This window comes from Pelagibaculum spongiae (assembly GCF_003097315.1).
GTDB lineage: Bacteria > Pseudomonadota > Gammaproteobacteria > Enterobacterales > Pelagibaculaceae > Pelagibaculum > Pelagibaculum spongiae.
The window spans coordinates 692,060-807,402 of sequence record NZ_QDDL01000001.1 but is presented as its reverse complement, the minus strand read 5'-3'; the positions used below and the strand labels follow the sequence as shown (position 1 = coordinate 807,402).

The window sequence follows — 115,343 nt, the reverse complement described above, 5'->3', positions numbered from 1 at the left end:
AGTGGTCAGATAAAATGCCTGCTCGCCTGCTAGAGTTAAGGCAGAAAGATAAAAAAGAATACTGGACCACATTACATAACTTTTATGTAATCACTCGATATAACCATAGCGCCTTATATGCCATGGCAGTTTGGCAGTTAAGTCGGGAAATTGAAAAAGGACTGAATTAACTCGTGAATTTTTTTACAGTAGGGATGCTGTCATCTCGGCTGGTGCTATTAGCACCGGCCGTTTTGTTATTGGTTAGTTGTGGTGGTGTGCTGCCAAAAAAGATTGGATCGAATACCGATGGCCCACCTAGCCAAAGCCAATTGATTAAAGAAGATGTTTCTTTAATTAAAGCAGAGCCCCAGGTAATCGATGAGCCGAAAAGTCGTTATGGCAATCCGTCGAGTTACCAGGTGTTTGGCAAAACCTATCGAGTAATGGAATCGGTTCAAGCCGGATATACCGAGCAAGGGCTAGCCTCTTGGTATGGCAAAAAATTCCATGGCCGGCTGACTTCCAATCGAGAAGTCTATGACATGTTTGCGCTTTCAGCGGCGCATAAAAGCTTACCTTTGCCTAGTTATGTGCGAGTAACGCGGCTAGATAATCAGCAGTCATTAGTATTACGAGTCAATGATCGCGGCCCGTTTCATGAAGGGCGAGTGATTGATTTATCTTGGGCCGCTGCCAAGCGTTTAGGTATTACCGAAAGTGGTACTGCCAAGGTAAAAGTAGAGGTTTTGACTGCTGAAACCGATGCACGACAAACCATGCAAACGGCACGGCGTGCACCAGTAAAAACGCTTCAACCGATTAAAAATAATAAAGACGCTAGCGGTAATCGATTAATTACGGGTACATCTGAAAAAATAATTTCTAATGCTATCACAGCAACAAGTGCTTTAGCAGCCGGTCAAACAGTTGCCGCAGCAGCTCCTGTTGTTAGGCCTCCGGAGTTTCAATCAGCTGCAATGGCGGTGGAAAATTCTCCTTCAAGTCACGCTATAAACCAACCAGCAAACATCACCGATAAACTGGAACCAGCAATTAATGCACGCTTGCCTAAAAAGGATTTACCATTGATGTCTGCCAATACACCAACAGTAATTAGTAACAGCCTTGATGGTAAGTCAGAGGAGAAGTATTGGCTGCAGCTAGGGGCATTTTCAGAAAAAGCCCGCGCCATGGCGCTAATAAAAACGCTGGCTAAGCAGAATACTGAATGGCCGCTATTTGTTGAGCAAAGTAAAAAAGACCAGTTGTGGCGGGTTAAGCTCGGTCCAGTTAAACAAAGCGCCCAAGCTGAAGCTTATAAACAGCAATTACAAGCGCAGGGTGTGTCGGTGCATTCAGTTCGTTGAGCTTTATTTTTTGAAAAAATTATCTGCTATTTGCGCCAAGCGAGTTCCAATGTCTAGGTTAGGTGAAGGATTTACAGATGATTCTCTAGGGATCAAAGATCGCTGAAATGCAATGATTTGTTCTGCCCCAGGTTGAGTGGCTAAATACTTGTGAAAATTCAGTAGTTCGATTATCCAAGGTCTTTTAGATAAATTAATTTCCCTATAATAAGTAAGTGTACAGCCTGGGTGTGAAGGATCCTTGAGAAGTTGCCCTGTTTTTCTGTACTGAGGACTGAGGCGCCCCAGCTTTTCAAGAATAATATGGCCTTCGCTATGTGTTGATGGGTTAAGTACCCGAGCAAAATGAATGAACCTGTCATCGGAAGATTTTTGCACAACTAAATCGCCCATCTGAATTTTGTCTACATTTCCAAGCTCGATAAATTCATCGTCTAATACAGGTTGTGACTTTTGGATTTCGACGTTATAGCCAAATCGCCTAAACGTATCTAGCGCGAAACCAATGCAGTCAACAGTCATATTTAAATTATAGGTTGGAATTAAAAACCAAACTTCGACGGGCGAGCACTTATCGGTATATGCTATGCGCCGCTGAACATTATGGGGGCTTTCCATGTAAAAATCATTTATGGGGGGTAATATTTGAGCGTTTTCATTGAGAGGTTTCATATTGATGGTAATGCTGAGTTGTTTAATTTGGTGTAATAGAACGATAGACTATTTCGCAACAAAATTATTAGAGCATTTTGTTAGCTCAATCGCCCGGGCAATATTCTACAAAATATCGCCCGGAGTTAACTTAAGGCTTTTTAGGCGATTTGTTCATCTGCTGTAGCGGAGCTCGCAGTGTATTCTTCTAGTTGATAATTGCTTATATCATTAGCTAACAATGCCTTTTTAAATTCAAAAGTAAAGCCGGGCCATAAGGTAGTGTTTTTTCCATCTTTAGTTAGATACCAGCTTTGACAGCCGCCAGATTGCCAAACTGTTTTTTCTGATCTCTTGCGGATAATTTTATTCCATTCTTGCTGGGCAGACTCAGATACTTCGATCGATTTAAGGTTTCTGATGCGACGTTCTTTAATTAACCGAAGAATATGTTCTACCTGCGGTTCAATCATTAGGATAATTGAACTGTGCCCCAGTAGAGTATTCGGTCCAACAATAAATGACCAGTTTGGAAAGCCATTGACCGAGATGCCCTTGTATGCTTCAGCACCATTAATTGATTTCCAATAATCAGATAGGGTTTGCTGATTTTTACCGGTGACCGGAAATGGAATGCAGTTTTCTGCAGCGCTAAAGCCGGTGCCGTAGATAATTGCATCACAAGAGTGCTCTGCATTGGCCGTTGATACACCTTGCTCTGTTATTTCAGTTACAGCATCGGTAATTAATTCTAAATTCGGATGTTGCATTGCCTGAAGGTAGTTGTTTGATAACAAAATGCGTTTGCAGCCGATGGTGTAATTTGGTGTAAGTTTTTCACATAGCACCGGATCTTTAACGATTTTCTTTAAATGACGCTTTGCTAATTTCTGTCCAATTTTTAATATCCATGGAAAGTTGACCATGCCGGTTGCTCGAGCTTCTAACTTCCAGAATATTGATTGGCGAAAAATGTTTTGTAAAATAGGTAGTTTTTTATAAATGTTTTGTTCAAACTTTCCAATCTTTCGGTCAGGTTTAGGCAAAATCCATGGTGGTGTTCTTTGAAATAGCTTAACTTTTGCTCCTTGCTTTAATAATTCAGGCACAAATTGAATCGCGCTGGCACCGGTACCAATAACAGAAATTGTTTTATTTTCGACTGAGAAATTATGGTTCCAACGAGAAGAATGAAATGATTCTTTTTGATATTTTTCAATGCCAAGAATATTAGGAAGCGTTGGTTGGCTTAGCCCGCCAGAAGCTGAAATAATTTCATTGGCAGAAAACAGCTGACCATCCTTAGTTTGAATATTCCACAGTCCATTGGCTTGATCATATTCGGCGCCGCTTATCTCACAGCCAAATCTAAGGTGTGGTGCTAGTTGGTACTTTTCTACGCAGTGCTCAATGTAACTTAATATTTCTGATTGCTTGCCAAACATGTGTGACCAGTCTGGCTTTGCTTCAAAAGAAAATGAATAGAGGTGTGATTGAACATCACAAGCTGCGCCAGGGTAATGATTGTCGCGCCAAGTGCCGCCAACAGAGGATGCTTTTTCTAGAAGAATGAACTGATTAATGCCAGATTGCTTGAGGCGGATTGCCATGCCGATGCCTGCAAAGCCACTACCAATAATAATTATTTTAGGATTGGATGTGCCTTTCAAATGGGCAATGCTCATGATAAAACCTCTTATTGTTATTAATTATGAAAAATAATTCTGCGTAGCATAAATCTTATTGAAATGTTTTGTCGAGTTTTATTTTTGTAGGATTAAAAAAACGAGCAAGCTCGTTTTCTGTTAAATAGACTGCTTTACAATGGCTTTGTTGCAGATAGTTAGGTTGATGTTGGCATTATAATAATCTTGGAGGCCGGTTTAATTTCAAGGCAAAAAAAATCCCGCCTCTATGGGCGGGATAACAAGTCCGAGGTCAGTCGGGAGTAGTTTTTTCTTTACTTCAAAGCGATTTAGCCATTGGTTAGCTGCTTTCGACCTTCAATTAATTGTTCAACAACTGAAGGGTCTGCCAATGTCGAGATATCGCCAAGTGTATCGATTTCATCGGTAGCAATTTTGCGCAGAATACGTCGCATAATTTTACCCGATCGAGTTTTTGGTAATCCTGGTGCATGTTGAATCACATCAGGTGTAGCAATTGGGCCAATTTCGTGGCGCACCCAGTTGCGCATTTCTGTCGGTGTATCTGCGGTTGACCACTCCTTACCGTTGGTAAGGGTGATGTAAACGTAAATACCCTGACCTTTAATATCGTGTGGTACGCCGACAACAGCGGCTTCTGCTACATCTGGGTGGGCGACCAATGCAGATTCAATTTCTGCGGTACCCATACGGTGGCCAGATACGTTGAGAACGTCATCTACTCGACCGGTAATCCAGAAGTAACCATCTTCATCACGTTTTGCACCGTCTCCGGTGAAATACATGCCCCGGAAATGAGTGAAGTAGGTTTGGACAAATCGGTCATGATCACCGTAAAGCGTTCTTGATTGACCCGGCCAGCTATCGAGCAGTACTAAATTACCTTCTGCTGGGCCATCGATTAGGTTGCCCAAATTATCGACCAAGGCCGGAATAACACCAAAGAAAGGGCGAGTTGCTGAACCAGGTTTTAGCTGAGTTACGCCAGGCATCGGCGTGATCATTATGCCGCCAGTTTCGGTTTGCCACCAAGTGTCAACAATGTCGCATTTACCAAGACCAATTTTATCATGGTACCAATTCCAAGCTTCTGGATTGATGGGTTCACCCACCGAACCCAGCAAACGCAGACTTTCACGGCTAGTGCTGGAAATTGATTCATCACCCGCGGCCATTAGGCTTCTGATGACCGTTGGCGCGGTATAAAGAATATTAACTTTGTATTTATCGACAATCTTGCACAGTCGAGAAACGTCAGGATAGTTAGGTACCCCTTCATACATCACCTGGGTTGCGCCATTAGCTAGCGGTCCATACACGATGTAAGAGTGACCGGTAATCCAGCCAACATCGGCATTACACCAATAGACTTCGCCTTCCCGATAATCGAAGACATAGTCGTGGGTCATCGATGCATAAACCATGTAGCCACCGGTGGTATGAACCACGCCCTTAGGCTTACCGGTTGAGCCAGAGGTATAAAGAATAAACAGCGGATCTTCTGCATTCATCTCGCGTGGTTGGCAATGGGGAGAGGAAATGCGCTCCAGCTCATGCCACCAAACATCGCGATGATGATGCCAATTTATTTGGTTGCCGGTACGGCGATAAACAATAACTTTTTCAACGGTTTTTAGTTGAGGGTGCGTTAGCGCTTCATCAACATTTTCTTTTAAAGGAACCGCTTTGCCGCCACGCATGCCTTCATCGGCAGTAATAACAACTTTGGATTCACAATCGATAATTCGACCGGCTAAAGCGTCGGGAGAAAAACCGCCAAATACTACCGAGTGAACTGCACCAATTCGGGCGCAAGCCAGCATGGCGATGGTCGCTTCTACAATCATTGGCATGTAGATGGTGACGACTTCACCTTGTCTAACACCTTGGCCTTTTAGAGCGTTGGCTAGGCGGCTGACTCTTTCATGGAGTTCACGGTAGGTAACAGCTTTTGACTCACGCTCGTCATCGCCTTCCCAATAAATCGCAACTTGGTCGGCACGCGTTTCAAGGTGACGGTCAAGGCAGTTGTAAGACGCGTTCAAAGTGCCGTCTTGATACCATTTAATGTCTACAAAGTGTTCATCGAATGAAACACTTTTCACCTGAGAATAAGGGGCGTACCAGTCTAGTCGCTGGCCATGCTCGCGCCAGAATCCGTCGGGATTGATAACCGACTGCTGATACATTTCACGATACTTGGCTTCATCCAGTCGACTGTGAGTGGATCCCGTATTGGTCGGGTTTAAGGTGGCTGGTGCAGCAATCTGACTATCAATCATGGCGATACCTCGCTCTTGTGATCTGTATGGACTCATTTTTAAAAGGAATGGCGCTAACAAACCATTCGACTTTGGTATAAGCGAGTAAGTAGTGGCCGATTTGTTTCGTGTTATTTTTTTTGAGCCAAGTGACAATATTAAAGCCAGATTGCAGTGAAAGGTGCAAATAGAATCTGGGTTATCGGATGGTTGGAGTAGAGGAACGGGCTGGTTGGAATTCACTCTTCTCGATGCTGCTAGATAAGGGTTGACAGCAATTTCATGGCTTTTTTATAGAGTAGACATTTTTGGTTTTTACAAGATACTTTTTCTTATCTTTAGCATCATAATCTTCAGTGAAAGGAATCAGCCATAGGCCGAGACATCTGTTCCCTGGTATTACTGGAGGAGTGGTTCCCGTTATCAAAGAATCGATTCCAGCATAGGTGTCGCTGTTTAGAACTTTTTTCCCATTTGCAGGAAAGTGCCGTGAGTATGGTACCAAGCGTCAGAGCAAAGTCGAATAAAGTGAGAATCAAGTTTTCCGAGATAGACTGCAATTAAAAAATATCCAGCATCAGAGATTTCAGAGATTTGAGTTTGTATCCCATTCCATGGAACAGCTCCAACCGAAGGCGCTTCAATATAGCTTTTGATGTATGAATCAGAAGTACCTACTGGAGCAGCTATTGTTTTATATTTAACTCGACGAGCAAATGATAAGCAGCTCGTTCCTATTGTTTTCCATGCTTCTTTTTCAAGGAGGATGTAAAAAGTTTTATCATCAGAAATCTGGATTTCAATTTTTCTGTATTTCATCGCAGGGTGATTACTCCCATAAATAACGCCAGCCAGTTAGAGCAGTTTGTTGCTCTGAGCAAGCCACAATCAACATATCGTGCTGTTGCCGCCAATAATAAGCCAACAGTTTTGATTGTTGATATTGCTGCTGATTTGGCGATTGAGACGTCCAGTTAACTTCGCCTAGCGATTGAATAGCCACTTGTGTGTCAGCTGTCCCGAGCAATGATTCAATGCTTGAGCAGTTAAAAAATTGCAGGTCTAGTTGTTGGGCTATTTGCTGCATCAGTTGATGTTTTTTACCTTGCCATAGCAAATCATCGCTGCGTGTTTGAGACGGTTTACGCGTTTTCTGAAATTGGTTGCCTAGCTGGAGTAGGCTTTCATCAGTAATTGGAGTCGTAGCTTGGGCGCAGCTAAAGCAAAAAACAAACAGCAAAATGCATAGGTACTGAAAAAAATTAGTGCAGCGCTGAAGTTGTAAAATAATGAGCATTTGTTATTGTCCGTTTAATTCTCAAAAGCGCAATTTTGTCTGCAGTAAACAAAAAATTGCCTGCCAATATCATAGAATACTTTGGCTTGGCAGTGCACAATCAGCAAGCGCTTAAAATAATAAAAAAGGCTCGCCAAACTGTGACTTCAGCATTTAACGATCATCCATATAATTTCTATCGCAAGCAACAACCCGAACAGCCGTTGCGACCGGCACCTGCCGTGAGCGCTAGTTATAGCTCGCTTTATGAAGGTTATCGGCAAATGCTATTTTCCGATACCGGCTATTGGATGAAAACGTCTTCAGCGGCATTTCGACCCTGGAAAAAGCGCATAGATCAGTGGGTGGATGCTGAATGGGAAGGCGATTGGGTGGGCGATCAGCTAGCTTTGTGGGTGAAAAAACAAAAGGATGGTTCTGGCCGACGTCTATTTGAGCAGGCGCTGGAAAATGGTATCGACAGTGTCGATCAGCCGCCGGAAATTATGAAAGAATTTTTCGAGCAGGTTGATGCAACGCCGAAATTATTTGATCTAGAAAAAGCTCAAAAAGGTGCTGATTTACTCGCTGATATGTCGCCAGCCATTCATTACATGGCGAATACCAGCTTGATATGGGTATCTTCTTCAATCGGGCCTGTGTCGCGAATGGTCGGTGCAACCGGACGATTTTTTGATGTTGAAAATTCCCTAAGTCGATTTGTTGAAACCAGTTCTTATGTTGTTGGTGATGTTTCATCGGCTGATGTATTTCAGAGGTTTAGTAAAAGCCTTAAGACCGGTGTCAGAGTGCGTTTAATGCATTCACAAATTCGTAATCAGGTGATCAAGGTTGAGAATCAGCCAGACATTATGGATTTTGATCAGCGCGGACATCCCATGTCGATGCGTATCTCTACTACTGGCGGCATGATGTTCAGCCTATTTTGCCTTTGGTTTAGCGCTTCGCTGGGTGCCCGCTATAGCCGAGAAGACTATGAAAGCTGTTGTGAGCTAGCGAGGGTGATTTCTTATATTAATGGCATTGATTACCACTTATTGCCGAAAGACTTAGATGAATGTTGCTTGTACATTGATCATTCTTTGTCGATGTGTGAAGGGGTTACGCCATTTACTGAGCAACTGAACCAGGCTTTCTATTTCGGCATTCCGCAGTTGCTAGCGAAAAGGCAGCGATCAAAATTAATGCAAAAATTAGCACCTTTGCCCCAAGGTTTTTTGAATGGCATTAACCAGTGGGCTTATGGAGACGAGATTTTTGAGTTAATGCCGGGTATGCCAAAGCAGGCTTGGTGGTCAATGCCGTTATTTAGCATCATCAAACAAGTGAGAGGTTTGTATTTGTTGATTGATCGAAATATTCCCGGTCACTCACTTCGCCAACAGCGCCGTAGAATAAAACATAGAGCGTTTTCTAATAAAAAGTTTGTCTGGTTGGTTGCAAAACTGATGAAACGTGATGGCAGCGATGAAGTAAAAATGACCTACGATAGTCATGATCATTCGACAGCTAAAGATTTAAAATCAGCTAACAGTTAATCGCTATCGAAAAAGTGTTACCCAGCAGTGTAACCATATGCGCAGTTGTTTTTAGTCTGGCAGGCTGTTTTTGAACACAGCCTGCCAAGTTAAATCGAGAGTTATATCGGTTATTGCTGGCTTTCAATAAATCGCCGAGCAGATTGGGCGGATAACTCTGGCACTTCCAGTTGTGGCACATGACCGACACCTTGAAACACTACTAGATCCAGATCAGGCAAATCTTTTTTCCACATATCAATTTCTATGCTGGCTAAAAACCATGGGTCTTTGTCGCCCCATTGTAATTGCACCGGTATTTTAATTTCAGGAATTTTCTTAAGCATTTCTTTTTGATGTTTCATCATTTTAGTTAAATAACGAAACGCATCAACATATGAAGATCGATTGCCTTGGCGAGCACTTAAATCGATGTAGCGTTGAACATGCCAAGGCTTGATTTTATTTTTATCACCAAAAAGCTGACCAATGCCAAAACGAAATAATATCGGGGGCGTAGAAAGCCGCATAATGGAACCGGCAATTGGCAGTGATGCCATTGTGATTGGCCAAGGCGTCCCTGTTTCTGAATAACCTACCGGATCTAGCATAATGATAGATTTTACTTTTTCCGGTTTATTGACTGCCATTTGCCAAGCAAAACCACCGCCCAGAGAATTCCCAGCAATATGAATTGGTTCAGTTACTCCGATTTTCTCTAGAAACTGTCCAAAGAAATCTAACCAGCGCTCTTTAGAATACTCACCATCAGCCCAGCCACCCGTCAGCCCAAAGCCTGGGTAGTCGAGCCTTACCAGTCGATAGCCTTTACCAAAAGCTTCTACCCAATAATCCCAAGTATGTAATGAGTCGAGAATACCGTGCAGCAGCAGTATGACGGTTCCTTCACCCTGATCACGATAGTGGACATTGACGCCTGCTACCTCGACAAATAACGAACCAGTTTCTGTTGTGGCATATTTTTCAATAATTTGTTGCACTGGGATATTTTGCACACCTAATGCAGCAATACCTCTATCTAAAAAACCTGAAGCGGGAGTTTCTGCTACTGACTGGGGTTGCGACATGGTGGGTGCACCTTTAGTTTCATTGTTGTTCTTATTTAAAAAGCATTTTACGATATTTAAAGTGAAAATTTAAATTAAAAAATACCAGCAAGATACTTTTTTTAGATGTTTGTTACAGAAAGGATGGCCTATTTAAAATGTGGTGACAGCGTAGTTATTTTGGTGAAGGATTTCTACTAAGAATTTTTATAGATGAATGCTGACGGTTGTAAATTGCTGTGGGCGAAAGCCAAAAAAAGTGACGGTTTTGCGGTTTTCATCTTGTTTGTTGCGTAGTGGTTAAGGTAATGATTAGTGTGGTTTGACTTTGCTAGTTGAGTGTAATTAACTGCTTGAGCTTTCAGCTAAATCACAGTTGTCGCTAGCGATGGTTTTACAGTGACGCTGGTGGTTTGGGTATATATGGCTAGTGTGTCGAGAAGGGATGAAGTTCGACAAAATAGCAGCAGATAAAAACAACAACAAACAAGGAACGTTTTATGCTAAAAAAGCACAGTTTGTGCCGAATCAAACCCATTGCATCGAGTATTCTGGCAATATTAGGCATCAGTAGCAGTTTGTTATTTTCGCCGTTGGCCCAGGCAGAAAATATACAAGAGTTGATCGAACAGGAAGTTGCCCAGTCAGATTCTATTGTTAAAGCGGTATTTCCTTCTCAGGATATCGCCCGTAAAGCCTCAATCACCTTTCACTCACAGTTATTAGAAAGCCATCTAGAACAAGGTTATCTGGTAATGGATCTATCGCCAGAAGATCAGCAAAAGCTGGTGCAATTTGGTTTCAGTTTTACGCCTGCAGTTGCCTATATCGAGCAACGCAACCAGCGTTTGGGCGCATTAGCGCTGCAACAATTTAATCCACTGGGCTCGGGCAATGCTCCTTTTGCTGCAATCAATGCTGTGGCACAGAGCATCCCGGGTTACAGCTGTTATGAAACGGTCGAAGAGTCCTTTGCCGCAGCGGCTCAAATGGAGTCAGATTATCCGAATCTGGCATCATGGATCGATGTGGGCGATTCATGGAAAAAACAGCAAGGTTTAGGCGGCCATGATATTCGGGTGTTAAAGCTGACCAATACACAAACCTCCGGTGATAAACCAGTGTTGTTTATTAATAGTGCGATTCATGCCCGTGAATATACCACCGCAGCATTAACCCTCGATTTTGCGCGTCAGCTGGTCGAAGGCTATGGTGAAAATGCCGATATCACCTGGGTTTTAGATAACCACCAAGTGCATATTATGTTGCAGACCAATCCAGATGGTCGCAAAAAAGCAGAAACAGGTATTTCATGGCGTAAAAATACCAATCAGAATTTCTGTAGCCCAACCAGTAATAAACGCGGTGTCGATTTAAACCGTAACTTTACCCATGGTTGGAATAGCGCCAATGGTTCTAGCGGTTCCCAGTGTAATGATACCTACCGTGGGCCAACTCCAGCATCTGAGCCAGAAACTCAGGCAATAGAAAGTTATGTGCGTAGCTTGTGGCCAGATCGTCGTGGCCCGAATGATAATGACGCGGCACCGGCAGATACCCAAGGTATTCACCTCGATGTTCATAGTTATAGTGAGTTAATACTTTGGCCGTGGGGACATAGCAATACACCGGCACCTAATGGTGATGCATTACAAGCACTGGGGCGCCGCTTTGCCTGGTTTAATAATTACACGCCACAGCAGTCTATTGGCTTATATCCAACCGATGGCACTAGCGATGGTGTCAGTTATGGCGAGCTGGGTGTACCGGCATATACCTTTGAATTAGGTACCGCTTTTTTCCAGAGCTGCTCAGTTTATCAAAACACTATCAAGCCGAAGAATTTACCAGCACTGTTATACGCCGCCAAAGTAGTTCGTGCGCCTTACATTACGCCGTCTGGGCCAGATGTTTCGAACATTGCCTTAACTAATAACGCGGCGACTGGTGGTGTACCTGCTGGATCGGCGGTTACGGTAACAGCGCAAATTACCGATACCCGTTTTAATCAAAACAATGGAACTGAAACCACTCACAATATTTCTGCAGCTGAATATTATCTAGATATTCCGCCTTGGAAATCAGGTGCTACTGCCAATGCATTAACGGCAACTGACGGCGGCTTTAATCAAAAGACCGAAGTGGCTTCGGCAACAATTAATACCAGCGGTTTGTCTGATGGCAAGCATATGGTGTATTTGCGAGCGAAAGATGCTTCAGGTATTTGGGGGCCGATTTCTGCCAGTTTCCTTGTGATTGGAGAAGATACCAATCCACCGGCGGTTGAATACTGTGCGGCGCAAGGCAATAACAGTAATGAAGAATGGATTTCGCAAGTAGCGATTGGCAGTTTTAATCAATCATCTAATGCTTCGGGATATAGCGATTTTACTGAGCAAAATGGTGGTTCAGTGGTCAGCCTTGCCAAGGGTGATCATAGTGTTTCGCTAACACCGTCATTTTCGGGCTCTAGTTATAACGAAGGCTGGAAAGTCTGGATTGATTTCAACCAAGATGGTGATTTTGATGATGCAGGAGAAACTGTTTTTGCTGCAGCACCTTCTAAAAGTGCGGCATCTGGTCAAATCACTATTCCGGCAACCGCCAATGAAGGAAAAACCGCAATGCGGGTGGCCATGCGTTACAACCAGCAGCCTTCCAGTTGTGGCAGTTTTAACTATGGCGAAGTAGAAGATTACACGGTTGAAATTACCGCAGGAGATAGCGGTGGCAATAATCAGCTAATTTATGAAAACCAACAAAGCCAGTCAATTCCAGACCAGGGATCGATCACCAGTAGTATTAATGTTGCGGCAAATGCGCCTTTGGCTAGCAGCGCTGAAATTTCGGTAACTTTAAACCATAGCTACCACGGTGATCTGAAGATTAATCTGAGCAAAGGCGGCCAAACGTTACTGGTTAAAAACAACGATAGTAATGATGGTTTAAGTGGTAATAAAACCTACAGCGCTACGCTGTCTACTAGCCAGTTCTCAAGTTTTAGCGGTGATTGGAGCTTGCAGGTGCAAGACGTTTACAACCAAGACACTGGCTCGTTGCAACAGTGGCAGATTCGTTTGATTCCATAATCTGATCAAGCCAAAAGAACAGCTGTTGCGCTAAGTGAATAGGCCACCATGCTGTCAATTTAACTAGGTGTTAATTGATGGTTATGGTGGTTTTTTTTGCTTTGAATTTGCTCAAATTTGAATTTCACTGACAGCGTAGACACCACTGAAAACCCACGGTGAATTTGCGTTTGCTCACAAAATCATCATGTAAAATTTGCCTGAAGCTACTTTTATCAATTGAGTTCAAATTCTCAGCATCGACACTTCCTGTTATCCAATGATCGCTGCCTATACTCAAAATGTTAAATTCTTGAGGCAGAGTTCATGGAAGAGCCAAGACAGTCAAAAATTCTGATTGTTGAAGACGAACAAACCAATGCATTGATTACTCGTCGTCTGGTGAAAAATCTTGGTCATATTGATCAAGTGGCAACTAACGGCTATGAAGCAATCGGTATGGCAACCGCAGAATTACCGGATTTAATTCTGATGGATATTATGATGCCAGATATTGACGGTATTGAAGTGACCCGACAATTAAAGCGCCGTCCAGAATTTTTTAATGTTCCGGTTATCATGGTAACCGGAGCAAGTGATGCAAAATTATTAAAAGAAGCATTTGATGCTGGAGCTACCGATTATGTCACCAAAGGTAGTAATCCGATAGAATTGACCACGCGATTAAACTCAGCGCTGCAATTAAAGTATGAAGTTGAACAAAGAATGCTGCGTGAAAGCCAGTTGGAAGAAGCAATTAATCGGTTGGAGCAATTGTCATTACTCGATCAGTTAACTGGCATTGGTAATCGGCGTTACTTCGATGATTTGTATGATCGCCAGTGGCGTGCTGCGAAACGTAAGCATTGTTCGATTGCCGTAGTGATGCTCGATGTTGATGATTTTAAACGCTATAACGATACGCTTGGTCATCCAGCTGGTGATGAATGTTTAAAGAAGGTAGCAAATGCTTTAAATAAGGAAATGCGCCGTCCTTCTGATTCAGTCAGCCGTTATGGCGGTGAAGAGTTTGTTGCCATTTTATTTGATACCGATGCGCGAGGCGCTTTAGAAGTAGCCGAGCGGATGCGTAAAGCAATACATAAAATGAAGCTGCATCACCCAGGTTCTCGGGTTTGTGACTTCGTAACGCTCAGTGGTGGCATCGCCTGTGTTATTCCCGATGGCGATTTAACTCAAAAGCAATTGTTAGAATCTGCTGATAAAGCTTTGTATCAAGCCAAAGAGAATGGAAGAGATCGATTTAGTGTTTCAGCGCAAATTACTGCCTGATTAATCACTAGAAAATAGTTCTGTTTAATAAAAAACCGAAGCAATTAAGTTGCTTCGGTTTTTTTTATGCTTACAGTTAAATATCTGCTTGATCCAGGTATTCGGGAACCTTGACATTCCAACCTAGCTGATCAGTGATTTCACGTCTTAAAGTGTCAGCAGCAGTAGATTCTCCGTGACAAATAAAGGTTTGAGCGGGAGGTCGTTTAAAATGCTTCATCCACTGCAATAACTCAGCTTGGTCAGCATGGGCGGATAGGCTATCTAGACAATGGACCTCGGCTCTGACAGGAAAATAATTACCATGAATCTTTATTTGGGGTGCGCCAGCTTGCAATGATGCCCCCCTAGTGCCCGGCGCCTGGAACCCCAGTAACAAAATGGTATTTTTATGATCAGGTAATAAAGATTTCAAATGGTGTAATACCCTGCCACCACTAGCCATTCCGCTGGCAGAGATAATCACCGATGGAAATGTCTGCTGGTTAAGGTGCTTGGATTCTTCTGGAGATCGAATGTAGCGGGTGACATGGTCAATCGCTTCATAATCACTACGGTCAAGCCGGTGGCTCTTATGATACTTATGAAAAATTTCAGTCGCTGAAATCGCCATCGGGCTATTCAGATAAATAGGTATCTTAGGGATTCTTTGCTGTTTGATCAGCTGGGATAAGATAAACAGTACCGCTTGTGCTCGACCTACCGCAAAAGCCGGCATTAATAAAATACCGCCGCGGTGCACGGTTTTTTTAACTAGCTCGGCAATCGTCTCAAAGGGATCGTTTTTTTGATGCAAGCGGTCGCCATAGGTTGATTCAATAATGAGTACATCGGTATCTTCAACGATTTCTGGCGGGCGCATTAATAAATCATCTGGCCGACCCAAATCACCACTAAAGGTGAGGCTCCGGTGGCCATCATTCAGCTCAATCATGCAAGCGCCTAGTATGTGCCCTGATGGACGGAATCTGGCTTTAAGGCCGTCGCCCAGATCAAACCATTTGTGGGTGGGCAAAGGTTTAAATTGCTTGAGTGATTTGTGTGCGTCGGCTTCGGTGTACAAGGGCAGAGCTGGCTTATGGCGACTGAAATTTCGTTGGTTGGCATAGCGAGCGTCTTCTTCTTGTAGATAGCCAGAGTCAGGCAGCAGAATTTTACATAGCTCAGAGGTGCCTCTAGAACAAAGAATGTTGCCGGTGAACCCTTGTTTGACCAAGGCTGGAATATAACCGGAATGATCAATATGAGCATGGCTAAGTAGCACAGCATTAATCGATGAAGCTGGAACGGGCAGAGGTGCCCAGTTTTTTTGCCGGTAATTCTTCAGGCCTTGATAAAGCCCGCAATCGAGAAGTACCCGAGTGTTTTCATGGGAAATCAGATATTTTGAACCAGTCACGGTTCCTACAGCACCAAGAAACTGCACTTTCATAACATGCTCCTTTGTTTCCCTTACTTATAGTTTTACTCCTGTCTGGTGCATTTCGGCAAGTATCAAAGTGGAATGATCAATTGAAAAGCTGAAGTTAGCATTGTGGAACCAAATATTTGAGAGATATCGCAGGAGAATAGCTAGGTCTTGGTATTGAATCCGTGCCTTGAAGTGACTTGGGCTTGGCTAAATGTCCGTATTGAATGGGGCTTTACTTTTTGAGGTTTCTTTGCAGACTGGAGAAGCGTTTGTCGAGGTTGAAAACAAAAAAATCCGGCAACTGTTGCCAGTTGCCGGACGCCATGAGTATTTCAACATCTATACCTTTGCACTTTGCAGATGTATCGCATTCATAAGTTAAATCACAACATCATCTACATTTTCAACACCGGCCAATTTCCAATTCTGCCTATGGAGCTTGCTACAGGTTTTTCTCTACTCGCCATCTCGTAACTAATATTACGTGTCTTCATGTTTTAGTCGTTACAGACAAGCTTTCTTTATGAAAATCCAATTAAAATTAAACATTGCAACTTCGATACTGCCAAAACAATAATATCTGCAACGGCAAGAATGCTGTTTCGAAACCCCTTTTGCCAGTGAGGTTGGCATGGGTATTCAAGCCATTAAAAGATACCTGTTAAGTGCAACGCTTATTCGAACTTTCAGGTTAAAGAAACCTTGAAGGTTGTTAGTGCTGACTACTTGCGACAGGCAGCAAACCTTATGATCTCGTGCTCATTGCAAACACTCGTACCAGCTGAAACTCCTGTTGTTGCCTAGCCGTACTATTTGTTCGTACTAACCTGTGGTACTTGATAGAAAAAAGCCGGATAACGCTCTGACATTTAACCTCCCATCTAAGCCAAGGGGTAACTCTAAATCTAGTACAGTGATTGGCAGAGTTAAAAGTTACGAAATTGCTCAAAAGACCAGTGGTCAGGTGCCATTAGTACAGGCTAGAATCAATTGCCCCGCTGGTAGGGTTTAGCGCGGTGCGGCCAAGAAATGGTCGTTGTCAGATATCAGGTTTTTATTGGCTATTTGTTTGGATATATCAGCCGATATATCCAAGAGAGATATATTTTTGATGAGATTGTTTATTGCAGAGAAGCCTGATTTAGCTAGGGCAATAGTTCAGGGTTTGGGTGGAAAATCAGTCAAAAAAGAAGGCTGGTTTCAGGTAGGGAACGATGCAGTGACTTGGTGTTTTGGCCACCTGTTGCAGTTGGCTGATCCTGAAGATTACGACCCATCGCTAGCCAAGTGGAATATGGCGCAGTTGCCGATGGTGTTTCGTCCTTGGAAGCATAAGCCGATTTCTGATAAGAAAAAACAATTACAAATCATTGTTAAATTAATTAAACAAGCGGATCTTATCGTCCACGCAGGTGACCCGGATGATGAAGGCCAGTTATTGGTCGATGAAATCCTTACTTATGCCAAAAATAAAAAACCAGTCAAAAGATTGTTAATTAATGACAATAATACGTCTGTGGTTAAAAAAGCATTGGCAAAAATGCGTGATAACCAAGAGTTTCTTGGCCTTTACCAAAGCGCATTGGCGCGTAGCGTCGCCGATCAGATGTATGGCTATAACATGACCCGCGGTTATACGCTGGCAGCGCAGCAAAAAGGTTTCCGCGGTGTGTTATCGGTTGGTCGTGTGCAAACACCTATTTTAGGGCTGGTGGTGGCGCGAGATCGAGCCCATGAATCCCATCAGCAGCAGTTTTATTATCAATTGGATGGCGATTTTAATTTTACCCAAATGAACCAACAACCATTGGTTTTTCGTGCCAGATTCCAAGCACCAGAAGATGCACCGATTGATGAAAAAAAGCGAGTAATCGACCGCGCTTATCTAGATCAAATTGCTCAACAATGTTATTCGCAGCCAGCCAATATTGTTAAAGCCAATAATGAAATTAAATACGCCAGCGCACCGCTACCCTATAATTTGCTAAACCTGCAGGCCGATGCCAGCCGTAAATTTAATATCAGTCCTGACCAGACATTAAAGATCACCCAAAACCTTCGAGAACGGCACAAGCTGATTACTTACAACCGTTCTGATTGCGAATACTTGTCTAATGAGCAACATGGCGATGCGAGTTCGGTATTAAGCGCGATTGCCGCAACGGCAAATGTGTTGAATAAGGCAGCAAAGGCCGCCGATCCATCAATCAAGAGCCGTGCCTTTAATAGCGCCAATGTTTCAGCGCACCATGCGATTATTCCTACCGCAACCCATGGTGATTTTTCCAAGCTGACTGAACAAGAGAAGAAAGTCTATCAGCTGATTGCCCGTGCCTATTTAGCTCAGTTTTTCCCAAAGCACCAATACCGGCAAACGACTATTGAGCTTGACTGCCAAGGGCATCAATTTAAAACCGTCGAAAAAATCACACTCAAGCCAGGTTGGTTGGTGTTGTATAAAAACGATAAAGACAACGATGAAGTGCATCGCGATAAGCAGAGTTCTAAAAGTAAAAACCCAGATTTATCATCACTGCAGCAAAACCAGCAAGGTTTCTGTCAGTCATTAGATCTACAGCAGAAAGAAACCAAGCCACTTGCTAGATACACCATGGCAACCTTGTTAAAAGATTTAGCAAGAGTAGCCAAATATATTCGCGACCCTCGGCTTAAAAAATTATTGATTGAAAAAGATAAAGATAAAAAAGGTGAGCATGGCGGTATAGGCACACCAGCGACACGTTCAACCATTATTAAAAACTTGATTGATCGAGACTTTATCTGTGAAAAGGGCAAGCAAGTTATTAGCACCGAAACCGGTCGTGATTTCTTTGATGTCTTGCCACAAGCCGCCACAGCTCCTGATATGACTGCATTATGGCACGAGCAGCAAAAAGCGATCCAGCAAGGGCAAGATAATATCGACCATTTCTTAGATGGTTTAGTGGAATATATCACGACTGAAATCGCGCGGATTCGCAGCGATGGTTTAGATTTAAAGCCGTCGCAAATTCAGGCGACTGGCAAAGCCGATCCAAAAAATGGCCCAGCATGCCCTGATTGTGAAACCGGTGTATTAGCTCGACGTAAAGGTAAAAAAGGTTTTTTCTGGGGCTGCAGTCGCTACCCTGAATGCAAAGCGATTTACCCAGATAGTCGTGGTAAGGCCAAGCTGACAAAGTTTGAAAAGCCGGTGTTATCAAACCATTTATGCAAGGCGTGCCAAAAACCATTGATACGACGTAAAGGGAAAAAGAAAGCCAGCTGGTTTTGGGGGTGTAGCGGATATCCTGAATGTAAGCAGACTTATTTTGATAAGGCGGGCGATCCGGATTTTTCATAGGTATTAATCGTTGCATTAGTTCTTGTATTGGTTCTTGCATTATTTGACAGATATGGCGTGTATAACCCCGGTTGCGCCCACAGGTTTACCCAGGTTACGAAAACCAATTGTTTTTAATTAATAAGACTCTAGTGTTTAAATTAATACCGAACTAAAAAGTAGGTTAGGTAAGCCTTAATACGCACCCAGTAATCGCTTGAAGTAAGGTATCGTATTCTGCGAATACTTACGCAACGATTAATAGAAATAACCCGATGGAGTTGAGGGTGAGTAAAATTAAAGCTATCCAAAAGCTATGATTTAATACGGACTCTCATTAATCTAAAACATTAACGACCTGGAAAATAATATGAAAAAATGGTTGGTGATAGGGTTAGTGCTATTTGGGTTTTACCAATGGTGGAATTCACGAGAAGTGCTGCATGCTCCGGGTGTATTGGTTGCAGAGTCCCCTTACCAGCAATCGACCAGTGTGCAGCCCTTTCAATTTAAGAGCTACCAGATAGCGCCATTGGCTGAATTCTCTCTGTCGGCAAGAGTTCTGTCACGAGAAAATTATTCACTAGATGCCGGGGCAGATTTAGCACCGATTGATTTGGCGCTTGGCTGGGGCGCAATGTCAGATAATCAAGTAATCGATCAGCTGAGCATCTCACAAAGCGGTCGTTTCTATTTTTGGTCATGGCAAAACCAGCCGCCAATAAGCAATCGACAAATTATCCAAAGCAGCAGCAATATGCATATGGTGCCGGTGGATGACTATATTGCTAATCAGTTAAAAGACGTCCGTAAGGGCGATATTATTCAACTGCGAGGATTGTTGATTGAAGCGAATAAATCTAATGGCTGGAAGTGGCGCAGTAGTTTGAGTCGAGACGATACCGGCAATGGTGCCTGTGAGCTGTTTTTTGTAAAGGAGGTATCAGTTTTATAATTAGGGGATCAGGAATTTAAAATGCTCTAGGATATTGTAGATACAAGGTTTGATGAGATCGAAAATGTTCCATACATTTTTCGGTATTTCCCATTTTCGTGTGGATCACGTAGCGAAATTAGACGTCTAGCGAGAAGCACTAAAAATGTTTGATTGCGCCGAAGGCTTATAAACTTACCTACAGCTTAAGGTTAGGTACTTCGGGAAACGGGATGTTATTAGGGTCGAAGAAATTTTAAATTGCTTAAACGGTTTCAATTTTTGAAATGATTTTTCTGGAGCGGAGCTACCATCCCTGGCACATAGATTCCGGCTTCTCGGCTTTGGCATCCTGCGTCGCCCTAATCCGTGCATCTATACACTTCCTTTCCGGAATGACGGCTCGGAGTATGTTGTAGACTACAGCGCTTCATTAGCTACTCCGTCATGCTCGCCATGGAAGGCGGGTATCCATAAGCAGGGAGAACAAAACTCTAAAATTTTCCCACATCTTCACAGGTAAAGCTGAATAATTAGCAGCCGGTGTATTATTTAATTCCGCAGCCCTTATATTTCACGACCTTCAATTAAAGAATGTTGTAAATGTTTTTAGCCTCACCAAATCTTGGTGTTAAAATAAAAGGTTTGTTTTGATATCAGCCGATTTCCATAGTCTGAGTAAGCCTGTGGGCGGCAAGGTAGATCTATTTGTCGTGGTTTACTGGTCTATTAATTTACGGGTAAATGATTATATTTAAACCAGTATCTGTCATAAAACTAAAGCAGTTGGTCAGTATTGTATTCTTTATGTGAGCAAGTGCCAGTTAATTTGTAGTAACTTTAATAACATATTATTTAGTTAATGTTAGGTCTGAGAAGTATGAGATTATTCAAAGGATTATTAGCAATCGCAGCTATTGCTTTCTTTGTACATCAAATAATAAATCCGTCAGCTATTATTGAGCATGCTGACGGTATATTAGTGCCAGGAAAGCCATTACAGACTGCGACTTCTGCCAAGCCATTTTCGTATGGCTCGCATAAAATAAATCCGTTGGCTGATCTAAGCGTGACGGCACTCGTGGTTGCTAAGAAAGATGATTACCAAGACCAAATGGCGTCATTACTGCCGGTAGATTTAGGGCTGACTTGGGGCGAGCTGTCAGATAGTAAGTTATTAAACAATTTTAGTTTTGTTCAGAAAGATCGAAAGATGTTTATTCGTTACCCAAAAAAGCTCAGCAAACTAAGAATTAATTTTACCGAGCTGTATGCCAACATGCATGTTGTGCCGGCTAACGAGCAAGTTGCTAAAATTCTGAAGAAAATCACGGTCGGTGATATTATTGAAATGGAGGGTCAACTGATCGAAGTTGATACGTTGTTCTGGTCTGCTGCCAGTAGTTTAAGTCGAACAGATAAAGGCGATATGGCCTGTGAAATATTATGGATTAAGCGGTTGGAAATAATTACAGAAAAAAATAATTTTTTATAACTATCTGCTGCTGAAAACAGCAGCAGATATCGAAAGTCTACTGGGATTGGTAAATTAACCAGCGGCTATTAGCCATATCGTTTACCAATAATTTATCATTAGAAAAATAACAACCTTTCGGTTCGTTCAATGTTTGAGCTGAAGGTGTTGTATCATCGGTTGAATCACCATTAGCATCGTTAAGCGTCGATAGAGTCAGGTCTTGCTGCCCAAGCACTCTATCTGCAGCCTGAAAATTACTGGTTGGGAATTCATTCCAGATAAGCACTCGATTATTGTCTTTGTCAGCAATACATAGCTGCAAACCGTTAGAGTCCAACCCATTGTAAGGATCACTTAATACTTTGCCATTAATCACGGCACCAGAAATTCCTGTGTTGGCATCGTTATCGGTAAAATTTTCTTGGCCTAATACTAGGTCGGCAGCCTGATTGTTCTGGGTAGGAAATTTATTCCAGATTAAAGCTCGATTGTTATAAGTATCCAGTACAACAATTCTATTTCCATCGCTCCAGACCGCTGTTGGGTTGGACATACCACGGCGATTAACATTATCTTCGCCAGTATTTAAATCACAGTGGGTAAAGTCTACCTGACCTAATACTAGGTTGGCGGGCTGGCCATTTTGAGTGATGGGTAAATTCCAAATTAAAACCCGGTGGTTGTCTGCATCTGCAACAAATAAAAGATTTTCAGTGGCGAAGACAGACTCTGGATCATCAAGGGTGCTGGCGGCACAGCTACTATTGTTTGGACCAAAACTACTTTGTCCTAATACAAGATCAGCTGATGCATCGGTTGTAAGTGGTTGTTGGTTATATACTACTACTCGATGATTTTCGTAATCAACAATAAAAAACTGTGTGCCAGAGCTAGCGATTTGTTGTGGCCCATCAAAATCGGCAGCGCCCGAACCGTGATAGCTTTCATCAAAGTCAGATTGACCGAGCACTGCGCTGGCCAAAGCAGAGTTGCTGGTTGGGATGCCATCAAAGATTAAAACACGATCACCTTCATAATCAGGTAAATAAAGGTAGTTGTTAAAAAATAGCGGGTTGCCATAAGATGTATCCACCGAACGGGCGTCATGTGTTCCATTTAATGTGGATGATAAATAGTTAGCGCTGACAAAGTCATCTTGGCCAATAACTACGCTTGCCGCTTGTTGATTATTTACAACTAAAAGAATATTTATCGATAAGGTTATTTTTGAAGCGTTGCCTGAAACATCCTTGGCACTGATTACCAGTTTTCTATCTCCTCCAACAGACCAACTGGTTGCAGGTGAAATAATAATCGTATCGTCAGACATTTCTCTGGATGCCATGCTAAAGGCTGCTGCTTCAGCTTGTAGCTCACCGGAAATTTCAACACTGCCAGTTAATATGGAATTACCAAATTGCAGCTCGATATTGTCTGCCCTGGCGATTACCTGGCCTTGAGAGGGCATAGAGACAATGGGAATGTCATTGCCGTTGTTAAGGCAGCCCGATAGCAGCAAGCTAAAAACTATAACCAAAGGAAGATTGGTGATGTTGGAAATCCGTTTCATTATCTGTGTCCCAAAAAGTGATCAAGTTAAGCTTAGAAACTGCTCTGCTCAAAGTTGCGATACTTGTCACGGCCTGATGATCTTCTGTTATCTATGGCGAGGTAAATAGCGCATTCGTGAGGCAATTATTTGTAATTATCAAATTATGGTCTGATGTGAACCATTGAGTCTGTTCTAGCCTAATAGCAATACACCTAGGTGGGCTTGCCAACACCTTTGCCAGATTTTGACGCACTGCTGGCATAAATCACTGGATCTGCTCTAGCCAATTGCAATGCCCTTAAACTGACTTGCCAATAATCTCTGCCAGATCTGCGCTTGCTGCTGATATAATCGCCGCCATTGATGATTCTTCAGCTAGCAAACCTCTTGGGCACAACACAGAGCGACTCACTGCAACTTCGCATTATTTACACCGCTGACTGGCATCTTGGCTTTCAGGTTAAATAGAATGGTATGATCTTGAAAAGACAATGTTTCAAGCGCCGATATTATAAACTTTAGCGGCTGTAAGAAGTCTGCTACTTACAACCGAAAAAGAAATCGAAATATTTTATTAGAATATAAACAATATGGGTGGCGATATAAACCAATTGAATTCTTATATTAAAGTTTGCTTAATGAATTAAGCAGCCATCAAAGAACGAGGCTTATAAGTACTCCACATCTCTACCGGATCATAATCAACACCCGTGGCATTTTTAAATCCTGCCTCCCATGGTGGAGGGCAGGGGCTACCATTAATCCAGAACTGAATGGATCTGTAAACCTCTTCTCGAAAGCGATTTCGATAAACCCAGCGTAATTCAATTCCTGTATAAAATGGGGATCTTGAATTTTTAAATGGTTCATTAGTGCTAGGGTTGATTTTTGATACAACAGGGGCAAAGTCAATTCCATCCAAAACAAAATGAATCGATTTACCTAAATCGTTCATGCTTGAAGTAACCCAATACAGGCCTCCTTTGCATTTTCTCCCTGTATCAACGGGTTGGTGAATGACGTTAGCGCCCCCCACTGCAAAGCCAGGCGCATTAAAAGTATTACTATATTTATCATGGTTTTTGATGCAGTCATGAAAATATTCCGAATCTGGAATAGTCAGCCGTCGCCCATCATCAACAAGCTGTCGCTCCACTGTTGTCAAGGAGTATTGATCAATTGTGCACGGCGTTGCTCTTGGTTTTGCTAATATAAATGCGGGGTTTTTAGTTCTGTAATCTTGTCTTGGTTCAGACAACCCATAAATCAAATCTCCTGCGGCGTATGATTTTTTATATGGCATGTTAAACGGCATAAATGCTCCGACTTCTTTTCAGAGCTTCTTTTTCTACCTTAATCTAATAATTTTTCATTGGATTTTCATGTCTTCTAGTTAAAGCTGCTAAACAGTTAGCACTTAATAGCGAAAGCCAGAGACAGTCTGGGTTGTGAGTGATATGGTTAAGATTTAAATAAAATAACGGTATTGCATTAAATTATTGATACCTAATATCGAAAGATCTAAAAGAGTGAGTTCTAAATTATTGACACCTAATATCGAAAGATCTAAAAGAGTGAGCCCTAAATTATTAGATTCTAATTATCATGAAAACTATAAAGCTAAATAAGAAAATTCAGACTGTGAGGTTATAAGTTTTTGATGCCTTCAGTTTCCCTGCGATCTTCTAGTTTCAAAGGCCTTGCAGATAGGGCCATACTCCATATCTGATTTTACTTGCGGGACTTACCGTGATCTGTCTCGCAGGCGATTTTGTTAAATCCAACCAAAGTAATTACTAACCTGAATTAAAGCAACTAAAGTATCAATCCTTGTCAGGATTTAGTTTTCAGCTCTGACTCGTGCAATTATGCCAATCCGTTTTGCCAACAATCTCTGCCAAATATTGATTCGCTACTGATATAATCGCCGCCATTGATGATTCTTCAGCTGGCAAACCTCTTGGGCACAACACAGAGCGACTCACCGCAACTGCGCATTCTGCATACTTCTGATTGGCACCTTGGCCAGCATTTCTTTGGCAAGAGCCGAGACGCTGAACACGCTGCGTTTATTGACTGGCTACTTAGTCACGTCGAGCAATATCAGGTAGATGCCTTGATTATTGCCGGTGATATTTTTGATACCGGCACTCCGCCAAGCTATGCCAGAACCCGTTATAACCAGTTTGTGGTTGCGCTGAGCCAAATTGGCTGTCAACTGGTGGTGCTCGGTGGCAATCATGATTCGGTCGCCACCTTGCATGAATCGCGTGAGCTCTTGGCTTGTTTGAATGCCACGGTGATTGGCACTGCCCAGGATGATCTATCAAAACAATTGGTGACCTTGAAAAACCGCGCCGGTGAACCCGCCGGTATTTTGTGTGGGGTGCCTTTTCTGCGTCAGCGAGATTTATTACACAGCCGCGCCGGTGACAGTGCCGAAGAGAAGCAGCAGCAATTAATGTTTGCCATGACCGAACATTATGCAGATTTGTTTGAACTGGCCCAGCAACGCCAGCAGCTGTTAAAAGAATCTGCCGACTTGCCGATTCTTGCCACCGGCCATATGACCTGTGTTGGCGGGCAATTATCTGAATCGGTGCGCGAGATTTATATCGGTACTTTAGAAGCATTTCCTGCCAAGCGTTTTCCCAAGGCCGATTATATTGCACTGGGCCATTTGCACCGGCCACAAAAGGTCGCCAGCAGTGAGCATATTCGTTATAGCGGCTCGCCATTACCGCTGAGTTTTGATGAAACAGGTTCAGATAAATCTAGTGGCGATAAACAAATACTGATGGTGGATTTTGCCGAGGGCAAATTACAGCATATCGAACCGGTTATTATTCCGCGTTTTCGCCGTTTGCAGTCGATTGAAGCGCCGTTAGATGAACTACCCGAGCTATTGCAGTCGATCGCCGATCAATCAGAAGCTGACCCGCTACAGCCGTGGGTTGAAGTGGTGATTGATGCCGAACAATATATTTCTGACCTGCAAAAACAAATCCAGCAAATTAGCGAACAATTACCGCTGGAAATATTAAGAGTGCGCCGCAAGCGGGCTAAAACTGAAACATCGCTTCAGCAACAGCAAAAAGAAACCCTGGCTGAATTAAAAGTTGAAGATGTATTTAACAGTCGACTGGCCGACGAAGCACTGGAAACACAGCAAATCCAGCCGCTGACTGAGCTGTTCCAGCAAATTGTTCAGCAGTTGGAACAGCCCGAACCTGATCAGCAGCAGTCTGATCAAAGTGAGTCTGATCAGAATCAAGGGCGAGATAGCAAGGAGGCTCAGGCATGAAAATTTGTTCCCTGCGTTTAAAAAATATTAACTCGCTAAAAGGTGAGTGGAAGATTGATTTTACCGCCCCGGATTTTATTGATAACGGCTTGTTTGCGATTACCGGCGCTACCGGTGCCGGCAAAAGCTCGCTATTAGATGCCATCTGTCTGGCGCTGTATCACGAAACGCCACGCATGAAAGTTTCTGCCACTGAAAATGAGCTAATGACGCGCCATACCGCGGAGTCTTTGGCAGAAGTTGAATTTGAAGTACCGGGCGATAAAGGTCGGGTCGAGCGTTATCGGGCGTTCTGGTCCCAGCGGCGAGCACGCGGTGCCAGCGAGGGTAAATTACAGCCACCGAAAGTTGAACTGGTTAAAGTCACCGCAGAAACTGAAGATGAGCAGAATAAAATTATTACCGATAAAATCAGTGATAAATTAAAAGCGGTTAGCGATTTAACCGGGCTGGATTTTAAACGTTTCACCAAATCAATGTTATTGGCCCAGGGTGGTTTTGCTGCGTTTTTACAAGCCAGCGATAACGAGCGTGCTGAACTGTTAGAAGAGCTAACTGGTACCGAAATTTACAGCGAAATTTCCCAACAGGTGTTTGAAGGCACCAGACAACAGGAAAATGCGCTGTCGCACCTGCAAGCCAAATCCGAAGGCATGCAGCTGTTATCGGTTGAGCAAACCCAACAATTAAAACACCAGCAACAACAGCTGGCACAAAGTATTCAACAGCAGCAGCGCCAGCAAAAAACATTGCAAAAACAGCAGCAATGGCGCAGTCAGCTGCAGGAAAAACAACAATTATTGCAACAAACGACTGAAAAACACAGTCAGGCTTTGGCCAGTCAGCAACAGCAGCAAAATGAATTAAATAAACTGCAGCAAGATTTACCAGCACAGAAAATTCAGCCGGTTTATTTACAGCTGCAGCAATACCAGCAACAGGCCGATAGCCAGAAAACTCAGCTGGCAGACAAGCAACAGCAGTTATCCAGCCAGCAACAAAATATTGAAAGTAACCAGCAACAGCTCAGCCAGCAAGAAACACAATTACAACAGCATTTGCAGCACCAGCAGCAAACCGAGCAGTTAATTCATAATCAGGTATTGCCGCTGGATTTGAATATTCAACAGCAGCGGTCGGTTCAGCAACAACAGCAAACCAGTCAGCAGCAATTGCAGCAAAAACAGCAGCAGTTACAGCAACAACATAGTGATCTGCAACAGCAGCAACAAACCGCCCAGCAACAGCAAACGACTATTCAACAATGGCTGGAAGAACACCCGTGGCAGGAACTTTCCAGCCAGTTGCCACTCTGGCAGCAACAGTTAACTCAGCGCCGTCAGCTGACAGGCCAGCAGGCTGATTTACAACAGCAGCAGCAAACCAAAGCGGATGAGTTAAAACAGCAACAAAAAGCGATTCAAAGCCTGTCGCAGCAATTACAACAGTCGCAGCAAACGCGTAATAGCAGCGAGAAGCAGTGTAAAGAATTGGCCGAAAAACAGGCGCAATTATTACAAGATTACAGCGAAGCAGAGTTACGCCAACAGCTGCAGTTATGGCAACAACAGCGCCCGGCGGTGGAACAGCTAAAACATATTCAGCCGCAATTTATGACTGCCAGTAAAAAACAGCAGCAGTTACGCGGTAATATTCAACAAATTCAAACTCAGCTAACGCAAACTAATCAACAATTGCTGGCTTGTCGTGAGCAATATTCACAGCAGAATAAAAATAACCATCAATTAAAATTGATTGTTGACCAGCAGCGACAAATTGCCGATTTAAGCCAGCATCGCGCTCAATTGCAGCCCGGTAGCGAATGCCCGCTGTGTGGCGCTTTAGAACACCCTAAAGTCAGCGAATATGCCCAGGCAAAGCCCGATGCCTACCAGCAGCAGTTGGCCGAGAGTCAGCAGTTGCTGGAGCAGTTAAAAGAGCAGGGTTTTAAATTAAATAGCGATGTCGAAGCACAGCAGCGGGAAATACAGCAAAACCAACAACAATTAACCGAACTGGAACAGCAACTGGCAAGCTGGCAAACCAGTTGGCAACAATCCAGTCAGCTATTAGCATTAACCATTGCCATTTTTGAACCGCAATTATTTGCCGACTGGTTAGAGCAAGATGCCGATAAAGGCAGCCAGATACAAAATCTGCTCAATCGGTTAGACGGTTTAACTGCCGAATTACAACAGCAACAAACTGATTTGCACCAGGCGATTAGCCTGCAGGAAAAATCGCAACACCAGCAGGCGCAAGCTGAACAACAGAAAATCCATTTGCAGCAGCGATTAACCGAGCTGGAGCAAAAGCTTGCCGATCAACAATTACAGCTGGAACAGCTACAGCAGCAATTATCTAGTGCCTTGGCAGGCTTTGGTTTTGAGTTGCCACTGGCAGAAGCGCAGCAACAATGGCTGGATCAATTGCAACAGCAGGCAGTGCAATATGCCGACCAGAACGAACAATTACAGCAGCTGCAAAAAAATAGCGACCAGCTACAGCAACAATGCCAGTTCGCCGAACAGCAAGTCACCGAACATCAGCAGCAGCTGACCACTGCGAATGCGCAATTAGCCGCAACAGTGGCAGAAATCACTGAGTTGCAACAGCAGCGCCAGCAATTATTTGCCGATAAAAACCCGGCGACAGAAAAACAGCAACTGGCAGAAAAATCCGAGCAATTACAGCAGCAATTTACCGCTGCCCAACAGGCATTGCAGGCACTTAGCCAGCAGCAATCGGGCTTGCAGGGTGAGCTGCAGCAATTACAGAAATCTGCCGAGCAAACTCAGCAACAATTGGCCGAGCAAAATACAATCTGGCAGCAGCAATTGGCAGATAGCGGCTTTGCCGATGTCGCGGCCTTTACTCAGGCATTATTAAGTGATGATGACCGCCAACGCTTGAGCCAATTAAAACAGCAGTTGCAGCAAACCATTGACCAATCTGTCGCGGTTAAAGCTCAGGCACAAACGGCATTAGATGAATTATCGTCAGAGCCACAAACCGAGCTGTCATTAGATCAACTAACTGAGCAATTAAATGAACTGGAGCAACAGTTGGCAGCGGCGCAGCAGCAACAAGGCCAACTTGAAGCCGATTTAAAACGCGATGCCGAGCAACGCTCCAGTCAGCAAGCCTTGTTTGAACAGATCGACCAACAGCGGAAAACCCTGGCGATCTGGCAGCAATTAAATCATTTAATTGGCTCTGCCAAAGGCGATAAATTCCGTAAATATGCCCAAGGTTTAACGCTGGATCATCTGATTTATTTAGCCAACCAACAGCTGGACCGATTACACGCCCGCTACCAATTAAAACGCAGAGCCGACAGTGCATTATCGCTAGAAGTACTCGATACCTGGCAGGGCGATAGCGCCCGCGATACCAAAACCCTGTCTGGCGGCGAAAGCTTTTTAGTCAGCCTAGCATTAGCATTAGCGCTGTCTGATCTGGTCAGTCATAAAACCCGCATCGACTCACTATTCCTTGATGAAGGTTTCGGCACACTCGATCCGGAAACCTTGGAAGTCGCACTCAACGCATTGGATAACCTCAACGCCAGCGGCAAAATGATCGGCGTAATCTCCCACGTCGAAGCATTAAAAGAACGTATTCCACTGCAAATTGAAGTGCGTAAGGAAAATGGGTTAGGATATAGCCAACTAGCGGCGGAATATAAGGTCACTGCGTGATTTCCTGAAACGCGGGCGGTAATTGCTAGCCCCCGCGTCATCCTGTACATGGACGACCACATGGATGTGGAAGGTAGAGCGACGCCGGGAGCCAAAGCCGAAGGCGGGATCCATGGCCACGGATGGTAAAAGCGATACACGCCGATCCCGTCATCCTCGCCATGGATGGTAAAAGAAATCACTCTAACCCCCACTCCAAGCACGTTACAGTCCCACAGATCCCACTTCGCTTCCTATTCCACACCACCCATTCAAAACCTATCTCTCTGCTGCAGCTGCAACAAATCAACATCTTATATTGACCATTAAGTCGTTAAGGATACAATTGAGCCATTCGCCGCTTATGGCGTAGAAAGCTATTGGTGAGCGCTAAAACCCTCACCTGCTTGGTTGGTTTCCATTTGTTAGAGCGGCAGGTTGCTCTAATACTCGAGTGACAAGATAACAGCAAAAGCTTTTTATGCGGTTTATTGACTAATAACTGAAGTATTGTATCAGTGGGGTCTATTGAGCTGGCAGTTTTGCGGCCAGTGATACCGGAAATATTGGGATAGTAGGAGTCGGGAAAACCGAGTTTTCCGCCTAATACAATGCTATGTGCTAAGGATAGCTGTTCATGAAGATCAAATTGAAGGATTACGAGCGTATTTATAAAACAATAAACACAATTATTGTTAACGAAAATGAAGACCCTACAATCGCTTGTACTTTTTTTAGCTTCTATGGTGCGCACCTTCTATCTCAGCATTACAAAATTAATGCTCGGCCTGTTGCAGGTTCATGCCTTTATCATTTAGGTGGTGATAACAATATTCTTACATTTGGAAAACTCCAAGATGATTTTTTGGTAAGTACTGTAGACGCATTTCATTGCTGGATCATCGCTGATAACTGGCTAATTGATTTTATGGCCCCAGCCTTTCCCAAACTATTAAATGGCTCTGCTCATTGCCAACCCAAAATGATGCAGAAGCCTTTGTCTTCAATGGCTTCTTCCGTAGAAGAAATGACTGCTGAAGGTGACTTTTACTTCAAGGTAAACCCTGAGTTAACAAATGAACGAATTAGGTATTTGTCATCAAGCCTTGCATACTCTGACTTGGCAGAAATTTGCAGTCAATGGTACCGGAAGCCTCCTAAGAAAATGCAGAAGAAAATACAAATTGGAGGTAATCACGGAAACCTAAATACTGTATCCTTGGTAGGGCAAAGAGTTGTTGGTGCTTGGTAAGGTTTTTATGCGCCAAATAAATATTAGCATCGGATCGCACGCTGACACTCAAAAGCTCATAGGTTAAGTAAGCCGTTACACGTCTCAAATAAACGTGAGGTGGATTTTGAAATTTAAAATAATGATCGCAATATTTATTATTGTTTTGATTGTTTCTCCTATTGTTGCATTCTTCATTCAATTCGATAATGGATCTGGCATATCAACTAAACAAAGCGATTGGGCTTCATTTGCTACGTTTTATTCAGGTGTTTTGAATCCAATAATTAGTTCAATAGCATTTATTGGTGCAATATCTGCAATTCTCCTTCAGAAAAAGAGCATTGATCAAATCTCAAAACAATTAGATGCTCAAGATAATGAATCAAAGAAAAACGATATCATTCGTGAAATAAATTCTTGCTCAAAAACAATTGAAAGATTTATAAGCTTAACGCTTGAGCCTAGGGAGTTTGTTATCCTCTGCGACTCAATCGGTCTTTACGATCTACCAAGTAATAAACAATACATTATTGATAGGGCTGGTTCGTTTAACGATATCAACAAAGAATTAACTAGTTTTCCTGTATGGGTGGGTAGCCTAATAGCAACGATATCTCACTCATCACTGAGCATGCCAAACCCTGGTGAGCAGCATATTAAGTCAAAATCTAAGCATATACATGGAATTATTTTTAGTATTTCAGCAAATCTTGACTATTTTTCTGTGATGCTTGAAAAAATGGATTCTGTTAATATTGATCCGTTTTTTATAAAATATAATGCGTCAAAATATTATATTTTATGCAGTCAGCTTCATAGTATTCAGTTTCTAAAAGAAAGCACACTAAATGTAATATCAAAGTTTGCGGAATCCGACGTGTGATCGGATGGAAGCAAGGGAAAACTATGCCATATATGGACGCTCCTCTTGCTGCAACCCATAATCTACCCGGTACGAAGGTTTTTTCGAGAAATCCATGCGGGAGAAATCCATGCCACCCACGATTTAGTTAATCGGTGCCAAAGTCATTTTTATCTCAAGTAGACCAGTAGTTTTTTCTACTGGTCTTCTCTGGCTGGTTTCCAGCTTCAGATCGCTAGTTCTGGCTTGGTGATGGCACGAGAATTCATGCCACCCACGATTTGGCTGCCCAACAGGCACTGCAGGCACTTAGCCAGCAGCAATCGGGCTTGCAGGGTGAGCTGCAGCAATTGCAAAAATCTGCCGAGCAGACGCAGCAGCAATTGGCCGAGCAAAATAAAAACTGGCAGCAACAACTGGCAGATAGCGGCTTTGCCGATGTCGCGGCCTTTACTCAGGCATTATTAAGTGATGACGACCGCCAACGCTTGAGCCAATTAAAACAGCAGCTGCAGCAGACCATTGACCAATCTGTCGCGGTTAAAGCACAGGCACAAACGGCATTTGATGCACTATCAGCAGAACTATCGACACAACCACAAACTGAGCTATCACTAGATGAACTTACTGAGCAATTAAATGAACTGGAGCAAACACTGGCAGCAGCGCAGCAGCAACAAGGCCAACTTGAAGCCGATTTAAAACGCGATGCCGAGCAACGCTCCAGTCAGCAAGCCTTGTTTGAACAGATCGACCAACAGCGGAAAACCCTAACGACCTGGCAGCAATTAAATCATTTAATTGGCTCTGCCAAGGGCGATAAATTCCGTAAATATGCCCAAGGTTTAACGCTGGATCATCTGATTTATTTAGCCAACCAACAGCTAGACCGATTACACGCCCGCTACCAATTAAAGCGCCGGGCCGACAGTGCATTATCGCTAGAAGTACTCGATACCTGGCAGGGCGATAGCGCTCGCGATACCAAAACCCTATCCGGTGGCGAAAGCTTTTTAGTCAGCCTAGCACTCGCCTTGGCGCTGTCTGACCTGGTCAGTCACAAAACCCGTATCGATTCATTATTCCTTGATGAAGGCTTCGGTACCCTCGACCCGGAAACACTAGAAGTCGCACTCAACGCACTGGATACACTCAACGCCAGCGGCAAAATGATCGGCGTTATCTCCCACGTCGAAGCATTAAAAGAACGTATTCCACTACAAATTGAAGTGCGCAAGGAAAATGGATTGGGATATAGCCAACTAGCGGCGGAATATAAAGTCACTGCGTAACGTCATTTATAAGCACCGTCATTCCCGCCAGGGAATGGCGGGAACCCAGAACCAAGGACGGTAAAAGCGACGAGAAAACCATACCACCCACGATTTCATTAATCGCTGGCTAAATGTTTTCTATCCATAGTAGACCAGTAAGTTTTGATGCTGGTCTTCTGCTTCCATTCTCGAGCCGATATCAGAAAAGCTCACGGTAAACTTATAGCTGTTGATGTGTTGTGTGGGGCATGTATTTAAATGAAGAGAGCGAGAAAATTCAAAAATATGGCGAACCGTCTGATATTGACCTATTTGATGGAAAATAGACCGATAATCCGGCAATATGCTCGACCAATGCAACAACAATACCGAGCCAGAACGACCCAATCCTGAGTCTGAAAATCACCCTTGGGCGGCTTCATTGGATCGAGGTTCAAGCTGAAGCTGAGTTAATTTACCAAATTGTTAGCATTAAAAGGAGTTTGTTACAAATGAAAAAATTTACGCAGGTTAGTAAAGATAATTTAATGGAGACAATCGAATGTATTGTAGCTTCACCGAAAGTGCATAGTTACAATGTTGGACTCACAATTGATGTTGATGCAAGGCATAAAACATATAAGTACTTTACGCCATCATGGCCTCACTTTGTAGTTATCAAGTCGGGTCTCGATATGGAGATGGCTTTAAAAGTTGAAAGTAACCATTCAGCACAATTTAATATAAAAATCGCTTGACAGGTTTTTTTGATATTTTCCCGAATTTAAGCACCTCTTTCAGAATACCACTTAAACGCCGCATTAAACTGCTATTAACACACCTGATTATCAATGTTTTTTGCTCAGAATAGCGCATCAGCATTCCGCTTCTAAAAAGTCGCCACAGTAAGCCTCAGAGACAAAAAAACCACCCTGAAAACCTGTGCGATAATAACCGCATGGACTCAATCGAAATTAATAAAACCATCGCTGAAACCGAGCGATTGTTAGCCAAAAGCAAACGCTTACCGCCCGAACTGGTGGCGATGGTTCGTATGCTGATGCTCGTCGTTAAGATATTGCTTGATAGCAAAGGGCTAAACAGCAAAAACTCCAGCATTCCGCCATCGGCAGATCCTAATCGAGAAAAGAAATCGCGCGCCAAAAGCAATAAAAACCCAGGCGGGCAGCCTGGCCATAAAGGCAGTAATTTATCACCGGTGAAAGACCCAGATGAAGTGCTGGATATTACGATTGATCGTAGCCAATTGCCGAAAGGAAAATACCGTGTTGTTGGCAGTGAAAGCCGCCAAGTAGTTGATGTTCGTATTACCCGATATGTCACCGAATATCGGGCGCAGATTCTACAAGACGAGCAGGGTAACCAGTTTGTTGCTGAGTTTCCGCAAGGGGTCACTCGGCCAATACAATATGGCAATGAGTTTAAAGCCAACGCGGTTTATATGTCGAGCTACCAGCTGATTCCTTATGAACGGACTCAAAAGCACTTCGCTGAGATATTGGATGCGCCAATCAGCACCGGTAGCCTTGCCAATTTTAATCAGGAAGCTTTTCATCGACTGAAGCCATTTGCTCAGTTAGTACCGGCTATTTTGCGTGCTGGAGATTTGATTCATGCCGATGAAACCGGCGTCAATATCAATGGTAAACGAAAGTGGCTACATGTCGCGAGCAATGACCGCTGGACGTGGATTGAAGCGCATGAATCAAGAGGTATCGAGGCAATGGAAGCGATCGACATCTTGCCTAAATTTACCGGTTTATTGGTACACGATCACTGGAAAAGCTACTACCGATTTGTGCTGTGCTTACATGTATTGTGTAACGCCCATCATGTACGTGAATTGGCGCGAGCCCATGAGCAAGATGGCCAGCAGTGGGCCAAGGCAATGGAAGATCTGCTTTATGAAATGAATACAGCAGTCAATGAGGCGGGGGGTGAGTTGGATGAAAAGCAGTGTCAAAAATGGGTGAAGCGATATCGAAAAATATTAAAAGCAGGTGATCGGGAATGCCCGGCACCTGAGCCAAAAAAAGCGGATAAAAAAGGTCAATTAAAACGAGGGAAATTAGCACGAAGTAAATCGAGAAATTTATTAGAGCGGCTGCGGGATTTTGAAGCAGACGTGCTGCGGTTTATGAGTAATACCCGAGCACCGTTTACCAATAATCAGGGTGAACGGGACTTCCGTATGAGCAAGGTTCAGCAGAAGATATCAGGCTGCTTCCGCTCATGGGATGGCGTGAAAGCGTATTGCAGAATCCGGAGCTATATATCGACCTGCCAAAAACATGGGGTCGGTGTTGGGGAGGCTTTGTCGTTATTATTTGCGGGTAAATGGCCGGACTTTATTCAGAAGAAATTGGATCGGTTGGTGTGACATGCTGAATGGTTACAGTTGAAAAATATTTGTTTGATAAATTGACTTCCAATAAGACATTGGCATTGTACAAAAAATATCGTAGTGATTCTCGAGACTCAGAGCATGTTCCCTCTACCGGAGGGTTGTTAACTTCAGATCGAGATTATTATATCTACATAGCGTGGGGTACAAAGAAATCTTATGGTATTGAAAGATAATAAAAACCATACCTCCGAGAAAAAACTATGCCACCCACGATTTCATTAATCGCTGGCTAAATGTTTTCTATCCATAGTAGACCAGTAAGTTTTGATGCTGGTCTTCTGCTTCCATTCTCGAGCCGATATCAGAAAAGCTCACGGTAAACTCATAGCTGTTGATGTGCTGTGTGGGGCATGTATTTAAATGAAGAGAGCGAGAAAATTCAAAGATATGGCGAGGCGTCTGATATTGACCTATTTGATGGAAAATAGACCGATAATCCGGCAATATGCTCGACCAATGCAACAACAAGACCGAGCCAGAACGACCCAATCCTGAGTCTGAAAATCACCTTTGGGCGGCTTCATTGGATCGAGGTTCAAGCTGAAGCAGGGCTAATCTACAGGCTCGTTAAGCGCAAAGTCATTATCACAGCAATTGTCGAGAATATGATGTCCGATAGAAGTGCCGTATTTAGATATTTATTTCACGAAAGATACAACTCTGACAAAGCCAAATTGGCCGACATTACTGGTTTTACAATCAGGCAAATTGACGACTGGTTAAAAGGAAATAAAATACCGCAAAAGAAAAGCTTGGATTTCATTGCGGTATGTTCTTATACACCAGAATTCAAGGTTGTTGCAGAGTTCTACAAGATAGATCCCAACAAACAAATAAGACCTCAATTGAAAGAAATGTACAATGGACATGAAAACCGTTCCGGAATTTATGCTTTCTATGATTCGATGGCTAATTTACTATATATTGGCAAAGCAAAGAATCTCTTGGAAGAAACATATAGTGCAATAAGAAGAGATGATGAGATAAGATTCCCTTCTGGAATAAAGAACAGCAAAACAAAAAGATTTGAGCTCATAAAATACATCTCAGCTTACGATGTAAAGAGCTTTAATTTCTGGGATTATCCTAAACATGTTGAATCGTTACTTCTCAGAATTTCAAAGCCTCCACTTAACAAACAAATAGGCACGCTTGAAAGTGCTATACCAGCTGAGTCAGAGTAATTTGCGCGTAGCTAATGAAAACCATGCCAGCCACGATTTCATTAATCGATGCCTAAATCTTTTTTATCTCATGTAGACCAGTAGTTTTTTCTACTGGTCCAGGCTAGTTTCGAGTTCTAGTGATCAGTTTCGTAAAGGCGAGCTCCCATATCCAGTTTACCGATCGGGCGTTGCTCTTTAATTGGAAAAGCCCAAACAATGAAACATGTAAGTGAGGCATTGATCGAAGCTATGATAATTAGCTTTTAAAAATTATCTTTTTCACTAAGTTACAAATAAAAAAATAACGAGTCAGTTGTTAGTAATGGCTGTTTTGTAATTGTTTGTATCTAACGTCTTTGTTTTATTTAAGATTCCGCTAGAGTGTATGCTAAGAACAACATGTGGTAGTGACTTAGCGAGTTGCTGGTGTGTTGTCCTTGGATGATTCAGGCTACAGCAGCTTTTGTAACGAATCAGTTAATATTATTTATATGAGTAGTAGCACCATGAAAAAAGCACTTTTAATCTTGTCTAGCCTAATGTTGTTTGCCTGTGCCAGCCAAGGCCCTATCGTTGATCGAGCTGCAGGCTTTGATTCTGTTAAATATCAGCAAGATTTGGCTGAATGTGAGCAAGTTTCCCAGCAAGTTAAGGCCAAGGGTGTTGGGGGCGCGGTGGGAGGTGCTGTGGTTGGTGGCTTGTTAGGTGCGATAAGTGGGGATGCTGCGGAAGGTGCTGGTGTAGGCGCAATTCTGGGCGGCGCTAGTGGTCTGGCTGATACTAAAGATGAAAAGACCTTGGTAGTGCGAAACTGTTTAAAAGGTCGTGGCTATAATGTCTTAAATTGATTTTATGAAAAGCTGCTGTTGCAGCAGCTTTTTTATATGGCCGCCTCAATTTATTCTTTCTAGTGCAAAAAACTATACCATTCACAACTTTATAAACATCATCTCCAAATAGCATTTATTCCAAGTAGACCAGTAGAAATAAATACGAGTCTATCTGAAGTAATTCCCAGAAAAAAAATAGATAAAATCTGCCAGCCATAATTTGATTAATTCACTCGATCAAGAATTGTTATTGACAGAAGTCATTTTTGATAAAAAACAATGGCAAGCTGACCTTGAGAACAGATCAAAAACAGCACGTCTTCAGGTGACCGGTTACGCTATGTTATTGGTAAACTAAATTGCCTTTAGTAATAAACAAAAAGCATAATAGTCGTAGTTTTTTATCAAAGCGTAGCAAAAGGTACCGCCTGATCTTGAGCGGGGCCAGTAGGGAGGAGGTATGATTAAAATAACTCCAAAGCAGTTTCCTAGTGAAATATCTAAAGATAAGGCATCGAAATTTTGAACCGTTGAATTTCCTTATGTCCAATAGGAGATTGTTTAGTAAGTATAAAATTGCCCGATTTTAATTTGCGTGCTATATCATCACAGAATGAATTATCTTGTATTTATGTAATTTAAAAACGTTAAATGTTCATGATGATTTTATCAATTACTTAGTGCTGTTTAGTATTGCTTAGCTTGAAATCTGGATGGATGTTAATGACAGGTACCGCTTCAGAAAGAAAATATCAAACTTCTCAACTTCGAATTCTACATACCTCTGACTGGCATTTAGGCCAACATTTCTTCGGCAAGAGCCGAGAGGAAGAGCACCAGCTATTCATTGGCTGGTTGTTGCAGAAAATTGAGCAGCAACAGGTTGATGTTCTACTGATTACTGGAGATATTTTTGACACAGGTACTCCGCCTAGTTATGCCAGAACTCACTATAACCAGCTGATTGTCCGGTTGCGAAAAATTGGCTGTCAGGTGGTTGTTCTGGGCGGGAACCATGATTCAGTTACCACCTTGAATGAATCACGAGAGCTGCTGGCTTGTTTGAATGCCACAGTAGTCGCAACAGTTGATCAGGATATGTCGCAGCAGTTGGTTGAGTTGAAAAATCGTAGCGGCGAGGTGGCAGGGCTATTATGTGCTGTTCCTTTTTTGCACCAAAGCGATATTGCAAAAAGTAGGGCTGGTGAGTCCGCCCAAGAAAAAAAACAACAATTGCTTAGCGCCATAAGCGAACATTATGCAGATCTTTTCTCGCTTGCCCAAGCACAGCAGCAACCTGATTTACCTCCAATCCCAGTGATTGCGACGGGTTACCTGGCTTGTGCCGGCGGCCAGTTATCTGAATCAGTGCGTGAGATTTACATCGGTGCTTTAGATATTTTTCCTACAGAGTGCTTCCCCAAGGCCGATTATATAGCATTGGGTCACTTGCATATTGCTCAAAAGGTTGAAGGCCATGAGCATATTCGCTATAGCGGCTCGCCCATTCCATTAAGTTTTGACGAATCATCTTTGGCGAAACAAGTATGTTTGATCGATTTTTCAAATGGTGAATTGTTTGGGGTCAAATCACTCGAAATTCCGTGTTTCAGACGGTTGCAATCGATTGATTGCCGAATTAACGAATTAGAAAATGTGCTCAGTGCAATAGCAGACCAGTCAACAGCAGACCCATTAACGCCTTGGTTAGAAATTACTGTCGGTGCTAGTGATTATTTGGATAATGTTCAAAAAGTAATACAGCAGGTTAGTGAGGATCTGAGGTTAGATGTTTTGCAAGTAAAACGGCATAAAGAAGCGGTTGGTCATGCATTGAATAAGAATGAAGGATTGCCCCAATTAAATGTTAAAGATGTTTTTGCAGCCTGTTTACGGCTTGAAGATGTTGATGAAGATAATAAAAAAAAGTTAAACTCATTGCTTAATCAAGTTATTGAGAAGATTGATTCCGATGATAATAATGATTTATCCAAGACAAGTAATAATTATAAGTCGGGTGAATCGCTATGAAAATAATTTCCTTGAGATTGAAAAATATAAACTCTTTAAAAGGAGAGTGGAAAATTGATTTCTCTACCCCGGAATTTGTTAACAACGGATTGTTTGCTATTACTGGGGTCACCGGTGCAGGGAAAAGTACTTTATTAGATGCAATTTGCTTAGCGCTATACCATGAAACACCGAGGTTAAAAGTTTCCGAAACTGAAAATGAACTGATGACACGCCATACGTTTGAATCGTTGGCTGAAGTCGAATTTGAAGTTAAAGGTGAGCTTTATCGTTCTTTTTGGTCGCAATCTAGAGCAATGGGGATTGGCGGTGGTAAGTTGCAGCCAGCAAAAGTTGCGTTGGTTAAAGTAACTGCAACTGAACAAGAGTTTGTAAATAAGACATTGGCAGATAATTCGCAAGAAAAATTAAAGTTGATCAGTCAAATTAGTGGACTTAATTTTTCGCGTTTTACTAAGTCTATGTTATTGGCTCAAGGTGGTTTTTCAGCATTTCTTGAAGCGTCTGCAAATCAGAGGGCTGAATTGTTAGAGGAATTAACCGGTACTGAAATTTACGGTGAAATTTCCCGGCAGGTTTTTGAAGAAACGCGCAATCAGACTGTGCAGTTAAATCTACTGCATGCAAGGGCAGAAGGTGTTCAGTTACTTGATTCTGAGAAGGTTGATCAGTTAAAAATTCAAAAAGAGACATTGCAAAAGCAATCAAATTCCTTACAGCAACAAAAGGCAAGTTTTAAGCGTCAGAAGGAGTGGGTTGAGAAATGTTTGGAAAAAAAGCGCGGGTTAGAATCAGCTCAGAATGCGCTAGCGAAAGCCCAGCAAGAAAAGCTAGATTGCCATGCTGAGCTTGATGCCTTGATTTTAGACATTCCTGCTCAAAAAATTCAACCGTTTTTTGAGCAACGGCAGAAATGCTTGCAGAAAAAGAAAGAAAAATTAAAATGTGTTGATGAAAAAATCAAGCAAGTGAAGTTACTTGATAACGAAGAATTATTGTTGCAAGAAAGTCAGGCCGATCTATCTTCTGCATATGGCGAGCATCAAAAATTACAGAAAGAAACTGACGATTTAATTTTTAATAAAATACTTCCGTTGGATTCCAGTATTGAACAAGTTGATCAGCAATGGAAGGAGCAAGCCCAACAGATTAAGCCATTGCAACAGACATTAAAAGAAGAGCAAAAGCAAGAAAAGCTTCTTTCTATTCGGTTGGATAAATATAAACTTGAGCTTGAAAAAATACATCAATGGCTAACGAATCACGCTTGGCAAGGTTTTGAAGAAAAATTACCTATATGGAAACAGATTTTTGTTCAAAGAAATAATTTAGTGCAATCGACCAGAGAAATTAATGATAAGAAAAAAAACGTAACGCAACTATTGGATGAACAGAAAATATTACTTGATAAATTGTCGGGTGAGTTACAAGAAACACAAGATATTAAAACAGAATCAGAATTGCTATCTCAATTGTTGGAAGATAAACGAAGTTCATTATTGCAAAATCAGACGGAATCAGATTTACGTGCTCAATATGATTCTTGGAAGAAAAAATATAGCTTAGTTGAAGCTTTGAGAGCTATCTGGCCGCAATTCCTGAAGGCCACTAATGAAAAAGAAAACATTAGAGAAAATGAAGTTAAATATAAAAGTATATTGGTTGAAAAAGATAGGCAGTTAGAGGCTTGTGAAAAACAATATATAAAGCAGAGTGACAAGGCCAAAAAATTGAAAGTTGCTCTTGATCAGCAGCGTTTCATAACGGACCTTAGCAGTTACCGAAAAAAATTATTGCCAGGTGATGAATGCCCTTTGTGTGGTGCTCATGAGCATCCAAAAATTGATCAATACCAGAAAATTAATGTTGCTAGTCATCGGCAGGAGCTTCTCGATATAGAAGCATTACTCAAACAGCTGAAAGAACAAGAGACTTCTTTGAAGTTAAATTGTGAAGCTTTGCGATTCAAAATTCAGCAATCAAGTCAGCAGCAGCAAGATATATCGCTTTTAATTTCTGGTTTTAAGCAGCGCTGGGATGACGGGATTAGCACATTAAAACTGAATATTCAGTTGCATCAGATCGATGAATTTAATGAATGGATTGAGCAAGATAAACAAAAAGAGATAGAGCTCACCGGTTTATTGGAACAGTTAGACCAATTAACACAAGAAATGGCTAATAACCGGCAGCGATCTGATCAGGCCGCTTCTAATTTTGATCAGGTACAACAGACTAAGTTGCAAGCGGATCAGCAGTATGAGTATTTCCAGCAGCAGATTGATGATTTACAACAGCAAAATGATCACCAATCAAATCAACTGACACAGCTTGAAAGTGACCTCAGTGAAAATTTGAGAGTTTATCAATTATCTTTACCTGAGCTTTCAAATCAGAGTGAATGGTTAGCTAAACAAGAAGTATGTGCTCACCAGTTTGTGGAGTACCAGAAGCAGAAAAGTACTTTGCAAGACAAGTACGACAAATTTTTCCAGCGTAAGCAACTGTTGCAAGTATCGTTGTCTGAAAAAGATAAAATATTTAATCAGCAGTTACAGCAGCTCAAAAAATCGCAAAGTCAGCTGCAGCAGCTTAAGAAAAATAGATTTAGCTTGTTTGGAGATAAGAATCCAAAACAGGAAAAATTACAGTTAGAAGAGGCAGGGTCCCATTTGTTGTTTGATTTGCAACAAATGAGTTTAAAACTGCAGGCGCATCAGAAAAAACTAGGCATGGTTAATGGGGAATGTTCGCAATTACAGCAAAGCGTTGATACAGCAAGTGAGCGATTGAATGTAGCTGCTACGAATTTACAATACCAGCTTAACCAAAGCCAGCTGTCTGATGTCGATCAGTTTCAACAAGCACTGTTAAGTGATGTTGATCGACAACAGTTTCAGCAATTGAAGGTTTCTCTAGAATTAACTATTGAAAAGGCTAATATAGGTATAGAGCAAGCACAGAAAGCTTATCGAGATGTGCTGAAGCTTCAATTGTCGGATTTAAATTTGACCGGTGTATTGCAAAAATTATTAGATATCCAGGAACAATTTCATCAAATTCAAGATCAATCTAGCGAAATTAAATACGCTTTGGATTACGATAGTGAAAATAGAGAAAAACAAAAAGATTTATTTGAAAGTATTGATGTACAGAAAAAACAATTAAAAAATTGGAGCCAGTTGAATGATTTGATTGGCTCGGCCAAGGGAGATAAATTCAGGAAGTTTGCTCAAGGTTTTGCTTTAGATCATCTGATTTGGTTGGCTAATCAACAGCTGGATAAGTTGCATGCTAGATATCAACTGCAGCGTAAGCCAAACGAAGCATTGAGTCTTGAAGTGCAAGATACATGGCTGGGCGATGTAGCCAGAGATATCAAAACCCTTTCTGGCGGAGAAAGCTTTTTAGTCAGCTTGGCACTGGCACTGGCGTTGTCAGATTTAGTCAGCCATAAAACCCGCATTGATTCATTATTCCTTGATGAAGGCTTTGGCACCCTTGATGCCGAAACGCTGGAAATTGCGCTCAATGCACTAGATAACCTCAATGCCAGCGGCAAAATGATTGGAGTAATTTCCCACGTCGAAGCATTAAAAGAACGTATTCCATTGCAAATTGAAGTGCGTAAAGAAAACGGACTAGGATATAGCCAGCTGGCGGAAGAATATCGTGTTAATTCATAAGTCTCTGACAATTGTTAGTCTGCGTAGCATCTGCATAATTGTTAATCCCTTGTGACTCCTCGCTAGGGTCTTATAACCAAGTGAGGTAAAATCAACTCACTCCGCGTCGGTCAGATCGAGCCAAAACCTTATCCCAATCACCTTAAAACTGTGTAGGTTGTATTTCGCTTTAATGATTGTTGCAATGAGACAATTGAAAATAGTAGCTTTATAAAAAACCTTTATTGTAGTCATTTTATTCGATTTATTATGTGTGATATAGGAGACGCTACTGTGGCAATTTCATTCTAGCTCTGGTTGAGTTGGCGATTGGCTGTAACTTGTGAACTGGTTTTGAGGAAAAGCAGAGCAGGCGGGGCATGGTTTAGTTAATGCTTTGATTTATTGTTACAAAATGAAATTTATTTATAGTAAGCCAGTAGATAGAACTACTGGTTTACTATAAATAGTTCTCATATCTCGGATAATCATGGGTAAATCTTAAGGTTTAGTTTTAGTGCGGTAAATTCAAAATAAAATAGTGAGGTCAGGTGTCTATGATTTTCGGCTTTCTGGTAATTTAATTATTCGGACTAGCTCTACTCTGTCTGTATGCTCTGATTGTAGTGAATTAAAATTATCAATCCCTTCAGGAAATTTTTTCTTGCCAAGAAACACATTTCGGGTGGTTACTTCTTCGCTAATTACGACATTTTTTCCGGCTGAGATAAGATCTTTTGCGGTATCAAAAACACAGCAGTCGGTACTGAAACCAGTGATAATTGCAGTTTGAGATTCTAATTGCTGCATAAAATCTAGAATTCAGGTATCTGGAATAGAACTGGTTTGTTTTTTTTCAACCCATTTATAACCCGGATAGCTTTTTAAATCACTAAGATCACCTTCGGTTAATTCTCTAATAGTTAATGTTCCCCGCTCGGTTAGCTCTGAGGTGACACGTTTACTATGGTGAGGAATAAAATTGACATCAATAATTGGAAGATGGTTGCTTTTAGCGAAGGTCAGTGTTGATTTCAGCGCTTGCTACATTCTTGGGTTACCAGGTATTTTTCGACCTAATAATGTTTGTTGCATATCTACTACGATGACAGTTGGGCGCTTACCTTGTTCAATTAATCGAGATAAATGTTTTGTGGTGGTAAATTCACTTTCAATTTTTGACATACTGATTGAAGATCTTGAAATTTTTCTGAGTAGAACGGGCATATCTAATAACCTGAAAAATACAACAAATAACAGGCTGTTATGTTTTGGCTGTTTGGTATCAGCACGAAACAGCTCTGATTGAAGCTTCAGGAGAGCTTTTTTGGCTGGAGAGGGCGAGATAAAATTGACAAAAAAGTTAATAGTTAGTGTCAGTGGTTTATTAATTTAACGCTAAAGTATGGTTTTCTTATGGAAGTTGAAAGTTTTCTTGCATTAAAATTACGTTTAAATCTTACTCAATATTATTCGAAATAAATTTTATCATAAGTAGGTTGTTGGAAATATCTGCTGGCCTACTATAAGTGCCTCCCAGTAAACTACTGATCAGGTACGGAAATTAGCAGGTGAGATCAATTGTCTGAGAATTGTCTGTCTGCTAACAATCTGCATGGGGATATAAGGACATGACATGGGAAGGCTCATGCTGTTTAGTGTTGCCGGTGGCTTGTTGCTTCTGGTGCTGCTTTCACTAATGCTGAGTTATTTCACCAGTATCAGTTTTGCAAGCTGGATGGTTGGGTTGCCTTTGCTACTGATTGTATTGACGGCCTGTACAATGTCGTTGTAGTGGTTTAAAGAACGCTCCCAAGAGCGAGGGATCGAGTTGATTAAAGTTTATGATCAGCTAATTAACCCGCGCTGGTTATTGTCCCGTTTTGAAGATGACGATGATACAGACAAGCAATTGCACCAGCAGGCGGAAAAAGTATTACTTGCCAAGCGTTGGTCACATTCACGTTTCGCCGACACTGAGTCAATTAAAGTCAGTAAGGCATCGTCAGCACGGATAATTGAAGAAAGTCCTTTTGATTCTGGAGAGAGTGCTCAGAACGCAGGCCATTGCAGTAATCTGCACAGCCGCTAACATTGGCAGCAGATGATTTCACTGGGTTGGCATTGTGGCACAAAAATTTTATGTGGTTTGGCAAGGGCGAGAAACCGGCATTTTTACTGACTGGGCGACGTGTAAGCAGCAAATCGATAAGTTTGCTGGGGCGCGGTATAAGTCGTTCAAGACTCGCTCAGAAGCAGAAGCTGCATTTGGCGGAAGCTCCGTTGCTTCATCGCTTACTGCGTCAGGTACTGCGGCAAAGCCTAGGGTTCGAAAGCCTGCTTCAAAAGCCAATAGTGTTAAAACCTGGCCGGCTAAAGAAGTCGATGCTCTGAGTGTCGACTGTAAGATTTTCACTGATGGTGGCTGCGAGCCAAACCCAGGAAAAGCCGGGTCAGGATTGGCGTTTTATCGTTTGGCCAATCGAGATATTAGCCAATGCCAGTTAGAAAGCTTGTGGTTTGGTTTGTATAACCCAATGGGCACTAATAACACTGCCGAGCTAAATGCGCTGCACCAAGCATTGATATTGGCAAAAGTCGAGCTGGATAATAACCGTTCAGTCGCGATTTTTTGTGATTCGAAATACTCCATTCAATGTATCACCCAGTGGGCTATCGGCTGGCAAAAGAAAGGCTGGAAAAAAACCGGTGGTGAAATTAAAAACCTTGAGTTAATTCAGCAGATGTTCGCGCTGCACCAGCAATTAATTGAGCAATATGCCGAGCAGTTACAAATTTTACATGTTAATGGCCATGTGGGTGTTGAAGGTAATGAGTTGGCTGACCGTATGTCGATATTGGCTATCGCTCAGAAACCAGCAGAATTTATTCGTTATACCGAGGCTTTGGATATTAAGAGTATTCTGGCTTTGAGAGCGGGATAATATTTATCCCAGCTTGCTGGCAGCACTTCTAGCCGGTTCTATTTGAGTAGCGCTAGGGAATCTATCTCGATTAAATGAGTCCAATAGCCAATCTGCGGTCAGGTTGGCTATTTTTTTTGTTTAAACATATTTCAAAATATTTAATTGTCTTATCAGCTAGCCTTGTTTTGGCAGTTCTGCTGTTGGGTTTTAGCTGGTTCAATGAATCGGGTATCAATAAAACTGAAATTATTTCTCCACAATATTATGATAATCAATTTCACAATCTTAATGATGTAAGAACCTGGAGTTGGCAAGGCAGTTGGAGTGCTTTACGCCGCTGGGCTACTGAGGATTTCTCCGATACTCGCCCAGATCAACCGCTGCCAGTTCGACAACTCAACCAGCAACTATTGGAACAAGACCGGTTAAATAGTGATGGCCCTTTGTTGTACTGGCTGGGACATTCGTCTGTTTTGCTTTATCTGGATCAGCGCTATTGGCTAATAGATCCGGTTTTTTCTGATCGAGCATCGCCCTTCAGTTTTTATGGCCCACAAAGGTTTCAGCCGGCGCCGATTTCTGTTGCTCAGCTACCGCCACTGGCGGGCGTGATTATTTCCCATAATCATTATGATCATCTCGATCAGCAAACTATTCGCCAGTTAGCAGACAAAACCGAACATTTTTATTTGCCGCTGGTAGTTGGCCAATACCTGCAAGACTGGGGTATTTCTAAGGATAAAATAACCGAGCTGGACTGGTGGCAGTCGGCTGTCAATCAAGAAGTTACTTTTGTGGCGACGCCAGCACAGCATTTTTCTGGGCGAGGGCTATTTGACCGAGGCGAGTCACTTTGGGCTTCTTGGGTGATTCAAACTGAAAATACAAAAATATTTTTTAGCGGCGACAGCGGTTATTTTTCAGGATTTAAACAAATTGGCGATCGATATGGCCCGTTTGACATTACTTTGTTAGAAGCTGGTGCTTATGATCGTGATTGGCAGCAGGTGCACATGTTGCCTGAGCAAACGATTCAAGCGCACCATGATTTACAAGGTAGGCAATTGTTGCCGATTCATAATGGCGTGTTTGATTTAGCGTTTCATCGCTGGTTTGAGCCATACCAGAAGCTATCTGAATTAGCCAAAGCGCAGGATATTGAACTGAGAACGCCACTTCAGGGACAAAAGATAGATTTATCTAACAGCAATGATTCAGTTTTTAATTTGAATCGCTTCAAGCGATGGTGGCTAGATGTCTTGCACTAATTAACCAAATAATTTGAGTTGTTTTATTATAAGTGACTTTTATTGCCACCTTTTAATGCTTCAAATGATGATTCCAAGATTTTTTTGTATTAACAAGCTAGTTTCCATTGTATTAAAAACCTGACCATTGAAGTCGAATTTATCTCCATTGTTTGATTTGAATGGCAGGTATAGGCTATGTGACAAATGAATTGAAGCAATCCAGTGCAGGTTAGCGAAAAGTAGCTGATTTACTGGTGTTTGCAGCGCAATATGGCCTTGTGGTTTGTTAGTTCAAAAATAACCGCATCCAAGTTGCTGACTAATTAAATGCAGAATAAAGGAATCATAGTGATGAGTAATACCATGCAAAACACCACTCAAAGCGGCGATCAAAATCGCCAATGGGTATTGGCTTCGCGTCCACAGGGTGCGCCAACGGCCGATAATTTCCGCCTTGAGGTGAGCGCAATGCCAGCGGTTAATGATGGCCAAGTATTGTTGCGTAGTGTGTATTTGTCATTGGATCCTTATATGCGTGGTCGCATGAATGATGCTAAATCCTACGCCGAGCCTGTTGCTTTGGGTGAAGTGATGGTCGGTGCTAGTGTTTGTCGCGTGGTTGAGTCGAAAAATTCGGCTTATAGCGTGGGTGACTTAGTATTATCATTCGGCGGTTGGCAAGATTATCACGTCAGCGATGGTATTGGTTTAATGGCGTTGCCTGCAGATATGGCGCGGCCTTCTTATGCCTTGGGCGTATTAGGTATGCCGGGTTTAACTGCTTATATGGGCCTGCTGGATATTGGTGATCCACAGCCGGGTGAAACCGTGGTGGTTGCAGCAGCTAGCGGCGCCGTCGGTAGCTTGGTAGGACAAATTGCTAAATTGAAAGGCTGTAAAGTAATCGGTATTGCCGGTGGTGATGAGAAATGCCGATACGTTCGCGATACGCTAGGTTTTGATGCCTGTATTGATCATAAAGCCGCTGATCTTGCTAGCCAATTAGCTAGTGCTTGCGGTGAAGGTATTGATGTTTATTTTGAAAATGTTGGTGGCAAAGTATTTGATGCAGTTTTACCTTTGCTCAATCCAAAAGCGCGTATTCCTTTATGTGGTTTGATTTCTCAATATAACGCCAGTGAATTGCCAGCCGGGCCAGACCGTTTAGGTCTGTTGATGGGTAATTTATTAGTGAAGAAAATAAAAATGCAGGGATTTATCGTATTTGACGATTATGGTCATCGCTATAATGAATTTATGCAGGCAATGGTCGCGTGGCTGCAGCAAGGTAAAATTCAATTCCGTGAAGATATTGTCGATGGTTTAGAAAAATCACCTGAAGCTTTTATTGGATTGTTGGAAGGTAAGAACTTCGGCAAGTTAGTGGTTCAGGTTGGTGCTGAGTAAGCTTTAGTTGGCTAGTTTTTAGTATTGAAAAAAAGCCATAATCATTCGCGTGATTATGGCTTCTTCGTCTTGAGATAGCATGTTTGACAATGATAATTTTAGATGGATTGTGATCGAGTGCGTTTTGTCATGGTGGCAATCGCTTCCGCTTCTTGTGATTGGTCGTTAGAAGTAATTTTGTTAGAAAGACTAATCAATTGCAAAGGATAATCTGGTTTTGTAGGATCGATGATATTGCATGTTTTAAGCAATAAGCCCTGATTTTTCTTATCGTCATCAATAAAGTAAATGTTCGAGTTCTTTTGATGCTTTTTGAATATTTCTTTCTCGTGTTTGTCATTGATTTTTTGCATTATTTTTAACAAGCAGAGCTCTTTGCAATAGGCTATTTTAAAATGTTTTATTTCTTTTTTTAAAGTGGCTGTTTGAGGGGCGGCAAGACTCTCTATAGGTACTTCAATTGTTTCAGCTAAGTATAGTTTACTTGCTGGGTTTATCTTGTAAGATGAATTTAGATCGTAGTGGTTGAAGAAATAAGCTGAATTGATAAGGTCTTGTTCTTCTTTTTTGTGCAGCAAGAAAAGTTTTATTATAGATTTGTGAATATATTCTGCATGGAAATAGCCATTTGATATAAATGCCAACTGAACATGGCTTATGTTTTTTGCAAGTTGAGAAAATAAAAATCTATGTGCGCCAGAATAGAGAGTTTTGTACTCAGATCTAAATGATGAGCAACCTCCTTCTTTTAAAATCACGTCAAACTGATATGATCCTAAAAAATGTTTTTGTGAATCAGTTAAGTGATCGTGATGATCTACATTACTGATTAAAGTTTCGTCGAGGTCGAAGATTATAAGCCACAAATTATATGCGCTCGATTGACAATTCCTTGTTAAGGTTAGAATATTTTTATTGGTTTGACACCAATACAAGTAAAGTTTTTTTAGCGTATGGGATAGAGAAAGGGCGTTGTGTCTGTTGTAGGTGTTCAGTGAAACCGAAAATCCCGGTATTTTTAGATAGATTGTGATCGGGTGCGCTTCACAATAGAAGTAATGACTTCAGTCTGATCATCAGAAGCAACTTTGTTTGCAAGGCTGATCAATTTTAGTGGGTAGTCTGGTTCTGTCGGGTTTATGATATTACATGTTGTAGATAGCATGCTTCGATTTTCTTCTAAGTCGTCAATGAAGTAAGCATTTGAATTTTTCTGGTTGATTTTGAATAATTTTTCTTTGTGATAATCATTAAGGAATTGCATAATACGTGTTACACATTCGCTTTTGCTATATGCGGTTTTATAATTTTGTAGTTTTTTGTGGAGAGTAGGGGGGTGTGGAGAGTTTAAGCTTGCTATAGGTACAGCCATTCTTTCCGCCAACTCATTATTGTTCAATGGATTTGCAGAATAATAGGCTTCTAAGTCGAAGCGATTATAGGTATAGGATGAACTAATCAAATTCTCTTCTTCTTGTTTTTCTAGCGAGAAGTTTTCTATGATAGTTTCAGGAAGTGAGTCTGCGTAAAAAAAACCATTTGATATGAATACGAGTTGAACGTTAGATGCATGCTTGGCAAGCTGAATAAATAAAAATCTATGTGCTCCAAAATATAATGGTCGATAAAGTTGCGTAGATAGTACGTTTTCACGGTCTATTAGTTGAGCATTAAAAAATTTTCTTTTTAGAAAATTCTGCTGTGATATAGAGAGTAATGGTGACCAAGAGAAATGAGCGCTCATTAGAGTTTCGTCGAGGTCGAATATTATAAGCCACAAACTATAGATACCAAATTAACAATTCTTGCTTAAGGCTAGAGTATTTGTATTGATTCGGCACGGTTAATGGCTGTTTTTTTAACCGATGCCAATATGCGGTTATCGGAGTGCTCAGTACTGCTTATGTGTTTCGCTCTAGTAGAGAAGTCCTAGGCAACTTAATTGAGATAAGAGCTGCTATCGCAATGAAAACACTAGAAACCCACAGGCAAGCGGCTAATCCATAGGCTTGGAACAGCCAGCCAGATAGCAGAGTGCCTATCAAGCGGCCCATGGCATTGGCCATGTAGTAAAAACCGACATCGAGCGATACACCATCTTCCCCGGCATAACTAACGATCAGGTAGCTATGTAGAGAAGAGTTAATTGCGAATAAAACACCAAATAATAAAAGCCCACCCAGCAAGCTAATTTTCACCGCAACATCTGCCATCAGTGCCAGTGCAATTAAGGCTGGAATTGCCAGTAAAGCTAATGCCCAGAAAAATGCACTTTGTCCATCGGGGACTTTGCCTGATGCTTTACCGGTAATTTTGGGTGCAAAGCTTTGTACCACACCGTAACCCATGACCCACAATGCTAGAAAACCGCCGACTTGCCAATGGTCCCAGTTAAACTGGCTGGCAAGAAATACTGGCAATGCGACCACAAACCAGACATCTCTGGCACCGAATAAAAACATTCGAGCACCCGATAGAAGGTTGATGGCCGGGCTTTTTGAAAAAATTTCAGAAAATTTTGGCTTGTTTTTAGCCTTTCCGAGATCTTCTTTTAAAAGCAACATGCTGGATATCCAGACCACTGTCAGCATAATCGCCATAACAGCGATTGCACCCTTAAAGCCCAGACCAACCAGCAGTGCACCACCAAGGAAAAAACCAACGCCTTTGAGTGCATTTTTTGAGCCAGTTAAAATTGCCACCCATTTGTACAAAGTGCCTTCAGCGTTTTTGGGTACCAGTAGCTTAATTGAGCTCTTGGCGCTCATTTTGTTTAAATCTTTAGCGATACCCGATAATGCCTGGGCAGCCATCACCCAAGGCACAGTCAACCAGGCTGCTGGCACCAATAGCATTGCCAAAGCAACGACTTGTGTTGCTAAACCAATATTCATTATTCGATTCAAACCAAGCCGTGCACCGAGCCAGCCACCGGTTAAATTGGTGACAACACCAAAGAATTCATAAAAAAGAAATAACAGGGCAATTTCTAATGGTGCATAACCCAGCTGATGGAAGTGTAATACCACCAGCATTCGTAATGCACCATCGGTTAAGGTAAATGCCCAATAATTACCGGTAACAATTAAGTATTGTTTCAACTGCTGCGGCAAATTTTTCAGCTGATTCATCAGCGATGTCACCCGTCAGGTCTGTAATAAGCAAATGAACAGAGGCTTTACAGCCCCTGTTTGGCAACCATTTCAGCCAGTTCAACTGTTCGGTTTGCATAGCCCCATTCGTTGTCGTACCAGACATAAAGCTTTAGATGGGTGCCATTTACTACCATGGTTGATGGAGCGTCGATAATGCTTGAGCGAGGGTCGGTTTTATAATCAACCGATACCAGAGGGCGCTCTTCATAACCCAGAATATCTTTTAATTCGCCGTCAGCTGCATCAGATAAAAGCTGATTTACTTCTGCTTCGGTTGTTGCTCGTTCCAGTTCGAAAACACAATCGGTGAGCGAAGCATTAGCCAGAGGAATGCGCACTGCATGGCCATTCAAGCGGCCTTTCAGTTCAGGGAAAATATGGGTGATTGCCGTTGCTGAACCGGTGGTGGTTGGGATCATACTAATACCGCAGGCACGTGCGCGACGCAGGTCTTTGTGTGGCGCATCGAGAATAGTCTGGGTGTTAGTGATGTCGTGAATGGTGGTCATCGAACCATGGCGAATGCCCAGCTTTTCATGGATCACTTTAATCACTGGTGCCAGGCAATTAGTGGTGCATGATGCCGCAGTGATAATCGGGTGTTTTTCCCGGTCGTAATCCTGGTGGTTAACGCCCATTACCACATTTAAAACACCGTCTTCTTTTACCGGTGCGGTTACTACAACCCGCTTTACGCCTTGATCAAGATAAGCCTGAAGCTTGGCTTTGGTTTTCATAACGCCAGAAGCTTCAATCACCAGATCGCAGTTAGACCAGTCGGTTTCGCTGATGCTTGTGCTCTGAGTGCATTTAATAACCTGATCACTAATAATAATCTGGTTGCCTTCAGCCTTGGCCTGTTCGGACCAAGTGCCGTGTACCGAATCAAAATTAAGCAAATGTGCCAGAGTTTCGGCATTTCCTGCAGGGTCGTTGATTTGAATGAATTGAAAATCCATTTTTCCAAATGCGGCACGAAGTGCCAAGCGGCCCATGCGGCCAAAACCATTGATACCTACTTTAATTGTCATCGTATTACTTCCTGAAATTAAACTTTTAAACCTGAATCTGGTTGGAATATAGCTGATTAGTCAAGCCAATATTCTGTACGCTGAGAGAGGCCTAATCTGAGCAATAGTTACCGCGTACGTTGCATTAAAGTGTTATTAATCGCTTGGTGGTGCGTCAAATAATATGCTCGTAATAACCGGTTTAGCAGAATATTTTTATTGTGCATGATACGTAGCAATTTATCTGCACATGCGGATATCCATATATATAAAGTTAAATCGACACTTAACTAGTACTTAATCTGTTATTAATTACATCTTGGAGCGTCAGGCCGACCGGCCATTTTTTTCAGAGCAGCCAGGTTGGGCTGAATAAATGCCTGATTTTGGCTGCAAGTTTTATCCAGCGTCTGTTTGGCCCAGTCAGGGAGTTCTGGGTTTAAACGATAAAACACCCACTGCCCCTGTCGACGGTCCAATAATAATTTGGCTTGCTTTAGCTGAGATAAATGTCGAGATATTTTGGGTTGAATATCATCCAAGGCTGAAGTGAGTTCGCATACACATAACTCTCCTTCATGACTTAGCAAGAGCATGCAACGTAAACGGGTTTCGTCAGATAAGCCTTTGAAAAATATTACTGGATTAAGATTCACTCGCTAAATACCTACAGCAGTAACGGAATTATTCCGTGATCTATCAAAATGGGAAGCTAGCCTACCACAAAATCAATATTGCTGATCATATATGGAAAAATGCATATGTCAATTTCCATATGTATGTTTGTTGAGCAAAGTCGTTGGAGGTAGGTGGCTTTTTCTAATTGAGAAGGGAGTTAATTATCAGCATACTGTTGCAAAAATAATAATAAGACACTGGATAATAAGATGAAGAACAAAACCGGGTTAATCCTTATCGCCGCCACATTGTTGGGTAGTTCATATAATGCTTCTGCATCTACTGAACCATTTCTTGGTGAAATTATGTGGGTGGGTTACAGCTTTTGCCCCAGAGGCTGGGCTAATGCTGATGGTCAGCTGCTGGCTATAAGCCAGAATTCTGCGCTGTTTTCACTCTATGGTACGACTTATGGCGGCGATGGAAGAACAACCTTTGCTTTACCTGATCTAAGAGGCCGTGTTGCGATTCATGTAGGTCGTGGTCCTGGTATGACAGATAGACGTTTGGGAGCGAGAGCCGGTTCAGAGCAGGTGACACAAACCGCCGCTCAAATGCCGAGCCATTCTCATGCTGCGAATGGTTTAACTGCTGAGCTTAAAGCCAGTCAAAACAAGGGTGATCTGGCTCATCCAGAAAGTGCTATGTTGGCGGATGGTCAGCGAGCTGCGGTTTATGGTGAAGTGCCAGCCGACCCGGATGGAATTACGACCATGGCTGAGCAATCAATATCAGTAAATGGCCGAGTAGAAAACACCGGAGGTAACCGGTCAATGCCAAATATGCAGCCCTATTTGGTTTTAAGGGCATGCATTGCAATGGTTGGCACTTATCCATCTCGTAATTAATCAGGATCTACTATGAAACGCTTATTTGCGCTCTGGTGGTTGCTGGTTTTTGCATGGCCACTACCTGCATTGAGCCTGCAGGAAACTTTTGATAACGCACTTTGGAATCATCATGAAGACCTTGGCGAACAAGCCACAACTGATGATTTTATATTTAGTGTGCCAACTGGCGGCAGCTTAAAAGGTGTTACAGAGCCTTTTGCATTGCAACCGGGTTTTGACCCGGATCGAGCGACCTCTCATATAATCATTCAGCCTCGAAATAGTCGTTTTTTTTCTATGCAATCAATAGAAGCTACCGACTTGTTTCAAATGCCTGATGCTTTAGTGGTAATAACTGGGTATCGGGATGGCGTTCAAGTGGTGCAGCAAATTGCCGGACCATTTTGGGATGACAGTTTAAAGAAAGGCGTTGTGGCTAGCTTGAAAGGGTTTGATCGTTTGAGCAAGGTCATCATTCAAGGAGATGTTGACCCCTTGGCAAGCAGCGATCTTTTCTTTTTTATTGAATCGTTACAATATTCATTAATAGGAAATAACCAACCGGTGATTGTTGCGGTCAATCTTCCTGCAATTAAACAAAATAGCGATTTGCATATTTCATTGTCCGATTTACAAGTGGTTGACTCAGACAATAATTATCCTTCAGATTTTTCTTTGTTGGTTGATGTGGGAAGTAACTATTCTGTAGATGATTTTACGATTATTCCAACCGAAGGATTTTACGGAGTTTTGACTATTCCGTTAACAGTATCTGATGGGCTTGATGAAAGTGATGTTTTTAATGCGCTGCTAACGGTAAACAAAAATATCCAACCTTCAATTTTATCGGTAGCGCCTTTGTTTACTCCGCGAGATCAATCGATCGATGTGGCGCTATCTGATTTTTCGGTTGAAGATACAGACAACAAATTCCCTGATGATTTCACGCTAACTCTTTTAAGTGGTGATAATTATCAATTGTCGGGCAATCAGATTACTCCAGACGTATTCTATGTTGGTGAGCTGGAAGTGTTGGCAGTGGTTAGTGATGGTATTGATTCCAGTAAACCGTTTCAATTTGCCTTGCAGGTGAATGGCAATCATCGGCCGGTAATTACTAGCGCTCAGTCGCAGCAAGGCAAGCAAGCGCAGCCGATTGTGATTGAATGGGGTCAGCTGGTAGTGGTTGATCCAGACAACCAATATCCGGATGATTTTGAACTGCGAATTACTACAGGTGATAATTACCAAGTTGATGGTACAACACTGACCCCAGATCCGGATTTTAGTGGTTTGTTGCAGGTAGAACTATCTGTGTTTGATGGTGCAGATTGGAGTAATTCAATTCAACTTGCTTGGAATGTAGTGAAAAACATTCCACCGAAAATTGTGTCGGTTGGTCCAATCAAAATACAAAAAGATCAAGTGTTACAAGTTGGTTTACAGCAAATTGAAGTAGATGATCCGGATAACTTAAAATCATCAGATTTTAGCTTGCAGATTTTACCGGGTGATAATTATCAATTGGATAATAACAAATTGATACCTAAGGCAGGTTTTGTTGGTCAATTAAATGTTCAATTGGTTATTTTCGATGGGATTGATAATAGCGAACCTTATTCATTGACGATTACAGTAGAAGATGTTGCTTCAGGTGGTGGTTCTTTACCGTTATTGTGGTTGCTGCTTGGGGTGTTGTGGTTGGTGCTATATCGCATTCTTTCTCAAATTAAAAAGTGCGTGATGGTAAACCGATAATTTTCTGTTTAGATAAAGTCTAGCCACCTCAAAATGCAAGCGAATCTTGTATGTTGAGGTGGCTTGGTTATCCAATCTTATCTTCAATTTATAGTGTAAAGAAAAACTTATCTTTAGTAAATGCTGGCTGAAGCTGATCTAGCCAGTGGGCATTATCGTCATATTGCGCATAGAACAATCGTTGATTCCATTGAGTGTTTGTAGAGTGCAGCATTTTTAAAATGAATATTTGCTCATCTCGAATTTGTCCTATGCCTTCTACTTCAATCATGCCGTATCGGGTATCCATTATCGGCCCATGGGTTAACCAATGGCTTTCTTGTTGCTCAGTTGCTTGCTGGTATATTTTCCAAGCAGTACTTAATGGTAATTGGTAATAATTTTGTGGGCCGCAGTCTTCGCTAATTTCAAATGTAGATAATGAAAGTCCCAACATGCTTTGGTCATGCCACAAACGGTTCCAGCAATCTGCATTGTCGTTAACGCCTGCTTTTAATTCACAGCTAGAAGGCAATTGCACATTAACTGCTAATAGCTGCTCAATTGCTAGTTTTACCTGCTCAGTGCCTAGCTGCTGCGGGTGATGCCAGCGAGTGAAAATTTGCAATTGCTTGCCGTAATTTACGATTTCTCCAAATAATTCCAGTAGAGAGTCTTTTTCAGGATGCTGCAGCAACAAGTTAGGATTGCTGGCGAGTAGCTGGTTTTCAATTGTGATGGTTTCGACGTGTGCAAATTGATCATCTAATAGCGGCGTTAAATAAGCCGAAATAATAGAAAATGGTTGTTTAAATAGATCTGCACAACACAGTTTTAAATGAGAAACTTCGCTGTGTTTTAGTAAATAGCAGCTTAATTGATGGGTTTCTGCTTCGGCGATGGCTTGCTGTCGATGTTCTTGATGATTAAACCATTGGCTAGAAAAACCAAAGTAACTATTGCAGTCTTCCAAGTTACTTGGAAAGAACGTCAAGCTGTCGCGGAATTTATGTTGAATTCCATACACTCTTCGTCCTTCAAATAATGGAGTGTGGTCCACGATATATTTTGGACTGATGGGTGTGATGTGTGAGCGAAGTTTAAGCAGAGAATGGTTAAGTTCAGAAGAATTTTTAACCTTGCTGACCAAAGTGCTTGCTAGATCGTAAAGCTTGCAATGTAGCATTGCTGGTTGAGGAAATAGCAGTTGGAACATCGGGTCGTTGGGCACATTTTGCCAATCAATTAATTGAAGTTGATATTCACTGCAATAAAAAGGCAGTAACCCACTAATAACTTGTAAATTCTTTTTGGCCATTGGTTCGATTAATTCTAGTTGGTAGATAGAATCAATAGTTTTATGGTCATAAAATTGAGTGTTAGATGAACTATTCATGGCATTATAAAACAACAAAGAGTCTTTAGTGAAGGCTTTTAAACCGGAGTTGATTAAATTAATTGATATCTGCTTGGGTGCTTTAGGTTTAATATCAATGTTCTGGTTAGGCGATTTTTCAAACAGTGCTAAAGATTGGTTTTTTTCGAATATCTTATTGATTAAATTAATATTTACCTGGTGTGGTTTATCGAGTCGTGATTTACGGTTTGCCCTGGAAAGCTTTTGATACCTAAGTAAGTTAATCATAATATCGCTCTGATTGAATGCCGCTGTTTAGTCTGTATAAATAACGCAGCAACAGATTAAGTGATTGAATAATTAACCGAACAAACAATGATAATATCTATGCCTTGTAGTAGTTTGCTCGCCCAGATTGAATAAGAATTGGGTTTGAATAGATCAGTTTAGGAAAAGATATGAAAATAGAAAGTCAAGTTGAATTGGTAAACTAGTAGAGTGACAGATATTATTTCACAATAACGATTAGGTAGGCTGTTTAAATTAATGATGGAAGCGAAATTTGGTAGGTTTTTATTAAACTAATTGACTAGTATGTTGTTGTAGGAATGTCTGGAGTGTGGCGACGGTAGTGTTTTCTGTTGATATTAACTGCTGCGTTTTGCTTGCATTAATTAGCTGAAATAAAGCATTTGATATCAAGTAGGCACTTGATATCCATCCTATATAAACTCTTAACTCTTACGCCCACAGGCTTGCCAAGGCTGCGAAGCTTGATTGGCTTATGGATAAAATATGGATGTTTTGTTTAAGGCTAAACCAAATGTCGGGTAAGCCTAAGGGCGAACCCAACAATGTAGAGAATTTTCAGCACGCCAACACTTAGCGATTGCTTTTTTTGGTGACTTATCTTGTTATATTCTTTAGTTAAACTTTAAAGTTGTGGTGCAATAAAATTCGGGCTAATACCAGATTCTGCAATTAATTGCTCAATGTTCAAACCTTGGTAGATGCCGCATTCTAATAGCAGCGTTTTAAAGCCCATTGCATTACCACCCAGTATATCGGTATATAAAGTGTCACCTACCATTAACACCCGTGATGGATCAGTCACTTTAAATTGCTTTGCTGCCGCTTCAAAAATAGCCTGCCCTGGCTTACCGTGTAGCAATGGGATCGCTTGCTGGTGAGTGGCAGCAACCAGTTGATGCATAAAATAACCCGGAGTCGCACCGACTTTAATCCCTTGGTCGGTTGCGTAGGGTGCGCCCATATCGGGGTTTCCTGCGACTAATGTGAACTGTCGGCCTTGTGCTGACTGGTTTAGGTTGTGCTGCATCTGCTCGGTCCAGCCAAGGCTTACCAGAAATAGCAGGTGATCAACCTCGGCAGGAATAACACCGTCACAGGCAGTTAAATTAACCATACCTTTAAGTAAAACATCAGAAGGGTGAGGCTGAGGGCCAATATAACCCCAGCGCTCCGGCTGATCGATTTCTGCCAACCACTTTTCAGTCATATCCAAACTGGTGATGACTTCTTCACCGGCAAAATCAAAGCCGCGTTGCTGATACTTTTCTGCAGCAACCCGTCGATTGGTCATGGTGTCATTTGATACCACGCATAAAGGAGTGTTGCTGGTACGAATCTGGGCGATGGCATCAACCGCACCTTCAATAGCAACCGCACCACGACAAAGTACGCCGTAGGAATCGAGCAAGACCAGGTCGATTTGATCCAGAATATCGGCAATGCCGCTGATTCTTTGCGCTGGCTGTTGCGGGTTAGCGATGGGTGGATACCAGTTGAGTCGCTGGGCGTAGCTTTGGTTGAGCAAGGTTAAGTCAAGTTCGATCATAATGGCTTGTCGGTAGTGGCTAAAATTGTCTGCATTCTATCATGTAATTTAATATCGATTGCTGAGTAATTTTTTCTAGCTTTGTTGCCTGCGATGACGATTATAAATTATGGAAAGAGATAGATTTGAATGATGAAGTGCAACCAATAGTATTTTATTAATCGTCGCGTAAGTATTTGCAGAAAGCGACTCCTTGTTTCAAATGATTGTTGGGTGCGCTTTGAGGCTTACACAACCTATTTTTATTTCGGTATTCATTTAAATATCAGAAGCTTATTAATTAAAAAGCAATTGGTTTTGGTAGGCTTTTAGGGTAAGTAAGTAATCGCTGCGGTAGTTATATGCGCTATATCCGTCAAATAATGCAAAAGCCAATGTAACAATTAATACTTACAAAAATAAACAACAATAACAGTTTAAGTGGGGGCTGAAAATGAAGGGTTGTGTCCGCAACATAGGATTCATCATGATCAGCTGCTTTGATTTAGCAGAAGTGGCAGCAGAGAATGTAAAGATGTGCAGTAAGTATTTCTGTGTAAATTAATCAGAATGAATATCTTTATTTTCTGCATAAAAAAAGCGATTGATTTAAATATCAACCGCCTTTTTCTTTTCTGAGTGACGCTACATTATTTTGTAGTTCAATTCTGTCGCTCAGATTATTTTTTTACGTTAGTTCTAGGCCGAGCTGTTCTTGCTGGAGCAGATTTTTTAGCTGCCGGCTTGGCAGAGCGATTCTGGTTAACAGGTCTGCTACCCGGTTTAGCTGAAGTTTTTTTGGCTGAACCGGCGGCATGTTGGCCGTCACGATGCTCAGTTTTAGGCTTCTTCGGTTTCTTGGGGGACTGTGGCTTGGTTTTTAAGCGGGAGATAGGCAAGTCATGTACCGGCTCAAAACCATCAACCAAAGTTCTTGGGAGCAATTTGCCAATTAAGCGCTCAATATCAACCAGCTGCGGGTATTCGTCAGCAGCAACTAATGAAACCGCTTGGCCATCAGCACCGGCACGACCTGTTCTACCGATACGGTGAACATAGTCTTCGGCTACGTTAGGTAAATCGAAGTTAACCACTTGAGGGAGCTGTTCAATATCGAGGCCGCGAGCTGCAATATCAGTTGCAATCAAAAACTTTACTTCGCCGGATTTAAACTGAGACAGAGCTTTAGTACGCGCGCCTTGGCTTTTATTGCCATGAATTGCCGTTGCAGAGATTTTGGCAGCTTCCAAATGGCGAACCAATTTATTGGCACCATGCTTGGTACGGGTAAATACTAATGCTTGCTGCCAATTATTCTTACGGATTAATTCAACCAGCAAATTGGCTTTCTGCTTTTTATCTACCGGGCATAACCATTGTGTAACGGTACTTGCTGCCGCGTTTCTTGGTGTGACCGAAATTTCTTTAGGTTCATTAAGAAAGCCGCGTGCCAGTCGACGAATATCATCAGAAAAAGTCGCTGAAAAAAGCAGGCTCTGACGTTTTTCAGGTAGCAGCGCCAGAATCTTTTTAATGTCGTGAATAAAACCCATGTCCAACATGCGATCGGCTTCATCCAATACCAGCATTTCCAGCTGATCAAATTTGATCGCTCTTTGCTGGTACAAATCCATCAAACGACCAGGGGTTGCCACCAAAATATCGGCACCACGGCGTAAGCGCATCATTTGCGGGTTGATCTTCACACCACCAAATACCACAGTGGAGTAGAGTTTGACCTCAGAACCATAATCAGTAAATGACTGGCTAACCTGAGCGGCCAACTCGCGAGTAGGCGTTAGTACGAGTGCACGAATATGATTTGGCTTAGCACGTTGCCCCTTATCAAGCAGTTGCAATATAGGTAGGGCAAATCCTGCAGTTTTACCTGTTCCGGTTTGTGCTGCCGCCATCAAGTCATGTCCAGCCAATACCAATGGAATCGCTTTGCTCTGGATAGGAGATGGTGTTTGATAGCCCTCACGGGTGATCGCAGTAATGATTGGGGCTGACAGGCCCAATTCAGCAAATGGCATAGCACTCTCGGTAAAATAATAGGTAAGAAGTCGATCAGGATGGCTCAAACTCAATAAAGAAGGGGAGCGTGATCAAGCGGCGCGAAGCTTATACTAATTGAGGTAAAACTGCGAATTTAGCAGACTGTTTGTATCAACAAAATGATGAAATGCTTAGCTGATTTGAATCTGATCTAAGTCATGATCTAGCGCTGGTTATCGAAAAGAGACAGCTTCAGCTGCAAATTATTCAAAACCAATGGCTTGTATATTTTCAATCTATTGTTGGTTTGGCTGATCTCGTAGTAGAAAATTTGAAGTAGATAAAAAAGGGAAGGCACTTGCGCTTCCCCTGCATAGTTAGCAGTTTTGTTATATCTGCAGCGCCAACTTGGTGCCTTGGGCAATTGCCCGCTTGGCATCTAGTTCGCTGGCGATATCGGCCCCGCCGATTAAATGAACCGGCTTTTGCTGAATTTGATCAGCCAAACTGCGATTAGGTAATTGCCCTGCGCAGATAATTACGTTATCGACATCTAAAATCATTTTCTCGCCATCTACTTGTAAATGCAGCCCTTGGTCATCGATATTTAAATATTCACAACCAGCGATCATTTTTACTTTTTTATTTTTTAATGCCAAGCGGTGCGACCAACCGGTGGTTTTTCCTAGGTTGTTGCCGACACGGGTTTTCTTTCGTTGCAGCAAATAAACTTCTCTAGCTGCAATAGCAGGTAAGGGCTTAACTTGCTCAACGCCACCTCGTGCTTGCAAGGTCATGTCGATGCCCCATTCTTGCATGAATGCAGCAATGTTCAGACTCGATGAAACACCTTGGTGGGTTAAGTATTCGCTGATATCAAAACCAATGCCACCGGCACCAATTATGGCGACCTTTTTACCCACCAACTTTCCTGCCATTACATCGAGGTAATTTAAAACCTTGCTATGGTTGATGCCAGGAATGTTTGGAGTATTGGGGATAATGCCGGTTGCTAGAATAATCTGTTCGAAATCACTGGAATTTAATTGTTCTGCAGAAACAAACTGATTCAATTCAAGTGTCACACCGGTTAATTCAATCTGCTTTTTAAAATAACGTAAGGTTTCGTAAAATTCTTCTTTTCCGGGAATTCTTTTAGCGATATTAAACTGGCCGCCAATTTCTTTTGCCGCATCAAATAAAGTGACTTTATGACCGCGTTTAGCCGCTTCAGTGGCAAAGGCTAGTCCTGCTGGCCCTGCACCAATTACAGCCAGTTTCTGTGGCTTGCTGGTTGGCAGGCTGATAATTTCAGTTTCATGGCAAGCGCGTGGGTTAACCAAGCATGAGGTCATTTTACCGGCAAAAGCATGGTCGAGGCAGGCTTGGTTACAACCAATGCAGGTGTTAATTTCATCGCTGCGACCTTGCTGTGATTTTTCGACAAACTCCGCATCTGCTAAAAAAGGCCGTGCCATGGACACCAAATCAGCATCGCCTTGGGCAAGAACTTTTTCGGCCACTTCAGGCATATTAATTCGGTTAGAAGTAATCACCGGCAATGAAAGTGATTGTTTAATCTTGGCGGATGTCCAAGTAAAAGCAGCACGTGGTACTCGGGTGGTAATGGTTGGAATGCGTGCTTCATGCCAGCCAATACCGGTATTAATAATCGAAGCGCCAGCTTTTTCGATGGCTTGCCCTAGCTGAATAATTTCTTCAAGGTTGCTGCCGCCTTCGACTAAATCCAGCATAGAAAGCCGATAAATAATAATAAATTTTTCGCCGACTGCCTGACGAATTTTTGAAACAATTTGCTGGGGTAATTTAATTCGGTTTTGGTATTCACCGCCCCAGCTGTCTTCTCGCTGGTTGGTACGTTGGGCAATAAATTGATTAATGAAATAACCTTCAGAACCCATCACTTCGACACCATCATAGCCGGCTTGCTTGGCTAAGCTAGCACAGCGAACAAAATCATTAATTTGCTGTTCAATTTCATCTTCAGATAATGCTTTAGGCGGAAAAGGATTAATCGGTGCCTTAATTGCTGAAGGTGCAACCAATGACGGGCTGTAAGCGTAACGGCCAGTGTGCAGTATTTGCATACAAATTTTGCCGTCATGGGCATGTACTGCATCGGTCACCAGTTTATGTTGCGGCAGTTGTTTTTCGCTAGTGAGTGTTGCTGAATGATTACTAATTGCACCGACCTTATTCGGTGCAATGCCGCCGGTCACAATCAATGCCACACCATGCTTGGCCCGCTCGCCATAAAAGGCGGCCATTCGCTCAAAACCACCCGGAATATCTTCAAGCCCAAGGTGCATAGAACCCATAATAATGCGGTTTTTCAGTTGGGTGAAGCCGAGATCTAGCGGTTGAAATAGATGCGGGAAATGTGGATCTGCAGCAGTGGACTTGACTGAATCAGAAGTAGTCATGGCAGTGACACCTGTTGTTATTAGTATTGTTACGAGTGTTGTTATGGGTGTTGTTATGGGGCTATAAAATTGTTGTTTTTCTTATCTTGACGCCGTCAACATACGAGTTGATTTTGACACTGTCAAGATCGGTTGTTAGATTGCCTGAAACAGATCGCGTAAAAATACCGACCCATCGGCAATCTTTCAGGCATTTATTTGGGCGCTTAGTCAATGAGTAAAAAACCCGCAGCAAAATATAGCTCGGTTGATAGCAGTAAATACCACCATGGTGATTTGCGACAAAGCTTGTTACAGGCAGCTACTGCAATGATCGGAACTTCAGGCATTGCTGCACTATCGATGCGTAAGCTGGCTGATCAGGTCGGGGTGTCGAGAATGGCGCCTTATCATCATTTCAAAGATAAAAATGCATTGCTTTGCGCCATTGCCGAGCAGGGCTTCGAGAGAAAAAACCAATCGTTAGATTCAATCGCCGAACAATCGAATGATTTATTGCCAAGGCAGCAGTTCGAGCAGTACGTCGATTACTATATTCGCTTCGCCGCGCAAAACAGTGAACATTACGATTTAATGTTCAGCCGAGATATCTGGAAAAACAACCAGGCCAGTGAATCACTTAAAGTGATTGCCCATGATAACTTTCAACGTTGGGTCGGTTGGATAGACAAGCTGCAGCAACAAGGCTTATTTGACCAAAAACATTCAGCACTAAGAACCGCGCAAGTAACCTGGGGCACCTTGCACGGCTTGTGTCGTTTATTAAATGATGGTGTTTATACCAACCTAGAAAACCTCGAGCAAATCAGCCAAACCGCGGTTGATATGCTGTTGAAGGATGGTTAGGTAGAGGAATATAATAAATTCTTTACCTACTTCTGCAGCGTTTAATTCTAAGCTGTGTAGGTTGTCATAGAGCCGAAGCGAAATGCAACTTGACCATTGTGCAATTAAATCCAATGGTAAGTATTGCTTCTAATATCTATCTGGTATCCCCCAATGAACCGACATATTATTTATTTGGTATTTCAGGAGACCTTCGACGCTGGCATAAATTCTGCATTCCCGACATCCTTGTCGGTCATTTCTCTGCGGCTCTATACAGCCTGAGTGGCAAGTCATCGCCAAATGAAGCTTTTATATAACAACCGATCAGGATGCTTTCTCTAACAAATTCTGCTTGAAGAAATCGACAAATACACTGCTATCTTGCCCACCCGAAATTAAAAATTTCTTATCAAACACATAAGCAGGCACTGAACTAATGCCTTGGCTGCGCCATTGGCTGGCAATGGTATTAATTTCTTCGGCATATTGATCTGATTGTAAAACATCCATAGCTTGCTTTTTATCTAAACCAACTGAGCCAGCAATTTCTGCAATCAAGGTAAAATCATTCATAGGTTTGGCGTCGGTGAAGTAGCCGTCGAATAATGCCAGTTTTAATGCGGTTTGTTGTTGGTTGGAAATAGTACTTACCCAGTGCAACAGCCGATGGATATCAAAGGTGTTCCAGGTGCGAATATCGTCATGGAAGTTAAATTCAAAGCCCAGCTGTTGGCCCAGTTGAATAATCCGGTCACGATTATCATCACTCTGTTCAGCACTAAGGCCGTATTTTCCCATTAGATGCTGACGAAGATTGGTACCTTCAGCAGGCGTTTCTGGGTTGAGCAGGAAAGGGTGCCAGTAAATTTCAGGTGTAAACTGCTGTCCACTATCCAGGCATTGTTGTTGAAATAGGCTGATGGCTTTCTCTAGCTGCTTATATCCAATGATGCACCAAGGGCAAACTACGTCGGAAATAATATCAATTCTTAATTCAAGTTTTTTCATACCATGTTCCATTGTCTATATCTCAAAACTGAAGGCATAGTAAACCATCTTAAGGGAACATCAAGCAAAGCGAGCTATAGGAGAAAGATAACCAGTTGTCTTAATGGTTTATCAAAACCGAACATTATGTTGTCGGATGATTAATAGATTTTTAGCCTTCACAGCAGAAATGTTTTGGGTGAATGCTATGCTTGTTTTTAACTAAGTAATCACTCGATAGCACTATGCCTAGATTTGTCAGTTTTAAGGAACGTCTTGCGGAAATTATGATTCAGACTTGTGAATCTTTGCTTAGATTAGATCCAGAACAAAAATTTATTCTTACTAGGCTGGCTCAACCTCCGTATTCAATTGATAGGGTTTTGGCCTTTGTTTTTTTTAGTAGATATTTTGGTAATCTTAAATATCAGGGGCAGCATCCTTGTACCTTCACTCCCATAGTTTGTCGGGATATCAATCCGGCCGCTATTAATCGGCTTTTAACAGAACTTCCCGATGAAAAACAAAAATCAATCTCTCTCCTGTTGTTTCGAGTGATGGCGCAAATAGCTGATGTTTTCGGATGCTATCAAGCAGGGGTTCGCTCTGGCCATTCGGGAGAATCTCATATCCATAGGATATGGTTAGGCGCCGACCCTGGCGAGGATAATATCACGCAAATGTTAGCGGCAAACTGTAAAGTGTGGCAACGCTGGAAGAATAAAAAACCAGGTGGGCGACAGTATATATGGACTGACAATAAGAGATTGCTTCAAGGTGGGTACAAGCTATTTTCATGTCAGGCAAGAGATTATTCTGAGTTACTATTTCTCAGTAGTGATGACCCGAGATATTTGAAAAATATGTCTATATTTTGCTTGAACTTGATTTCAGCAAAAAGATATGCGCATGCTACAAATATTTTGAGATTGTTATGCTTGCTAAGATACGGTGGCTTGTATCTTGATTTTACTGTTTTTGACGCTGAGTCGTTGCCCAACCCGGTATTAGGTAAGTCGCTTACCCAATTAAAGCACGCAGTTGTATTCCAGCCAGATAGAGATTCTTTTTTAGTTTCAACCGTGGCATCTGCAAAAAATGAAGAGAAACAATATAGAATAGATAATTTTCTCGCTTATTCGTCAGTTATGGATTTAATATCAAGTAAAGCAGTTGATTTGAAAGTATGGAATCTGTATGCTGAAAATTTTTGCTTGTATGCAGGAAGTACTTGCCATCCTGAGGTTGAATTCGCTTTAAAGCATGCAGAGCAGGCTGTTAATCCGGTATTTGGAAGGCAACTAAAATTCTCACTAACGAATCAACAATTTTTCTATGAAAAAACTATGCTTGATAACGGTTTTAATCTCCATGATATACTTGATACTAGTCCGTTGGTATTCAGCTTGCTAAAGCAAAATAAAATTAAAATGGAAGCTTTCTTAATGACACTCTCTGAAGATTTTGGGTGTGATCTTAGCAATGAAAGCAGATTGTTGGCTGACATAGGTGTCTCATCTTTATATATTAATTTGGAGTTAAGTAGTCTAGGAGAAAGTTTCAAATTTTTGTTTAATTCGGATATTAAATCGCTGGCGTACTCTCGAGTTCTTGGTCTAAATAAACAATCTAATATGTCTTGGGAAATAGAAAAAACTAAAAAAATACGTCCTCACGAAATATAAAGCTTGCAACGATATTAAAAATAACTCAGCCACTATTTGATGAAGCGAAAATTCTTTTAGAGAATGGTGTTGGTGTAGCTGACATTTCAGAGTAACTCTCTTTTGATAAAGTTTATGAACGTAGTGGTGGTACAATTGATGGTTTGTTTTTGTTATATTAAATTTTATTTAAACTCAGGGAAATCTTTCTTTAAATAATATATGAAGTCATGATTGTTAGAAAAATTCTGTTTTATATAGTCTAAGGTTTCTTTTACTAATATTTTTTCAGTTGAATGACTAAGCTGCTTGACCAGCGCTTTTAATGTGGCTATGGCTTGCTGGTAGGAGTGGGCTGTATTGAGTTTGATATAATATTCAGCGGTTTCTCGGTACAGTTGCACCGCACGCTCGGGAAAACTGAAGAGCTCCCGTGCTAACTCCTGCAACAATTCGGCTGGAAATTGATATTGCTGAGACAATTGCCAAGCGCTTTCAATATCTTCATTATAAAGATAAATGCAGAGTAAAGTGTTTAGTTTATGCTGGCGAATAAACTGTCGCTTTTCAGGAGTGATTTTTTCAACTAGCCAGTTAATAGATTTGTTGAGCCAATAATCTTGTTGATCTGCAGCTAAAGGTGATGCTTCTGCTAGTTCCATTAACCGTAGAAATTCCTGCTCATTACACAGCTCGGTAAATTGCTGCCACTGATCTTCGATGGCGACGTTAAACCTGTCTGTTTCAATCCATATTTGCTGTTGGATATGATGCAAATGACTTTTATCTGCATGGCGAGATTTGCTAAATGCCCGGTCTAATACGGTCTGTGCTGTCACAAAGTCACCAAGTTCCAGCTGCCACTCGGCGAGCTGAGCAAATTGAAATTCGGTAGCCGCGGTTTTCATCGAAATTTCAATGCACTGCTTAGTATTGTTTTCTGCTTGGGCTTTATCGAGTAGTAATTTTTCCAAGGTAAAATAAGGTTTGCGTGCTTGCCAGCTATCATCGGTGATTGGAGGAAGTTGTCGCCACTTTTTTTCTGCTTGTAGATAAAAAATATCGAGCGCTTTTTGAGATATAGAATAGCTGTATTGTTCAGGTACGTCGCCATAAAAATCTGAAAATCGCTCAGTTTCAGTCGCCATTTTTAGCAGTTGACGCGCTTGTTCTAAATCAGACCAGCTTGCATGGTGAAAAGCTAGTTGATACTGCCGCTGTAGCAATTCAATTAATGGAAGGCGGCAACCAGCTGAATCATCGATGGTTTGTAGCGCTTTTTCTAAACGGAGCAAGCTGTAATCTAATAATTCAAATCTTTGTTGACCGGGGAGTTGTTCCATCGCAAAGAGAATAATTGAAAATGTCGCTGATAATTGTTCAAAAAATTCCTGTGTTTTTTCATAGTAGTAATGGCGGTTGTAAGGAATCGCTGCGGTGATTTGTTTGCGAATAGTTTTACTATCTAACAACCCACTACCGAGCTCTGCTTTTAGTTGGTAGCTTTTTCGTAGTGATTTATTTTGTCCAATAAACGACCAAGCTATTTCAACCAGCTGGCTTTTGTCTTGCTGTTGTAGCCAGTCAATTAATAGCTGGTCTTTGGCAGAACCTGTGCCAAGTGCCGCACTAAGTGAGTGGGTTTGCCCGGAAGTTTGCTGTAATAAATGTTGCTGTAATTTAAGTGCGCTGGCGACGCAATGCTTACAAAAATCAATGCCTTCAGAATCTGGGCAGCTACAGTTTCCGGCTAAACCACGCTGGCTATGTTGTATTTCGACCTGATGCTTTAAGCATTCATTTGAAGCGCTTTCAACTTGAGTAAAAATTCGATCAGAAGTAAAGCGCAGCTCGCCAACCCTTCCTTGCTCGAAATACTGTTGACCAACTGAAAAAACGGCAGTGCCTGCCAGTTTTTCTATCGTGGTTTGGTTGATGTCAGGTTTGTTGTTCATTGAGAGTTTGGTTTTGGCAATATAAAGAATCAGTTGTCGTCAGTTTATCACCGCAAACCATTGAGTGATTTCGCTTTAAGCTAAAGCCTGAATAAAAGGTTGATTGGGAGGTTCGACGATCGTCTATCGGCATCTGGTTGCTAGAAAACTCGCAGGGTATTAGAACAACTCTTGTAAATAGTTAACTAGTACATAAATTTACTAGTTGACCAATTCACTAACTCATAGAACGCTGCAACCTATTATTTGATTCGTTTGCTAGTTATCGACATGAAAATAAGCTTGCTAATATCGGTATTTATTCTGAAACCAATTGGGTTCCGTAACTTGGGTAAGCTTAGATTGCCTCGGGGATTCGGAACATATAAAACACTCTAGAAAACCCGAGTGCGCTTGAAGCTTACCCAGGCTACCAGGTAGCTTAAAATCGGTTAATCCCGCCTATAGCGTTCTCTCGACATTGTATTAATCGTTGCATAAGTATTCGAATAATATGATGCTCTAAGACGCTAATATTGTTGGGTGCGCCTTAAGGCTTACCCAACCTACTTTAATTCGGCATTAATTTAAACATCATGATTCTATTTATTAAAATAAATTGGTTCTCGTAGCCTGGGTAAGCCTGTGGCGCACCCGGGTTTATATGTGCCATATCTAATTAATAGTGCAAGAATAAATGCAACGATTAATAGGGGGTTCTTGGTATCGATGATTCTTAATTGCAAGTGATAAACCAACGACTTTGGTATGGAGTATTTAGCTGGCGTTAGAAATATCTCTAGGCAGAGGCTGATAGTTCCAGGCTGGTCTGAGTAGCGATTTTTTTTAGAAATCCAGAGCTGTTTTGTAGCAATAAATTTGAGTAGAAATTGCACTCATTCTTATCAAGTGAGCATTTTTAACTTGCTACTATATCATTAAAAATTCATATGATTTATGGCTGTTGTCTTTGAATAATCAGCTGTTACTATCGATTGACGTTTCAAAGTTTGTTAATTACATTGTGTTTTACAGAGGACGTAATCAATGGCCAACGGTTTTACAGTCAATGAACTGTTGCAGGCGTTGCAGTTTGCAATTATGGAAGCGCAAGAAGTCGCTGAAGATCAACACTCGCGGCAAATCGCCGAATACTTTGGTGAAGATGGCAAGCCCATCACAATACCATTACAGTTACCAAACCCTCATCCTAGGGCGGGTGAAAAAAATGATCAAGGCGAAGAGATTCCGTCCTATGTTCAGGTAAATGTGCCTAAAATAACTCTGGTGCCGCAAAATTCTCTGATTATTAAAGAACTAGAAATGGAGATGGAAGTCCCTATAGGTAATTTGCTGATCGATGAAGAAGATTGGGAAAAGGATGAAGTACGCACTTCATTGATGACTGATGAAGAGTGGGATAAGCAACAGCTCAAAAACAAATTGTCACGCAGGGTTTCTAAAAGATCGATGGTGAGTGACAAATTGAGACGGCTGCAAATTACCGGTAAGGGTTCTTTTTTTGGTACAGATCATAAACAAACCGCAAAGATGAGAATTAAGTTTGAAGGGACTGAACCTCCTGAAGTGATCGCTAGGTTGGAGCAAAGTCTCGTTAAGAATGTAGAGACCTGATGCAGTTAATGGCTCTGCATAACTTCTAGCTGTAAGACGAAAAACCAAGGAATGTGATTATGTCTATTGCCAGTCAATTTAACGGACTACCTATGGAGTCGCTGATCGGTGGTCCACTGCAAGCAGCGTGTAATGCGCAAGTGCAGTTGGCTAAAGCGGAAGCTGATTTTATCAATGAAATTGGCTTGATTGATGACGGTAACGGTAATTTTTCTACTCGTACTATCGACTTTATCGCAACCCGCCCGGCGACTATGCCAACGGGTGAAATCATTGAAGAGACTATTTCAATCTCTGCACCTGTATTGGCCATTGTGCCGATTCCAGCGTTGTTAGTAGATGAAGTTGATATTCGATTCAATATGGAAGTTAAAAATAGTACTGAAGATAAATCATCTCAAGATGCTAAGGGTTCGTTTTCAGCCAAAGCTGGTTGGGGACCGTTCTCGGTAAAAATTAGTGGTTCGGTCAGCTCGCATAAAGAATCCACTCGAAAAACTGATAACAGTGCCAAATATGATGTGCGAGTTCATGCCAAGCAAATGGATGCGCCTGAAGGTTTGATGAGAATTCTCGATCATTTGATCACTGCCTGTGAGCCAAGAAAAATTGAAAGTAATCAAACTTATAATGAGCAGACCGGTGAAACTTCTGCATTGAATGGTTCATCGGGAAACGGTAAGGCGCCAGCGAAAAAGAATTAAGCCGTTGTGGTAAAGAAATCTATCGGCAAATGATTTATCGTGATAATCGTTATCAAAAAATAGAAGTACTTTACTCATGGCTGAAAAATTTGGAATCGGAGAAGTCAGCTTTATCCAGCGTGCAGTGGTTGGGCCAACCAGAACCGACCGTATTCCGGCGCAAAGCGAGATCGATGCACAAATGGATTTCATCAACCGTTGCTTATCTGAAGGGCGCGGTCAGTTGGTTGGTACCGAAAAAGGATTGGTTGTAATCCAAAGAAGTGACCAGCAAATCATCGTCCAGCATACGGTGTATCATATAGGCTTTAAGCGAAAGCCTATATGGGTTGATGAAGGCCCTAAAAAACCATCACAACCTGAAATACCGGATGTGGTGATGAGTAAATTGCAGTAGCTATTTAGCAGTATTTAACCTTAGTTTTTAGCCTGTCACCCATTTGGTGGCGGGCTTTTTTTTAACCGCTAATAAATATTGCCTTCAATTTCTAAGCAGGTTAAATATAACCGCATATCGAATTCAAGTTGATAATAATCGGGTTCCATATGCAAGCAAAGCTTATAAAATGCCTTGTTGTGCTCTTTTTCTTTAAAATGCGCCAGCTCATGCACCACGATCATTCTTAAAAAATCTTCCGGTGCATTTTTAAATATCGATGCGATCCGAATTTCATTTTTAGCTTTTAATTTACCGCCGTGTAGCCGAGAAATTTGGCTGTGTAGGCCAAGAGCATGTTCCACTGCTTTTATCTTATCGTCATAAATCACTTTGCTAAGGGGCGCTGATTTACGCATAAACTGGTTTTTTATCTCCAGTGTAAAGTCATATAACGCCTTAGGTGATTTGATTTGATGCGTTTGTGGATAGCGGCCACGCAGTGTTTTTGCCAGTTTCTGTTGCTGCAGCAGTCGCTGAGTTTGAGCCAGCAATGAATCTGGGTAACCTTGCAAATAGCGCAGCTGATGAATATTTTCAGATGATTGAGTCATAGTCTTGAATTATTCGGTTGCTGTTTTTTTATCTGGAGTTGAATCGATAGCTGGCTGATGATTATCTGTTGCTTGGTTTAGTTTTTCTGTGGACGGTACAGCCTCAGTTGCAAGCTGAGCGCGCTCGGCTATAGAAACATAACGAGGCTTTTTCGACATGTTGTTTTTCAAATTGGTTTTTTTAATTCTGGCTTTGACTTTAGCGGTAATCTTGTTCTTGCGGCTCACAGTATTTATCTCTTGATCAATTGGTTTTTTGATTAATATTGAGGCATACCCAGCAGCACCATGGGTGTTTGGTGCTGCGATTGGTCGCCTGCGGCAGAGATTATAACAGAATCAAACCTAATCTCGTCAGTTGGTTTTTTTGCAGAAGGATGAGGTTTGATAAACCACAGGTGTAATCGGACATCGACTGATTGCACTTAGGTCTATCAAACCATCTTAAAGCTGATTATTAAATCAAACCCTGTTTTTTCAGGAATACAGCAGCAACATTTTCAATTGATTTTTTATCTACGTCTACTTGAGCGTTGAGGTTAGATATAGACTGATCATTTAACTTGGCGGAAAGTTGATTCAATAATTCACCGATTTTTGGGTGTTTGGCAAGGGTATCTTTTCGGATGACTGGAACAATCGAGTAATCTGGGAAAAAACTTTTATCATCTTTCAGTATGCGAAAGTTGAATGCACCAATGCGACCGTCGGTAGAATATACTAAGGCAATATCGACATCCTTTAACTTCAATGCCTGATAGGTCAGTCCGGCTTCCATTTTTTTAACGTCCAAACGCTTGAACTTGAACCCATAGGTTTTTTGAAATGGTTTTAATCCATCTTGTAAAACAGGGAACAAAATATCCGTTGCAAATTTTAAACGCTTACCATCGCGAATCATTGCAGCCATATCACTTAAGGATTTAATATCGGTTAGATTAGGGTCGTCATTACGAATTGCTAAAGCATAAGTGTTATTGGCTTTGGATGGATTTAACCAGACAAGCCCTTGCTGCAGGTCTAGCTTTTTTACTGTGTCATAAGCTTGCTGCTTGCTCATTTTGTCTTTAATTTTATGATAGTTGCGCAAAGATGTGCCGGTATATTCCCAGTACATATCAACTTGCTTATTTAATTGTGCCTTACGCAGTACCATAGAACCCATGCCATCGAGTTTTTCTACATCGTAACCTCTGTCAGCCAAAAGTTGTTCCGTCATAGACGCTAACAGTAATTGTTCAGTATAACCCTTGCCACCTACTACTAATTCAGCAGCTTGAGCTGAAAAAATAAAACTGCTGATGACAACTGCTGTTAGCCCCAATAATTTGGTTTTAATTGACATTTATTGTTCTCGGATCAATCCGTGGATACATGTTTTTTCCACAGAAAAACTGGTTGTTTATTCCTTTAATATTGCTGCCGTCAATTCCATTTGAAGCAGTATGGGTTGGTAGATAATGCTACTAAATTAGTAAAGGCGACGAAATTATCGTCGCCTTTACAATGTTATCTATTGGTGACTGAATTATGCTAAATTAGACCCTGTTTTTTCAGGAATTCAGTTGCTACCCGCTCAATTGATTTCTTTTCAACGTCTACCTGAGCATTCAGGTTTGAAATGACTGTGTCATCGAATTTTTCAGAAAGTTGATTTAATAGCTCACCCACTTTTGGATGCTTCTCTAGAATGTCTGCACTAATGATCGGCACCATTGAATAATCTGGGAAAAAGTTTTTATCATCGGTAAGAATTCTAAAGTTAAATGCGCCAATACGGCCGTCGGTAGAAAATACTACAGCAATATCAACTTTTTCTAATTTCAGTGCCTGGTAAGTCAGACCGTCATCCATTTTTATAATATCGGAGCGTTTGAATTTAAAATCGTAGACTTTTTGTAGTGGTTTTAAACCATCAGCACGAACTGGGAAGGTGCTAGAGCTTCCAAGTACCAATCTTTTACCCGTTTTCATCATGGCGGACATATCGCTTATTGATTTTATGTCTGCCAGATTTGGATCGTCCTTGCGAACTGCCAATGCATAGGTATTGTTGGCTTTGGATGGGTTGAGCCAAACAATGCCTTTTTCACCATCCAGTTTTTTGACGGTGTCATAAGCTTGTTGGCGGGTCATTTTATCTTTGATTTTGTGGAAAGTACGCAAAGATGTGCCGGTGTATTCCCAGTATAAATCCACTTGCTTGTTTAAATGCGCCTTGCGCAGCACACTTGAAGGCATTCCGTCGCGCCTGTCGACATCGTAGCCTTTAGCGGTTAAAAGCTGTTCAGTCATTGATGCCAAGATCAACTGTTCAGTAAAGCCTTTACCACCCACTACCAATTCGGCGGCTTGGGCTGAAAACATAAAACTGCTGATGATAACTGCTGTCAGTCCCAACAATTTGTTTTTAATCGACATTTATTATTCTCTGATCAATCTGTAAGCACATGGTTTGGCCACAGATAAAACGGTTGCTTATTCCTTTAATATTGCTGCCGTCAATTCCATTTGGAGCAGTATGAATTTGTAAGTTGTTATTATTTTTTTAGTCTACTTATGATCATTTGTAGGTTTGCTATGCGTCTTTAGAGCATTGGGTTGATGCGTTTGTTAATCAGAAGCGCGAGGCTAAGCGGTCCGACATATGGCATGAATATCTTGAAGCGATGAGCATCAACTGATGAAGGCGATATTGCGAACAATTGGCAAAAGGATGGCAGGTGATAAGCCAAAAATTGCGACACGAATAGTGATGCCAATAAAGCTTAATGCCCGAGCCGGTAGTGCCAATATTAAATCTTTAGATGGAAACTATGGATCTTTAGGTGATTCACGGCAGAGATATCAAAGAACTAAATGATATGCCGGTTGAAACTGCTAATCTGCCAGATACCTAGAACAGGTATGAAGGGCGTTGCAGTAGATTGAAACCTTGCTTGGCTCTTTTGTGAGCATCATGTGGGTAAGCAAGTTGCCTAATATAGCATTAGAAGCGACGAAAGTGATCGTCGCTTCTAAAATTACTCACTGGTGATTAAACAAAGCTATTAAATTAAGCCTTGGTTTTTCAGGAATTCAGCAGCCACTGTTTCAATTGATTTTTTCTCTACGTCTACCTGAGCGTTCAAGTTAGACATAGTTTGGTCATTCAATTTTGCAGAAAGTTGGTTTAGAAGTTCGCCGACTTTTGGGTGCTTAGTAAGGGTATCTTCACGAATGACTGGAACGATGGCGTAATCTGGGAAAAAACCTTTGTCGTCTTTAAGTACTTTGAAATTAAAGGCGCCGATTCGACCGTCAGTAGAATATACCAAGGCAACGTCAACTTCTTTCAGCTTCAATGCTTGATAGGTTAAGCCATCATCCATTTTTTTGACATCAGAGCGCTTGAATTTAAAACCATAGACCTTTTGCATTGGCTTTAAGCCGTCAGGGCGAACTGGAAATTCTACGCCTGAGGCTAATTTAAGCCGATTGCCAGCATTTACCATGGTGGCCAGGTCACTTAATGTTTCGATATCTGAAAATTTTGGGTCATCGCTACGAACTGCTAAAGCAAAAGTGTTATTTGCTTTAGATGGGTTCAACCAGACAATGCCTTTCTCGCCATCAAGTCTTTTGACTGTGTCATAAGCCTGCTGATGGCTCATTTTTTCTTTGATTTTGTTGTAGGTTGTTAGAGATGTGCCGGTATATTCCCAGTACAAATCAATTTGCTTGCTTAGTTGTGCTTTGCGCAGAACGTTTGAGCCCATGCCATCTTTCTTGTCTACGTCGTAACCCTTGCCAGCCAGTAGCTGTTCAGTCAAAGATGCTAGGATTAATTGTTCAGTGTAGCCCTTACCCCCCACTACCAGTTCAGCGGCTTGGGCTGAAAAAGTAAAGCTGGTGATGGCAATTGCAATCAGTCCGAATAATTTGGCTTTAATGGACATTTAATTCTCCTCCGATCGATCTGTGATCAAATGCTGTAATTGAATAATTTGGTCACAAAAAACTGTTGTTTATTCCTTTAATGTTGCTGCTAAAAATTCCATCTAAAGCAGTATGAAAGAATCTATTTCTTGCTATCTGATTTTGACTAATTAATGCGGCTTGTTAAGCTCTTTGTCGCAATGGGTTAACGCCCTTACTAACCAATAACATGGTTGCAATACCAAGAATAAAATCAATGATCACTGCTAATAATGCTGTGCTAATTGCACCTGCCAGCATCATTGCCTGATCATCAACTGCGATGCCGGTAAAAATCAGTTCACCCAAACTGGTGCCGCCGATCAAAAATGCCAGTGGTGCTGTTCCGATATTGATTGCCAATGCAGTACGAACACCCGCCATAATTACATACACAGAATTGGGCAGTTCTACCTGAAATAACATTTGTTTAGTTGTCATTCCCATGCCGCTGGCAGCTTCTTTCATATGTGCTGGAACTGAGCACAGGCCAGTGAAGGTATTACGAACAATGGGCAAAAGGGTGGCAACCCATAAGCCAAAAATTGCAGCGTTATTACCTATACCAAGAAAGCTCATGGCCAGTGCGAGCAATGCTAATGTGGGTACGGTGCCGCCAATATTAAGCAATTGCATGCAAACTTCTGCTTTTCTTGCCATCCACGGCCGAGACATTAAAATGCCAATTGGTATCCCAGTTAAAATAGCGAATCCGCCAGATACTAGAGTCAGGTATAAATGCTCGCCTGCTAGATAAACAATATCTTCCTGGTATTCGGCTATTTCCTCAATGAAACCTGTTCGTTCGGCCCATATTCCGAAACCAAAAATTAGTAACAAAAACAAATTTCTGCCGTAGCGTTTTAAGGCTGTTTTATCCATAGATTTTCTCCAGCCTTAACTGCGGTAAGTGGCACCAATATGGTGGGTGATTCCATGTTGGGTAATCACACCTTTCAAGTGCCCCTGCAGATCAACAACTGGCAACCAGTTTGCGTCTACCCGGAAAAGCCGCGAAACAACAGAGCGTAAATCATCTGACTGTTCAACCATTGACGGTAAACCATCGTGGTGATCGCGGCATAATCCACGGCGCGCTTGCGCAACTTCGCGGCGAACCATTCCAATGGGTTTGTGTTGTCCATTGACCACGGTCACCGCATCCCAATCACGGGTTTCTAGTAATTTCAGTGCGTCAGTTAATGGCTGATCCAAAGTGACAAAAATCGGGTTCTTGTCCATTACTTCTCTGGCATTAACCAGTTGTAGTCGTTTTAGCGTTCGGTCATTGCCAACAAATCCTGCAATAAAATCATTGGCGGGATGAGCTAACAGATCATCTGGGCTGGAATATTGTTCTAATTTTCCTTCACGGAAAATAGCTACTTTGTCACCCATCTTGACTGCTTCATCTATATCGTGACTGACGAACAAAATGGTTTTATTCAGCTCTTTTTGCATCTTCAGGAATTCATCCTGAATCACTTCGCGGTTAATTGGGTCGATAGCACCAAATGGTTCGTCCATCAGCATGACTTTTGGATCAGCTGCCAGTGCTCTGATTACACCAACCCGCTGCTGCTGGCCGCCTGATAGTTCGTTGGGATAACGCTTGAGAAAAATAGCCGGATCGAGTGCAACTAAATCGAGTAATTCACTGGCGCGTTTTTTATAACGCTCGGCTTTCCAGCCTAATAATTTGGGAACAACAGAAATATTTTCTTCAATGGTCATGTTTGGAAACAGACCGATTTGTTGAATGACATAACCAATGTTGCGTCGTAAATCGACGGTATTCATTTGGCTAGTATCTTCACCATGAATTAATACTCGGCCAGAAGTAGCTGGAATAATTCGGTTGACCATTTTCAAAGTAGTCGTTTTGCCGCAGCCAGAAGGACCTAAAAGCACGCAGATTTCGCCGCTAGGGACTTCCATTGAAATGTGATCGGCTGCAGTAATTGCGCCAGTTTCTGTGTCAAAAACTTTGGTTAATTTGTCTAGAGTAATCATCTTTGCTCTCCTTAGCTCTGAGCTGCCATGCCTTTAGGGGTTAAGCGTTTTTGCAGCCACAATAGGGCAAAGTCGGCGACAACGGCCAGTAAGCTGACGCTAATTGCACCAATTAATAGTTGGCGTGGGTCGGATTGTGAGATGCCTCTTTGAATCAAGGTGCCTAAACCACCAGCACCGATATAGGCAGCGATCGCCATCACACCGATATTCATAACAACTGCGGTGCGAACGCCGGCCATAATTACCGGTATTGCTAAGGGGATTTCGACCATTCTCAATCGCTGCATTGCCGTCATGCCAATACCACGGGCAGCTTCTCTAAGTGCAGGATCTACATTGTTAATTGCAGTGTAGGTATTGCGAATAATCGGTAGTTGAGAGTAGAGCAGTACCGCGATTATTGCAGGCAAATAACCAATGCCTTGGCCGATCAGAGAGAGAACGGGAATCATTAAGCCAAACAGAGCGATAGAAGGGATGGTGATGATTACCGAAGCAATGTAGAGAACGCTGTCGGCAGCCCTTTGGCTTTGAGTGATGGCAATACCTATTGGTACACCGGTTAAAATGGCTAGTCCAACAGCCACGCTTACTAACAGAGTGTGTTCCAATGCCAAGGATAAAATCTGGCTGAAATTGTCCGTTAGAAAACTGAGCGTTTCCAGGGGAATCTCCTTTTCTGGCAAGAGATTATTTCAGTGCTTACGAGAAAAAATGACCGGATATCATATGGAAATTGCTACATTTTCTGATAGTGCGAAGCCGGTTTTCTGATCGCTATAGCTAAATAAGTTTGTGTAAATTGAAAGGCTTATATCTGACAAGCAGCAGTTGCTGCAAGAATGTCAGCGGAAATAATCAAGCATATAAAGAAAACATTTAAACATAAATAGATAAAAAAGTTAACCGAAGTAATTTGAAAATGACGCTTTATTGATGGTCGGTGAGCTTTAGTTATCTGTTTTCATGGTGTTTTTTATGGCCTATTGCAGTCGGTCGGTTTTTTAAATGAATATAAAAGGATTAAAAGACACGTCAGTCAACAACCACAATTACCTTGACTCTGGTCAGTGGCTGTGGGTTGTAATTTGATTAATCGATTTTTAGAGGATGATATTTTACAGAATAAGCGCTAAAAAATACAAGCGTAACAAATTGATTATTGTATAGTTTACCTGTTGCTTGTCCTGTATTTTAACTGTGGTTGACGGCAGATACCTTAAGATTTAATGCGTTTTATAGTTTTGTTATAAATTTATAACGATTCAAATACTGGTTGTTTCAAATCACCAGTTTTTTTGAATTTTGTGATGATTAGTTTTTTACGCCTTATTTTTTTACTTATTTCGATGTGTTTTTACATACTCTTAATTGGGCCAACTTTATTGTGTCCTTCAAATTACAGAGCCAGTAATTTTCTGGTTACTGTTGTTTGGGATGGTCCCGTTTTCGCTTGGGTGTGCATTATCCGAAATCAGTCGGAAGGTTTAAGGTGAGTGTTGGCTTTGATTGATAGCTAACTTGATTGCCTTGGGATCGTTGACTGATGGTCGTGTTTTTGATTGGCTGGTTTGCTCTAAGTTCTCCCAATCAGGGTGATAGATCTTAGAGCGCACGGTTAGCAATCTGAGGTTATGCCATGAATTGACCGGTCAGCTTGGTTGACTAGTAACGACAGCTTGGTAATTGGTGGCAAGAACTATTTGGTTGTTTGTAAGTTGTGGAGAAGGGCAGAAGCCCCTCAGCAGTATTTTTCAACAGCGTCATCACACATTTCATGCAAAGCCTAAAATAACCCGGTATTATTATTTTTTAGGTAGTCTTTTGCAGATTTGTTTTGAGCTCTTTTTTTTCATCCAACCCATCTTATGTCGCGCAATTTCAGTCGTTAGATAGATTGTTAGATCAGCAGCAGCTGTTTTGGCGAAGCAATCCTTTTCCCGAAGGTCGGATCGATTGGCAATCTCAAAATCCTCAGTTGTCTCGAGCATTGTTAGAATTAGATGATCAATTGTTGGCTCAATTGGCTGCCGATTCAAACCAGTTAGCGCAGTGGTTGAGCCAATGGCTGCCCTGGGCACCAGAGCTGCTGGCTATTTGTCAGTTGCCATTAGCAGAAAAACAACCACTGCAGCTATCGCCATTTTTGGCTACTGGAATCCCTGGTAGAAAATGGCAACAAATTAGTCAATTTACCGCTGCTTTAAACAATCCGAAACAGCAAGTAACGGCTGACGCATCCGCTATTGTGGATTGGTGTTGTGGTAAAGGGCATTTGTCGCGGGCGATTGCTAGCCATTTTAAACAACCGGTTAATGGCTTGGAATATAATCAGCAGTTATGTGAAAAGGGCAATTGCCTATCTAAAAAACATCAGTTGCCAGTGAAAATTCATCAGCAAGATGTATTGCAAGATAGCGTGGTTAAATATCTGAAGAGAGATAATTTACCGGTTGTTTCTTCTGTTCCTGTTGGCTCTACTCCTTCTCCTAGCCACCCTAGCCATATAGTCGCTCTGCATGCCTGTGGCGATTTGCATACCCAGTTAATTCAGCAGTCTGTTGCATGTGAAATTAATAAAATCACATTTTCTCCCTGTTGTTATCATTTAATTAAAAGTGACAATTACCAGCCGTTATCAAAACTGGCCAAAAAGTCTTCGCTGCTATTAAGTCGTGATGATTTAAAACTGGCAGTGCTGGAAACCGTTACTGCACCGACTAGGGTTGACCGACAGCGGCGGCAATTAAATCAATGGCGGTTAGCATTTGATGCCTTGCAACGCCAGCAGCGTGGTATAGACCAATATTTGCCGGTACCATCATTAAGTCCTAAGTTATTGGCCAATGGATTTACTTCATTTTGCCAGCACTTATCTCAGTTAAAGCAGCTTCCGCTGGATGACAAAATTGATTATCAACATTGGCTGGAAGTGGGCCAGAACAAATTTGGGCAAATTGAGCGGCTAGAGTTGGTGCGCAGATTGTTTCGCCGGCCACTGGAGCTTTGGTTGGTATTAGATCGATGCTTGTATCTTGAACAAAATGGCTACCATGTTTCATTGAGTATCTTTTGTTATAAAGCGCTTACGCCGCGTAATATTTTGATATCGGCCGCTCGATAACGAGTTAAATAGCAGTGATGCTTGATGAAAAAACATCTTGCTTGCTGGCCGAATCTAGTAATTTCATGCTGTAATAGCGGCTGTTAATTTCCCCAGGGATGAAGTCAAATGAAGAAGGTCATTGGTGGTTTGCTGGCTGTAGGCGTATTAGCAGGCGCTGCACCGTTTGTTGCAGGAATGCAGATTGAAAAACAATATACTCAAATCAATCAGTTGGATGCCGCTAAATACGGTATAGATGTCAAGCTGGTTGATTATCAACGCGGCTATAGCTCATCAACTGTAAAGTTGCAGCTGGATTTATCCAAGGCTGACCCGCAGTTTAAAAAGTTAGCTCAGCCAGCTGGTGCTAATGAACAGGGTGAGATGATTGTTGAATTTGAAGGTCAGGTTTACCACGGCCCGGTGATTTTTTCTGAGCAAGGTATCAGTACAGGTCTGAGCCGTGCAGTGATTTACCCGGTTTGGAATGATGAATTACAGCAAAAAGCCTTAAAGCCAATTTTTGGTGAAAAAGCACCGCTTACCTTTACTGTTGATCTAGGGCTAGACCAGTCAATTAGAGCAGAACTGGCAGTACCGTCAGTTACTTTTGATGCACCTGCTTGGCAAGCGATTGTCGCTGCTGATGATCGAGCATCAGGTGAGATTCCTTTCTTGTTTAATAGCGACCCAATTTCTATTGTGGTTGAGTCTAATAAAGACTTTAGTGAAATGACCAGTAGAGCATCATTTCCAAAAATCGAATTCTCTGCCGAAGCATCCGAGCATGATATTGAGCAGAAGGCGCATAAATTTTCATTGCAAGGCTTAACTCTTAAGCAAAGCCAGCACCGGTTGGATCCAACCAATGCCGATAGCATTTGGCTGGGCGATGTTTCTTATGTGATGGATGCAATGCACTTAGAGCAAAATAGCCCATATGTTGCATCGCAGAACATTGACCTTCAGGGCTTTAATATGAAGTCTGCATTTTTGAAAGAAAATGCGACTGATCTAAAATTATCCCTTTCAGGTGATGTGAAATCTGCAACCATGGCGCCATTACCGAGTGTTGGTCCATTAAAAATTGATAGCAGTATTTCAAAAATTAATAGCAAGTTGACTCAAGAATTAGCCACCGCAATTCAAGATGCAATTAATGTCAATAATGGTAAAGCTCAGCCCGACATTCAAAAGCTGAATGGTATTTTGTTAACTAAATTGCCAGAGTTCTTCTCTAACTTGCAGCTGGATATTAGTGAATTGAGTTTAATGACCTCCACCGGGCAAATTGATGCGTCAGCACAAGTATTGGTGCCAAAGATTACCCCAGCGATGGCATTCAATAAGCAGCAATTAATCAAGGCTTTTGAAGCATCACTGAACATTGCGATTCCAAAAGCGTTGGGTGATATGCCTCCGGCTAGCCAAGTACTTTCACAGCTAGGCCAATTTGGTGTAGAAACCTTGGCAGGTGAACAGTACAAGGTAGATGCTAATTTCAAAGATGGTGCGTTGAAAGTGAATGGTGTGGATTTACCATTTCCGGGGTAAATCATTAAAAAAACCGCAGCAAACCAGCAATCGTTTGCTGCGGTTTTTTTTGCTCAGACTGAAGGGATTTACAACCCAAACACCACTTTTTCACTTTTCAGAAAACGGCTAGTCGCCGCGCTAAAGCAAAAGGCTGTAAACAGAGTCAGAATACTGGTAAGAATAATTTGTAGCCAAGGCAATGCTTGCCCCTTAATCACCTGAGTGATTGCTTGTTGCTGACCAGATAGCGGTAACCAACGCAGCACTTCCGGCATGACATCAAAGCTGGAAGCCATGATTAATGCCATTGGCAGGAATAAAATAATCGTCATATAAGACTGGGCTTCTTTAAATGACTTGGCAAAAAATGAGAAAAACAACTGCATGCTAGTAGCTAGAAATGCGATGGGAATACCTATTAAAACAATAAATAACCCGGTGCTGCTGGTCAGGTTTAAGGTGAATCCTAGCTCGTGCCAAGGCACATAACTAAAGCAGATCATTGCGACGATAACGGTTAATATCAGCCCGAGCATTGAGAAAATAGAAACCACTGCTGTTTTTGCCGCGATAATTTGTGCAGGTTTAACTGGCTGACAAAGTAGTAAGGCTAATGAATTACGCTCTCTTTCTCCGGCGCTAGTATCAATTGCTACGTTCAAACCAGAAATAAATAGCGAAAGGGTAATCGCCAATAAAATTCCGCCCAATATCACTCCGGCTCTAGATTCTCTGGTGGCCATATCTTGTACATTTACTTGAATTGGCCGGCTGACTTGGGGGTTGATTCCCCGTGCGATCAGTCTAAGAGATGCAATCTCAGCAGAGTATTGGTCTATTTGTTGTTTAATTTGATTAAACGGTTGCTGCAGTGTTTGCTCCGAGCGATTAGTAATTAAAGTGACTTCGGCAGGTAACCCTTCGGCCATCGACTGCGGAAACTCTTCTGAAATTTGTAAAGTAATCGCCAATCGTTTTTCAGGGTCTTGCTGATGAACAATCCCTGTTGCAGAAAGTTGTCGCACTAAATCTTGTGCGTATTTCTGGCCTTGAATTTCAATTTCAATGGTTTTTTGTTGTGACAAGTTGCTAATCATCAACATAAAAATCAAGCTAGAAGCGATGGGGGTAATCATCGCATAGATCATACCGGCTGCTATTGAGCGCCGATCTCGCAACGCATCACGCAGCTCTTTTAAAATAATAATCCAGGTTTGCTGCAGTAGTTGCTTATTAGAAGCTTTGGCTCGAATCACAGAGGCTGGCGCTTTTTCAGAAAGATTGTCTGTCATGCTGCGATTCCCTCATCGGTGCCAGTGAGTTTGAAGAATGCATCTTCCAAGCAACTCTGATTAGTCATTTGGCACAATTCATCTGGAGAGCCTTGGGCAATTAATTTGCCTTTGTTCATGACGATGACCTTATCGCATAACGCCGAGACTTCATGCATCACATGGCTGGAAAAGAGGATGCAGTGACCTTGGTGTTTTAATTGATTTAAAGTGTTGCGCAGCATTTTGGTGCTCATTACATCCAGTCCGCGGGTCGGCTCATCCAACACAATGTTGTTAGGTTTATGAACAATGGCTTGGGCCAAGGCGGTTTTCATTCGTTGGCCCTGTGAAAAGCCTTTGCAGCGCCGATCAGCAATTTCCTGCATCTTCATCAACTCCAGCACTTGCTGGGTCGCTTGTTTGGCAGTAGTTTTATTCATGCCATTTAATTGGGCGAAATATTCAATATATTCCCGTGGCGTTAATCGTTCATATAAGCCAAAAGGGTCGGGGAACAACCCTAATTGCTGTCGGGCTTGCATGGGGTTTTGGAGAATACTAAAACCGTCAATAATGGCATCGCCATGGTCTGGTTTTAACATGCCAAAAACACTGCGCAGGGCAGTTGTTTTACCTGCGCCATTGGGACCGAGTAAGCCAGTGATTTGTCCATTTTCTGCGCTAAATGAAAAATCTTGCAGTGCATTAACATCACCAATGGTTTTAGTTAGGTGTTCGACTTTAATCATTGGTGGTGGCTCCTTGGCTGGTTTGGTTTTGCGCTTTCTGATCAGGCTTGCTATCAACTAACTGTTTGCTGCTACGGCCATTTGCATTTAAAAAGAAATCCCGTCGGGTATCTTTTTTCAAACAACTGTCATCGAGGTTTTCAACTGATTTTTCTTCGATCATTTGTTCGATTAAATTAGCTGCGCAACTTTGAAATGCCACGCCGTGAGTGGCGTAGGGTGCAATAAAATGACGGTTGTTTTTCAATCGAACTTTAGCCATTTCTCCCCATGATGGCGGTGTGGCTGGATCGAGATTACCCGATAATAAAAGTGTTGGAATCTCACTTTCTATCGGTTGTGAAAAACCTTTACCCACTGCTGGGATATTCCATATTGGGCAAGCGATGGTAAATAATTTCACCGTTTCTGCGGCAATAGCTGAGCTTTGTTTTAATTTTTCTGCTTGCTTGGGATCTAACCGATAAAAATCTTCGCCACAGGCAACTGCCATATGCATGCCCAGAGCAATACCATTGTTACCTGATGCGCCACCCGAACTGCCATAAAGCCCGAGCAATGGCTGATAATTTCCTTTGGCGGCATGGTCAATAATTAAAGGGATCATGGTGCGAATACTGGGGGTGTACATCGCCATGCGTAAGCTGCCGAGTAGTTTGTTTTGAGTAATTAAAAATTGCTTGGGCTCGGCGGTGATTGGGTCATTAACCTGAATCTTGATCGGGTTTTCTGCGAGCTGTTCGGTTAATTGAGTCAGCTGCTGTTGCAGATTAGGGTAGCTGTTTTGGCAATCTTGATTATTGCTACAATCGTCCATTAGCTGTGTAAATGCACGATTAATGGCACTGCCGATGGTGATAACCGAATGTTGCATCGGTACCACACCATCTAAAGTGACGGTGACTAATGATTGAGGGTAAAGCCGCATGTAAAGCTGCGCCATGCGAGTACCGTAAGAAATACCATATAAATGCCATTGTTCAATTTGTAGATGTTTCCTGACGTATTCCAGATCTTTTAATGCAGTCAAACTACCGTATTGAGCAACATCAGATTCTTTAGATAATTGTTGCAAACATTCTTTGGCTAGCTGGGCGATATCGAGTAGCTGATCGTTAATTGAAAGATCGCGTTTATTTTGATCTTCGCACTGCAATAAATTCGACCGGCCGGTGCCGCGCTGATCAATTAATATCAAATCACGATCTTGACGAGTGCGATAAAAAACCTGAGAAAATATCCGAGCACTATCAATTGCCGACTGCCCAGGTCCGCCCGCTATTGCTAATAAAGGTGCGTTGCCCGGAATGTTTTTGATCGCAGGAATCCGAGCAAAGTAGATATCGATTCTTTTGCCATCGGGTTTTTGATAGTTCTCTGGCACTGAAATTTTTCCGCATTGGGCTTTTTCAGTTAAGCCATCAAGAAAGCAGTCTTGCAAGTTAGGCAGGTCGGCTGATGTTTGCCCGGTTGCAGAGGCAGTTGTGGAATAAAGCACATGTGACATGAGTAAAGTCAGAACAAGCAAAGTGCCAAAGGTTTTTTTTAAAAAATTTTGACTAACATTTTTGGCTCTTTTAAGCGTAAGGCGGCGAAATAGCATCATGTATTGTCTTTTTTATCAAATAAACGGAAGTGGGCTTCTCTGTAGCGGCTGCTAGCAATGGCCCAAAATCGGGTAAAGGCTTTCTCGTTGAAGTTACCGAGCTGAAGATTCTATCAGTCAGCACTATCAACCGGTATACCAGTTCAAGCTAGTGAGCATGTGACTGGCTGTCAATTTCAGCGTCAATTGTTTCCGTTCGGAGATAGCTGCATAGCGATCAGTGGTGCAAGTCACTGAACTAGCCATCCTAGCCGGATTTTCTTTCAAATGAATGCCATCGATCTGAATTGTTATTTTTTATCGCTTGACCTTAGTTGGTTTTGTGATGTTATATTATAACAGTTGGTATCAAAGCTCAGAACCCTCTCAATAGATCTGTTTTTCAGATCGGCTGATTGAGCCCTTTTTAAACCAGAAGTCATTACAGGTTATCCCGAATAGTTTCGGGAGGAATGTGCTTAGTTCTTCGTTTGATTAATTGTCAGTAAATTTAGATTAGTGTTCATTTTTTGAAGGAGATGTTTGTGAAATACCGGTCATATTCACTATTGGTTGCTGCTCTGGGAACTGCAACTTTGGCTTCATCAGCATTGGCTGCTGATGGAAAAATCAGCAGCAATCAGTTTAATCCTGCGATCAGTCTTATTCTGGATGCGCGCTATACCGACCTTGATCAGACAGAGTTGGAGTTACCTGGTTTTCAATTAGGTGGTGAAGCGGGTCTGCCAGAAAAAGGTTTTTCCACTGGCCACAATGAGTTAACTATTTCTGCCAATATTGATGATCGTTTTTACGGCTCACTCAATACTGCGATTATTTATAGTAATGGCGAAACAGAAATTGAGTTGGAAGAAGCCTATATCGAGACTCTGGGTCTGGGTTCTGGTTTAACCATTAAAGGCGGTCAGTTTTTTTCCGGTTTTGGTTATCTGAACGGTATTCATGACCATGCACATGATTTTGCTGATACTCCATTGGTTTATGATGCGCTGTTTGGTGGTCATTTAAAGGACACCGGAGTTCAACTGCGTTGGTTAGCACCTACCGACTTCTATTTGTTATTGGGTGCTGAAGTGACCTCGGGCTCAGAATACCCATCAGGTGAAAATGCCGATAACAATAAAGGCCGCACATTGTTTGCAAAAACCGGCGGTGATTTCGGTGTCAGCTCAAGCTGGCAATTGGGTGCCAGTTATTACCAGTCAAAATTCGATGTTCGGGAAGCCGGTGGCGGTCATCATCACGGCGGCGAAGAAGCACCTGAAGCAGATAACGAGCTGTTAAACGGTGAAGTAGATGTTAGCGGTATCGATTTTGTTTATAAATGGGCACCAAACGGCAATGGCAAGCAGCGTAACTTCAAACTGCAGGCCGAATATTTGATTCGCAATGAAAAAGCCGATGCTGAATTTACTGAAGACAGTAATAGCGCTGAAGCAGCATATGATGGCGAGCAAAGCGGTTATTACGTACAGGCGATTTACCAATTCATGCCATCTTGGCGAGTAGGTGCCCGTTACGACGCTATTGAAGCAGATAACAAAATTAGCAGTTTTGTAGATAACGGCGTGGATCAGGATGAGTTTCTTGAAGAATCTGGTTTAGGCGCGGAAGGTAAGCCGAATCGATCCAGTGTGATGGTTGATTATGCACCAAGTCATTTCTCTCGCTTGCGCCTGCAATATAGCAAGCTGGAAAACGGCCACGGTGAGAAAGACGACCAAATCATGTTGCAATACACCATGAGTTTGGGCTCTCACGGCGCACATAGCTACTAACTAGGTGTTTGCAACCCAATGAATAGATTGCCAAGAAAAATGAGCCAGCTGCTGCTGGTTCTGGCATTTTTTGTGGTGGCGCTTCCTGCCAGTGCTAAATTAAATGCTTTTGCCTGTGAGCCTGAGTGGGCTGAACTGGTTCGTGAAATAGGTGGTGATAAATACCGCGTATTTTCTGCTACCAATGCCTTTCAAAATCCACATTTTATTGAAGCGAGGCCGTCTTTAATTGCTAAGGTTCGCCGTGCAGATTTATTAGTGTGTAGCGGCGCAGAGTTGGAAATTGGCTGGTTGCCGCTGTTATTACGCCAGTCTGCTAATCCGAATATTCAAACAGACAAGCCGGGTTATTTTATGGCGGCAATGCAGGTTTCTCGCCTAGAGATCCCACAGCATCTGGATCGTAGTCATGGCGATATTCATGCGGATGGTAATCCGCATGTTCATCTCGATCCGCTGCGATTAATTAGCATTGCCAAAAAGCTTTCCCAGCGGATGGCAGCCATCGACCCGGATAATTCTGCATATTATTCGCTGCGATTTAAATTATTTCGTCGTCAGCTAAATAAACAACTAAATCAGTTAGCACCTCTAATCGCCCAGCTTGAAGGCCAAAAGGTTGTTGTGTACCACAAAAGTTGGAGTTATTTGCTCGACTGGCTGGATATGACGGCAGTAGCGGACTTGGAGCCGGTTCCCGGTGTTGCGCCTTCCAGCAGTTATCTGGTCAAGTTGTTAAAACAAATCAGGCAGCAAAAACCAGCATTTATCATGGTGGCAGCTTACCAAGATCAGAAAGCAGCTAAATGGCTCGCCAAAAAAAGTGGCTTGCCGCTAGTGGTGTTGCCTTACACTATTGGCGGAAACGACAGTTCAAATAATTTAGTCGAATTATTTGCTGATACGTTAGAACAAATGGTGCAGCAGGGATTAAATTAATGGATGCCCTGCTATTACACTTGGAAATTTTAACCCCGGCAATGATTGCCGGGTTATTAGTACTTTCCACCCATGTGTATTTTGGCCGCGAAGTGCTTGATCGCGGTATTCTTTTTCTGGATCTGGCAATTGCCCAGATTGCAGCGCTTGGATTGATTGTTGCCAGTAATTTATTTCTGGTCGATGAAAATAGCTGGTTACAACAGCTAATTGCGTTAAGCGCAGCAGTGGCAGGTAGTATGCTGCTATACCGTTTCCGTAACCTGCCTACTCGAATACAGGAAGCATTGATTGGTTGCAGCTTTATGCTGGCGGCAACCGGCAGTATTTTATTATTGGCTAAAGATCCACACGGAGGAGAGCGCTTAAAAGCCCTGTTGGATGGGCAAATCCTTTGGGTTGAAAGCCAGCAATTAATATTTACCGCGGTCATTTATGCCGGTGTTCTTATACTCTGGAAGTTGTTTCAGCAACGTGCCGGGCATTGGTTTTTTTATCCGCTGTTTGCCATCACCATTACCCTATCTACCCAATTGATTGGAGTCTATCTGGTGTTTGCCAGTTTGATTGTGCCAGCACTGGCCAGCTATCGATTTGGCAAAAAAATATCGATTGCTTGGTTGGTAGGGATTGCCGGTTATAGCGGCGGACTGGTGTTGTCGGCAGTCTATGATTTGCCATCAGGCGCGATGATTGTCTGGAGTTTGGCAGGCGCTGCGTTGTTGGTGAATTTGATGAAATTAAAAACACAGAATTAGTCGTAATCAGGTTTACAATCCTGCAATGCTCATTGGAGATACATCAATTTTCCTGAAGGCTGAATGAACATCGGCGACCATGAAATAATGACTGTTGAATTTCACGAATAAAAAATTATTGCCGAGTGCCAACCAAGCCATTTTCTATTGATCGATAGCAAGAAATTCATCCTCGTCAGTAGCTGTTCTATTAGTTGAAATTTGTAATGACAATTGTTGATCATCCGAGCGAATCATCGGCTGTATGCTAAAAAACTGAAGCTCGGTTTGCTGGTTAAGAATAAAATCTTGGCAGTTTGCTACTGGCATCGCCAGATCAGACCAAGGATCACAAAGTACTGCTTGTTTCCCCCAGCTGGCCGGGTTTTCAAGTGTAGAATCAAGAGGTCTCCCAATAACTACAAATTTATGATGGTATTCGGATTCAACTGAAGGTGTCATATCAAGACTAGGAAAGGGTTTGTATTTATAGCTAATCATTAACAAATCAAGAGGAGACAGTTGGCAGCGGTAAAGAAAAATAAATGCTGCCGCACTCATTTCATCACAATTACCCACACCGCTTAGCAAAGCTAAATGACTTTCGAAATACAGCATGCTTAGAATTTGCTGTGTTTCAGGTATGGATTTTTGGTTGGCGAGATGAGTAGCGTATTGATGAAAGAAATGCTCGTTACGGCTGCGCAATGCAATGGTAGATTTTTGCTCGCCTCTGGATTGGTAGTGCTGGTTTTCTAACACGAATCCACCTTGGTTAGTTGACTGAATATTGGCACGAACATGACGACAAGCCAGTCGTGCCATAGTTAAAGGTAAGCGAGCAGGTAGTTTTGGCAACGAAATGCATTCCTTGGCAGATTTAGCATCAGTCTAGTTAATCATGATGAATGCTGCGATGAAAAAGCATTGCTGAAGCGGGAATATTATTTTGTTCCAATCATGCCGTTTTCACGTTGCTTGAGTGATTTAAGCATTAACATGGCAAAAGCATCTAAATCAACATGCTCAAGTTGTTCAATTTCAGGGAAATCATCCAGATAAATCATTCCTTGAATCGATATGTAGGGCGTTCGAGTGCTTCCAACTTTGGCATCAAGTGCATACCAATAAAATTTACTTTTAATCTTACTGTCAAATCCTGAGTGAACAAAGAACATGCCAGGGTGCCCAGCTACAGTAAGTGTGGTTCTGGCGTAGTAACTATTGCGGTTTGGCATTTTTCTGTTAAGAAGTTCTGTCAGTTCGCTTTGGCTTTCAGCGGCCTTGGCATTAAATTCAAAGCGAAAATATGATTTTTCCCCGCGTTTATAGAAAACACCTAAGTATTCGTCATTAGCAGCTTGTTCCGTTTCAAAAAAAATATTATCAGTCAAGCAGGTGCCGCTTTTTTGATGCGGCAAGGAAATGTTTTTGTATTTTTTAAGGATAAGAGGTAGGGATTTCAGGTACGCTGAATATTCAGATTGATAGTTAACAAACCCAGTATCTGAGTAAGTTTTTTTATCTGTGTAAGTGTTAAATCCAATGCTCTTTTTTAGTTTTGAAAAGTCCTTTGTAACATAAGTTTTAAGCATGTTTTCGGATATGCCGTGGTGTGTTACAGCCAGATGTGTAGATAATATTTGGTATTCTTCGTCAGTTATTTTCTTAACAGATTTTCTCTGCCAGTCTCCATAATCGAGTGCTTGCTTATTGGCGCTGGCGCTCCAATTACTTAATCGTTCATTTCCTTCAAAGAGTCCTACAGCTGAGCTTTCTGGCCTGTTTGGGAAAAAGTTAGTCGATAAGTTGTGGCTACGGAAATTTGATCCCAGAAAATTTATATCTTCAGGAAGATTGACTGTATGGCGCCCAATACAAAATGGCTTATAGTGACTAGAAATAAGTTTTTTTTGTATGTCTATGGTTTTTTCAAGCTTTGTTGTGCCGCAACTGACAAGAATAGATGATGTCAATAAGAATGTCAGAGGATTTATTTTTTTCATTTATTTTTTAATCTCTTCGGTTTTAAGTTGCCGCAGGTTACTTGTTGCGTAAAAATAAACTTGAAATAAAAAACTTTAAAAATAAAGATTCATTCCGATAATTATTTTTTTGTTGAGGAATTATCGAGTGCCCACCAAACCATTTTCTCTCGGCTGAAAGCTGGCAAGCAGAGAAAGGGCGATCGCATTCGAATCGATATTATTTAGCACCTTTAACTCTGGAAAGTCATTAATGTCGACCCGGCCTTCAATAGATATAAACGGTTTTTGGGTGCTGCCAGCTACCGCATCAGTGGCATACCAACGAAAACGTGTAGCGGTTGGGCTATACACATCACCACTTAAAAACAGCTTTCCAGTGCGCCCCCCAAAGTTAAAATAGTCACTGGCGAATAATGATAGTGCACCTAACTTGCTGGAAATTTCATCATGTAGCTCAGTGTGTTGATCTCTGGCATAGGCTTGAATATAAAACTGGAAAAAAGTTTTTTCTCTAAAGCGATAAATAACGCGTAAATACTCATCTTCAGCAGCCCGGGCGGTATTGAAAGTAATGTCTTTGGTTAAGCAAACACCTAGCTGGTTATGCGGCCAGGGAAGGTGCTTGTATAAGCTGACTACTCCTGGGATCAGTTCAAGAAAACGATCATAGAAAGGTTTGTAGTAAGGCGTATGTTTGCGGTTGTAAATGGTTTTTGATGATTTTCCAATTAGGCCAACACTTTTACTTATTGAAGGAAAGTCTTTGTAAACATAAGTAGATAGCATATCTGTAGGGTCTGATTCAGGTTTATATAAAAAGTGTGAAGAAGTGATTTGATAGTTCTCTCCAGCTTTTTTGTATGCAAGCGAGGGCTTCCTGTCGGCTATTTTTTCGAATTTTTTTTCAACCCAGTCTATCCACTGAATTTGCCTAGTGTCCCCCTCAAAAAAACCTGGAAATTGAGCTGTTTTAGATTGTTGTTTAACAAATGAACCGAGCAAATTGTGACTTCCAAAGGTCATATCAGTTAATTCGTAGCCTTTTGGCATATCCATTTGATAACGGCCAATACAAACTGGCTCAAAAATATTGGGTCCTAGTATTTCATCAATCATTGCAGTGCGAGTGCTGCCAATAATACTGCAAGCTGAAAGTAAAGCAGCTGAGAGAAGAAAAATTAAACGAATCATTTAGTACCCACCAAGCCATTTTCTCTTGGTCGAAGGCTGCTGAGAATCGCCAATGCAATTGCATCTGAATCAATATTATTCATGTTCCGATATTCCGGAAAATCGTTAATATCCACTCGACCTTCAATTGAAATATATGGGTTTCGCGTGCTGCCCGCTTTAGCGTCGGTGGCGTACCAGCGGAAACGAGTTGCTTCAGGGTTATAGCGATCACTGCTTAAAAATAGCTTTCCCGCGTGGCCACCAAAAGTAAAATAATCACTGGCGAACATAGATAGTAAACCTAGCTTTCGCGAAATGTCGTCTTGTAATTCACCATAACTACCAGCGGGATATGCATCAAAATAGAATTGAAAGAAAGTTTTTTGACCGTAGCGATATATTACTCGTAAATATTCATCATCTGCGGCTTTGGCGGTATTAAAAGTAATGTTTTTATCCAAACAGACGCCGAGTTGGTTATGTGGCCAAGGTTGGTGTTTGTAGAGATCGGACGCTTGGTAAATTCTATCAAAAAATCTTCGGTAATGAGGCTTGTAGTTGGTTATTTCACTACGAACATAGGTTGTTTTGACAGAGCGGCCTTTTAGAGAAATGGCAGAGTTCAAATGTTTAAAGTCTTTGAATATATAAGTTTCAAGCATATCTGCTGTATGCCGTTCATCCTGAGACAAAAAATTTGTTGCCAAAGCATGACGTCCAGATTCCTTCCGGTTTATAATATATTCAGCCTTACGCCCCCTTCTTTTATCAACTTCTTTTTGAACCCATTTTTCCCACTTTGATTCACGGTCAACCCCTTCAAAATAACCGCCGTACTGGCTCTCTTTCGATCTGTTAGAAACAAAGCTCCCAACTAAATCAAAGCTTCTGAATGTCCCATCGACAACCGTCGTACCTTTTGGCATATCCATTTGATATCGGCCAATACACATTGGTTTAAAAATATTGGGTCCTGGTATGTCATCAATCATTGCAGTGCGAGTGCTACCAATAAAACTGCAAGCTGAAAGTACAGCGGTTGAAATAATAAAAATAAAACGAATCACTTGGTACCCACCAAACCATTTTCTCTCGGCTGAAAGCTGGCAAGCAGAGAAAGGGCGATCGCATTCGAATCGATATTATTTAGCCCCTTTAACTCTGGAAAGTCATTAACATCGACCCGGCCTTCAATAGATATAAATGGTTTTTGGGTGCTACCAGCTACTGCATCAGTGGCATACCAACGAAAACGTGTAGCGGTTGGGCTATACACATCACCACTTAAAAACAGCTTTCCAGTGCGCCCCCCAAAGTTAAAATAGTCACTGGCGAATAATGATAGTGCACCTAACTTGCTGGAAATTTCATCATGTAGCTCAGTGTGTTGATCTCTGGCATAGGCTTGAATATAAAACTGGAAAAAAGTTTTTTCTCTAAAGCGATAAATGACTCGTAAATACTCATCCTCGGCAGCGCGGGCGGTATTGAAAGTAATGTCTTTGGTCAGACAAACGCCAAGCTGGTTATGCGGCCAGGGAAGGTGCTTGTAGCGTTGGGCTATAGATGGAAGGGGCTGTAAGAATTTTTCAAGTAAATATGAATAATCTCCATGCTTACTTTTAGTAAAGTTGGTTTTGCTGGAAGTAGCTTCAAAACCCAAGGCCAATTTTACTTGAGGGAAGTCTTTATATAAGAAAATATCGACCATGTGAGTTGGTTTTAAATCATCTTCTGATGATTTAAATAACAAATGTATTGCTCTTAATAATGTATCTTGCTCACCTGTTTGGTGAATATATTTTGCTCCATGTTCTGCGTCAGATTTTCGTTTATGCTCTATTTCATCTAACCAGTTTTTCTGTCTATTTTGGCCGCTTAAAGGCTTGGAAAAATTGGTTTTTAAAAAATGTGACTGAAAGGTTCCATCTGTAAGCTTGGTCCCTTTTGGCATATCCATTTGATAACGGCCAATACAAACTGGCTCAAAAATATCAGGGATTTCTGGTGTATCAATCATAGCGGTACGGGTGCTCCCAATCAGGCTGCAGCTGGCGAGGAAGGTAAAAGCAGAAATAGTAAGTGCGAGAAAGACTTTCATATAAACTCCGCTTGACCGTGATCATGGTTAAAGGATTCACCAACAAAGTCAGTAATTGCTGTTTTGATATGAGCGCGCACCGTTTCTGAATTAAAAAATAGCTGATGGTCCTGTGGATCATCGGTATCGTAATAACCCCAGGTTTTTAAAGTAAGCTCATCAGTTAATGCTATTGGGATATGTTGGATAATATTCTCAGATAAAATATTAGAGCCAGCGCCGCGATGGACTGTACCATCACCCGGCGCATCAGGTTTGGCTATATCAAAGGCAATGCTATTGACATTGGGTCTATGAGCTTTTTCATCACCACCTAGGCTGGATCTATGGCGGTAATACACCATCTCCTTATGATATTGTTTACCCGTTTGTTCATTGGCTAGCTTTAGTTTTCCGGAAGCGGTAAAAATATCTTGGTAGTCATCATCGACCACTTGCCAGCTTTTAACATCACCTTTTGGAAAGTGCTTGCATTGCCATTGAATTCGATCATAACTTTTAAAATCAATATCGATATCATGGTTGTACATCAGCAATGTTTTCGGATGGAAGTTATCCGCTAGAGTTTGGTGGAATTTTTTGATTTTCTTAATTCTTTCAAAATGGAATCTCTGGTGGTCAGAGTAATCATTAGTGTGATCTTTATTTTCTGGGGCTAGCAAGCGAGCCTCAATAAAGCTATACCACTTTTCAGTATCTTTATAAAAATCAAATATTTTTTCGCCGGGGTATTGTTCAGTAATGGATATTTCTTCGCCAGCTTCTGATTTTACGCTGAGCCAGTCTTTTTGTTTGTCGACGGTTTGATAATACTGATTGGGCAGCAATTCCAGCCCGCCCTGACAAAAACCCAAAACAGCAGACACCTCGGCACCATTAATTCCAAGGAAGATACCTGCTGCGCCATCATAACCACGATGAGCGTTGGCGTAGGTTGCAGGGCTACCGTGGGTTGGCATGGCTCCGTGAATCACCAGATCCATCGGTGAAAAAAGCTGTGTGGCGGCATAGCGGGCAACATAGCCGCCCATGGAGTGAGTGATAACAATGACTTTAACTTGTTCAGGCGCTAGCTCAGCTTCGGCTGCCAGTTCTGATCTGAATCGCAGAATTTCTTGATCAAGGTGATCGGCTGATACCTCATTGCTTAGCATCCAGTTATAACCCACGGCATAGGTTTTAACTTGATAGCCTCGGCATTTTCTCAGAATTTCCGGGGTAACTTCTCGCTCAATAAAAAGCAAAAAATTGCCATAACTTTCCCATGATACTGTTCCCCATCCACGATTTTTATAATCACCAGCCAGGACGGGTGGAATTTTAGTGTGCCAGGTGAAATAGGAAATATCGCCTTGGTCAACTTTGAGTAAATCATCTTTTCGGTCGTATGCGCCCTGTTTTTCGGGGTTGACCAGTAATTGTTTTCGTTCGGCAGCGTTGCTGAGCCAGAAGTTGGCCAGATCATAAACCAGCCGGCTTTTCCTGCCGATTTGCATCACTGTCTCAACCGTAGCTGTTATCGCAGGCATGGTACTGTACTTATGCAAATACATTGCACCGACACCTAATCCAGCGGTGCCTTTCTTTAAAAAGTTGGCTTTTTCTGATTTAAAGGCTTCTTTGGCATCTTCCAGTACTTGCTTGTTTTGTTGCTTTAACTCACGCATGGGGGCACTCAGGTGAATACCTGCACCCACGCCCGGGTCCCACACCACATCACCAGATGCTTTATTCTTCAACCGGCTACCCATAATTCCAGGTACAAAAACGACTGCGATAGCGCCGGCTTTGCATTTACAGCCTTCAATTGTACACATTGCCATTGGCAGATTTTCCGTGTCGTCCTTGACCCGAATACTTTAGCTGGCAATAAAAAGGTTTGGCTATAGCCAATGTCTGATAAGTGTGTGAGATATTTGCTTGATTTGCAGATAGTAGAAAGCTGAAGAGGGGTAATCAGTTGATAACAATGCTCGGGATGATTGAGGTCAGATATAAACAAGGCCCGATTATATGCCGAGCCTAGAATCTATTAAACAAGCTGACGGTTTGGATTGGTTCTAAGAACGTATTTAAAATCTATTTTTACAAGCAAGCAATTTAAGCGTTCGTTCATATAAAACAATTGTTTGCAGGCGCGCCACCATCCTTGGTAATCCGTATTTTATTAATGAAAACCAATTGGTTTTCGTAGCCTGGGTAGGCCTGTAGGCGCACCCGGGCTTATGCGCAATATCTGTTAAATAGCTCAAGGTGCAGAAACAAAACCGGATCGCGAAAATCGTGCTATTGAATCTATTGACCAGCAATGCCGCAAATTCAAGAACAGCAGCGGCCAGAAAGTCGCGGCATAATTTAAAGCACACTTTGCACTAACATTCTTAGGCCAGTGATGAGCAAAACAACTGCGAAGATTTTTTTCAGTTTTGCTGCATCTAATTTAGATGCCAGAGATGCGCCTACTGGTGCGAATAATACGGTGAGGGGTACGATACAAATAAAACCGATCAGGTTAATTAAACCGAAGGTACCGGCGGGTGCATCGGTTGGAGTACTTCCCATAATCAGCATGGTGAGCGCGCCAGGCAGCGAAATGATTAATCCGATGGCTGCAGCGGTGCCAACTGCTTTATAGGCCGGGTAGTTATATAAAGTCAGTAGTGGTACAGAGATCGTGCCGCCGCCAATGCCTACCATCGAGCTGAAAAAACCAATTGATGTTCCCATTACTCCTTGTCCTGCTTTACCCGGCAATTGTTGGAGCAGCGCAGATTTTCCGGTTCTCAGCAGCATATTCAACGCAGATAGGGTTGCTATGACGCCAAACAGTAATGTAAGCCAGCTGCCATTAATACGTGTTACGAGCCAGCTACCGGCTAATACGCCAATAAAAATAAATGCAGTCCAGCGTTTTAAAAGGTCAAAATCCACATTGCCTTTTTTGTGGTGTGAACGAATCGAACTGATCGATGTTGGCACGATGGTAGCGAGTGAAGTGGCCGTCGCTACCAGCATTGCAGATTCTGCAGATACACCAAAACTTTGAAATAAGAAAAACAACACAGGCACTATGACGATACCACCGCCAACACCGAGTAGCCCGGCTAAAACTCCGGCGAATATGCCGGTTGTAACCAGTGCCAAAAAGGTAGAAATATGGTTTGTTATAAATTCAATAATGCTCATTAACTAATTTTCCATTTTAGCTATTGGTTTTTCTGCCGGAAAATGATTAGGAAGAGAGTTCTTTCCTGATAATTTCTGCACCCGCTTGCAAGGCATTGAGCTTGCCTCTTGCTACGCTGCGCGAAAGCGGTGCCATGCCACAGTTAGTGCAGGGGTAGAGTTTATCGGCATCTACATATTTCAGGGCTTCTCTGAGTGTGGCAGCGACTTCTTCTGCTGTTTCAATGGTATCGCTTGCCACATCAATAGCGCCAACCATGACTTTTTTGCCACGAATAAGCTCAAGTAGTTCGATGGGTACTTGAGAGTTATGACATTCCAGTGAAATGATATCTATATTAGATTGCTGCAGTTTTGGAAATACTTCTTCGTATTGTCGCCACTCAGATCCCAGTGTTTTTTTCCAATCGGTATTGGCCTGAATGCCATAGCCATAGCAAATATGTACTACAGTTTCGCATTGAAGCCCCTCAATGGCTCTTTCTAAGCAAGCAATTCCCCATTCGTTGACTTCATCAAAAAAAACATTAAATGCAGGCTCATCAAATTGAATAATATCTACGCCAGCGGCTTCTAATTCTTTGGCTTCCTGGTTAAGCGCTTTGGCAAATTCCCAGGCAAGCGTTTTACGGTTTTTATAATGGTCATCATAAAGGGTATCGACCATGGTCATTGGGCCAGGTAGTGCCCATTTAATCGGCTGATCAGTTTGCTCACGCAGAAACCTGGCATCTTCAACAAATACCGGGTGAGGGCGACTGATAGGCCCAACAACGGTCGGTACGCTAGCGTCATAACGGTCACGGATTTTTACCGTTTTACGTTTTTCAAAATCAACGCCATCAAGATGTTCAATGAAGGTGGTTACAAAGTGTTGGCGCGTTTGCTCGCCATCACTCACAATATCAACCCCAGCCAGATTTTGTTCCTGTAAAGCAACGCGCAATGCATCTTTCTTGCCGTCAATTAATGCCTGGTCTTGTAATTTCCAGGGTGACCAAAGTTTTTCAGGTTCTGCGAGCCATGAGGGTTTGGGCAGGCTGCCAGCAGTAGAGATAGGTAATATTTTTTTCATAATTAATTTTCGTATATTTTATAGTGAATGACTAAGCGTGGTTTTCAGACCATTGCCCAAGAATTGATTGATAAGGCTTAATGAAATATTCCTCAGCAAACTTGCCTTGTTTAATTGCTAGCTGGCTGCGCTCTTCTCGATCATAAACAATTTGCGTCAGTGAATGATCGGAATGCTTCAAATTAGGTTGGTAGAGGTTGCCAGCAACCGAATTCGCATTGTAAATTTCAGGGCGATAGATTTTCTGAAAAGTTTCCATAGTGCTGATAGTGCTGATCAGTTCAAGGTTGCTGTAGTCACCCAGCAAGTCGCCAAAAAAGTAAAAGGCTAAAGGAGCAGCACTATTTAACGGCATAAAGTAACGCACTTCAAAGCCCATTTTTTTAAAGTATTGCTCGGTCAAAGATGTTTCATTCGGCAGGTATTCAACGCCTAATACCGGGTGCTGATTTTCAGTTCGCTGGTAGGTTTTGCTATCTGAAACACTTAGGCACACTACCGGCTGCTTATTAAAATTTTCTTTATAAACATCAGAGTTAAGAAAATCTTTAAACAGCCTTCCATGCAGATCGCCAAAATTATCTGGAATACTAAATTCAGATTGACCCTTGTTATGATTACGCAATACGATGCTAAAATCATAATCGCGCACATAAGAAGAAAAATTATTGCCCACAATACCTTCAATCTGCTGGTTGGTTTTGTGGTCAATAATATTGGTTTTTAATATTTCAATTGATGGAAAGTGTTGGCCGTTGCCTTCGATATCGATATCAACAGAAATAATTTCCAATTTAACAGAATAACGATCGCCTTTTAAATTATCCCAGTTAGCTAAAGCATTAAAGCGGCTGTTGACCATAGCTAAAGTATTGCGCAAGTTAGCCTGACGGCTTTCGCCTCTAGCTAAATTAGCAAAATTGGTGGTAGCTCGCGTGCTATCTGATGGATGATAATTCTCATCGAACAAAATGCGTTTAATTCTGAATGTAAAGCCTTTACTCATTGTGATCTTGTATCCTGTTCTTTGGGAGGGGGGGGGCTCTTTTGGGCTTTTAATATGTCTTTTCTGAAGAAAGGCAGACAAGTCTCAGCTATGACCATTCAGTAATGTCAGGCGAGCAGAAAAAGTACAAGGCAATTTATACTTGGATTGTTATATGAAGAAAATTGATTTGATCTCATAGATCAATGAGAATTTGTAATGGATTGTTTTGCTAGGTTGGATAAGTTGAGCGAAACCCAATGATTTTTACCACAGGGAATGGAAAAATTATTGGCCTCGCCCAGCCTGCGAGCGGCCCAAGCACGCCCGACCTATAGGTATTAATTGTTATGTAAATGTTCTTACCAGACAATGCCCCAAGACACCGATATTGTTGGGTGCGCCTTAAGGCTTACTCAACCTACTTTAGTTCGGCATTAATCGAATATCAGATTTTATTAATGGAAACCAGTCGATTTTGGTAGCCTAGGTAAGTCTGTAGGCGCACCCGGGTTTATATGCGCAATATCTGTTCAATAGTGCAGGCATAAATGCAACGATTAATGCATAGCTACGCGCAATTTTTCTGAACAGTCATTCAAGTTTATTGATTATTGGTCATCACGGGCGCGTTATAATTGTTTGCTAATTCGATGAATGCCTTGAGGTATTCAGTGTCTGCATCGCTTTCACGGGTGCCTAAATAAATTTGTTTGGCAATGCCGGTTTCGCCAAGGCCTACCACAGCCAAGGGTAATTTTGTGCAGTATTCTTCTGCCAGCCAACGTGGCAGGGCGGCTACACCACGGTTACTGGCGACCATTTGCAGCATAATATCGGTGGCTTCACTGGTTTTATGCTGCTTGGGGTTTACACCTGCCGGGTTAAGGAACCGGGTGTAAATATCTAGCCGGTCGGTGGCAACAGGGTAGGTAAGTAAAACCTCATCACGCAGGTCCTCTGCCCGAGCATATTGGCGGGTGGCTAAAGGGTGGTGGTCAGGCACAACCAGCACTTGCTCATAGTCAAATACAGGTACAAAGCAAAGGCCGCTTTTATAGAACGGATCTGGTGTGACCAGCAGGTCGATATCGTAATCTAGTAATGCGCCCACGCCGCCGAACTGAAATTTTTGTTTAACATCGACGTCCACATCTGGCCAGCTATCTAAAAAGGGAGAAACAATCTTTAACAGCCATTGATAACAGGGGTGGCACTCCATACCAATGCGTAAAGTACCGCGCTCACCTTGAGTAATCTGTTTCAGCTTTTCTTCGCCATGGTCCAATACGGGCAGCACCCGATTGGCAATATTCAGTAGATAGCGCCCGGCTTGGGTCAGTCGTAAACTGCGCCCTTCACGTAACCAGATTTCACTACCCAGATTATCTTCCAGCTTTCGAATGGTATGACTCAGCGCGGATTGCGTCACGCATAGCTTTTTTGCTGCAGCGGTAAGAGAGCCGTATTGTTCAACGGCATGGACAATTCTGAGGTGGATGCGCTCAATCATGCTAATCCAGAAGAGGAATCATTGACGGCTGAAAATATACACATTTCATGTATCTTTCAACTGATTCAAATTTTATTAGTTGAGGCGGATGGCAATTTTCTGCTAAACCGGCTGAGTATATTTCCCTCGTTGTTTTTACAAGCTTTCGCTGGCAGAGGATTAAAGTAATTGTCATCAATCAGTTTGTGCGTGCCATTTTTCTTTAGCTACATTGAGACTGCCTTACTGTGTTTCTTTTTTGGTTTTTTATCTGGCTTTATCTTGATTGATTTTTCGTATTCTGATTGCGCATAAAGCGATTAAACGAATCATTTAGTGCCCACCAAGCCATTTTCTCTTGGTCGAAGGCTGCTGAGAATCGCAATTAATATTTTATCAGCATCTATATTGCGCAAGTCTTTATATTCCGGAAAATCATTTAAGTCGACCGAACCTTCAATTGAGATAAATGGATTGCGAGTGCTGCCCGCTTTAGCGTCGGTGGCATACCAACGAAAATTACTGGCGCTAGGACTATAGGCGTGATCACTGACAAATAAACGCCCGCTATGCCCGCCAAAGTTAAATGCCGAACTAGCGAAAATTGATAATAACCCGGTTTTTCGGCTTAAATCCTTTCGCAACCGATCATGCTGGTCTTTTGGATAGCTGATGAAAGTAAATTCAAAATAACTGGCTTCACCAAACTGATACATTACAGAATAAACTTCATCGTCAGCAGCCTTTGCTGTGTTGAATACAATATTTTCATCCAAGCAAACGCCGAGCTGGTTATGCGGCCAAGGTTGGTGTTTATATAGAGATAAAACATCAGGAATCGGCGCAATTAATTGATCCAACTTGTTTTGATATGCCCCTTCGACATGACGAAACTAGGTTCTTTCATTCGCGGCGAGTAAAAAACCTAGCCCTAGCTCAATATTAGGGAAGTCACGATAAGCCAAGGTTTCAGTCATATCGGTTGGGTCGGGGTTGTTATCTGGGCCGGTTAAGATCCACTTCAAAGTGGTAATATGGGATAAGTCATTCTTGCTATTTCTAATAATGCTAGCAGGAGAAGAGTGCCCAGACTTCTGTTTTTCCACGTATGTTAGCCAATTTTGGTAGCGATTTTTGCCACTAAAAGTTTGGCTTTTTTTTAGTTTTGGGTCATCGAATAAAGTTCGTAAATCATACGATTTAAATTGACCATCGACCAAGGTGGCGTTGTTAGGGAGGTCGACTTGATAGCGACCAATGCAAACGGTTTTAAAAATATTTTGAATAGGCAATTCGTCAATCATATTGGTCCTTAGGCTCCCTATAACTGTGCAGCTAGACAATAAAGTAATAAATATTAAAGTGATGGCAATGATTTTTTTCATGCGATAAATTTCTTGTTGTGATTGGCCTGAAAGTTGGTTTTGGCAAAATCTAGCAACAGCTGTTTTACATGAGAGCGAACCGTTTCAGAGTCAAAAAAAGACTCACTCCGGTGATTGTTTTTTTATTGAGGAATTATCGAGTACCCACCAAACCATTTTCTCTCGGCTGAAAGCTGGCAAGCAGAGAAAGGGCGATCGCATTCGAATCGATATTATTTAGCCCCTTTAGCTCTGGAAAGTCATTAATGTCGACCCGGCCTTCAATAGATATAAACGGTTTTTGGGTGCTGCCAGCTACTGCATCAGTGGCATACCAACGAAAACGTGTAGCGGTTGGGCTATACACATCACCGCTTAAAAACAGCTTTCCAGTGCGTCCTCCAAAGTTAAAATAGTCACTGGCGAACAATGATAACGCACCTAACTTGCTGGAAATTTCATCATGTAGCTCAGTGTGTTGATCTCTGGCATAGGCCTGAATATAAAACTGGAAAAAAGTTTTTTCTCTAAAGCGATAAATAACGCGTAAATACTCATCCTCAGCAGCGCGGGCGGTATTGAAAGTAATGTCTTTGGTCAGACAAACGCCAAGCTGGTTATGTGGCCAGGGAAGGTGCTTGTATAAGCTGACTACTCCTGGGATCGGTTCAAGAAAACGATCATAGAAATGTTTGTAGTAAGGTGTTTCTTTTCTGATATAGATTGTTTCGTCTTCGCTGCCTATTAATCCAATACCTTGCTTTAAAGTTGGTAGGTCTTTGTATATATAAGTTGATAGCATATCGACAGGATCAGTTTTTTCATCCATGACAAAGTGTGTTGATATGATTTGATATCCATTTTCTTTTTTTTCATAAACAAAACTTGGTTTCCAATAATCATATTCTTTGGTTTTGTTGTGAACCCACCTTTTCCAATTTTCAACTCGGTACTGACCAAACAAAAGGCCGCTATGTTGACTGGTTTTTGACGTTTCCTCGATGAATGACCCCAATAAATTGTGGCTTTTAAACGTCATATCAGCTAACTCATATCCCTTTGGAAGATCCATTTGATAGCGGCCAATACAAACTGGCTCAAAAATATTGGGTTCTAGTATTTCATCAATCATTGCAGTGCGAGTGCTGCCAATAATACTGCAAGCTGAAAGTAAAGCAGCTGAGAGAAGAAAAATTAAACGAATCATTTAGTACCCACCAAGCCATTTTCTCTTGGTCGAAGGCTGCTGAGAATCGCCAATGCAATTGCATCTGAATCAATATTATTCATGTTCCGATATTCCGGAAAATCGTTAATATCCACTCGACCTTCAATTGAAATATATGGGTTGCGTGTGCTGCCTGCTTTAGCATCGGTGGCGTACCAGCGGAAGCGAGTTGCTTCAGGGTTATAACGATCACCGCTTAAAAACAGCTTTCCAGTGTGGCCACCAAAGGTGAAATAATCGCTGGCGAACATAGATAATAAACCGAGTTTTTGTGAAATATATTCTTGTAATTCACTATAACTACCGGCGGGGTATGCATCAAAATAGAATTGAAAGAAAGTTTTTTGGCCGTAGCGGTAAATCACTCGTAAATATTCATCATCTGCGGCTTTGACGGTATTAAAAGTAATGTTTTTATCCAGACAGACACCGAGTTGGTTATGTGGCCAAGGTTGGTGTTTGTAAAGACTGGTTACTTCAGGGATTGGTTTTAAAAATCTTTGATAATATGGTTTGTAATCCTTGTATTTACTATGGAAATAAATAGTTTTAGTCGGGTCAGCTTTAAGGCCGACGCTAAGCTTAAGGCTCGGAAAATCTTTTTTAATATATGTCTCAATCATATCCGATGGTTTCGTTTCTGGCCGAAAAACCACATGAGTTGATAAAATCCGATAATCGTTGCCATTCTTGTCGATAATATAATTAAAGTTATTTCCATGGTTTTCTTTTGAATTTTTGGAAACCCAATCTGTCCATTTCTGATGTCGGCTGTTTCCTGAAAATAAACCTCCGTACTCTCCATCTTCTGAGCTATTTTGAGTAAATTTTCCTTTTAAATCAAAACTTCTAAAAACCAAGTCAGAAACAATAGTTCCTTTTGGCATATCCATCTGATAACGACCAATACACATTGGCTCAAAAATATCGGGTCCTGGTATTTCATCAATCATTGCAGTGCGAGTGCTCCCTATCAAGCTACAGTTGGTGAGAAAAATACAACTAAATAAAATGAGAAAAATTATATTTTTCATATGAATTCCGGAGGTTGATGTGCTTGTGTAAAACATTCAGCAACAAAGTCATTAATCTGACTTTGCACATGCTCGCGCACGGTTTGAGAATTAAAAAAAGCTTGGTGTTCTTGCGGGTCATCAGAATAATAGCCACTTTTTCTTAGGCTTATTTCTTCTACTTCAGCAATCGGAATAAACGCTTTTATGTTGTCGCTACTTACTTGGCTGCCGGCGCCTCTGTGTACTGTCCCATCTCCTGCAGCATTAGGTGGCTCAATATTAAATTCAATGCCAGCGGTGTAGGGTTTGTTAGGTTTGCTATCGCCACCAAAACTTTTTTGATGGCGATAATAAGCTATTTCTTTGTGATATTGTTTTCCATCGGCTTCGTTGGTGAGTTCAAGCTTGCCGCTCGCGGTAAAAATTTCATGGTAATCATCATCAACCACTTGCCATTTTTTAATATTGTCTTGCGGGAAATGCGTACTTTTCCAAACTACTTTGTCGTAACTTGGATGGTTCAGCTTTATATCGAAGTTGTATAAAAGTACAGTTTCCGAATGAAAATCATTTCCGAGGTTTTTGTGGAAATTTTTTATTTTATCAATTCTTTTTGTATATCTCGCTATATAATATTCTAATTTCTCAGGCGTCTCTTTTACTAACTCAGGCGCAAGCAACCTTGTTTCTATAAAGCTATACCATTTTTCAGTATCTTTATAAAAATCATAAATTTTCATTCCTGAATACTGACGGGTTAAGTCGATGGTTTCGCCATTTTGATTTTTAGCATAAAGCCAACTGTGCTCACCATCTACTCGTTTGTATAAATGGTTGGGCAATAACTCCAACCCGCCCTGGCAAAAACCCAAAATAGCAGATACTTCTGCACCATTAATTCCAAGGAAGATACCTGCTGGGCTACCATAACCATGGTGAGCGTTGGCATAGGTAGCAGGGCTGCCGTGGGTGGGCATGGCACCGTGAATGACTAAGTCAATTGGCGTGTGTAATTGAGTGGCAGCATAGCGCGTTACATATCCGCCCATGGAATGGCTAATGACGATGACTTTTACTTGCTCAGATTGTAAATTTGTTTCTAATGCCAGCGCATTTCTAAACTGGGTAATTTGAGCATCAAGGTGTATTGCTGATTTTTCATTGCTTTGCATCCAGTTATATCCGCATGCATAGGTTTTAACCGTGTAACCTTTTTTATCTGCATGAATTTCTGGAGCGACTTCTGTTTCTAAAAAACGTAAAAAATTACCGTAGCTTTCCCAAGAAACTGTACCCCAACCGCGGTTGGCATAGTCGGAATAATCAAAGCTAGGGATTTTTGTGTATAGATTAAAATAGCTCCAATCACCTTGATCAACATCCAGTAAATCATCCACCCGATCATAGGCATCATTTTTTTCTGAGTTGACTAAAATCTGCTTTCGTTCTGCTGCATTGCTGAGCCAAAAATTGGCTAGATCATAAATTAATCGGCTTTTACGGGCTGTCTGCAGCACCCCTTCAATACTCAATTTAACGACTGGTTCTAAGGAATATTTGTACAGCAGCAGTTGAGTGTTGGCGCCAGCAGCAAGTCCTTTTTCAGCCATGCTGCGCTTATCAGATGCCAGAACTTCTTTGAAGTGAGCTTGAAATTTTTTCTTCTGGCGGCGCATCTCACGCATGGGGGCACTCAGATGAATCCCTGCACCCACGCCTGGGTCCCACACCACATCACCAGATGCTTTATTCTTCAACCGGCTGCCCATTATCCCGGGCACAAAAACCACGGCAATCGCACCGGTTTTACACTTGCAGCCTTCAATTGTACAAATTGCCATTGGCAGGTTTTCCGTGTCGTCCTTGACCCGAATACTTTATCTGGCAATAAAAAGGTTTGGCTATAGCCAATGTCTGATAAGTGTGTGAGATATTTGCTTGATTTGCAGGTGGTAGAAAGTTGAGGGGAGGTAATAGGTTGATCACAAAGGTTAGAGCGATAAAGGCCCAGCGAAAGCTAGGCCCTGATTGTATTAGGTAAGTTGACGCGTTGGATTGGTTCTAACGTGAGTTAAATACAGCGGTAGGCCGACCAGCAAGAAACCGCCAACCAGATTACCTAATGCGGTTGGTAATTCGTTCCAAAGTAAATAATCCATTACGGTAAAATCACCACCCATAATCATTGAAAATGGGAACAAAAACATATTAACAATTGAATGCTCAAAGCCCATAAAGAAGAACAGCATTACCGGCATCCACATAGCCATCATTTTGCTACCGGCAGAAGTAGAAATCATTGCACCGACCACACCCATTGAAACCATCCAATTGCACAGCATGCCACGAACAAAAATAGTTAACCAACCAGCAAGGCCATGTTCTTGATAACCCAGTGTGCGCGACTCACCAATCGCTGAAACCTTAGCTGCTATTGCACCACCATCAATGCTGTAGCCGTAAGTTAAAATAAAGGACATTAAAAAAGCAGTGACTAATGCACCTGCAAAGTTACCCAAGAATACTAAACCCCAGTTTCTTAAAACTTGGCCAATGGTAACGCCAGGGCGTTTATCTAACCATGCAAGAGGCACTAATGTGAATACACCGGTTAACAAATCAAACTTCATTAAATAGAGCATGATAAAACCAACCGGAAACAATATCGCTCCAAGAATTGGCATGCCGGTTTTAATCGCTACGGTAATTGCAAAAATGGCAGCTAAACCAAGAATGGCACCGGCCATAAATGCTCGGATAATAGTATCGCGGGTCGACATATATACTTTAGATTCACCAGAATCGACCATTTTGGTAACAAATTCACTCGGTTCGATATAAGCCATAGCTACTTTCTCTTATTTTTATTAATGCGCTAATGGGGGATGTAGCAGGAGTTATGCCAGAGAGGTTTTCTATAAAGCATTTTGATTGAATAGTCGTTTTTTGTAACTAATTGGAACCGAGGAGTGGTACTGGCTGTTTTTTAGAAGATGCGCCTGCACTACCGTGGGTAGTGCAGGCTGGATTAAGCGTTAAGTTGGTGCAGAGTACATTTAAATAAATTTAATTATCAGGAGACATGGAAGGACAGGCATGCCAGCAACGGTTTTCACAATCATGCCAGCAGTCAGTGTGTTCATCTCTTGCCATAGGCTCATTAAATAAGCTTTGGTACATATCTTGGCAGCTATAAAAAGAAGTCTTGAGATCAGTTGCATCTTCATCGCCTCGCATGCCGAAATATGGATAATGATGCATGTAGTGGCCAAAAACTTCATCACAATGTTGCACGTAAGCACGAGTATCTAAAATATGAAAATGCCAGAACTGGTCCATGATTTTATTGGGTACGATACCCTTGCCAAACTTTAGGCACATTGTCAGGTAGCGCTTATATTCAAGTTCGGCACTTTCGCATTGGTTAAGATCCCAATCAAGGCCTTCGTCTTGCTCTTGTAATTTCATTTTAATCATTGAAAAATCTAGCGCAGCAATTTTTTGATGGACGCCTTTCGCAATAAGTTCTTGAATTCGAATGTTTGATATCTTAGCAGGTAAAACCAGTTTTTTTGCCAAATGGATGGTAGCAGTTTGCATGGTAAACTCCTCAATTTATCAAATAGCTTTAAGCCAGTGTCGTGTTAAATGTCGCTCCTTGTTGCCTTCAATTGCAGTTCTTCCATGTAGCATTCGTCGGTTATTAATGACTAATAACTGCCCAGGTTGTAGCTTGAATTTAATAGGTTTAGAAATTTTTATTAGCTGGGTGAGTTTTTTAACAGCAGGATGAGATCGATCTTGTTCATTAACCAACCAAAATGAAAAGTAAATGTTGAATAGTTTACTTTCAGTTTGAGTAATTAATGGGTGAGTGCTTTTATCCTGGTCAAAAACCTTGTGCTCGTACAGGTCAATTTGTTTTAGTGCATCAAGCTCATCGTCGGAAAACCGTTTAATGATTGATGTTGTGTCTAGCAACAGAGTATGTCCGCCAACTGAAGTCTGTTGATGGCATTGCCAGGCGATATAGTCGATGGCGTGATGGTCAGTATGTAAAGGTAATGCTCGGTCTGAGGTGACTAGATTTTTTGAACCGAAGTTTACCTTCACTTCTGTAGTGAAAAGTATCTTTCCAAGTTGTTTGATTGTTTCCTTGGCAAGTAATAAATCACTCGATGAGAATAATTTATAACCATAGGTTTCAATTTTATTGATTGCTTGAGTGGTATTTGATAGGGCTTGGCTTTTCATTGGAAAACTCCTAGAAATTATTAGGAAGTTTTAGTTGTTATTTTTCTTAAGATAAAGGGTTAAATAAACGTATAAAGTATTTCTACCCGCTAGGGGGGAAGAATTTCCCTTCAAGTTGTTGGTAGTGCTGGTCAGTGGTTTGTTGTAGTAATTCCAGTTCCTGCCAGAAATTTTCTGTTTTGGATTCATCTATCGGTAGCATAGCGTGCCACCGGGTACTGAAGGCTCTCAGTGCACCATTAACAAATGGCTCAACAAAGAAAAAAAACTCCTTATGATGAACGTTGCTTGATAATTCCCGAAATGTAGAAAATAGCGAGTAAACACTGGCCAATGCAGTTTCGGGCTGCCCTATGCGGTTTGATGAAGTCTCTTTGGACACTCGAGTCTTCAATTCGACAAGCCAGTGCCAAGCTGCTGACTGATTAAGAGCGAAATGTTTGTCAAGCGGTTGGTTGCAATAAGTAGCTAGCGCAAAGCGCCATAATGCCGTAATTCGCTCTAGCGCATTTGAAGGCTTGTCAGTCATTTTTTTTACGCAGTCATAATATTTTTCGCAATCACTATCTGTAGCTTCCTGATAAATAAAATCACGGTAATATTTTAAGGAAAATTTTCTTAAAGAAATATGGTTGGCATTCAATATTTCTTTAAGATTTTCCAGCCGCTTGTCTGCAAGTTCTCTTACGGTTAACGCCATTTTTAAACTCCTTGGGGAAATACTTCACCACACACTTCCCCAGACACCAGAATCGACTTAAGATATTTTCGAGGGACTGTATTTAATAAATATTGAGGCCCTCATGTCAAAGAAACTAACCCCGCAAGATAACCACGCCAATCAGCTGAATGCCAATAAGGGAGTGCCAGGACAAAACCCGCAACGTGCGAAAGCAATGGGGAATAATGGTAAGCAACTGAACCCGAATCAGAAAGCTGCTGGTACAAAAAAATAGTAGATTGTTTGTAGAGATCAAGGTCATTGCCATCTGAATAGGTAGTAATGACCTTTTTTTTGATCAACAAAATATATTGATCAATTAATCAAAAATCCAGTTCTTTAAATCATTGATGTTCCAATCAATCGGCTTGATGTTGATATTGCTAGGAGCGCCAGCATTATATTCACCGGGTACACGCATTAATAGAATAGAGCGGTTGCCAGGGTGGAGTGATCTGTAGGTGTCTATCTCCCACTTAACCCACTCATGGCTATGGGTGTTAGAGCCAATCAAAACCAACAACTTGCCTGCGTTTTTCAGTAAGGGAGAAATCGCATCTTTAACCGCTCTGGATGCCGGATCAGATGGTGGGCGGCGTATCACATCGTCATTTGCATTGCGAACTGGCTCAGCAAGTGATCGATCAACAAATTTAATCGAATTGTTAGGATTACTGTCAATAGACTTAACAGTTTCTACGGCAGCAAAGTCATCGCCAGCGTAGCTGATAAAAACATGGGGTGTCGGCATAGTTGTTATTGTCCCTATTTGATTTTTATATGGAAAACGAGGAGCTATTCATAGCATCGACAAAGCTTAGCTGCAATAGACTGGTAGTCTTGACAGCTTGAAAATCTTCAATAAATAATTGCTTGCTGAAGGTGTTAGCCCTATACCACAAAATGCAATGATTGTCTCAGGTTAGAGCGAATTTATCGATAGCATTTTGTGGGATACTTATCTTTCCTTTAATTGCTTTGCTCGATATTTTATAACTGCAGCCTGGTTGCAAATGAATGGTAATAGTTTTGCTGTTTTCTGAAAAGATTTTATTTGATATTTCTTTTTCAATAAAACAAATTCCGGTGTTTTTATCTTTCATTTCCTTTGATGCGCAAATTAATGCCAAGGAAACGCCAGGTTTTATCTGCTCTAATTGATTATTGGTAAAACCAAATGTCCAGCTGTAAATATTGTTTCGTAACGTTTTACGAGATGCGCAATGTTTAAAAAACACCTTTTGATCGCTGATAGAATAAATTGACCAAGATTCATTGGTGTTGGTTTCAATCATCAGCAAAGTAATCGGTTGCTTGCTTCTGGTTAGTCGCGATAGAACTACACCATGGAACAGCTCATAATCTTTAATTGAGTTTGACATCATTAATAAACTTCTATTGATTTAAATTTAATAGTTAACTTTAGCTATAATTCATAGGTTTCGCATGTAGATCTTGTTGTCACTTATCAGCTTGTTGGAAGATCCGGTCGAATATGTTGTCTGTAGCCGAGGATCAAGGCTATCGTTATCGAATTGAATTTTATGAAGCAGTTTGTAGTGATAAAAATGATAAAGCAGTCAATAGAAATTAGATTCTGTAGTGTTCAGAGGGGCGTTTATGAGCGATGAAAGATGGGCGATTTATATCGATATTGAAGGTTTTAGTAAAAAATATCAAAAAAAAGATAATTCATTGGAATCACTTAATGCTTTAATGAAAGCTATTTATAGAATTGGCAGTAATTGTTTTCCAAAGGAAGGTGAGAGGATTTTTGCACATCAATTTGGTGATGGCTTTTTGATTGCTAGTGATAAAAAAGAAAATAAACTTGACCGGGCTATTGCCATTACAATATCGCTAATGCGGTATGTGTTAGCTTCTGGAGGAGTCGCTAAAGCAGCTATCGCTGAAGGTAGCCTTGAAGATATTAAAAGTTGTTATCCCAAAGAAGTAACCGACAAATGCAAAGTATCAACATTGCCATTAGGCGCTGGATTAATGTCGATTATGCCAGTTATGGGTACAGCCTTGATTGCAGCGATTGCTATAGACAAAAAATCTCCATCAGGTTCATTACTGACGATATCAAGAAAAATGATGGGTCGATTTGCAACAGAATACCAATATTCAGCAATAGATAGTGAGCTAGTTGCGATAAAATGGCTTAAAGGTGATCAGCCATTAGTTAATAGAATTTGCAGTGCTTCATATTTGCCATTGCAAAGTGAAGATCAAAGGATTAAAACCCTAGTCAATTATATCCAGCAAAACATTAAGTCTCTATCGAAAGGTTGGGTGGAGAATACATCGAAATATCAATAGATTAACATGAGTTGGTTGATTTGAATTGTGAGGTAAGTTATGCAAAAACTAGAGGTTTTTAATTTTAACAAAGATTGGAAACAAGGTGATTACCCAACTCAACCGATGGTCGAGGTAGCAGTCATGCTAAGTGGTGGTGATCGAGTTTCATTGTCACCGCAATTGGCTAATGATACTGAAGTGGATGTGCACATCGATCGAATAATACAAGAATTGGAGCAATTAAGGATACAGGCAAAACAGATATTAGCCAAAGAATTAAAGCGAACGTTGCAAAAGTAAGTACAAGCCAGCAGAGATGGCAACATCGCTGCTGGCTATCAGCTTCATAAATGAAAAACCTATAAAGTTTTATTCAAATTCTGAGCTTTTGAATTTTAAAGTGTTGCAATTTTCTTTAATGGTTCTTTGCAACCTTTCATCAAAGCCGTCAACATAATCTGCTTCAATTTCAACAGAAATTTTTACATTAACACCATACTTTACAGTGAATTGCTCAACAATTTCATCCACAATGGTTGCAAAATCCATTTTGGCTTTTACTGGGTTCAAGTCAATGCCACCATAAAATCTTTGCTTTGCAGTTGATGGTGTTGGCTTTAGGATTGTGGGGTCATCATCAGTGTCTGAGATAGTGTTTGTATGATCAGGGACGGAAACAGGATTAGGATCAGGTTGTGAGTCTGGGGTGACAACGATTTTAGGTCGTATTTGTTCCTGGTATTCAGTGGCAGTATTCTTTTCAATAAATAAACATGAACTATCTAAAGAAACTATACCATTTGAGCCAAAACAAAAACCTAAGTATTTTTCTTCTTCTTTACCGCTAGCAAAGCCGAAGTAATCAGTGCTTCCTATCCCATCAGATATCGCTGCTTTAAATACACTATCGTTAATCAGTCTCGGCATATACAAATAATGACTACAATCATGGAATACTCTAAGCGCATTAACCTCGGAAACCGAATTTTTAAAATACCACTGCTCTAATAATTGCTTTAAATGAATAGGAGACCAATTATTAACAACCCACTCTTGGTCAACTAGCTTTTGTTCAATTTCTTGAACTAGGTTAGATGCATTGCTAGAGACTGATTCTGTTTCCCAATCAATGCTTTTATCAGTTGCCTTATTTTGCACGGGGCACAGAATCCACTTATAGGCTTCTCGCACCATTTGTCTTAAAGACTTTTCAGAAACTTCCGTATTTTTCTTGGCTTGGCTGGCCTGAAATAGATCTAAGTTTAATTTGCCATCGCGAATATCGAATGATATTTCGCGCCAAGCAAGGTGGGTTTTAGCTGTATCTCTTAATCGACTCACGGCATCAGCATCTGCAGCAAAAAATATTAAGCGATTACGTTTCTGTCTAGGTTGTTCACCTCTATGCGCCAATATGTTTTCCGCCGCAGAAATAGCTGAGCTGGTATCCCTTTTACTGTAACTTTCACCGGGTGCCAGCACGACTAATCTGGGGTTGCCATAGTCATCGGGAACATCTACAGAATTAGTAAACACATGGATGCCAGAAAAAAATGATTTGTTGCCAAAAACTGCAGAAACTTTTTTCTTTAATTCTTCATTAACCGTTAACTTATTGATATTTTGTTTGCGACTTTCCATTTCCCGTCGTAAATTCGGTTTGGTATCGAGCCAATAATTATTCTGATCAGAATATAAATAATGAAGTCGATCGCGCAAACGTTTAAGCACATCTTCAAATAACGCGACTACCTGCTCCGGCTGAACTGCGCCGAGTAATACACGCTCTATAGAGAGCCCTTTGACTACCTGATCTGTTGTGCTGGGAGCGCTTCCCAAAAAAATGGTTCTCATAGTACGGCGCGCAGCTTGAACGCTACCAAAGCGAGTATCTTTTCCGTCAATAGCGCTGGGTTCTGAGCGAATGCCATCGACTTCTTTTTCTAGCACTGGCTCCCAGCCTTGGGGCAAATAATGAATACTTTTATTACGAACCAGCCCGTCATCTAACGGTAAAGAGCCAGGCATAATCACAGCATCTTGATTATTATCGTTCCACAACCG

At 41.7% G+C, this 115,343-nt stretch carries 93 protein-coding genes (2 of these 93 running past the window's edge); 38 read left to right on the top strand and 55 right to left on the bottom strand.

What is annotated here, in order from left to right; translation table 11 throughout:
• Positions 1-170, top strand: the end of a protein-coding gene (gene mltB / locus DC094_RS03475; protein WP_116685678.1) for a lytic murein transglycosylase B. It extends 790 nt beyond the left edge of the window; 170 of the gene's 960 nt are visible here — the last part of the coding sequence; its start codon lies off the left edge, out of view; it ends in the stop codon at positions 168-170.
• A gap of 3 nt (positions 171-173) precedes the next feature.
• Positions 174-1,349, top strand: a complete 1,176-nt coding sequence (locus DC094_RS22815) for a septal ring lytic transglycosylase RlpA family protein (RefSeq protein WP_133245457.1) — start codon at positions 174-176, stop codon at positions 1,347-1,349.
• A 3-nt stretch (positions 1,350-1,352) separates the two neighbouring features.
• Here the strand turns inward: DC094_RS22815 and DC094_RS03465 are convergent, their stop codons facing one another.
• The 5 genes from DC094_RS03465 to DC094_RS03445 form a co-directional block, all read right to left on the bottom strand.
• On the bottom strand, positions 1,353-2,021 hold the full coding sequence (locus DC094_RS03465; RefSeq protein WP_116685676.1) for a hypothetical protein: 669 nt from the start codon (positions 2,019-2,021) through the stop codon (positions 1,353-1,355).
• A 140-nt stretch (positions 2,022-2,161) separates the two neighbouring features.
• Positions 2,162-3,685 carry a flavin-containing monooxygenase gene (locus tag DC094_RS03460; RefSeq protein ID WP_116685675.1) on the bottom strand — a complete coding sequence of 508 codons (1,524 nt, stop codon included), beginning with the start codon at positions 3,683-3,685 and terminating at the stop codon, positions 2,162-2,164.
• Positions 3,686-3,975: 290 nt separating this feature from the next.
• Positions 3,976-5,949 carry an acetate--CoA ligase gene (gene acs / locus DC094_RS03455; protein ID WP_116685674.1) on the bottom strand — a complete coding sequence of 658 codons (1,974 nt, stop codon included), beginning with the start codon at positions 5,947-5,949 and terminating at the stop codon, positions 3,976-3,978.
• A 435-nt stretch (positions 5,950-6,384) separates the two neighbouring features.
• Entirely contained in the window at positions 6,385-6,747 is a 363-nt protein-coding gene (locus DC094_RS03450; protein WP_116685673.1) for a hypothetical protein, read from the bottom strand.
• A gap of 10 nt (positions 6,748-6,757) precedes the next feature.
• Positions 6,758-7,225, bottom strand: a complete 468-nt coding sequence (locus DC094_RS03445) for a hypothetical protein (RefSeq protein WP_116685672.1) — start codon at positions 7,223-7,225, stop codon at positions 6,758-6,760.
• Positions 7,226-7,260: 35 nt separating this feature from the next.
• Here DC094_RS03445 and DC094_RS03440 point away from each other — a divergent pair, with 35 nt between their 5' ends.
• On the top strand, positions 7,261-8,763 hold the full coding sequence (locus DC094_RS03440) for an oxygenase MpaB family protein (RefSeq protein ID WP_116685671.1): 1,503 nt from the start codon (positions 7,261-7,263) through the stop codon (positions 8,761-8,763).
• 110 nt (positions 8,764-8,873) lie between these two features.
• Here DC094_RS03440 and DC094_RS03435 read toward each other — a convergent pair whose 3' ends face one another.
• Positions 8,874-9,830 (bottom strand): alpha/beta fold hydrolase, encoded by a 957-nt coding sequence (locus DC094_RS03435; RefSeq protein WP_116685670.1) that lies wholly within the window; start codon positions 9,828-9,830, stop codon positions 8,874-8,876.
• Positions 9,831-10,309: 479 nt separating this feature from the next.
• Here DC094_RS03435 and DC094_RS03430 point away from each other — a divergent pair, with 479 nt between their 5' ends.
• Both DC094_RS03430 and DC094_RS03425 read left to right on the top strand, forming a co-directional pair.
• Positions 10,310-12,898 carry a M14 family zinc carboxypeptidase gene (locus DC094_RS03430; protein ID WP_116685669.1) on the top strand — a complete coding sequence of 863 codons (2,589 nt, stop codon included), beginning with the start codon at positions 10,310-10,312 and terminating at the stop codon, positions 12,896-12,898.
• Positions 12,899-13,204: 306 nt separating this feature from the next.
• A complete protein-coding gene (locus DC094_RS03425) occupies positions 13,205-14,170 on the top strand; it encodes a GGDEF domain-containing response regulator (protein ID WP_116685668.1) in 966 nt (321 codons plus the stop codon).
• Between the two features lie 76 nt (positions 14,171-14,246).
• Here the strand turns inward: DC094_RS03425 and DC094_RS03420 are convergent, their stop codons facing one another.
• Complete coding sequence (locus DC094_RS03420) at positions 14,247-15,602, bottom strand: MBL fold metallo-hydrolase RNA specificity domain-containing protein (protein WP_116685667.1); 1,356 nt, start codon at positions 15,600-15,602, stop codon at positions 14,247-14,249.
• Positions 15,603-16,692: 1,090 nt separating this feature from the next.
• Between DC094_RS03420 and DC094_RS03415 the strand changes: the two genes are divergently transcribed.
• The 3 genes from DC094_RS03415 (at position 16,693) to DC094_RS03405 (ending at position 21,332) form a co-directional block, all read left to right on the top strand.
• Positions 16,693-18,924 carry a DNA topoisomerase 3 gene (locus DC094_RS03415; RefSeq protein ID WP_116685666.1) on the top strand — a complete coding sequence of 744 codons (2,232 nt, stop codon included), beginning with the start codon at positions 16,693-16,695 and terminating at the stop codon, positions 18,922-18,924.
• 349 nt (positions 18,925-19,273) lie between these two features.
• A complete protein-coding gene (locus DC094_RS03410; RefSeq protein ID WP_116685665.1) occupies positions 19,274-19,858 on the top strand; it encodes a hypothetical protein in 585 nt (194 codons plus the stop codon).
• 859 nt (positions 19,859-20,717) lie between these two features.
• Entirely contained in the window at positions 20,718-21,332 is a 615-nt protein-coding gene (locus tag DC094_RS03405; protein ID WP_116685664.1) for a hypothetical protein, read from the top strand.
• A 37-nt stretch (positions 21,333-21,369) separates the two neighbouring features.
• On the opposite strand, the gene DC094_RS03400 is transcribed toward DC094_RS03405, so the two are convergent.
• Complete coding sequence (locus tag DC094_RS03400) at positions 21,370-22,884, bottom strand: NHL repeat-containing protein (protein WP_116685663.1); 1,515 nt, start codon at positions 22,882-22,884, stop codon at positions 21,370-21,372.
• Between the two features lie 625 nt (positions 22,885-23,509).
• The gene (locus DC094_RS03395) at positions 23,510-24,181 is read right to left on the bottom strand and encodes a hypothetical protein (protein ID WP_133245456.1); all 672 of its coding nucleotides are present in this window, start codon (positions 24,179-24,181) and stop codon (positions 23,510-23,512) included.
• 645 nt (positions 24,182-24,826) lie between these two features.
• On the opposite strand from DC094_RS03395, the gene sbcD (DC094_RS03390) reads away from it, so the two are divergent.
• The 11 genes from sbcD (DC094_RS03390) (at position 24,827) to DC094_RS03340 (ending at position 43,340) form a co-directional block, all read left to right on the top strand.
• Positions 24,827-26,170, top strand: a complete 1,344-nt coding sequence (gene sbcD / locus DC094_RS03390; protein WP_241503954.1) for an exonuclease subunit SbcD — start codon at positions 24,827-24,829, stop codon at positions 26,168-26,170.
• Positions 26,167-29,871 (top strand): SbcC/MukB-like Walker B domain-containing protein, encoded by a 3,705-nt coding sequence (locus tag DC094_RS03385; protein ID WP_116685661.1) that lies wholly within the window; start codon positions 26,167-26,169, stop codon positions 29,869-29,871. Before sbcD (DC094_RS03390) ends, DC094_RS03385 begins: the two co-directional genes overlap by 4 nt.
• A gap of 616 nt (positions 29,872-30,487) precedes the next feature.
• Entirely contained in the window at positions 30,488-31,102 is a 615-nt protein-coding gene (locus DC094_RS03380; RefSeq protein ID WP_116685660.1) for a DUF2026 family protein, read from the top strand.
• Between the two features lie 106 nt (positions 31,103-31,208).
• Positions 31,209-31,967: a hypothetical protein gene (locus DC094_RS03375; RefSeq protein WP_133245455.1), complete on the top strand. Its 759-nt coding sequence runs from the start codon at positions 31,209-31,211 to the stop codon at positions 31,965-31,967.
• A 260-nt stretch (positions 31,968-32,227) separates the two neighbouring features.
• Positions 32,228-33,238, top strand: a complete 1,011-nt coding sequence (locus DC094_RS03370) for an SbcC/MukB-like Walker B domain-containing protein (protein ID WP_206605555.1) — start codon at positions 32,228-32,230, stop codon at positions 33,236-33,238.
• Positions 33,239-33,711: 473 nt separating this feature from the next.
• Positions 33,712-33,957: a hypothetical protein gene (locus DC094_RS03365; RefSeq protein ID WP_116685657.1), complete on the top strand. Its 246-nt coding sequence runs from the start codon at positions 33,712-33,714 to the stop codon at positions 33,955-33,957.
• A 200-nt stretch (positions 33,958-34,157) separates the two neighbouring features.
• Complete coding sequence (gene tnpC / locus DC094_RS03360) at positions 34,158-35,600, top strand: IS66 family transposase (RefSeq protein WP_116685260.1); 1,443 nt, start codon at positions 34,158-34,160, stop codon at positions 35,598-35,600.
• A gap of 635 nt (positions 35,601-36,235) precedes the next feature.
• On the top strand, positions 36,236-36,811 hold the full coding sequence (locus DC094_RS03355) for a GIY-YIG nuclease family protein (protein WP_116686190.1): 576 nt from the start codon (positions 36,236-36,238) through the stop codon (positions 36,809-36,811).
• A 488-nt stretch (positions 36,812-37,299) separates the two neighbouring features.
• Complete coding sequence (locus DC094_RS03350) at positions 37,300-37,641, top strand: YMGG-like glycine zipper-containing protein (RefSeq protein WP_116686189.1); 342 nt, start codon at positions 37,300-37,302, stop codon at positions 37,639-37,641.
• 705 nt (positions 37,642-38,346) lie between these two features.
• On the top strand, positions 38,347-39,654 hold the full coding sequence (gene sbcD / locus DC094_RS03345; RefSeq protein WP_116686188.1) for an exonuclease subunit SbcD: 1,308 nt from the start codon (positions 38,347-38,349) through the stop codon (positions 39,652-39,654).
• Complete coding sequence (locus DC094_RS03340) at positions 39,651-43,340, top strand: SbcC/MukB-like Walker B domain-containing protein (RefSeq protein WP_116685656.1); 3,690 nt, start codon at positions 39,651-39,653, stop codon at positions 43,338-43,340. The genes sbcD (DC094_RS03345) and DC094_RS03340 overlap by 4 nt, the downstream gene beginning before the upstream one ends.
• Before the next feature lie 534 nt (positions 43,341-43,874).
• Here DC094_RS03340 and DC094_RS03335 read toward each other — a convergent pair.
• Both DC094_RS03335 and DC094_RS21835 read right to left on the bottom strand, forming a co-directional pair.
• Positions 43,875-44,129 (bottom strand): cysteine hydrolase family protein, encoded by a 255-nt coding sequence (locus tag DC094_RS03335; RefSeq protein ID WP_116685655.1) that lies wholly within the window; start codon positions 44,127-44,129, stop codon positions 43,875-43,877.
• 234 nt (positions 44,130-44,363) lie between these two features.
• A complete protein-coding gene (locus DC094_RS21835; protein ID WP_133245454.1) occupies positions 44,364-44,546 on the bottom strand; it encodes a hypothetical protein in 183 nt (60 codons plus the stop codon).
• A 604-nt stretch (positions 44,547-45,150) separates the two neighbouring features.
• Between DC094_RS21835 and DC094_RS03330 the strand changes: the two genes are divergently transcribed.
• The 4 genes from DC094_RS03330 to curA all read left to right on the top strand — a co-directional run bounded on the left by DC094_RS03330 (position 45,151) and on the right by curA (position 48,903).
• Positions 45,151-45,411: a hypothetical protein gene (locus tag DC094_RS03330; protein ID WP_116685654.1), complete on the top strand. Its 261-nt coding sequence runs from the start codon at positions 45,151-45,153 to the stop codon at positions 45,409-45,411.
• A gap of 34 nt (positions 45,412-45,445) precedes the next feature.
• Positions 45,446-46,264 carry a ribonuclease H family protein gene (locus DC094_RS03325; RefSeq protein ID WP_116685653.1) on the top strand — a complete coding sequence of 273 codons (819 nt, stop codon included), beginning with the start codon at positions 45,446-45,448 and terminating at the stop codon, positions 46,262-46,264.
• A gap of 167 nt (positions 46,265-46,431) precedes the next feature.
• Entirely contained in the window at positions 46,432-47,514 is a 1,083-nt protein-coding gene (locus DC094_RS03320) for an MBL fold metallo-hydrolase (RefSeq protein ID WP_206605554.1), read from the top strand.
• A gap of 333 nt (positions 47,515-47,847) precedes the next feature.
• Positions 47,848-48,903: an NADPH-dependent curcumin/dihydrocurcumin reductase gene (gene curA, locus DC094_RS03315; protein ID WP_116685651.1), complete on the top strand. Its 1,056-nt coding sequence runs from the start codon at positions 47,848-47,850 to the stop codon at positions 48,901-48,903.
• 98 nt (positions 48,904-49,001) lie between these two features.
• Here curA and DC094_RS03310 read toward each other — a convergent pair whose 3' ends face one another.
• The 5 genes from DC094_RS03310 to DC094_RS03290 form a co-directional block, all read right to left on the bottom strand.
• Positions 49,002-49,661, bottom strand: a complete 660-nt coding sequence (locus tag DC094_RS03310) for a hypothetical protein (protein WP_133245453.1) — start codon at positions 49,659-49,661, stop codon at positions 49,002-49,004.
• A gap of 260 nt (positions 49,662-49,921) precedes the next feature.
• Positions 49,922-50,647: a hypothetical protein gene (locus DC094_RS03305; protein WP_116685649.1), complete on the bottom strand. Its 726-nt coding sequence runs from the start codon at positions 50,645-50,647 to the stop codon at positions 49,922-49,924.
• Between the two features lie 157 nt (positions 50,648-50,804).
• Positions 50,805-52,034 (bottom strand): organoarsenical effux MFS transporter ArsJ, encoded by a 1,230-nt coding sequence (gene arsJ / locus DC094_RS03300; protein ID WP_116685648.1) that lies wholly within the window; start codon positions 52,032-52,034, stop codon positions 50,805-50,807.
• Between the two features lie 47 nt (positions 52,035-52,081).
• Positions 52,082-53,089 (bottom strand): ArsJ-associated glyceraldehyde-3-phosphate dehydrogenase, encoded by a 1,008-nt coding sequence (locus tag DC094_RS03295; RefSeq protein WP_116685647.1) that lies wholly within the window; start codon positions 53,087-53,089, stop codon positions 52,082-52,084.
• A 287-nt stretch (positions 53,090-53,376) separates the two neighbouring features.
• Positions 53,377-53,724 carry a metalloregulator ArsR/SmtB family transcription factor gene (locus DC094_RS03290; RefSeq protein ID WP_116685646.1) on the bottom strand — a complete coding sequence of 116 codons (348 nt, stop codon included), beginning with the start codon at positions 53,722-53,724 and terminating at the stop codon, positions 53,377-53,379.
• A gap of 231 nt (positions 53,725-53,955) precedes the next feature.
• Here DC094_RS03290 and DC094_RS03285 point away from each other — a divergent pair, with 231 nt between their 5' ends.
• Positions 53,956-54,594 (top strand): phage tail protein, encoded by a 639-nt coding sequence (locus DC094_RS03285; protein WP_116685645.1) that lies wholly within the window; start codon positions 53,956-53,958, stop codon positions 54,592-54,594.
• Between the two features lie 12 nt (positions 54,595-54,606).
• Complete coding sequence (locus DC094_RS03280; RefSeq protein ID WP_116685644.1) at positions 54,607-56,334, top strand: hypothetical protein; 1,728 nt, start codon at positions 54,607-54,609, stop codon at positions 56,332-56,334.
• Between the two features lie 88 nt (positions 56,335-56,422).
• On the opposite strand, the gene DC094_RS03275 is transcribed toward DC094_RS03280, so the two are convergent.
• The 4 genes from DC094_RS03275 to DC094_RS03260 all read right to left on the bottom strand — a co-directional run bounded on the left by DC094_RS03275 (position 56,423) and on the right by DC094_RS03260 (position 63,949).
• Positions 56,423-57,958 carry a hypothetical protein gene (locus tag DC094_RS03275; protein ID WP_116685643.1) on the bottom strand — a complete coding sequence of 512 codons (1,536 nt, stop codon included), beginning with the start codon at positions 57,956-57,958 and terminating at the stop codon, positions 56,423-56,425.
• A gap of 646 nt (positions 57,959-58,604) precedes the next feature.
• A complete protein-coding gene (locus DC094_RS03270) occupies positions 58,605-59,528 on the bottom strand; it encodes an HAD-IIA family hydrolase (protein WP_116685642.1) in 924 nt (307 codons plus the stop codon).
• A gap of 659 nt (positions 59,529-60,187) precedes the next feature.
• Positions 60,188-61,543, bottom strand: a complete 1,356-nt coding sequence (locus DC094_RS03265) for a DEAD/DEAH box helicase (RefSeq protein ID WP_116685641.1) — start codon at positions 61,541-61,543, stop codon at positions 60,188-60,190.
• Positions 61,544-61,894: 351 nt separating this feature from the next.
• Positions 61,895-63,949 carry an oxidoreductase gene (locus tag DC094_RS03260; protein WP_116685640.1) on the bottom strand — a complete coding sequence of 685 codons (2,055 nt, stop codon included), beginning with the start codon at positions 63,947-63,949 and terminating at the stop codon, positions 61,895-61,897.
• 213 nt (positions 63,950-64,162) lie between these two features.
• On the opposite strand from DC094_RS03260, the gene DC094_RS03255 reads away from it, so the two are divergent.
• Positions 64,163-64,795 carry a TetR/AcrR family transcriptional regulator gene (locus DC094_RS03255; RefSeq protein ID WP_116685639.1) on the top strand — a complete coding sequence of 211 codons (633 nt, stop codon included), beginning with the start codon at positions 64,163-64,165 and terminating at the stop codon, positions 64,793-64,795.
• A gap of 306 nt (positions 64,796-65,101) precedes the next feature.
• Here DC094_RS03255 and DC094_RS03250 read toward each other — a convergent pair whose 3' ends face one another.
• The gene (locus DC094_RS03250; RefSeq protein ID WP_116685638.1) at positions 65,102-65,785 is read right to left on the bottom strand and encodes a DsbA family oxidoreductase; all 684 of its coding nucleotides are present in this window, start codon (positions 65,783-65,785) and stop codon (positions 65,102-65,104) included.
• A 224-nt stretch (positions 65,786-66,009) separates the two neighbouring features.
• On the opposite strand from DC094_RS03250, the gene DC094_RS03245 reads away from it, so the two are divergent.
• Positions 66,010-67,449: a glycosyltransferase gene (locus DC094_RS03245; protein WP_116685637.1), complete on the top strand. Its 1,440-nt coding sequence runs from the start codon at positions 66,010-66,012 to the stop codon at positions 67,447-67,449.
• Between the two features lie 164 nt (positions 67,450-67,613).
• Here DC094_RS03245 and DC094_RS03240 read toward each other — a convergent pair whose 3' ends face one another.
• A complete protein-coding gene (locus DC094_RS03240; protein ID WP_116685636.1) occupies positions 67,614-69,383 on the bottom strand; it encodes an SWIM zinc finger family protein in 1,770 nt (589 codons plus the stop codon).
• Positions 69,384-70,409: 1,026 nt separating this feature from the next.
• Here DC094_RS03240 and DC094_RS03235 point away from each other — a divergent pair.
• From DC094_RS03235 to DC094_RS03225, 3 genes are all read left to right on the top strand, one after another.
• Positions 70,410-70,997 (top strand): DUF2589 domain-containing protein, encoded by a 588-nt coding sequence (locus DC094_RS03235; protein ID WP_116685635.1) that lies wholly within the window; start codon positions 70,410-70,412, stop codon positions 70,995-70,997.
• Positions 70,998-71,056: 59 nt separating this feature from the next.
• Complete coding sequence (locus DC094_RS03230) at positions 71,057-71,701, top strand: DUF2589 domain-containing protein (protein WP_116685634.1); 645 nt, start codon at positions 71,057-71,059, stop codon at positions 71,699-71,701.
• Positions 71,702-71,777: 76 nt separating this feature from the next.
• Positions 71,778-72,098 carry a hypothetical protein gene (locus tag DC094_RS03225; protein ID WP_116685633.1) on the top strand — a complete coding sequence of 107 codons (321 nt, stop codon included), beginning with the start codon at positions 71,778-71,780 and terminating at the stop codon, positions 72,096-72,098.
• 68 nt (positions 72,099-72,166) lie between these two features.
• Here DC094_RS03225 and DC094_RS03220 read toward each other — a convergent pair whose 3' ends face one another.
• The 8 genes from DC094_RS03220 to DC094_RS03185 form a co-directional block, all read right to left on the bottom strand.
• Positions 72,167-72,691: a M48 metallopeptidase family protein gene (locus DC094_RS03220; RefSeq protein WP_241503953.1), complete on the bottom strand. Its 525-nt coding sequence runs from the start codon at positions 72,689-72,691 to the stop codon at positions 72,167-72,169.
• A gap of 9 nt (positions 72,692-72,700) precedes the next feature.
• Positions 72,701-72,919, bottom strand: coding sequence for a DUF2986 domain-containing protein (locus DC094_RS03215; RefSeq protein WP_158527199.1), 219 nt, complete (start codon positions 72,917-72,919; stop codon positions 72,701-72,703).
• Positions 72,920-73,148: 229 nt separating this feature from the next.
• The gene (locus DC094_RS03210; protein ID WP_116685631.1) at positions 73,149-74,036 is read right to left on the bottom strand and encodes a glycine betaine ABC transporter substrate-binding protein; all 888 of its coding nucleotides are present in this window, start codon (positions 74,034-74,036) and stop codon (positions 73,149-73,151) included.
• Between the two features lie 188 nt (positions 74,037-74,224).
• A complete protein-coding gene (locus tag DC094_RS03205) occupies positions 74,225-75,112 on the bottom strand; it encodes a glycine betaine ABC transporter substrate-binding protein (RefSeq protein ID WP_116685630.1) in 888 nt (295 codons plus the stop codon).
• Positions 75,113-75,741: 629 nt separating this feature from the next.
• Positions 75,742-76,629, bottom strand: a complete 888-nt coding sequence (locus DC094_RS03200; RefSeq protein WP_116685629.1) for a glycine betaine ABC transporter substrate-binding protein — start codon at positions 76,627-76,629, stop codon at positions 75,742-75,744.
• Between the two features lie 163 nt (positions 76,630-76,792).
• Complete coding sequence (locus tag DC094_RS03195; protein WP_116685628.1) at positions 76,793-77,530, bottom strand: ABC transporter permease; 738 nt, start codon at positions 77,528-77,530, stop codon at positions 76,793-76,795.
• 15 nt (positions 77,531-77,545) lie between these two features.
• Positions 77,546-78,661 carry an ABC transporter ATP-binding protein gene (locus DC094_RS03190; RefSeq protein WP_116685627.1) on the bottom strand — a complete coding sequence of 372 codons (1,116 nt, stop codon included), beginning with the start codon at positions 78,659-78,661 and terminating at the stop codon, positions 77,546-77,548.
• Between the two features lie 11 nt (positions 78,662-78,672).
• A complete protein-coding gene (locus DC094_RS03185; protein WP_439650623.1) occupies positions 78,673-79,350 on the bottom strand; it encodes an ABC transporter permease in 678 nt (225 codons plus the stop codon).
• Positions 79,351-80,501: 1,151 nt separating this feature from the next.
• Between DC094_RS03185 and DC094_RS03180 the strand changes: the two genes are divergently transcribed.
• Both DC094_RS03180 and DC094_RS03175 read left to right on the top strand, forming a co-directional pair.
• The gene (locus tag DC094_RS03180; protein WP_116685626.1) at positions 80,502-81,788 is read left to right on the top strand and encodes a methyltransferase; all 1,287 of its coding nucleotides are present in this window, start codon (positions 80,502-80,504) and stop codon (positions 81,786-81,788) included.
• Between the two features lie 108 nt (positions 81,789-81,896).
• Positions 81,897-83,324: a DUF945 family protein gene (locus DC094_RS03175; protein ID WP_116685625.1), complete on the top strand. Its 1,428-nt coding sequence runs from the start codon at positions 81,897-81,899 to the stop codon at positions 83,322-83,324.
• A 68-nt stretch (positions 83,325-83,392) separates the two neighbouring features.
• Here DC094_RS03175 and DC094_RS03170 read toward each other — a convergent pair whose 3' ends face one another.
• From DC094_RS03170 to DC094_RS03160, 3 genes are read right to left on the bottom strand one after another with little or no spacing between them, the layout of a single operon-like run.
• Complete coding sequence (locus DC094_RS03170) at positions 83,393-84,598, bottom strand: ABC transporter permease (protein ID WP_116685624.1); 1,206 nt, start codon at positions 84,596-84,598, stop codon at positions 83,393-83,395.
• Positions 84,595-85,329, bottom strand: coding sequence for an ABC transporter ATP-binding protein (locus DC094_RS03165; protein WP_116685623.1), 735 nt, complete (start codon positions 85,327-85,329; stop codon positions 84,595-84,597). Before DC094_RS03165 ends, DC094_RS03170 begins: the two co-directional genes overlap by 4 nt.
• Complete coding sequence (locus DC094_RS03160) at positions 85,322-86,836, bottom strand: alpha/beta hydrolase (RefSeq protein ID WP_158527198.1); 1,515 nt, start codon at positions 86,834-86,836, stop codon at positions 85,322-85,324. The genes DC094_RS03165 and DC094_RS03160 overlap by 8 nt, the downstream gene beginning before the upstream one ends.
• A 623-nt stretch (positions 86,837-87,459) precedes the next feature.
• On the opposite strand from DC094_RS03160, the gene DC094_RS03155 reads away from it, so the two are divergent.
• From DC094_RS03155 to DC094_RS03145, 3 genes are read left to right on the top strand one after another with little or no spacing between them, the layout of a single operon-like run.
• Complete coding sequence (locus DC094_RS03155; RefSeq protein WP_116685621.1) at positions 87,460-88,713, top strand: putative porin; 1,254 nt, start codon at positions 87,460-87,462, stop codon at positions 88,711-88,713.
• Between the two features lie 18 nt (positions 88,714-88,731).
• Positions 88,732-89,652, top strand: coding sequence for a metal ABC transporter substrate-binding protein (locus DC094_RS03150; protein WP_206605553.1), 921 nt, complete (start codon positions 88,732-88,734; stop codon positions 89,650-89,652).
• A complete protein-coding gene (locus DC094_RS03145) occupies positions 89,652-90,410 on the top strand; it encodes a metal ABC transporter permease (RefSeq protein WP_116685619.1) in 759 nt (252 codons plus the stop codon). Before DC094_RS03150 ends, DC094_RS03145 begins: the two co-directional genes overlap by 1 nt.
• A 144-nt stretch (positions 90,411-90,554) precedes the next feature.
• On the opposite strand, the gene DC094_RS03140 is transcribed toward DC094_RS03145, so the two are convergent.
• The 19 genes from DC094_RS03140 to DC094_RS03050 form a co-directional block, all read right to left on the bottom strand.
• Entirely contained in the window at positions 90,555-91,247 is a 693-nt protein-coding gene (locus DC094_RS03140) for a hypothetical protein (protein WP_116685618.1), read from the bottom strand.
• An 86-nt stretch (positions 91,248-91,333) separates the two neighbouring features.
• Positions 91,334-92,395, bottom strand: coding sequence for a hypothetical protein (locus DC094_RS03135; protein WP_116685617.1), 1,062 nt, complete (start codon positions 92,393-92,395; stop codon positions 91,334-91,336).
• Positions 92,396-92,515: 120 nt separating this feature from the next.
• Positions 92,516-93,568, bottom strand: coding sequence for a hypothetical protein (locus DC094_RS03130; RefSeq protein ID WP_116685616.1), 1,053 nt, complete (start codon positions 93,566-93,568; stop codon positions 92,516-92,518).
• The gene (locus tag DC094_RS03125) at positions 93,565-94,617 is read right to left on the bottom strand and encodes a hypothetical protein (protein ID WP_116685615.1); all 1,053 of its coding nucleotides are present in this window, start codon (positions 94,615-94,617) and stop codon (positions 93,565-93,567) included. The genes DC094_RS03130 and DC094_RS03125 overlap by 4 nt, the downstream gene beginning before the upstream one ends.
• Positions 94,614-95,651, bottom strand: a complete 1,038-nt coding sequence (locus tag DC094_RS03120; RefSeq protein ID WP_116685614.1) for a hypothetical protein — start codon at positions 95,649-95,651, stop codon at positions 94,614-94,616. Before DC094_RS03120 ends, DC094_RS03125 begins: the two co-directional genes overlap by 4 nt.
• Positions 95,648-97,474, bottom strand: a complete 1,827-nt coding sequence (locus DC094_RS03115; protein WP_116685613.1) for an esterase/lipase family protein — start codon at positions 97,472-97,474, stop codon at positions 95,648-95,650. Before DC094_RS03115 ends, DC094_RS03120 begins: the two co-directional genes overlap by 4 nt.
• Before the next feature lie 532 nt (positions 97,475-98,006).
• The gene (locus DC094_RS03110) at positions 98,007-98,837 is read right to left on the bottom strand and encodes a sulfite exporter TauE/SafE family protein (protein ID WP_116685612.1); all 831 of its coding nucleotides are present in this window, start codon (positions 98,835-98,837) and stop codon (positions 98,007-98,009) included.
• Between the two features lie 46 nt (positions 98,838-98,883).
• Positions 98,884-99,912 carry a methionine synthase gene (locus tag DC094_RS03105; RefSeq protein WP_116685611.1) on the bottom strand — a complete coding sequence of 343 codons (1,029 nt, stop codon included), beginning with the start codon at positions 99,910-99,912 and terminating at the stop codon, positions 98,884-98,886.
• 31 nt (positions 99,913-99,943) lie between these two features.
• The gene (locus tag DC094_RS03100; protein ID WP_116685610.1) at positions 99,944-100,918 is read right to left on the bottom strand and encodes a DUF1852 domain-containing protein; all 975 of its coding nucleotides are present in this window, start codon (positions 100,916-100,918) and stop codon (positions 99,944-99,946) included.
• A gap of 583 nt (positions 100,919-101,501) precedes the next feature.
• A complete protein-coding gene (locus DC094_RS03095; RefSeq protein WP_116685609.1) occupies positions 101,502-102,410 on the bottom strand; it encodes a LysR family transcriptional regulator in 909 nt (302 codons plus the stop codon).
• A gap of 308 nt (positions 102,411-102,718) precedes the next feature.
• A complete protein-coding gene (locus DC094_RS03090; protein ID WP_116685608.1) occupies positions 102,719-103,249 on the bottom strand; it encodes a hypothetical protein in 531 nt (176 codons plus the stop codon).
• A 33-nt stretch (positions 103,250-103,282) separates the two neighbouring features.
• Complete coding sequence (locus DC094_RS03085) at positions 103,283-103,693, bottom strand: hypothetical protein (RefSeq protein ID WP_116685607.1); 411 nt, start codon at positions 103,691-103,693, stop codon at positions 103,283-103,285.
• A 214-nt stretch (positions 103,694-103,907) separates the two neighbouring features.
• Entirely contained in the window at positions 103,908-104,960 is a 1,053-nt protein-coding gene (locus tag DC094_RS03080) for a hypothetical protein (RefSeq protein WP_116685606.1), read from the bottom strand.
• Complete coding sequence (locus DC094_RS03075) at positions 104,957-105,934, bottom strand: hypothetical protein (protein WP_116685605.1); 978 nt, start codon at positions 105,932-105,934, stop codon at positions 104,957-104,959. The genes DC094_RS03080 and DC094_RS03075 overlap by 4 nt, the downstream gene beginning before the upstream one ends.
• A 77-nt stretch (positions 105,935-106,011) precedes the next feature.
• Positions 106,012-107,838, bottom strand: coding sequence for an esterase/lipase family protein (locus tag DC094_RS03070; RefSeq protein WP_116685604.1), 1,827 nt, complete (start codon positions 107,836-107,838; stop codon positions 106,012-106,014).
• 192 nt (positions 107,839-108,030) lie between these two features.
• A complete protein-coding gene (locus DC094_RS03065; RefSeq protein ID WP_116685603.1) occupies positions 108,031-108,843 on the bottom strand; it encodes a formate/nitrite transporter family protein in 813 nt (270 codons plus the stop codon).
• Positions 108,844-109,063: 220 nt separating this feature from the next.
• Positions 109,064-109,597, bottom strand: coding sequence for a glycine-rich domain-containing protein (locus DC094_RS03060; protein ID WP_116685602.1), 534 nt, complete (start codon positions 109,595-109,597; stop codon positions 109,064-109,066).
• An 18-nt stretch (positions 109,598-109,615) separates the two neighbouring features.
• Positions 109,616-110,251 carry a TauD/TfdA family dioxygenase gene (locus DC094_RS03055; RefSeq protein WP_116685601.1) on the bottom strand — a complete coding sequence of 212 codons (636 nt, stop codon included), beginning with the start codon at positions 110,249-110,251 and terminating at the stop codon, positions 109,616-109,618.
• An 82-nt stretch (positions 110,252-110,333) separates the two neighbouring features.
• A complete protein-coding gene (locus DC094_RS03050) occupies positions 110,334-110,951 on the bottom strand; it encodes a hypothetical protein (RefSeq protein WP_116685600.1) in 618 nt (205 codons plus the stop codon).
• 103 nt (positions 110,952-111,054) lie between these two features.
• Here DC094_RS03050 and DC094_RS22250 point away from each other — a divergent pair, with 103 nt between their 5' ends.
• Entirely contained in the window at positions 111,055-111,207 is a 153-nt protein-coding gene (locus DC094_RS22250) for a hypothetical protein (protein ID WP_170114587.1), read from the top strand.
• A gap of 84 nt (positions 111,208-111,291) precedes the next feature.
• On the opposite strand, the gene DC094_RS03045 is transcribed toward DC094_RS22250, so the two are convergent.
• A complete protein-coding gene (locus DC094_RS03045; RefSeq protein ID WP_116685599.1) occupies positions 111,292-111,723 on the bottom strand; it encodes a TIR domain-containing protein in 432 nt (143 codons plus the stop codon).
• Between the two features lie 166 nt (positions 111,724-111,889).
• The gene (locus tag DC094_RS03040) at positions 111,890-112,273 is read right to left on the bottom strand and encodes a hypothetical protein (RefSeq protein ID WP_133245452.1); all 384 of its coding nucleotides are present in this window, start codon (positions 112,271-112,273) and stop codon (positions 111,890-111,892) included.
• Positions 112,274-112,592: 319 nt separating this feature from the next.
• Here DC094_RS03040 and DC094_RS03035 point away from each other — a divergent pair, with 319 nt between their 5' ends.
• Both DC094_RS03035 and DC094_RS03030 read left to right on the top strand, forming a co-directional pair.
• Positions 112,593-113,297 carry a hypothetical protein gene (locus DC094_RS03035; protein WP_116685597.1) on the top strand — a complete coding sequence of 235 codons (705 nt, stop codon included), beginning with the start codon at positions 112,593-112,595 and terminating at the stop codon, positions 113,295-113,297.
• Between the two features lie 39 nt (positions 113,298-113,336).
• Positions 113,337-113,579 carry a hypothetical protein gene (locus DC094_RS03030; RefSeq protein ID WP_116685596.1) on the top strand — a complete coding sequence of 81 codons (243 nt, stop codon included), beginning with the start codon at positions 113,337-113,339 and terminating at the stop codon, positions 113,577-113,579.
• A 69-nt stretch (positions 113,580-113,648) separates the two neighbouring features.
• Here DC094_RS03030 and DC094_RS03025 read toward each other — a convergent pair whose 3' ends face one another.
• On the bottom strand, positions 113,649-115,343 hold the 3' portion of the coding sequence (locus DC094_RS03025) for an ATP-binding protein (RefSeq protein WP_116685595.1). 1,113 nt of this gene lie beyond the right edge of the window; 1,695 of the gene's 2,808 nt are visible here — the last part of the coding sequence; the start codon falls outside the window, past its right edge — the gene reads right to left on this strand; the stop codon is at positions 113,649-113,651.

Coding starts and splice junctions, on each gene's coding strand:
- DC094_RS03465 (WP_116685676.1), bottom strand. CDS start 2,021: ATGAAACCTCTCAATGAAAACGCTCAAATATTACCCCCCATAAATGAT.
- DC094_RS03460 (WP_116685675.1), bottom strand. CDS start 3,685: ATGAGCATTGCCCATTTGAAAGGCACATCCAATCCTAAAATAATTATT.
- acs (WP_116685674.1), bottom strand. CDS start 5,949: ATGATTGATAGTCAGATTGCTGCACCAGCCACCTTAAACCCGACCAAT.
- DC094_RS03450 (WP_116685673.1), bottom strand. CDS start 6,747: ATGAAATACAGAAAAATTGAAATCCAGATTTCTGATGATAAAACTTTT.
- DC094_RS03445 (WP_116685672.1), bottom strand. CDS start 7,225: ATGCTCATTATTTTACAACTTCAGCGCTGCACTAATTTTTTTCAGTAC.
- DC094_RS03435 (WP_116685670.1), bottom strand. CDS start 9,830: ATGTCGCAACCCCAGTCAGTAGCAGAAACTCCCGCTTCAGGTTTTTTA.
- DC094_RS03430 (WP_116685669.1), top strand. CDS start 10,310: ATGCTAAAAAAGCACAGTTTGTGCCGAATCAAACCCATTGCATCGAGT.
- DC094_RS03425 (WP_116685668.1), top strand. CDS start 13,205: ATGGAAGAGCCAAGACAGTCAAAAATTCTGATTGTTGAAGACGAACAA.
- DC094_RS03420 (WP_116685667.1), bottom strand. CDS start 15,602: ATGAAAGTGCAGTTTCTTGGTGCTGTAGGAACCGTGACTGGTTCAAAA.
- DC094_RS03415 (WP_116685666.1), top strand. CDS start 16,693: ATGAGATTGTTTATTGCAGAGAAGCCTGATTTAGCTAGGGCAATAGTT.
- DC094_RS03410 (WP_116685665.1), top strand. CDS start 19,274: ATGAAAAAATGGTTGGTGATAGGGTTAGTGCTATTTGGGTTTTACCAA.
- DC094_RS03405 (WP_116685664.1), top strand. CDS start 20,718: ATGAGATTATTCAAAGGATTATTAGCAATCGCAGCTATTGCTTTCTTT.
- DC094_RS03400 (WP_116685663.1), bottom strand. CDS start 22,884: ATGAAACGGATTTCCAACATCACCAATCTTCCTTTGGTTATAGTTTTT.
- DC094_RS03395 (WP_133245456.1), bottom strand. CDS start 24,181: ATGCCGTTTAACATGCCATATAAAAAATCATACGCCGCAGGAGATTTG.
- DC094_RS03385 (WP_116685661.1), top strand. CDS start 26,167: ATGAAAATTTGTTCCCTGCGTTTAAAAAATATTAACTCGCTAAAAGGT.
- DC094_RS03380 (WP_116685660.1), top strand. CDS start 30,488: ATGAAGATCAAATTGAAGGATTACGAGCGTATTTATAAAACAATAAAC.
- DC094_RS03365 (WP_116685657.1), top strand. CDS start 33,712: ATGAAAAAATTTACGCAGGTTAGTAAAGATAATTTAATGGAGACAATC.
- tnpC (WP_116685260.1), top strand. CDS start 34,158: ATGGACTCAATCGAAATTAATAAAACCATCGCTGAAACCGAGCGATTG.
- DC094_RS03355 (WP_116686190.1), top strand. CDS start 36,236: ATGTCCGATAGAAGTGCCGTATTTAGATATTTATTTCACGAAAGATAC.
- DC094_RS03350 (WP_116686189.1), top strand. CDS start 37,300: ATGAAAAAAGCACTTTTAATCTTGTCTAGCCTAATGTTGTTTGCCTGT.
- sbcD (WP_116686188.1), top strand. CDS start 38,347: ATGACAGGTACCGCTTCAGAAAGAAAATATCAAACTTCTCAACTTCGA.
- DC094_RS03340 (WP_116685656.1), top strand. CDS start 39,651: ATGAAAATAATTTCCTTGAGATTGAAAAATATAAACTCTTTAAAAGGA.
- DC094_RS03335 (WP_116685655.1), bottom strand. CDS start 44,129: ATGCAGCAATTAGAATCTCAAACTGCAATTATCACTGGTTTCAGTACC.
- DC094_RS21835 (WP_133245454.1), bottom strand. CDS start 44,546: ATGCCCGTTCTACTCAGAAAAATTTCAAGATCTTCAATCAGTATGTCA.
- curA (WP_116685651.1), top strand. CDS start 47,848: ATGAGTAATACCATGCAAAACACCACTCAAAGCGGCGATCAAAATCGC.
- DC094_RS03305 (WP_116685649.1), bottom strand. CDS start 50,647: ATGAGCGCTCATTTCTCTTGGTCACCATTACTCTCTATATCACAGCAG.
- arsJ (WP_116685648.1), bottom strand. CDS start 52,034: ATGAATCAGCTGAAAAATTTGCCGCAGCAGTTGAAACAATACTTAATT.
- DC094_RS03295 (WP_116685647.1), bottom strand. CDS start 53,089: ATGACAATTAAAGTAGGTATCAATGGTTTTGGCCGCATGGGCCGCTTG.
- DC094_RS03285 (WP_116685645.1), top strand. CDS start 53,956: ATGAAGAACAAAACCGGGTTAATCCTTATCGCCGCCACATTGTTGGGT.
- DC094_RS03280 (WP_116685644.1), top strand. CDS start 54,607: ATGAAACGCTTATTTGCGCTCTGGTGGTTGCTGGTTTTTGCATGGCCA.
- DC094_RS03275 (WP_116685643.1), bottom strand. CDS start 57,958: ATGATTAACTTACTTAGGTATCAAAAGCTTTCCAGGGCAAACCGTAAA.
- DC094_RS03270 (WP_116685642.1), bottom strand. CDS start 59,528: ATGATCGAACTTGACTTAACCTTGCTCAACCAAAGCTACGCCCAGCGA.
- DC094_RS03265 (WP_116685641.1), bottom strand. CDS start 61,543: ATGCCATTTGCTGAATTGGGCCTGTCAGCCCCAATCATTACTGCGATC.
- DC094_RS03260 (WP_116685640.1), bottom strand. CDS start 63,949: ATGACTACTTCTGATTCAGTCAAGTCCACTGCTGCAGATCCACATTTC.
- DC094_RS03255 (WP_116685639.1), top strand. CDS start 64,163: ATGAGTAAAAAACCCGCAGCAAAATATAGCTCGGTTGATAGCAGTAAA.
- DC094_RS03250 (WP_116685638.1), bottom strand. CDS start 65,785: ATGAAAAAACTTGAATTAAGAATTGATATTATTTCCGACGTAGTTTGC.
- DC094_RS03245 (WP_116685637.1), top strand. CDS start 66,010: ATGCCTAGATTTGTCAGTTTTAAGGAACGTCTTGCGGAAATTATGATT.
- DC094_RS03240 (WP_116685636.1), bottom strand. CDS start 69,383: ATGAACAACAAACCTGACATCAACCAAACCACGATAGAAAAACTGGCA.
- DC094_RS03235 (WP_116685635.1), top strand. CDS start 70,410: ATGGCCAACGGTTTTACAGTCAATGAACTGTTGCAGGCGTTGCAGTTT.
- DC094_RS03230 (WP_116685634.1), top strand. CDS start 71,057: ATGTCTATTGCCAGTCAATTTAACGGACTACCTATGGAGTCGCTGATC.
- DC094_RS03225 (WP_116685633.1), top strand. CDS start 71,778: ATGGCTGAAAAATTTGGAATCGGAGAAGTCAGCTTTATCCAGCGTGCA.
- DC094_RS03220 (WP_241503953.1), bottom strand. CDS start 72,691: ATGACTCAATCATCTGAAAATATTCATCAGCTGCGCTATTTGCAAGGT.
- DC094_RS03210 (WP_116685631.1), bottom strand. CDS start 74,036: ATGTCAATTAAAACCAAATTATTGGGGCTAACAGCAGTTGTCATCAGC.
- DC094_RS03205 (WP_116685630.1), bottom strand. CDS start 75,112: ATGTCGATTAAAAACAAATTGTTGGGACTGACAGCAGTTATCATCAGC.
- DC094_RS03200 (WP_116685629.1), bottom strand. CDS start 76,629: ATGTCCATTAAAGCCAAATTATTCGGACTGATTGCAATTGCCATCACC.
- DC094_RS03195 (WP_116685628.1), bottom strand. CDS start 77,530: ATGGATAAAACAGCCTTAAAACGCTACGGCAGAAATTTGTTTTTGTTA.
- DC094_RS03190 (WP_116685627.1), bottom strand. CDS start 78,661: ATGATTACTCTAGACAAATTAACCAAAGTTTTTGACACAGAAACTGGC.
- DC094_RS03175 (WP_116685625.1), top strand. CDS start 81,897: ATGAAGAAGGTCATTGGTGGTTTGCTGGCTGTAGGCGTATTAGCAGGC.
- DC094_RS03170 (WP_116685624.1), bottom strand. CDS start 84,598: ATGACAGACAATCTTTCTGAAAAAGCGCCAGCCTCTGTGATTCGAGCC.
- DC094_RS03165 (WP_116685623.1), bottom strand. CDS start 85,329: ATGATTAAAGTCGAACACCTAACTAAAACCATTGGTGATGTTAATGCA.
- DC094_RS03160 (WP_158527198.1), bottom strand. CDS start 86,836: ATGTCACATGTGCTTTATTCCACAACTGCCTCTGCAACCGGGCAAACA.
- DC094_RS03150 (WP_206605553.1), top strand. CDS start 88,732: ATGAATAGATTGCCAAGAAAAATGAGCCAGCTGCTGCTGGTTCTGGCA.
- DC094_RS03145 (WP_116685619.1), top strand. CDS start 89,652: ATGGATGCCCTGCTATTACACTTGGAAATTTTAACCCCGGCAATGATT.
- DC094_RS03135 (WP_116685617.1), bottom strand. CDS start 92,395: ATGAAAAAAATAAATCCTCTGACATTCTTATTGACATCATCTATTCTT.
- DC094_RS03130 (WP_116685616.1), bottom strand. CDS start 93,568: ATGATTCGTTTAATTTTTCTTCTCTCAGCTGCTTTACTTTCAGCTTGC.
- DC094_RS03120 (WP_116685614.1), bottom strand. CDS start 95,651: ATGAAAGTCTTTCTCGCACTTACTATTTCTGCTTTTACCTTCCTCGCC.
- DC094_RS03115 (WP_116685613.1), bottom strand. CDS start 97,474: ATGGCAATGTGTACAATTGAAGGCTGTAAATGCAAAGCCGGCGCTATC.
- DC094_RS03110 (WP_116685612.1), bottom strand. CDS start 98,837: ATGAGCATTATTGAATTTATAACAAACCATATTTCTACCTTTTTGGCA.
- DC094_RS03105 (WP_116685611.1), bottom strand. CDS start 99,912: ATGAAAAAAATATTACCTATCTCTACTGCTGGCAGCCTGCCCAAACCC.
- DC094_RS03100 (WP_116685610.1), bottom strand. CDS start 100,918: ATGAGTAAAGGCTTTACATTCAGAATTAAACGCATTTTGTTCGATGAG.
- DC094_RS03095 (WP_116685609.1), bottom strand. CDS start 102,410: ATGATTGAGCGCATCCACCTCAGAATTGTCCATGCCGTTGAACAATAC.
- DC094_RS03085 (WP_116685607.1), bottom strand. CDS start 103,693: ATGATTGACGAATTGCCTATTCAAAATATTTTTAAAACCGTTTGCATT.
- DC094_RS03080 (WP_116685606.1), bottom strand. CDS start 104,960: ATGATTCGTTTAATTTTTCTTCTCTCAGCTGCTTTACTTTCAGCTTGC.
- DC094_RS03075 (WP_116685605.1), bottom strand. CDS start 105,934: ATGATTGATGAAATACCAGGACCCGATATTTTTGAGCCAATGTGTATT.
- DC094_RS03070 (WP_116685604.1), bottom strand. CDS start 107,838: ATGGCAATTTGTACAATTGAAGGCTGCAAGTGTAAAACCGGTGCGATT.
- DC094_RS03065 (WP_116685603.1), bottom strand. CDS start 108,843: ATGGCTTATATCGAACCGAGTGAATTTGTTACCAAAATGGTCGATTCT.
- DC094_RS03060 (WP_116685602.1), bottom strand. CDS start 109,597: ATGCAAACTGCTACCATCCATTTGGCAAAAAAACTGGTTTTACCTGCT.
- DC094_RS03055 (WP_116685601.1), bottom strand. CDS start 110,251: ATGAAAAGCCAAGCCCTATCAAATACCACTCAAGCAATCAATAAAATT.
- DC094_RS03050 (WP_116685600.1), bottom strand. CDS start 110,951: ATGGCGTTAACCGTAAGAGAACTTGCAGACAAGCGGCTGGAAAATCTT.
- DC094_RS22250 (WP_170114587.1), top strand. CDS start 111,055: ATGTCAAAGAAACTAACCCCGCAAGATAACCACGCCAATCAGCTGAAT.
- DC094_RS03045 (WP_116685599.1), bottom strand. CDS start 111,723: ATGCCGACACCCCATGTTTTTATCAGCTACGCTGGCGATGACTTTGCT.
- DC094_RS03035 (WP_116685597.1), top strand. CDS start 112,593: ATGAGCGATGAAAGATGGGCGATTTATATCGATATTGAAGGTTTTAGT.
- DC094_RS03030 (WP_116685596.1), top strand. CDS start 113,337: ATGCAAAAACTAGAGGTTTTTAATTTTAACAAAGATTGGAAACAAGGT.